The organism is uncultured Thalassospira sp. (assembly GCF_963976115.1).
In the GTDB taxonomy this organism is placed as follows: Bacteria; Pseudomonadota; Alphaproteobacteria; order Rhodospirillales; family Thalassospiraceae; genus Thalassospira.
Genome location: NZ_CAXBJJ010000001.1, coordinates 115,343 through 227,967, shown reverse-complemented (window position 1 = coordinate 227,967; position 112,625 = coordinate 115,343). Strand labels below are relative to the sequence as shown.

Here is a 112,625-nt window from a genome sequence, read left to right as displayed (position 1 = left end):
CGCCCCGGCGCGATCTGATGCCATCTGGCGCAGAAAAACGATTCGATGGGCCAGATATCAGGCAATAAAAAAGCCAGCAATTATGCTGGCTGTAAGGAAACTTCCGGGCGGTGGGCAACAAATTCTTTGATCTTTTGCAGAACCTGATCGCGAGATGTGCTTTCGCGGGTCTGGAAAAGAACTTCACGTTCCCGAATAACAATACCCAGATAAACCGGGTCCGGGCGATCTTCATGCTGAAGTTTCAGGGTACGTAAAACATGGCCATAGTCATCGGTGCTTTGATAGACGGTCCGCATTGAATTCTCCTGCGTGTCTTTCTCTCACATCGGGTAACAGGTCGATCTTGACGTCATCCCGTATAGCGACCTTATGACAGAAATTCTTTTCGAACCCGTGACAGCTCTGTGATTGTTTGAAGACAGTCTGGAAAAAAGGGGGGATTCGTTTCCTGCTGGTTTCGAAAGACTAAAAATTTCATTCGTGCGGATTCTCAATATCTGGTGGAACGGATCAAAATGGGGGGCTGACAGCGTCGAGGATTGAAAAAATTTCGAAATGTCTGTTGTCATAGAGATGAATTTTCAAACCGCGATGCTGTTGCGTGCGGTATGATCAAGGCTGATGGTTGATGACATGATGAGTCACGGTTGAAAAAGAAACCCGGCTGTGACGGGTCGGGGCGGTTTTGACGAAAATTGCCGCTAAATGCACAATAGTAAAAAGAAAATCACCCTGACATGATTTTGAAGCATTGACAGTACCGGATCGGATGTTTAAGAAAGGCGGCGTTCCACACGGAACACGACGAAGAACGGGCAAGTGGCCGAGTGGCTGAAGGCGCTCCCCTGCTAAGGGAGTATGGGGTCAAAAGCCCCATCGAGGGTTCGAATCCCTCCTTGCCCGCCAGTGATAAAGGCTCCCTTAACGGGGGCCTTTTTTCGTTTCTGGCAGTAAAATCAAAGTGTTATAAGCGGTCGATCTATTTAGATTGACGGGTGCTATCGGGTTCAAATACGGTTGGTTCTCAATTTTGGTACACAGTTTGGTACACATTTTGGGACACAGGCCATGCCCGAGGACCTTAGCCGCTACATCATTCGTCGCGGTCGCCGATATAGTTATCGCCGTCGTGTGCCTGCTGATCTGGTCGATATTCTGGGCAGCGAAGTCAAGATTTCCCTTAAGACAGATAGCTATGATTCCGCTTGTCTGGCCGTGGGCCGGGTGAATGAAAGCGTTATCGCGTATTGGGATGAATTGCGGGCGTCGGGCAAGGTTGCTGGCGCGCAAGAGCGGTATGAGCGGGCGCGTGATCTGGCTGTCAGGCTGGGGTGGCGGTATCAGCATTCGGGGGAGATTGCCGAGGCCCCGGCCAAGGATGTCGTTGCCCGGCTTGAAAGCCTTGAAACTGTTGATGACCGTCGTGTCATTGATGCCGTTCTCGGGGCCGTTCCCATGCCCCGGATTATGGTGTCGACGCTGTTTGATGAATACGAGAAATTGAGTTTTGATGCCCGGATTGGCAAGTCGCCCCGGCAGGTGGAGCTTGCCTTAAACCCGCATCGGCGATCCCAAAAAAACCTGCTGGCCGTTATTGGTGACAAACCGGTTGCCGAACTGTCGCGGCAGGATGCGTTGCAGTTTCGGGGGTGGTGGAGCGACCGTTTGCGCGATGAAAAGCTATCGGTTAAATCGGCCAATAAGGAAGTGAATTGCCTGCGCGCCATGTTTCGCGTTGTCAGCGATGCGCGGTTACTGGGTGTTGAAAACCCGTTTAAGGGGATTGCATTTCGCAACCATGTGACGCAGGGCAAAAGTCGGGGTGAAACGGTATCGCGTGACTGGATTGTGCAAACGCTGTTGGCACCTGGTTGCCTTCTCGGCGGCATCAATGACGAAGCCCGGCATATCGTTGCAATTCTTGCGGAGACAGGGGCGCGACCGGGGGAAATTTGTGGTCTGGAACGGGCTGATTTTGTTCTTGATGATCCGATCCCGCATATCAGGATCAGGCCAAACCAGATCCGCGAAATTAAGACCAGTATGTCTATTCGCAATTTGCCATTGGTGGGGGCTGCGTTACCAGCCGCCAAGGCATTGATGGCAGCGGGTGGAATTGTGCGCTATCGCGGCAAGAATGGCAGTTTTACAACCGGCGTGAACAAGTTTTTGCGTGAAAACGCGGCCTTTGAAACCAATCAGCAAAGCCTTTATTCGTTGCGTCATGCCTTGCAGGATCGGTTTATTGCGGTCGAGGCCCCTGACATGCTTGTGGCGTCGGTGATGGGGCATAAATTTACCCGCCCTAAATATGGGGCGGGTCCAACGCTCAAACAGAAACAGGAATGGCTGGCGCGCATTGCCCTTATGCGACCTTCATTAAATCAGCCATAAGGTTTTCTATGCTGTCGGGTTGGCTGATACGGTTGCGTTCGTCATAGAGATTTTGCGCCATTTTCATCAAGTCGCCGTTATCAAAACGGTCGCCATGATCGCGCATGATCCGCGCCAGTGTGCGCAGTGCGGCATCGATGCGGGCAACCGTCATCGGCTCCCCCGCATCGGTGCGGCGTGAGCCTTTCGGATTGAAAGACCCGTGGGTTGTCATGACGCTGCCTTTTTCCCGGTATCAAACAAACTGCTGGCCGCGATGTTGGCGCGGACAAGGGCGGCAGCCAAAGGTGGGCAAACGGCGTTGCCGCATTTGGCAACCTGCTGGCTTTTGCTGAATTTAAAGCCGTCGCTGTCGCAGTCTCCGATTTTGTAGCTATCGGGGAAGCCCTGGGCGCGAAACAGTTCACGCGGGGTGAGCATACGCAGGCCGATATCGGTGATCTGATATTGATGGCCTGCGATGGTAACAATGCCAAAGCGGTCGTGACTGGTGACAGTGCCGAGCGGATCGGTTGCCGGTTGGCCTTCGCCAGTGCCGTAGTATTTGGTGAGAAAGGCGCGGACTTCGCCGACGTGGTTTCCGCCGGCCGTGATGGTTGGCATTGGATCATTCACGGGTTGGCCATGCTGGCAGGTGCCACGCAGTTTAACCAGGTGCGAGGTGCAAAGGGCTGTTTTCCCCGTGCCGCCTGCGGTGATGGTGGGGGCAGGTTCCTGTGCATCGGAGCCGATGCTTTTGCCAAACTGCCTGTCCAGATGGGCAACCACAATTCCCTGCGGGTTTGCGCCGCCCGGACGTTTCATCGCGCCCCCGCTGGTAACGGTGTGGACCGGTTCGCGGGGGTCGTACCCGGTGGCCCCATTGCGGAACTTGGTGATGTGGGCCGTGACAAGGCCCTGTTGTGATCCGGTGGTGGTAACTGTGGAAACGGGTGCCGCCATGCTCCTGCTGTCGCTGCTGGTATTGTTATGCTGGGCCATGAAGGCGGAAACAACGGCCATGCCGCCCCCCTTGGGGGATGCTGTTACCGTCCGCAATGGGTCATTGGCGGGCATGACGCCGCCGCTTGATGAATGTTGAACGTGCTGAATGAAAGGTGCAACCAATCCGAAACGGGTTGCCCCGGCCATGACGGTGCCAATGGGTTCGTCGAGCGGTTGGCCTGTGCCGTTTTGATTAAACCGCGTGACATAAGGCGTGACCGGCCCATGCGCGGGGTGTGCGGCGGTAACGATGAAAGGTTTCCTGGCATCAAAGACAAATTTCTGCATTCCCCGTGCGATGCGCTTCATTGTATTGTCGGCAAGCGGGCGTTTCAGGCCAAGTTTTTTGGCCTGTGCCGGGTCCATAAAGATAGACGGGCAGGGTAAATCCCAATCGATAATGTCCGCCGCGACCGGCCAGGGTTTCAGCTTGCGTTGTTTGACGGCATCGCTGCCGGGTGCGCCGTGTGTCGGGTCGGGCCAGACAATCGGCTTGCCATCGCACCGCGCAATTACGAACAGGCGTTTGCGAATGGTCGGTGTACCATAGGCGTTGGCCCGCAAGACGCGGTATTCCACCCGGTATCCAAGGCGTTCAAGTTGTGCAACCCACATCTTGAAGGTTTGGCCCTTGCGGTCCTTGCAGGGTTTACCGTCTTTGGTGAGTGGTCCCCAGTCTCCAAACTCCTCTACATTTTCCAGCATGATCACGCGGGGGCGGACCTTTGCCGCCCACCGGATCACAACCCACGCCAGCCCGCGAATTTTCTTGCTGCGCGGCTTGCCGCCTTTTGCTTTGCTGTGGTGGGTGCAATCCGGGCTGAACCATGCCAGTGCCACGCGGCGACCTTTGCAGACCGCGACGGGATCGACCTTGAAAACATCTTCGCAAAGGTGGGTTGTGTGCGGGTGATTCGCCTGGTGCATCAAGACGGCGTTGGCATCGTGGTTGATGGCGATATTGACCGGTCGGCCCAGCGCCATTTCAATGCCGGTTGATGCGCCGCCACCACCGGCGAAGTTATCAACGATCAGTTCGGCATCAAGGTTCCATTGGGGTTTGAAGTGGCTCATGCTGCTGCCCTCCAATTGTGCCATGTCGGGCGCAACAGCGTTGCTTGCGAACAGATATATGCGAACAGGTTATTATCGCTCATGCGGCGGCCCTCCGTTGGTCGGTGGCTGGCCACTCGTTGTGTTCACGGCCATCAAGCAGGCGGCCTGCGGCTTTCTTGCCGACGCGGTACATCCACTGATATCCGAGCGTGTTGTCGATCTTTCGGTTTTCGTCTTTTAAAGACGCGGCGAGATCGCTAATTGCCTGTTCATCGACTTCTACAGCGCGGGAATTAAATGCCTCGCCTGCGCGAACTCTGCGGGCGTGCTCGGAGATCGTGAAATCTTGATAGCATATCCGGCCAACGGTCCGCCAAGATATCCCCTCGCTGTTGGGGTGCTCACGCTTGTTCCGATCTGGTCCGTTACAATAGCAGTCGACACTACTCTTCGGTGCCCAAGCGCCCCACTGCTTAAAGAAAAACGGGGTTCCAGCGGCCTTGCACTGGTCGCGCAAGCTGCGTGCCCAATCCGGGTGCATTGGCCTTGCGTTGCGTCCACTTTCTCCGCCAACAATTACCCAGTCAATGCGGGGGCCGGAGAGGTAGCGGAGTGAGTCGATTTCATCGGTGATGTCGTCTACCGGTGTCGGCCACGATTGCGGGCGCGGCACACCCATATCAACCGGGCCCAGTAGCGGTTCGGCACTGATAAACCGCACGGCTGCCGGAGTATCCAACAGGACCGGAATGCGTTCGTTCGCTGTCGCCTGATCTTCAACGCTGGTGCCAAGCCAGACGTTGGGTAGCATTGCTTTGTTGCTCAACCAGTCAAAGCCATGGTCGTCTGCGCCGCGTGGGTCGTATCCCATACTGATCGCGTAATCTTCAATTTCCAGCCAAGATCCAGCCTTGATATGGTTTATGAAATTCCGCAAACGTTCCGGTCTTTTGGTCAGAACGATAAAGATGTGCTGGGGGCAAAGCGCCATGATCGCAAAAATCTTGTCGATCCATTCATCATCATGCCCGTCATAAAACAGATCGGTCATGCTGCACACGAAGATGGTGCGCGGCTTTTTCCAGTGCAGGGGCTGCATCAAGACTGCTTCATCCAGATAGATTTCCACCTGGTCGGCGTCCTGTGCGGCATAGCGCACCGCGTTTTTAAACCGCTTTTGGAAATCAGCCGCATAGCAGTTCTGGCAACCGGCGCTAACCTTGGTGCAAAAATGCCCAACGCCACCGGTTGCTTTGTTGCGGGCGCGGATAGGGTTCCATGTTTCGCCTTTGGTGCCCGCACGTTTGGTCCATTCAATCTTGGTCATGACGCCGCCCCTTCCTTGATAAACTGGTCGACATTGACCGTGTGCGGCTTGAAGGTAACGGCCCAGACCCACGGGTTGCTGGTCCAGCTTTCTGCGCCGTTAACGGCTTGCCATAGCCCTTTGAAACTTTCGCGGGGATCAAGGGTAATGGCGCGGTCGGCGTCTTCGGGCAGGTCTGCGCTATAGTCCGCCAGCCAGTAAACGGCGTCGTCCGGTGTCCCGTTCGGAACTTCGCCCCACGCCATGCCATGTTCGCGCGTGGTTCCTGCGGTTGCGTATTCGGATATACCTTCGGCAATAGCGTCAAGCGAGACTATTTCTTGCACTCGCTGCACCCGGATATCAGTGATTTCGAGGGTGATCCGGCTATATCGCCGTGGCATGAACCGGCCCAAACGCTTGTGCCATACCACAGTAAAAGGGTCCTTTACGTCACGGGCCTTGCGATATTCAGCCGGTTCAACAAACTGGATTTCATGGCTTTCGGGGGAAAATTCCCATTTCTGTTTGCCGCCCTTGGTGTTCTTGCCGTTTACTGGCTCCCAATGGCCGCGTTGGAAATAGGTTTCGCGAACATAAATCGGGTCACCGGGGCGGCCATACGGGCTGCAATCACATGCCAGACCCACCAATTTTTGCATTTCATCTTCGATGTGGATCATTGATCGATGGGATTTGCTGGGCCACCAATGACCGGTCGGCCCTGTATAGTCTTCTGGTGTCGGCGTTGGCTGCGGCTTAATGATCCGCCGCGTTTGCGTTTTGCGTCCCGCGATGATGGCTTGCACCATCGGGGCGCTAAAGAGGATTGGTGTCGCCTTCATGCTGCACCCCCGAACCGGCGCGGTGTGATGATGTCGTTGGCGGTGATCCAGCGCGACAGGGTGATATCGGTGCAGCGGATCAGGATGCGGTCGGCATCGAGCGCCACGATGATTTTTGCGTTGCGCGGGTAGCCATCGATGCGGGCGGTGATGGTGCCGGTATGTGCGGGCAAGCAAGGTGGTAAGGCGTGTGCCGGTTGCACCGGCAGGAAAATAATGTTGGTCATTTTGGGTCGTCCTTGTGAAGCGTTGACGCGTTCAAAAGCTGGTGCGATCAGGCGGCGGTTTCGGTTTTAGGCTGATCCGGGGCGCTATCGTTGGCCGCGTCGGGCTGCGCTTTCGGCTTTGCGGTTTCCGGTTCGGGCAGCCATGCGGGATAAGCTGTGTTGTTGTCGCGTCCGCGTATTGGCATGATGACGGCAAAAAGCCTGTCATTGATTTCGGTGCGCACAATGACCGGGTGACTTGGGATAGCTGGTATGAACCAGTTCAGGATCGGGGGCTGTTTGGGGTCGTCCACCATCTTTACCGCCTTTGTGATGCGCGCAATGTTGTCGCCATTGATGGCAATTTCGCCCGTCGGTGTGGTGTGTGTTGCCGGTAATGCAGCGCGCCATTGCGGATATGTTGCGTCAATCGGCGGTGCCCAGCTTACAGCGATGTGGTGTTCTGTCAGAATGTCGGGGCTTTGTCCGGTTGCCCCCTGGCGTTTCGTCCAGTCCTGTGTTGTGACATAGGCGGAGTTGCCGACGAAATGCAGGTGCCCGGCATCGCGTTTGTTCAGCGCGGTGCGGATCGATTGCGGGGCAAAACAAATCCAGCTTTCGCCATCGCCAATTTTTGCAGTTTCGTCGTGGATCGCGCAAAGGATGTGTCCGTTGGTGGCGACAAGCAGGGCGCCGCCATCGGGGTGCGGTTCAATATGGACGCCGCCAAGGTAATAACGGGTGTCGTCGGTGCTGGTGAACTGCCACGCGGCGAGAAAGTATTTCGCTTGCACCGTGATGCGGCGTGTTTCCGGGTTCGGTGATTCAATTTTATCATTGGTTGGCATGGGAATATCCCCCTTTGCGGTTGATGATGGCGCAAGGGTGATGATTAAATGCGTTATTGTCAACGCGAAAATGCGTTATATATATCGTTTTATATATTGGGGTTTTGCGCGTCGTGCGGGTTTCAGGGGGTAATACGGGAAGGCCGATAGCGTTCAAGGCCGATAACACGATAGAGAATCGGGTTGCGGGTGTTGCCAATGAAAATGCGTTTTTCGGGCGATGACCGCGAAAGGGTGATGCCATTTGCCCCGGTGCGCAAAAGCGTGCCCAGCGTGGCGGTGCCATCGCTGGTTGTGCAGGCGATTTCGGTGCCTGCGCGGATGGTCTGTTTGTCTGGCGCGACGCGTTGCAAAATCAGGGTGTCGCCCGGACAAAAGCGCGGGATCATGTCGGTTGTGGTAATGGTCAGCCGCAAAAACGCATGGCTGTTATCTGTCACATTGCCCCCCTTTCCCCGTAAATGGGGATGGTTTCTTCTTTGCCGCTTTGTGATTGTGTCACTGCCCGCGTGGGTATGGGAGCGGCATTAGATTGTCGGGCGCTGTGCAGACAGCGTTGTTTGGTGGCGTTGACGCGCCATCGGCCTCCCTTACTCGGAGGCTGGTAAAGTATTGTAAAAATAACGCATTAAGTGCAATGGATGATTCAGGATAGGGATGCCGGGATTTTTTGCACCCAAAGGGTAGGGGGTCTTATACCCCCATCAACAACCCGACAATCCGGGATATTTTGGTTATGTCTTTGCCCGGAATTTGAATTTCAGTGTCCGGTTGCGCATAGGTCGTGCCGGTAAAATCGCCGCTTTGGCCATGCACAAGGCACCGCAGGATGTGAATATAGCCATTCTGTATATGCACGGCGCAATCATCGCCCGCGCCGACCTGGGGGTCGGGCTCGCACAGTAGAACTTCAAAGGGACGAAAGCGCGGGATCATTGAGGTGTTGGGGGTTCTGACGGCATAAACGTTGCCCGAAAGCACCATACCTGCCGGGGCTTCGATAAAGGAAACCGGGTGGTTTGTTTCGCGCAGTTCTTCATTATCAACCCGCGCCATGACAGGCACGGTCATCGGGATGGCGTGGCGATCCGTGCTTTGTAACGCCGGGGTGGTTTCGGTGATGCCGCTGGCGTCGCCAAAAATTTCGGCGATGGTTGTGTTAAAGGCCCTGGCGATGCGCATTTTGTTTTCGTGGCGCAGATCGCGGGTCTTGCCGTTTTTATAGAAGCGTAACGGCGATTCGGTCATCCCGGCGGCGGTCGCGACAGCGCGCAGGCTTAGCTTGTTTTTGATCAGCCACTGCGAAAAATTCTCGCGCTGCTGTTCGATTGCGTCGGTCGTTTCGGTTTGCATCGGTGCCTGTGGGTTTGGTGAGACTTGCGGGCTTGCATCCCCGGCGTATGGCATTGTCTGACATGCCCCCGTCATTAGATATGAATATTAATATCGAATTATCGTTGACATGCGATATTATTAACGCATAACTTAACGCATCAACAACGCAGAGAGGGCTTTGTTTATGCTGTCAACAATGCTGATCAATGGCATCCGGCGCTATCGCCGGGAACATGGTTTGTCCATTCGTGGTTATGCCCGGCTGGCCGGTGTGAGCGAGCCGCCGATACGTGGCATCGATGGCCCGGACTGGAACCCGACCTTTAAAACGCTGGCCAAGTTCGAAGCGGTTATTCCCCCTGAATTTATGGCGTCTGCCAACGAAAATGATAGCGGCGATGGTGGCGGGGGCTGCTGCGCCCGTGCGGGCGGATGCAAGAGCGCAGCGGCCTAGTCGTCGGTTCGCTTCACCCGGTTACAATCTCACATATCAAGGTTGTTTTTTATGGTTAAGTCACAACCAATTGCCCATGAAACGTTGCAGGCGGTTTTTACCGCTGCGTTTCGCCGTGTGGTGGGCACCTATCAAAACCAGAACAAGGCCATGACACTGGCGGAACTGGCGCGGCGCACCGGCATTAAGGGCCGCACGCTGGAAGCCTATCGCGATGGGGAAACCCTGCCATCATCGATTAATATGGTGCGCATTCAGGCGGCGTTGCCCGCCAGCTTTACCAACGAGATTCTTGCCCTTGCGGGCTTTGGCAATGCCAAACGCATGAGCGGGCGCGAAATTGATTTGCACGGTATTAATGCGCAAGTTGCCGAATTTGTCGCGACCCATGCCCAGCATATGGCCGATGGCCGGCTGGACCATGTGGAGGTCGCGCTTGAAATTGATTTGGCGGCGGCGATCCATAGCTTGCTGGGTGATTTTATTGCCAGCAATGGCAAGGTGGCCAATGTGGCGGCGTTTCCGGCCTTGTCGAAGGCAGGTGCGGCATGACGCGGAACCCAAACAAAAAACCGCCGCATCCGCCCCGGAATTTGAACCCGGCATTTGTGGCAGAGAAGGTTAAGCCCCGCCTGACACATGCAGAGCGCAATGACAGGCTGATTGATGCCTGCAAAAAGCAGATCGCCTGGATGATTTCAAAGACCAACGACCCGGCCCTGCCGCGTGAAACCACGGCGGACGAATATATTGGCATGTGCATGGCGATGACCCGTGCGCAGCGTGGCGCCCTGGCGGCGGACCCGTCGGCGGTTGTGGCCTTTGCCCGTGCCGTGCGAGCGGCTGAAACCGGGGAGGTTTCGGAATGAGCATCGCCCTTAAATATGGCGCGCCACTGGCGTCTGATATGCGGTTGGCCGGGGTTGGTCTTGCGGCCAATGATGTAGCGCGGTTGCCGGTGCCTGGCGCGCTGCGCCGGGGGTTGCGTGAGGTATCGCGTGATGTGGTGCCGCGTCGCAAGTTTGACCTGTGGTTTGCGGTCGAGCGCGCCTTTTTCCCGCGCTATTTCTGGGCTGTGGCCGTTGGGATGCTCGATGATCGCGAAGCGGACAGCCGAGACGTGATCGATACCTTGCTGGCCGATCAACAGGAATGGGCCGATTTGATGCTGCCCAGCCAGTTCCATGATTTTCGCAATGAATTTGCCAAGCTGGTGGATGTGGCAATGGCGGCGATGGTGGACCGCCAGATTGGGAGTGATGGTGGCTGGAAAACGTCGCGGCTGATGATGGTCGGCTATGGGTTGTGCCAGTTGGCCGATGACCATGCCGTTGACGCGGTTTTCACCACCCGGTTTGCCAAGGTTTTGAACCGGCTGGCCGAACAGCATTATTTCATCAATGCCGATGAAATGCGGGGGTGCGAAGGCTCTGCGCACAAGTCTCTGCGCAAGGTGATTGCGGCGCTTAAAAGCCGGGGGCGGTTTTTGTGGCTGCCCGATTATAACGAGGCCCGGCATGTTGATGCCGGTGGGTATGTCCATGCGTCGCGGGTTTCCGATTGCTTTGATTTGCAAGTCATTGACTGCGACACGGGCAAGCCGGTGGCGTTTGTGCGCGAGGTTAACACGCATGAGGGCTGGTTAATCCGCCTGGTCGTGGGGCGCGACGGGCGGTTTGTCCATGGGCCTGATGGCGCAATTGCCACCGAAAAGCTGGTTGGCAATTTCCGCATTGAGCGGGGGGTGTGATGGCGCTGGTTCAACGCGATGGCATCGTTCGGGATTTTTTGAACAGGTCGGTTGTGCCGTGTGGGCGCGGGTTTCGGCGGGTCGCTGTGCGCAAGACTGGTGCGGTTGATATGCCACCATCGCCGACGACGCGGCTGTTTTTCCCCTGTGCGGCGCGCCCTTACATGGTGGTTTCCGGCCCGCTGGGCGCAGTGCGGATTGGTCCGGCCCCGGTAATGATTTTGCTGGCGGTTGGCGGCAAGCCCGACGGGTTTGTGGTTGATTATCTGGCTTTGAGTGAATCGGTTTGGCCGAACCCGGATGACATGCCCGATGGCTGGCGCGATGTTTTGAAGGTTCATGTGTGCAAGTTGCGCCATTTGTTGCAACGCGTCGGGTCTGAAATGACGATTACGACGGTGTGGGGGCGCGGCGTTGCGATGCGCCGCACCGCGATAATGGCGGCCAATGACGACGCCGAATTAAAGCAGGTTTCAAATGCTTGAACGCGCATATCGGGCTTTCCTTGCGGGCGGCCCGACGGACAAGACGGCGAGTGTCCGGCGCCCTTTAACCCCGTCAGCCGGTGGAACAGCGAGCCTCCCTTTCGCGACCCGCGACCGGCAAATTTATCGATGACCAATTTGCAAAATCTGCAAATTGCTGCCCTAGCGGCAACCTGTAACGACCGCTTACAGGTTGCCGGTGCGGCGGCAAGCGCGAGAAACATTGACGTGATGGCCCGGCCTTGCCGGTTGACCTGATTTCGGGACACGCCCCGCCGGGTAGCGACCGGCCCGCACCGCACACCTTTTGCAAAGGGGATTAAGGCGATGGATGACGCATTTACCGACGACAATGTCGCACTTGGCGAGGCGGCGCAGGTGAACTTTAAGATTGCGGCGCGGACGCAGCACGGCTTAGCGAAAAACTCGTTCTTTATCATTGCGATGGCGCAGCTTGACGAAATTGTTGATCGCCTTCTGGAGCGAGAGGAAAGCGAGAAAAGCCAGATCGTTCCCAGTCCACCCGATCCTGTTCCCATATGACCGTCCTTTGACGTGAGCCTTACACATAACCCCGACCCCGGCTTGAAGGCCGGGGCGGGGATTCGGGGTGTCAGCGTGTAAAAATCGCGCCGGGCAGGCGCAAAATGCCCGGTGCGTCCACCCCTGAAAATGGAGGCGATGATGTAACCCCGACCCCCGGCATAAACCCGGCGAAAGTGCCCCAAACCACGCCGGTTTTTGCGGCCCCTTACCCCAGCTTAACGGCGGGGTGGGGCTTAAGGCCGTGGGGAATGCCCCGCTTCACAGCGTTACAATACAGGCGGACAAGATGGATAAATTACCGGATGTGGATATGGATTTAAGCCTGCGCCTGGCGGTGCAGAATGTTTTACGCGGGCCAAGCGTGGACGGGCCGGTTGGCCGTGCGGTGTCGGTTTTGCAGTGCGTTTACGGGTGCGAAACGACCTTTTATCAGGGGCGCAATTCGGCCCATTCCATCGTGGTCGGCGGCGTGGTGCATAGCGTGCCCAATGCCATTGATCGCGCCAACGGCCTGTTAAAGCGGCTTGGGTTGTTCGGGCATTATATCGCCTATCCCGGTGCCACGACGGACCCGCTTTCGGGCGCGACCGGCAAGCTTGATGGCAGCGCCAATGACAATTTCTGCGGGCCATATGGCAAGGCAGGTGCGCAATGAAAACCGGGTATGAGGTTTTGCAAATCGCGCTGCGCGAAGCGGCGAACGACAATTTAACCGCGCAGGCGACGGTCACACGGGTGATTAATGATCTGGATTTTGCCGGTCTGACGATTATGCCGCGCTGGCCAATGGTTGATTACAGCCTGCCGGTTGCGGTGATTGATGATGATGCCGATGGCACGTATCCCGGTGATGCGGTTTGCCACGCACCATCTGTCACCGACCTGATGGGGCGGGCTGGCGACCTTGTTACCTGGTCGCAGAACGGACAGACACAAGCCGAATGGTTTGATGCCTACGGTGCTAGCAGCCGGAGCCGGGGCTTGCAGGTGGTGAATGTTGCCGGGCCGGTGCCGGTTACGGCCTGCGCCGGGGATTGCGGCGCGTGTGCTGCTGATCGGCGGGCGTCATGACCGAAAACCAGTTTCATATTTTCATGTTCGCCATGGGCTGCGTTGTTGGTGCCCTGATTGTGGGGGCCGCGCTATGACCTGTGCAGTGGAGCGGGTTAAGGGCTTTCTCGTCCGGGTTGATGCAAAGCAGCCTGTGACCGATGTGGCCATGGTGAATTTTCAGGCCGGGGGCTGGGAAATGGTCCGGCTGGATGATTTGCGCGATCTGGTTTCCGCGTATGACGCGGCAAAGTACATCCCGGAAGGTCGGCACTTGATTGGGCAGGCGATAAGGGATGTGATCGCCGAACGCAACCGGCAGGTCGCGGACGAAGGCTTTGATACAGCGCATGACGACGCCAATACCCGGCACGAACTGGCGCGGGCGGCAGCGTGTTATGCCGCCAAGGCGGCGTTCCCAAATGTTGGCGAGGCGTCATTTATCGACATTTTCATGCGGGTTTGGCCTTGGGATGAACGGTGGTGGAAACCCGCCGGGCATCGCCAGAACCTTGTTAAGGCTGGTGCCCTGATTTTGGCCGAGATTGAGCGGTTGGACCGGGTGGAAACAAAGGAGGCCCGGCCATGAAAAACCAACCCGATAAATACAATGCCGTGCCGTCCGATGCGCCAGACATTGCGGCATGGGTGCTGGCGGCATTGATGTTTTGCTGTGTCGTTATCCTGCTGGCCGGGGCGGTTGGCGTGATGTGGCGCTGGGTATCGTGATCATGCCGTCGCTGTGTGTCGTGGTTTTGCTGGTTATCGTTGCTGGCGTGGCCGGGGTTGTTCCCGGTCACGCCGTGGCGGCGGTTTGGGGGTGATGATGTCAGCGTTTGCGCAGGACTTCGGCGTAGTGGTCGCGTTCGGCGACCAGTTTGGTTACGGCGTCTTGTGCGCGGAGAAGGCACTTCCGGTAATGGGCGACGTCTTCGGCCAGATCGGGCGTATAGGTATAGTCAGTCGAGGCTTTTGGTTTTCCGAGCTTCCAGAATGGGTTAAACGGCTTGTAGATAGAGGCTGCTGCATCTTTGAGCGAATGGGGCAGTGTGTGTCCACGAGCGATTTGCTCTCTTGCTCTTACCGCCAGGTCTCCTTTGCCGGACATGGACATTTGCGCTTTTTCCCGTTGGGGCGCGTCATCACTGGTGTTGGCTTTTTCTGCCATGTTCAGGGCGTCTTTTATTTCTTCTATTCGCGTTTCGGCGGCCAGTATTACCGTATCAACATCAAACAGCAGTTCCTTAATTGCGCCTTCTTTTGCGTTTGCGATCTGTTCCTTGCTCGATGCAATCACCGCCAAACCACCCGCAAGACCATAAAGACCCGCGCACAAGGTTTCCCACTGGAACCTTCGGGCAAAACGGCATATCGCGCCGTTATCGCAGTATCCCATTGTGTCAAAGACCACGCCGAAAATGGCGATTGCTGTTGCAAATACAACAAGAGCGGCAACGACTATGTAAAAAATGTTTGGCTGTTCGCGAAGGCGCTTGATGGTCATTTAATGATACATCGCCTTTGCCAGCGCCTTTTTGGCGGCGGCGAGTTTGGTTTTAATGACGTCGGCCTGTTTTTGCAGGTCGATCACGGTGTTGTAGGTTGTTTCAATGTCGGTGCCGGGCAGCCAGCTTGCCAGCATGTGCAAATCGTCTGCGTTGTCGCTGGTGAGGGTTTCGGTATCGCCATCAAGCAGGGCAAAGCGGTGTTTGCAATAGATGCCGCTGGCCCCGGCCTGGCAGGTGCAAATGGCGTTGATGTTGCCGGGCGATACGCGGTGAAACGTCACGGTGTAAAGGTCGCCCTGGCTGCCTTCAATTTCAAAGATCAGTTTGTTGGTATCGGTGTTCATGGTGGCGGTTCCCCTTTTGCGTTCTTCCAATTCGACCTGACAACCAAGCAGTTCGGCAAAGTCTGTATCGGTGGTGGTGTGGTGTTGCTTGCCTGTAATACGGTCCTTGCCCGATCCGGGGCCGGGGCGCAGGTGATAAAGGGAATATTCAACCGTGCCGGGAATGTCGGTGCCGGTGGCCGGATCGATGCTTTGCGGGGTGGTGTCGGTGATGCTGATCATTTTGGTGGCATCGTCCCAGCCGTTTTGATGGTCGTAAAAGACGGTGCCGGGCAAGAACTGGTAGCGGGGCGGGACGCCCTGCGTTTGCATGGATGGCTGTTTAACCCATGCTGGCGGGTTGCCGATGCGTTTCCACGGGCTTTCAACCACAATGTCAAGGCTGGCGTCATGGGTGGCCCCGACATGGAAATTGCCATTGCGGTTGATGGCAACGCAAACCTTGCGGCGTCTTCTGATCATTGTCTTTGTTCCGATGTTCCCCCAAGGGTTGCAGCTTGCCCGGTGGTCGGGCAGGGAGTCAATTTAGAAGTGCGTTTTATAAAGCGAATTTTTTTGGAATTGACCGGGCGGGGCGTCGGGCGTATGGTTTGGCCTATCAACGGGAAAAATCCGTTGTGGGGGCGTCAGAACCCTCGTTTCCAGACGGCCAGCCGTCACGTCAGTTACGGCTATTTTTGCGCCCGGATTCCGGGTGCAGCTTCTCGCTTAGGGCGGGAGGGCGGTGAATATAAGACCCGAAAGGGGAATAAACCCGCCTGCCTCTGGACAGGTTCTGAACCTCCCGCCACCAGTGCGGTCGTCAGAAGCCGTTTTGGTGGTGTTGTGAAACGCTATCCAGAGGGCTTGTTATGACCGCACAGCTTATTCCACACGCCATTAATGATTCCGTTATCAACCAGCGCGCAAGTGACGGGTATGTCCATGCGACTGCCATGTGCCGCGCAGTTGGTAAGCAGTTTAATGACTATCGCAGATCGTCGACTGCAACCGAATATCTTGACGAATTGGCGAGTGAAACGGGAATTCCCGCTTCACAACTGATTGTATCGAAAAAGGGAAATTCGGCGGCTTTCAGGCAGGGTACGTGGGTTCATCCCAAAGTGGCGATCCATCTTGCGCAATGGTTGTCGCCCCGGTTCGCCGTGCAGGTGACAAACTGGGTATATGACTGGGTAGCTGGGCAACAGCCCGCGCCAGCCCCGCACCCCGATGCTGTAAGCAGCTTTCATTTTTCCAATGATCAGGTCGCGGCCTTGAAGGCCGATATTGTGCGCGATGTGACGCGGGATTTGGCCGCAAGGATGCCATCGCCGGGGGTGGATATGCCGCGCCTGAATGCGGGCCATGCCCTGTTTGCCATCGCAGGCAAGCGGGTGATTGTTGATACCCGTGATGGCAATCCGGCGCGGGGCGACCGGGCGGTTGTGGTGCGCTGTGAGGGCGGGGGCCGTGGCCCGGAACTGGTAACGATCCTTGGCGATCCGCCGGTGCCGACATGGTTTGACCGCTGCAAGATTTATGATTCAGGTGTGCGTTATCACATCCCGGTCGGGGTGGTGATTGGCCGTGCTGTTTGGGAGGGTGTTTGATGGGCGTTCAAATACTTATTGGTGATGCTGTGGCGCGGCTTAAGGGCCTGCCTGATCAATCGGTCAACTGTTGCGTGACGAGCCCGCCCTATTACGGTTTGCGCGATTATGGGATGCCTGGGCAGATCGGTTTAGAGGAAACACCTGGTGCATTCATTGCTCGGCTGGTGGATGTTTTTCGAGAAGTCCGCCGGGTATTGCGTGATGACGGGACGTTATGGGTTAACCTGGGCGATAGTTATGCCAGCAAGCCGAACGGTTCTATCGGGCGGTCGACGCTAGATGGGACGCAATCCGGGCAGGCGGAATATCGCCGCACCAATGCCCGGCGCAAAAGCCGGTTGCCTGGCGGGTTAAAGCATAAAGACCTGATGGGGATGCCGTGGCGGCTGGCGTTTGCCTTGCAGGATGATGGTTGGTATTTGCGCCAAGACATTATTTGGGCCAAGCCGAACCCGATGCCAGAAAGTGTGCGGGACCGCTGCACCAAATCGCATGAATACATGTTTTTGCTGACGAAAAAGCCCCGCTATTACTTTGATCGAGGGGCGATTTCGGAGCCGGTTGCGCCAGCATCGGTTGCACGTCTGGCGCAGGATATTGAAAATCAGGCTGGGTCTGATCGTGTCGTTGGCAAATCCAATGGGCGGATGAAAGCTGTGACGCGCAGCAAGCGCGATAGTTTCAAGCGCGAAGACAGTAAGCGATGTGTTGCACATCCCGGTCAAACCATGGGCACGCACCGCCCGGATCGCGATGATGGACAATGGGATATTGCGAAACGCAACAAGCGCAGTGTTTGGAATGTGGCCACTATCGGTTTTAAGGAAGCGCATTTTGCGACATTTCCGCTGGCGCTTATCGAACCTTGCATCTTGGCGGGTTGTCCGGTCGGCGGTGTTGTTCTGGACCCATTTGGCGGCGCTGGCACCACCGGGCTTGTCGCGGGCCATCATGGCCGTGATGCGATTTTGTGCGAGTTGAACCCGGAATATGCGGCATTGTCCGCACGGCGGATAAAGCATGAATTGCGGTTGTTTGCGGATGTTGATGTTTCGGCGGAGGCGGCATGATGGATATTAAACGTTCATTGGCCGATATGGCGGATGCCATCAAGGGGCAATACCGGCCCAGCGAGGTTGTGGGGCAGTTTGTGAAGCTGCGCCGGGCCGGGGTGGAAATGGAAGGGCTTTGCCCGTTTCACGGCGAGAAATCGCCCAGTTTCAAGGTGAATGACCGCAAGGGGGTTATTCATTGTTTTGGCTGTGGCTGGCATGGTGATGTGATTGCGTTTTATGCCGAAATTCGCGGGATAGGTGCCAGTGAGGCGATACGGGCGCTGGCATCGGATGCGGGCATTGATGACCCGGCGGCCCGCGAGCGGCTGGCGCACAAGGCGCGGCGTGATGCCGCCCGGCGTGAGGCCGACCTTGCGGCACAAAAGCAGACCGAGGCGGGGCGGTTAATGGCGATATGGCAAAGCCGGTTGCCGGTTTTGGGGGCGCCTGTGGCGGATTACCTGGCGTCGCGCAAGGTGTTGCCCGATGTGGTGCCGCCGACCTTGGGCTTTTTGCCCGATCATCCGTATTGGAACCGTCCCGACAAGGGGCGCAAGGCGGTTTTATGCGGGCGGTTCCCCGTCATGGTGGCGATTATGTTAATGCCCGACCGGCGCTTTGCCGGGTTGCATATGACCTATCTCGCGCCCGATGGCAGCGGCAAGGCGCAACCGGTTTGCCCGGTGACGGGCGAGGTTTTGGGGGCGAAAAAGGTGCGGTCGGCCTTGCCGGACCTTTCGGGGGCCGGGATATGGTTAACGCCGATCCGGGCGCATATGGCGGTTTCCGAGGGGATTGAAAACGGTTTGACATGGATGCTGCGCCGCCCCGACTGGGGCATTGCAGCGGCCTATAGCCTTGATAATTTGGCCGGGGCCGGGCTGGGTGAGGGGCGCAAACGCAGCGATGACCCGAAAAAACGCTTGCCCAGCAAGGCCCCGCGCATGGCCCGGCCCGGTTTTCGTCCGCCTTATGGGGATGATGAATATTCGCGCTGGAAAACCGTGCAGCATGTGCAGCGGGTGACGGTACTGGCCGATAATGACAGCAAGGACCCGGTTGCGGCTGCGTGCCTGTTTGAACGGGCGCGGCGGAAATTTCAGAATATTGGCTATGAAAGCCGGGTGTTAATGCCCCCGGCGGGAATGGATTTTAACGATATGGTCCGGGGGATGTGATGGCAGTGGAATATCAGCAAGCGGCCAACGAGAATGTTGATTTTGACCGGATCGACGAGGATAACCCGTTTCAGGATGCGGCAGACGGTGCCACGGCCCTGCCGGATGCCGGGCCGTGCCCGGTGCAGTGCCTGGGGCATAATGATGGCCGGTTTTATTTTGTAACGCCCAGCGGGCAGTTGCGCGACCTTGCGGCCAAAAGCCTTGGCAACCGGCAGGAAATTACCGCGCTTTTTGAAACCAAACTTGGCTGGGCCGGGGCGGCTTTTCCCAAATATGACAAGGAAGAACGCTATGTTGGGCCAAATTACCCGATGGTGGGGCAATGGTTTATGGGGGAATGTGCGATAAAGGGCATATTCTCGCCCGACAAGGTGCGCGGGCTTGGCGTTTGGAAGGATATTCGCGGCGGGCTGATTGTGCATTGTGGCGACCGGCTGGTTTTATCGTCGGGCCATAAGGTGGAAAAGGCGGGGCGCAAGCTGGATGACGGGTGGGTTTACCCGGCACAGCCGCCTTTGCCCGCGATGATGCGCCCGGCCCTGAATGACCCGGCGCGGATTGGCGATATGCGGATGGTGTATGACCATTTGAAATCGTGGAATTTTCTATCGCCTGCCGGGTCGCATATCTGCCTTGGGATTATGGGTTTGATTTGCATTTGCGGGGCCTTGCAGCGGCGGCCTACGCTTTGGCTGATCGGCGATGCCGGAGTTGGTAAGACGGAGTTGTTAACGCTGTTAACCGAGCCTGTGGGCGGGCTGGACAACACGTTGCGGTCGTCTGATGCCAGTGCGGCGTTTGTGCGCGCCGCATTGCAGGGCGCGGCAAGGCCGGTATTTTTGGACGAAATGGAACCGGGGCCACGGGCGGCGGCGGCGATGGAACTGGCCCGGCTTGGATTTTCCAATGATCAGGCCGGGGTAGGGCGCGCCAGTGCTGATCAGAAAGCGATATTGCAGCGGATTACCGCGCAGTTTGTGTTTGGCAGTATTTTGCACCCGGAACCAAAACCACAGGACCAGTCGCGCATTCATTTTATGGAACTGGGTCCGCTTAGCGCCGATGCGGCCGCAGTTGAAACGTTTAACACCCGCGCCCGCATGATTAAGGAAATTGGCCCGAAAATTTGGGCGCGGATGATTTTGGGATATCCGCGCTTTTTGGAAAATTTGTTGGTTTATCAGGGTGTTTTGGGGGCTTCGGCCTATTCGCGCCGGTTAACCGACAAGTTTGCCCCGGTGTTGGCGGCAGCGGAAACGTTGTTGGATGATGTTGTGATCAACGCCGGTACGGCAGCGGACCAGATTAGTGTTTGGGGCCTTGAAGAACCCGAACAGAACGATACCGAGGCCGACGAATGCCTTAACCATCTTATGTCCTGTCAGGTCGATACCTGGCGCGGCGGGGACCGTTTGACGGTGGGGCAGTTGCTTACCAAGGTGTTGGACCTTGGTGCGCGGGGTGACGGGGATTCGGCACGGCTGAATGAGGAAACCTTGCCGGGGTATGGCCTTAAACTTGGCCCTGCCAACCGGGGCACACAGCGCGGGTTTGAATATTTGATGGTGGCCAACAAGCACCAGTCCTTAACCCGGTTGTTTCGCGAAACGCGCTGGCAGGGCGGGGTTCACCGGCAGGCGCTGGCGCGTTTGGAGGGGGCTGTTGCCGCCGGGCCGTTGCGGTTGGGCGGGGCGCTTACCCGGTGCATCAAAATCCCGCTTGCCATTATTGCCAAACCCGATAACAATGGTGATGTCCTATGACCTATACCACCCCCGCACCCCGTGATTTAAAGGGTGCTTCGCAGATTTTGAAGCGGGTTCCGGTGTGGGTTTTGCGGCAGATGTTACAGCCCGGAACGGCGTTTGTAACACCCGCGTTACGGATAACCCCTTATAAAATAACCATTGTTACAATGTTACGCCTGTTACAGGAAAACATCCCCCCATGTGTGCGCGTGCGCGCATATGTATATAAACTATGTAACAACTGTAACATTGTAACTTTATATATAAATCAATTAGTTAGCCGTTACACAGGTGTTACACTTGCAAAATGGGGTGTAACAGCGGGTTTTGGGCAGTCCGTACGTGGAGGGTTTTGACATGGGCAAACGTGGTGCGATGGATGTGTGGACTGCTTTGTGCTGGGCGATCCATGATCAACGGGTTGATCTGGCGATTGCCGCCAATGATGACTGGATCGACGATGCCGGGTTATCGCCGCGCCATAGCGTGACGGGTGTGATGATGGATCAGGCCATGTTGGGCGGGCGTGTGGATGGTGGCGGGCCACGCAATGGGCCGGATGTGGCGTTTGATGCGGAAATCATATGGCTGGTGGCGCTGGGGATGTTGCGCGATGAGCGGGCCGGGATTGCCATTGACGGGTTGTTCGAGGGGGTGCCGGTGAAGATGCAGCGTTATCTGCGCAAGGCTAGGCCGGTGTCCGATATGATCGTGGCGGCGCGCTTGGCTGATCTGCCCGACTGGATGCCTGGGGGCTGGCAGGGTGGAATGAGTCGACGCGAAGTTGAAGAGTCGCGCCTTAAATACATTGGGGTTTGGGATGCGCTGGCTGTTTTGTCCATGAGGTTAAATACCAGCACCCGGCTGGGCAAAGTGATCGAAATGCCCGGCTTTCCGCGCCTTCCATGGCATGGGCGAAAAAGGGCTGTTGACAGTTGACAGAGTTCGGGCTATTGACTTGGAATTAGAGAACAGAACCGCGCCCGTTGGAGAAATCCGGCGGGCGTTTTCTTTTGACCGGATGCCGAGACCCGCTTTCCTCCTCGTTGAATCTGCAAAGCCCGGCCATTGTGCCGGGTTTTGCCTTTTTTTGGTGAAAAATGGCGTAAATCCGCCGTTTTTGGCGATGGGTGGCCCCCGGCTTTGGGTCCTTCTGGAAAATCCACGTATACGGGTGTGCAAAGTGCGGGTGTTCGGTAGTTTGGTGTTTTTGAAACGAGGTTGACAGGTTTACACGGTTGACGGTGTTGCCATTAAAGCCTTGTGCAAGTTGACATTCTGGCCCTTTCGCGTTGCGGATGGGCCTTTGTTTTTTGGTGGTGCTGATGGCGGATGATGCCGGGCTTGTCGGGTCGCAAGCCGACTATGCACGGCATTGCGGTGTTACGCGGCAGGCCGTTTCAAAATGGTTGAAAGCCGGGCGGATTGAAAAGCTGCCCAATGGCCGGATTGATTTTGTGCAGGCCGACCGGGCCTTGCAAAAAACAGCGGACCCGGCGCGGGCAATGGCGCTGGGCCGGGCTGATCCGTTAGACGATGCCGGTGCCGGGGCCGGGCACTGGCCGGTTGCGACAGATGCCGCCGGAAAAAATCGCGATGATTTGTTTGATTATGCGGCATCCGAACCGGCCCAGCCGGTCGCGGCACCGGAAACAAACGGTGATGCCAGCTACCAGAAAAGCCGGGCGCTTCGCGAACGATACAACGCGAAGATGGCGCAGCTTGATTACGAGGAAAAGGTTGGCAAGGTCCTGAACAAGCAGGATGTTGAGGACGCAATGGTAACTGCCGGGCGGCGGATGCGGCAGGCAATGGATGCGATTATTGGCTGGGCCGATGAAATATATTCAACCGCGCAAGATGGTGATGTGCAGGCCGTGCGGTCGATTTTGAAAAGCCGGGTGCGCGGGCTGGAAGAAACCATTGTTGCGAGTTTGACAACCGATGACCCAGACAGCGAGGACGGAAACCAGTGAGGCGGCGCGGCTGATTTTTGCCGCCCTTGCGCGGGGCATGACCCCGGACATGGTTGTTTTACCATCGGTCTGGGCGCGGGATAACCTGGTGGTTGCAGATGGGCCTATCGCGGGGGAAAAATGGTCGACGGAATTAACACCCTATGCGCCGGGGATACTGGATTGCCTTGCCGCCGATAACGGCATTACGCGGGTTTCGGTGAGAAAGTCGGCACAGGTTGGCATGACCGGATCAATGATTGCATGGCTGGCCACGATTATGGCCTGCACCCCGGCCAAGGCGATGCTGGTGTTTCCGACCATATTGTCGGTGCAGGATTTTAACCGTGAAAAGCTGGCCCCTGCGATTGACCAAACCGTGGCGCTTCGCGACAAGGTGCGTGAAAGCGGCACGCGGTCATTACAGAAATCAACAGCCTTGTCGAAACGGTTTCCCGGTGGGTCGCTGGTTTTGACAGGGGCAAACAGCGCATCGGATTTGCGGTCCAAGACCATTAAATTTATGTGCTGTGACGAGGTGGACGAATGGCCGCTTGACCTGGACAAGCAGGGCGACCCGATGGATATGGTGGATGCGCGCCAGATCGCGTTTCATGCCACAGGGGATTACAAGAAATTTGAAGGCAGCACGCCGACAATCAAGGGGATCAGCCGGATTGATAACGCCTTTGAGGAAGGCGACCAGCGGTATTTTGAATGCCCGTGTCCGGGGTGTGGCCATTACCAGCGCCTTGTTTTCGGCGGCAAGGATGTGAAGCACGGTTTAAAGTTTAACCGGGAATATCCGTACAACGCCTATTACATTTGCATTGAAAACGGGTGCCCGATTGAACATCACCAGAAACGCGCCATGGTGCAGGCCGGGCGCTGGCGGGCAACAAAGCCGGAACCGGGGCGGCACCCCAGTTTTCACATTGATGCGATATCGTCGCTTTTGACCACATGGGACAAGGTGGCGGAAGCATTTGTGAAAGCGAAGGATGATCCCAACAAACTGAAAGCCTTTACCAACCTGTGGCTTGGCGAGGCATGGGAAGAAAAGGGCGATGCGCCGGATTGGCAACGGTTGTTTGTTCGTCGGGAAATGTACCCGGCGCGGGTGATACCGATCGGCGGGTTGGTGATTACCGTTGGCTGCGATGTGCAGACTGACGGGATTTATTACGAGGTTGTTGCCTGGGGGCGGGATCGCAAAAGCTGGTCGATTGATGCCGGGTTTTTGCGCGGCAACACAGCCGATCCTGATGACAAGGTGTGGTCTGATCTGGATGTGATTTATGATCGGCGCTACCCGGATGCTTATGGCAATTACTGGCAGGCCGACGCCTTTGCCGTTGATTCGGGCTATAATTCAAATCAGGTCTATTTGTGGACCAGATCGCGGCCCAAGGCCCGGGCGATCAAGGGGAACGGCGAGCGGGGCAAGGCGGCGATTTCGTCAGCCCCGACCAAGGTGGAAATCAATTTCAAGGGCAAGCGTAGCAAGCGCGGGGCCGAGTTATGGCATGTGGGAACGTGGGATTTAAAGGCCACGTTTTATGCCAATCTGAACAAGGACGGGCTGCGTGACGGGTCTGGCGCCGATGCCGACCCGCCCGGTTATTGCTATTTCACTGAACTGCATGACGAGCAGTATTTTCGCCAGATCACGGCGGAATATCTGAAAAAAGGCAGCAAGAACGGACGGGCGACCCTGACATGGGAAGCGAGCGGGCCGAACCATTTGCTTGATTGTCGCATTTATAACATGGCGATGGCGGCGCATTTGGGCATGGACCGGTTAACCGCCGAGGAATGGCTGGTACTGGAAAAAGACAGAACCACGCCGCCCAGAGTGCCGCAGGGTGATTTGCTGGATAGGGCCACGCCAACGGCGGCGGCGGAAAATGTGGTGTCAAAACCCGTGGCGAGGGAACCGGCGGCGGCCCCGCAAGCGGGGAATGACAACCCGGCCAGTGGATGGTTTGGCAAAAGACCGAAAGGATGGATGGGGTAATGGCATTTACGCAGGCCGATATTGACCGGCTGAAAATTGCGATGGCATCGGGCACCCTGAAAGTGGAGGTCGATGGCAAGAGCGTGACATATCGCAGCATTGCCGAAATGCGTGAGGTGTTACGCATGATGGAAGGTGATGTTAAAGGCCCGTCTGCGCGAGTGTCGCAGGCCGCATTTCGGAGGCCGTGACATGGGGATTAATCCATTAGACAAAGTGATCGGGTTTTTTGACCCGGTTGCCGGGGTCCGCCGGGCGCAAGCGCGGCAGGCCCTTGGCGTTGTTCGGTCCTATGAAGCGGCACGGCGGCGGCTAACAGATGATGGCTGGGTGTCGGGGTCGGGCGGGCCAAATTCAGAAGTTGGTGGCGGCCTTGTTGTTATGCGCAACCGGGCGCGGCAAATGGTGCGTGATAACCCCTATGCCAAACGCATGGTCGATATTATGGCGGCCAACGAAATCGGGGCGGGCATTGTGAGCCAAGCCAATACCGGCGATCAAAAGATTGATGAAGCCCAGCAAACCGCATGGGCAAAATGGGCCGAAACCACGCAATGCGATGCCGATGGCCGCACCAATATTTATGGTTTGCAGCGTTTGATTGACATTGCCAAGCATGAAACTGGCGAGGTTCTGGTTAGGCTGCGGTCGCGATCACGGGCCGATGCTGCGCGGCTTGGCCTAACGGTGCCGTTGCAGTTGCAGGTAATTGAGGCGGATTATCTCGACCATACGAAAAATGGTCCGCTGGGTGATGGCAATTACATTGTTCAGGGCATTGAATTTAACAAGCGCGGTGAACGAATTGCCTATTGGATTTTCAAGGAACATCCGGGCGAAACTTACCAGCATGTGGTTGGCAATAACCTGACATCGATGCGGATTGACGCCGGGCAAATCATTCATTTGTACAACATGCAGCGACCTGGGCAGGTGCGGGGGGTGACCACGCTGCATTCAGTGATGACGGCCCTGCGCGATTTGCAGGATTATCATGGTGCCCTGTTGATGAAAGCAAAGGTTGAAGCCTGTTTTTCCGCGTTTGTGCGGGGATCTGGCGGAAACCCGTTAACCGGCAAAGCAAACCAGAAAGGCACGCACCGGCAAGAAACACTTGAGCCGGGATCGATCTTTTATATTGAAGATTCCGAAAGTGTGGAGTTTGCCAACCCGAGCAAGTCGGAAGCGCATGTTCTGCTATCGCAAACCTATTTGCGGGCCATCGCCGTTGGCTGTGGTGTCACTTATGACCAGCTTACAGGGGATTTGACCGGGGCGAATTATTCGAGCCTGCGGGCGGGCAAGATTGATTTTCGCCGTCTGGTTGAGCAATGGCAATGGTTGTGCTTTATCCCGCAATTTTGTGAACCGGTGTGGCGGGAATTTACCAAGGCTGGCGAATTGGCCGGGCTGTGGAAAGCGGGGGCGATTGCCGCCGAACATACGCCACCAGGCCATGAAATGATTGACCCGACCAAGGACACAACCGCGCTTTTACAAATGGTGAGAAGCGGTTTCAAAAGCTGGCCGCAAGCCGTGCGTGAACAGGGTTACAACCCGAAAACGATGGCCCGTGACATTGCCAGCGCCAACAAGTTGTTTGATGACAACGGGCTGGTTTTGGATATTGACCCGCGCAAAGTGAGCCGGACCGGCCTGACACAGGCACGACCCGACGGCACGGTTTTGCCGCCGACCAATATAGAGGACTGATTTCATGCCAGATCAAAAGCGCAAGACGCAGCTGCCGATGCAGTTGCGTGAAGCAACGGTTGTGCCTGTTCTAAATGAAAAGGGTGAGCAGGACGAAAGTATTGTTGAGCTGATTTTCACAACAGGGGCCGCTGTTCGGCGGTACGATTTCTGGGAAGATCAGGTTTACGAGGAAGTCCTTTCGCTTGAACCCGGTCATGTGCGGCTGGATCGTTTGAATAACGGGGCGGTCCCGCTTTTGCGGGATCATCGCAATAGTGTTGATAGCCTGGCGGGCGCGATCCTGTCTGGCGAAATTCGCGATGGCAAAGGTGTTGCGAGGGCAAAGCTAGACCGGGGCGATGAAATTGCCGAGCGGGTTTACCGGCAGGTAGCGGCCCGTATCCTGACCAATACGTCAATTGGTTATCACGTTTACAAATACGAAATCACCCGCGAGGAAGGCAAATTACCGGTCTATCGTGCGGTTGACTGGGAATTAATGGAGATTTCATTGGTGGCGGTCCCGGCAGATGCCGGGGCCGGTTTTCGTAACGGGGGCAATGATGCCCCCGTTGAAGTGGTGGAACTGGCGGCGCGCTGCGCCGATCTTGACGATGGTATAGAGGAACCAAACATGCCCAATGTTATTGATGCACGGCAGCAGCCGGAAAATGGAACCCAGCCCGCCCCGCAGGGGCAGGCCAACAATGTTGATGTGGCTGCGGAACGCAGCGCAGCAATTACCGGCGAACGCCAGCGCATTGTTGATATTCAGGGCATTGCCACCCGGCACCGCCTTGATGCTGAATTTGTGACCCGTCATATTGATGCTGGCAGCACGATTGATGTGGTACGCAGTGCCGCACTGGATGCGCTGGCCGATGCCGGGGGTGATGGCGGTGTTGAGGTCCGCAATCATATTGCCCTTGGTGCATCGAATGAGGATCCTGCGCGGGTGCGGTCTGCGCTGGTGGTGGCAATGGCGCATTCCATGTCGCCAAATGCCGTCAAGCTGGAAGGCATGGCAGAAAAATACCGGGGCTATGGCCCAATGGCGATTGCGGAAGAAAGCCTTGCGTCGCGTGGCAATCCGGTTAAATCGCGGAACCGCGAAATGATTTCGCGTGCCGCGCTGCATTCAACCAGCGATTTTCCCTATTTGATGGCTGATTCCGTCAATATGGTTTTGCGCAATGAATACCAAATTGCCAACCCGTCCTATCGCCGGTTTGCAGCACGGAAAAACTTTGCCGATTTTCGCCCGCATAGCTTTTTGAGCGCGGGCGATTTTCCAGCGCTTGAAAAGGTGAACGAAAACGGTGAGGTGAAAGCCGGGACTTTTTCCGAAAGCAAAGAAACTATGCGTCTTGATACCTGGGCGCGGAAGATTGGATTTGGTCGCAATTTGCTGATCAACGACAATCTGGGGGCGATTGCCGGGATGCCGGGCAAAGTTGGTCGTCGGATCGCGGCGCAGGAAAACCAGATTGTTTTTGCAGTCCTGAATGCCAATTCCGGTGCCGGTATCGAGATGGCCGATGGTAAAGCGATTTTCCACGTTGATCATAAAAACAAGGCCGCCACTGGCACGGTGATTGATGTGGCTAATCTTGGTAAGGCACGCGCAGCGATGCGCAAGCAGAAAACGCCCGATGGCCTGACACTTAACCTTATGGCTAAAATTCTGCTGGTTGGGCCGGACAAGGAAACCGAAGCAGAAAAGGTGATGTCGTCGATCCTTGCGGCAACCACTGGCGAGGTGAACCCGTTTACCGGCAAGCTGGAAGTTGTTGCCGATGCCGAAATTGATGGCAATCACTGGTATACGCTTTGCGATCCGAATGCCGAGGAAGTCATTGCCTATGGTTATTTGAACGGGGCGGAAGCGCCACAGGTCATGGTTAAGGAAGGGTTTGATTATCTAGGCTTTGAAATGCGCGTTGTGCATGACTTTGCCGCTGGCGCAACCGGCACCTATGGCGGGTATTACAACCCCGGTGCCTGATCTGGTTTGACGGGATAAAGCGAAAACGGGGTGGCGATGGCTGCCCGGTTTCGCGTTTGGTGAATTGCAAAACAGGAATGATGCAATGAAAAACTATATTCAGGCAGGTGGTAGCCTGCTGTTTGTGAATGCGACGGGCAGCACGATTGCTTCGGGTTCGCCTGTTGTGGTGGGCAGCCAGATCGGCGTTGCTGCGGTTGATATTGTCGATGGTGAAAGCGGTACTGTGACGATGACAGGCGTTTTCAGTTTGCCTAAAACGGCAGGCGCTGCGATTGTCCAGGGTGACGCCGTGGCTTTTGATGCATCGGCATCGGCCTTTGTGCCGTCGTCTGCGGTTGCCGCAGAGGGGGATGTAACGGGTGCCTGCACCGCGTGGGAAGCCGCAGAAAGTGCCGCAACCAGTGTGGTGGTGAAGATCAATACCGGGGTGGGGACAGTAACCCCGGCCTGATAAAATAAACGGTTGGTGATGCGACGGCGGGCGGGGATTTCCCCGCCCGTTTTTATGGGGGCTGGTGATGTTTGATGGCGTGTTTGACGCGGTTTTTAATGACCCGTTTGTTTCAACATCGGCAGATTACCTGCCAAAGGAAGGCGAGGCCGTGCCGGGTGTGCGGGTGATTGTTTCGTCGCCTGATACAGATGCGGCGGTGATGGGGTTTAATACCGTGTCGGCCAGCATGATTGTGGAAGTGCGCGCCGGTGATGTGGTGCAGCCCCAGCGTGGCGACCGGTTTGTGATTGATGGGGTGACATATACCATTAACGAAAAGCCGCATGGCAGCAGTACGCGCAAGGTGTGGCGCTTTGGGTTGGTGGAAACATGAGGATCGGTGTCGACGTTTCGCGGGATTTGCGCAAGGTGATGAAAGCCACATCCGACGAACTGGAAAGGGCGGTAACGCAGGGGATACGCGAAACATCCCCGCAGGTTAAAGAGCATTTAAGGGCCCAGGTGCGCAATGCCGGGATGGGAAAGCGCCTTGCCAATAGCTGGCGCGGCAAAGCCTATCCCAAGGCGGGAGTGAACAGTTTTAATGCCTCTGCGCTGATTTGGACCAAAGCCCCCAAAATTGTAGATGCCTTTGACAAGGGTGTTTTGATTCGCGGTAAAAAAACGTTTGCTTTGGCTATTCCGACCGACAATGCCCCGAAAAAAGGCGTGGATGGAAAACGCATCAGCCCGTCAAATTTCCCGGTATCCCGGTACGGAAAGTTGCGGCTGGTGCGGCGGACCAGAGGGGCATCATTATTGGTTGTTGATGGGGTTGGCATCAAGGCGGGTGGAAAGGTGTCGCGCCAGCGTAAAAATGGCGGTCGGCTTAAAAACGGTGCCTATGGGCGCGGGGTTGCCACGGTGCCAATGTTCTTCATTGTTCGGCAGGTAAAGTTGGAAAAGCGGTTTGATGTGGAAGAAGCCGAAAGGTATGGGGCGCGGGTTGCTGTTCATAACATCATCCGAAATTTGAGGGTGCGTAATGGCCGAAAGTAAACGCGAAGCGGCCTTGAAGGCCCTGTTTGCCGCGATACAAGGGGTTGCCGGACCCGATGTGAAACGCAACGAACCGGAACCCGATGATATCCCCGATGGGGGTTTGGTTAACCTGGGCGACGGGACATTTACAGCGGACCCGGTTTTGTCGCCGTTGCGTTACGAGATTTCACACAGGGCTGAAATTATGGTGCTGGTGCAGGGCAATGATGCCGTGACACGGGATGCCCAATTTGATGCCATTCTGGTGGCGCTCGCCGCGGCGATTGATGCTGACCCGACCTTGGGCGGCGTGGTTGATTTTGCCGCCTGTGACGTGCCGGAAATTATTGATGAACCGATAGAGGGGGCCGCCACCATCAAGGCAGGAACTGTGCCGGTGGTTATGGACTATACCGCGCCAACGGCGCTTGGCTAATTTCATTTAACAGGAGTATTTGCAATGGCAAAGCAGCGTGCCCTTGGCGCGGACGCCACCCTTTTGTGTGCATTTGAAACGGTGTATGGCACCGCACCCGATGGTTCGGGTGGCGGTGTTTATTCGAAAATGTCGTTTAAATCGACCGCTGTGGGGGCGGAACAGCCCCTTGGAACCGATGCGCTTTTGGGGCAGGGGCGCAATGCACAGGATCCATATTATGAACCGGTAACAGTCAATGGTGACATTGTGGTTCCGGTTGACCTGCGTGGGTTCGGGTTTTGGCTTAAGGGCGTCTTTGGTGCGCCTGTGACCACCGATAACGCAGATGGCACCTATAGCCATGTTTTCACATCAGGCGGGGTCTTGCCCAGCCTGTCGGTTCAAACAGGTTTTCCCGCGCTGTCGGTGCCGGTGTTTAACATGGTGTCTGGTTTAAAACTTGGCGGGTTTCAAATTGATATGTCGCGATCCGGCCCGGTTAACGCGACCCTGAACAATAATATTGCACAGGGCGAAACGGCAGCGGCAACCAGTGAAGATGCCACCCCTGCTGAATATGAATTGCAACGGTTTTCGCAAGGGACGGGTTCTGTCAAACTGGGCGGGTCGCAACTGGCATCAGTGATGGCGGGAAGTATCAGTTTTTCCAATAATCTGGAAGCCGTGGAAACCATCCGGTCCGATAACAAGATTGACGGAGCGGATGAAGGCGAGGCCACGGCAACCGGATCAGTGACATTGCGTTATGCGTCGGATGCAACGGTACGCGATGCTGTGGCGGCGCAAACGCCGGTGGCGATGGAATTTGGCTGGTCCATTCCGGGCAGTGAAGGTTATGCCCTGACATTCAGTTTGCCGCGGGTGTTTTTACCCAAACCGAAACAGTCGATTGACGGACCCGGTGGTATTTCGGCGGAATATAACTGGCAGGCCGCCAATGACCCGGATGATGATTATATGCTGCGGGCAACGCTGGTGAATGATGTGGAAAGCTATTGATCAGACAAGTGACGACAAGAATGCATCTATGTCACCAACATCCTCGCCGGTTTCGGTGAAGGCAATTGACTGGCACATGTTCGCGTAAAACGATTTGGTGCCGGACCATTTGCGTTGCTTGTCGCTCTTGATGACCTGCCCGTGGCCTCTGATGGTTGCGCTGCTTTGGAATGCTCTGACGTGTTCGGCTTTGAACAGCCATACTCGTCCTTCGGCGTCTGTGATGGTCAGGCTTATCGGTGGCTCGACAGGGTGCCATCGGGTGGCCTGATCATTCAGAAATGTCAAAAGCTGGTATGTGACTGGTATTTGCTGGCCGCTTAATACTTCGGTGGCGGATTGAATGTTGTAGAGGTCGAAGTGCCTTTCTTCATTGCGAAGGTGGCACCATGCTTTGGCGAATTTCGGGTATTTCTGACCATGGAGAGATTTGACCGTAATGCGGCGGTTCGTGACAACACCATCGCGATCCGCATATTCGATATCCCATATCAGGTTAAGGCCAGACCGGAGAGCCGGGCCCGGGTTGAAAGTTTCTGGCGTGGTTGTCGGTTGATCGGATGTGGTCATTTGCAGCGGCCATAAAATATCTGGGATTTTGCTGTACCAAGCATTGTTTCGGCGCGGACCACTTCTTTTTTATCGGTGATTTCATAGCCGCTTGGACAATAGTTGTTTTCTTTCAGGGATGTTTCCAGCCAGCCAATCAGGTCCTGATCGGTATAGGGATAAAGTTTGTCGGCCTGGAAGCGAAATTTACCATCGGGTAGGGGTTCGAAATTGCTGGCCCGCGCCCTGTCGTACGTCGTACAGCCAGCCAGCGAAGCGATAATAGCCACGGCAATGAGAGTGCGCATAAAAATCCCCCGGTTTTGCAATCAGGGGATGAAGTTAATTCCATTTTTAAACGGGAGTCAAAATTTAATGGTTTCGGTCGGGCAAGATGCCTGCGGTTAGCGATCGGTTTTTTTCGTGTTCCAGTGCTTTGGTGGTCTGATATCGGGGCCGGGGTGTTTCATTAAGTCTTCGCGGGTGAACGACAATTTCATTTTTTTTATAGCCTCCTCGATCTCGATATCTTCATGCACCAGTGAGGCGTTATCGAGGCGGGTGGTAATGCGTTGAACCGATTCCGTGGCCTGATTGACGGTTTCCTCGTCAAGCGGGCCTTTTGCTGCGGCGCTGACCAGGTCAACGAGAGTCATTACGTCAGAAACATCAAAGGCGTTTCCGAACACCACAAGGCGGCGGATGGCTTCGGCGCGTGAGGGAATGTCAGTTTGCTGTCTGCGCCAACTATCGACCAAATTCATAAAATCAGTGGAGACACGCATTCCAAAGCGAGCGCCTTTGTCCATCTCATCCTCCTATTCTTATTTTTGTAGTTACAGACATTGACGTACTTGGTCAACTTGGTGTAATGTACACCACGTTAACCACAGGGGTGAACTTACATGATAAAATCAAAGCAATTTCAAATGAGGGTTGATAGCGAATTAATCCAAAAATTGGATGGTCTTCGCAGGGGGCGCGATGATTTTCCGTCGCGGGCCCAGATTATCCGGGAGGCCGTTGAGGCGGCCTGTGACGCCAAAGAGAAAACCCCCGGTGCTGACACACCGAGGGTTTGAGATCGTAACTTTGTGATAAAGGAAAAATCACATGGGTGATTATATACAAAGCGGAGCTGCTTTGTCCAGCGTTTCGGACTTGCACCGCACTTATATGCGGTTGTGTGATATTGGTGACGGGGATGATGGATCGCACCTGATTGAATGGCTGGAAGAACAGTTGCTTGTGACACCGGCGCGGGATTTGGCAGAATTGTCGATCAAGGTGGATGTGCTGTTTAGCTGGATCACACCTGATTTTATCGGCATGACCGAACAGGGGACCGATTTGTTAAACCGGCAAATGAACAGCCTGCGGGCGGATTTGTCGGCATTGACTGTAAATTCCATGCAGGGGGCCTGCCATGCAAACCGCGCGTAAATTTAACCCGACCAATGATAATCCCGGTGGCAGTGATCTGGTTGTTCTGGAGTTTCATGGCAACAAATTGCTGACCTTTGACCATGACGGTGTGCCTTATGTGGCGATGCGGTCGGTTTGTGATGGTATGGGGATTGACTGGTCAACACAGCGGAAAAAGCTGCTTTCGGAAAGTGGCAAATTCAACTGTGGGCATATCACCACGGTTGGTGGTGATGGTAAGGGGCGACAAATGATCTCAATGCCTGTTCGTAAACTGCCCTTGTGGCTGGCATCGATCAACCCGAACAAGATTGGCGACCCGGTGAAGCGGGAACGTATTGTGCTCTATCAGGAAGAATCGGCCATTGCGTTGCATGATTACTGGACGCACGGGGCGGCGGTGCGCGGCGACGGGATGCAGGCATCGGTTGGCATTGAACAGATGGTGAAAAAGTTTGTTATGGAGGCGATGGCGGAATTTACCCGCCAGATTGTGCCACAACTGGTGGAACAGCAGCTTGCCTGTAACCCGCAAATTGGCGCGGTAACGTCGGTTCCGGCCTTGCAGGTAGCGATTGAAAAGGGTGTTAAGGTCCGCCCGCGTGGATTTATTCAGGCGATCAGCAACGCCCTGACGCGGTATTGCGAAAGCCGCCCTAACACCACGGTGTTGCGCGATGTTTACGGGCGCAAACTGTTCCCGCGTGAAGCGATTAACGAATGGATGGCCAAGGGCGGCTGGGGACCGATGAAAGACCGGCTGGACCGCCAGAAAGTCGGGCAGTCGGTTTTTAAGCTGGTGCCGGGTGGCCATAAAAAATAGGTAACTGTACCCATATGGGGACGGTTGAAAATATTGGCGGCTCCGGTTTTGACCGGGCCGCCTTTTGTTATGGGGGAATGGTGATGATCAAACTTAGTTTGCCGCGTGAACAATACTGGATTGACCTGCACCCGATGGTGCGCGTCAAGGTGCGGCCTTGCACCACACCGCTGGTGGAGGCTGCGCGATCCATGGCTGCCCGTGTGATGGGCGACATTATTAATGGCAGCGATGATTTGCTGATGGTGGAGCATGACGTTGCCGATTTGCAAAAAAAGCTGCTTGACCCTGACTGGTGCACCGGGGTGCGCCAGTTTGTATATGTGCAGTGCCTGGCGAAAGCCGCAATCCTTGAATGGGATGGCGACGGTGTAAAAACCGATGCCGGTGAGATTGGGAAAATCACCACTGAAAACCTGCGCGATGTGTTGCTGCATAGCGACATTAAAGACGTGTTTATGCGCGAATTTACCAAGCCCCTGATGCAGGTTGTTGCCGAGGGAAACGTTTAAGGGGCCGTGCCAAATGGCATTTTGGTGGCGGCCCCGAATATTGCGCGGGGTGCCGGGAAAGCGGTGCGCCCTGTGCGAGTGGCGGGGTTGGCAAGACTGCCGATGGTGAAACCTGCCGGTGCCCTTATGTGGAAAATGAGCCGCAAAGCGAAGACGGGTTTGCTGCCTGGGATATTATTTGTGCCGGGTATACACAATTGCGCACCGGGGGCATGGGCGGGGTGATTGGCCTTGATATGCCCGCCCTGATCGAACTGGCACGACTGCGCGGCTATGACGTGGAAATTCTTTCGCGTTTATTGCCCGATGCCGAACAGGGGTTTCTGGCGGCGATTGCGGAAAGGGTGAATGACGATGTCGGCGAGTGATACAGTTTCGATCCGGCTGTCGCTGCGCGATGGCGACACGGTACGCCGCGCCCTTTTGGGTCTGGGCGAAGATGGGCAGGCTGCCCTTGAACGGATCGAGGGTGCTGCTGATTCTGGCAGTACCGCCTTATCGGGTCTGGGCGTTTCGGCAAGCAACGTGATTGAAATTCTTGGTGCGCTGGGTGTTGGTTTTAGTGTTGCCCAGATCGCCAGTGGCATTGCCGAGGTTAATACGCAGTTTCAGGATATGCAGACCGCCCTAAAGGTTGCGACGGGTTCGGTCGCCGCAGCGGATGCGGCCTTTGCCGATTTGCGGGTTTTTGCCAAAGAAACCCCGTTTCAGCTTTCGGAAGTCACGACAGCGTTTGTTCGTTTGAAAAATCTTGGTCTTGATCCGTCTGTCGATGCCTTGACTGCCTATGGTGACCTTTCGAGTTCGTTTGATGGCAAGTCGATCATGGATTTTATCGAAGCCGTTGCCGATGCCACCACCGGCGAATTTGAACGGCTTAAGGAATTTGGCATTAAGGCCAGTTCGCAGGGTGATCAGGTTGCCCTTACCTTTCGCGGGATCACGACAGAAATCGGCAAAAACGCCGACGAAATTGAAACATATTTACAGAATTTGGCGCGCGCCAATTTTGGTGGTGCGATGGCCGAGAAGATGAAAAATCTTTCGGGTCTTTTTTCGAACCTGAAAGATTCGATCGATAATTTGTATGTCACCATTGGGCAAGGTGGGGCGATTGACGTCATGGCCGGGGCGTTGGGCCTTGCCACCGATGCGGTAAACGGATTGACCGAAAACCTTTCAACGCTGGCCGATGTGATTGCCCTGGTGGGGGCTGTTGCCGCCGGTCGGTTGTTGGGGCCGATGGTCGCCAGCATGGGAGCGGCGGCCCTTGCCGCGCGGTTGGCTGCGCTGGAAAACATCCGTTATCAGGTGACGCTTGCACAGATGGCCGGTGCGAGCCGGGCTGCAGCGATTGGGGTGACGGCTTTTGGAGCTGCAACCCGTTTGGCGACTGGTGCATTAGCCCTGTTGGGTGGTCCTGTTGGCGCCGCGATTGCTGTTTTGACCGGGGCGATATATGTCCTTTCGACAACGCAAACAGAAGCTGAAAAGGCAGCTGACGACCATAAGGACGCGATTGAGCGCCTGAACGGGGTTTTGCAAAGCGGAAATAAAATATCGTCGAAGGCAGCAGAGAATGCGCGGACGGAAGCCAGGGAACGGTTGGCGGCCGCGATTGCGACGGGTGAACAGGCGAAGGCTGAATTAAAGCTGGTGCAAGCGCGCAATACGCGGTCTGGCAACGGTATTTTAGGCGGGCCTGTTGGGTCGCAGGCCCGTGAAATCATGCTGGAAAGCCAGATCGAAATAGCCGACAAGCAGGTGGAGGATTTAAAGCAAACGCTGGCAAAGCTGAATGATGAAAAAAGCTTTGTGACACCTGGTAGCAGCGACGGTGGTGGCGGGTCAGGTGGCGACACAGACCAGGCTGATAAAATTGCCAAGGTGATTGAAAAGCTGAAATTTCAGCAAGACCAGCTTACCCGTACATCCCGCGAACAGGCGATTTTTAATGCCTTGCAGGAAGCCGGAATTAAGGCAAATGATGCGCAAGCGGGAAAAATAAGTGACCTTGCCGGTGCCTATTACGATGCGCAACAGGCCCTTGCCGAATTGAATGACAAGGCAAAGGCTGAGGACGAGGCGCGTGGCAAAATTGATGCCAGCATTGCAGCGCTTGCGCAGGAAACACGGTTATTGCAGGTGCAAGGGATAGAGCGCAAAAAGCTGCGTGCCATTTTGGAAGCCGAGGCCATCGCGCGCGAAGGGGGTATTGCGCTGTCGGAAAAGCAGCGTGACCAGATCAGCAAACAGGTTGAGGACCTGGAACAGCTGCGCAAGGCGGAAGAAGCAACAGCCGAGGCGGCGCGCGATGCAAGGCAGTTTTCGCGGGATTTTGGCAGTGTGATCAGCCGGTCATTTGAGGATGCTGTGATTAGCGGGAAAAAATTCAGCGATATTTTGAAAGCCCTTGATCAGGATATTGCGCGGATTATTTTGCGTATGGCTGTGACCAAGCCGTTAGAAAATGCCGTGTCGGGGTTTAACTGGGGCGGGCTGTTTTCTTCTATCGGTTCGGGCCTGTTTGGTGGATCAAGCGGTGTTTCATCGTCTGCGTCAAACGGGCTGTCCGGATCGGCCGATTTTGGCACCAGCTATACCGCCGGGATTTACCATGACGGTGGCAATATTGGCCGGGGCGGTCGCAGTCGCACGGTTGGCGCTGCGGCGTTTGACGGCGTACCGCGCCTGCATGAGGGCGGCAATGTTGGGCTTGCCCATAACGAACGGGCGATTATTGCGCTGGATGATGAACGGGTTTTAACCAAGGTGCAGCAACAAAACACGGCAACCAGTTTGAAATCGTTGGCACAAATGGCGACGGGCGGAAGTGCAAGCAATCAGAGCGCGGGTGAGAAATTTACGTATGCGCCCATGTTTCAGGTTGATGCGCGAAACTCGACATTATCGGCAAGCGAGATCAAGGCGATTATTGATCAGTCGGTTAAACAGTCGGTTGGCACGGTTCGGGATTTGCAAAAGCGAAGGGGGGATTCGCGCATATGATCACTTATCCTTTGACGCTTCCTGCCCGCCCCGGTGTGCAGTCGATCCGCTGGAAAAACCAAACTGCTGTTGCGCGCACGCGAAGCCCGTTTACTTTTCAAAGTCAGGTGCAAGTGTTTCAAGGGCAGGCTTGGGCGGCGGATATCACGCTGCCCAAGCTGCGCAATCGCGCGCACGCGGCAGAATGGGCGGCGTTTTTTTTGTCGTTGAATGGGTCAGAAGGTAATTTTCTGATGGGGCCGAAAGATTATTTCGGGCCGCGTGGGGTTGCCACCGGATCACCCGTTGTGGACGGGGCCGGGCAGCTTGGTGCGGCTTTGGAAACATCGGGTTGGACGGCGGGCGTGACAGGCATTTTGAAGGCCGGCGATTATATCGGCCTTGGGTCGGAAGCCTCATCGCGGATGTATCGGGTGCTGGTAGATGCGGATAGTGACGAAGATGGTAAGGCAATGCTTTTGCTATGGCCGCGTTTGACGGCTTCGCCCGCCACCCTTGCACCCATTGAAATAGAAACACCGCAATCGGTTTTTTATGTTTCGGGCAATATTCCTGAAATGGAAAGTGTTCGGACCGGGGTGGAAAATATAACTTTTAGTGCGGTCGAGGTTTTGGCATGACGCGAGATATTAATGCGGACCTGGCGGGGCAGTTTACGGCATCCAGTCTTAGCCCGCTGGTATTGTGTCGAATTGGTACGGCGCAAGGTGATGTGCGGATGTGGTCGGGTATCGGTAGCCTTGCTTATGCCGGGGAAGAATGGCTGGGGGGCGGGGATTTTCTTGGCGTGTCAGAGATTACCGAAACCGCCGATGTGCAGGCCAACGGTGTGACGTTTTCCCTGTCGGGGGTTTCGCCGGAACTGGTTGACATGGCTTTGCGTCAAATCCGCCAAGGGCTGCCAGCGCAAATTCTGATCGCGGCGATGGGTGATGACGGGGCTTTGGTGGGTGATCCTTTACAGGTGTTTTCCGGCAAAACCGATGTGCCGGTTATTACCGATGATGCCGCAAGTTGCGTCATTGGTTTGACGGCGGAAAATGCGCTGGTGGATTTGGAACGCGCGCGGACGCGGCGCTATACCGATCAGGACCAGAAAGCAGAGTACCCCGGCGATTCAGGGTTTGAATTTGTCACGCGCTTGCAGGAAATGGAAATTTCGTGGGGGCAAGGGCTGGGGTAATTTTGATGGATAACAAGGCTGCGCAGCGATTGCCGCATTGGGAAATGTTGTTGGAGGGTTGGCACAAGGTCGCGGGAACGCGGCCTTTTTTGTGGGGGCAATCTGACTGTTGTTTAACCGCCTGTGACGCGGTTTTGGCGATCACCGGCATTGACCCCGCCGATGGGTTGCGCGGGCTGTGCCATGACCGGGCCGGTGCCATTCGTGTGATGCGTGATTATGCCGGGGGTGGGGTGGAAAAAACTGTCGCCACGGCTTTTGCTGCCTGCGGGTTTGGCGATGTGCCGCCCCTGTTTGCGCGCCGGGGTGATTGCGGGCTGGTGAACAGTGATGATGGCCCGGCGCTGGCCGTGTGCATGGGAAAAGCGTGGGCGGTGCAGGGCAAGGCGGGCCTTGTGTATGTGCCGTTGAAAGATGGGCTGCGTGCCTGGAGGGTTTGAAACATGCCACAGGTAGCAATTGCGGTTGCAGCGGCGGCGGCGGCATCGGCAGCGCAGGCGGCGGCTGCGGCGTTCGTCGCGGGCTGGGTCGCGGCGATTGCCGGTGCCGTCGTCGGTGCTGTAATTTCCTATGCCGGGGCGATGATCTTTGCCAAGAAACCCAAGGCGAGCGCGGGGGATTTATCCAGCCTTGGCAGTTCGACGCGGATGGTGCGACAGCCGATTACATCGCGCAGGATTATCTATGGGGAAACGATTGTTTCCGGGCCGATTACCTATTTGGCGGTAACCGATAACAAACGGTATTTGCATATTCTAATCACGCTGGCGGGCCATCCGGTTGAAGAAATCGGGGATATTTATTTCGGCGATACGGTGGTTTTGTCCGGTGGCGGGGCGGGCGAAGCACAAGGCAAATATCAGGGGTATGCAACGTTCTGGAAGGGAGACGGAACGGATGCCGGCGATGCCGCTTTGCTTGCGGCGATGCGGTCTTATCATTCCGAATGGACAGCGACACACCGGCAAGCAGGATGTGCCAAGCTGTATGCGCGGTTGCGTTGGGACAATAACAAATATGCAGGCGGGATTCCCCAGATCAAATGCATTGTCAAAGGCAAGAACGATATTTTGGACCCGCGCACGGGCGAGCGGGGCTATAGCAATAATTGGGGTTTGTGCGTTGCCGACTATATCGCGATCCCGCTTGGTATTGATGCCGACTGGGACGATGTTGATACCGACGATCTGATCGCGTCGGCCAATATCAGCGATGAAGATATTCCCCTTGCTGATGGCGGCACGGAAAAACGCTATGTCGTCAATGGCGTGATCGATACCGACAATCCGGTTGGTGATAACCTGAAAGAACTGATCAATCCCGGTGCGGGGCTTGTGGTGAATGCCGGGGGCAAGTGGAAGATACTGGCCGGGGCCTATCGGTCGCCAACCCTTACGATTGATGAAAGCTGGTTAACCGGGGCGATATCGGTGCAGGCCAGACAGTCCAAACGCGACACGTTTAACGTGGTGCGCGGGGTTTATGCCAGTGCCAAAACTTTGTGGCAGCCGACCGATTTGCCGGTGCTTAAATCGCAAGTGTTCATTGAAGAAGATGGTGGGCAGGAAATTGCCGTAGATCGGGAATTTCTGTTTACCGATAGTGTGTCCGCCGGGCAGCGATTGCAGAAAATAGCCCTGTTGAAAAACCGCCAGCAAGTGCAGGTAGACCTGAAATGCAACCTGTTTGCCTTTCAGGTGACTGTGGGCGACGTGGTCAAATTTAACCGCGCCTCGTGGGGGTGGGTTGAAAAACCGTTTGAAGTGATTCGCTGGAATTTGGCGGTGCGTGATGATGGGGATGTGCCTTATTTCGGGGTGGACCTGACCTTGCGCGAAACCAGCCCGCAAACCTATGACTGGGATGTTGATGAGGAAGTGATTGTTGCGGCCAATGCGGCCAGCACCTTGCCCGGTATGGGCGATGTGGAGCCGCCCAACGGGCTTGATGTCAGCGAGGTTTTATATTCCACCCGTGACGGATCAGGGGTGAAGGCCAAGGCGGTGTTAACTGCCGGGGCGTCACCCGATGCGATGGTAACATCTTACCAGTTTTCCTATCGGGAACTGGGGGTTCTGGACTGGACGGATTTACCGATCAGCATTTCGCCGGTGGTGGAGGTGTTTGACTTTGCGCCTGGTGTTTATGACTTTCGCGTTTATGCCGTCAACCGGGTTGGGGCGGATAGCGAAAGCGCCCAAATTCGCAAGGAGATTTACGGGCTGGCCGGGGTGCCATCGGCCCCGACGGGGTTAACGATTTCAACCACCGGGGGCTATGCCCTGCTGCGTTGGGATCGATCAACGGACCTTGACGTGTTGCAAGGGGGTAAATGCCGGTTCCGGTGGAGCCCCGCCGTTACCGACCCTGTAATTTCGCAAAGTAGCAGTATTGGAGATGTGCTTTCGGGTAGTGACACAATGGCGGTTTTGCCGCTTAAGCCCGGTTGCTATTTGCTGCAATTCATTGATAGCAGCGGCACGGTTTCGGATGCCACATGGGTGGCGACGGACGGGGCAACCGTGTTGCCCTTTGCCAATATTTCGGAACTTTCAGAAGGCCCGTTTTGGGCCGGGGAATTTGACGGGTCCGGGGTGGAGGATGGCGGGTTGCGGTTGTCTGGCGCGGGCGTGATTGATGATGTTCCTGATTTTGACGATATCGCCAATTTCGATGCGATGGGCGGTATTCTTTCCAACGGGTCTTATCGCCATGCCAGCGGGTTTGATTTTGGCGATATGGTACGCCGCCGGTTGACTGCGATTGTTGATCTGTCGGTGGTGTCGGTGATTGATGCCGTTGATCAGCGGTCTGGTATGGTCGATAGCTGGACAAGCTGGGACAGCGAAGTTTCGGCAGAAGGTGATGCCGTGGTCTGGTATCGCACCACGCCAGATAACCCGGCGGATGGTGGCGCGGAATGGTCCGCCTGGCAACGGCTGGACAGTGCCGAGGTTTATTGCCGGGGGTGCCAGTTTGAAACGCGCCTGACGGTATCAGATCAATCCTACAATGTTGATGTTGAACAGGTGCGGGTCCGCGCCGATGCGTTGATGTGAGGTTTTTCAAATGAGTGAGACTGAAAATACTGCCACCGTCACGGTGGCGGTACTGGATGACAACGATGTTTTTCTGGGGGTTGAAGCCATACCGGAAAGTGAGGCCGATGGCCGGGTGATTGTGTCCGCCGATATTGATTTGAAGGTGGGGGCCTATAAATGGCAAGCCGGGGAAGCGCGGTTTATGCCGATTGAAGGGCAAATCCCCAGCGCGGAAAAGGCGCTGTATGATCTGGCAAAAGCCCTGATTGACGGGGGCATTGTGCCAGTTGTGCCAGCGTCTTTGACGAACTGGATGACGACAACTGCAAAAAAACGGGGGTGGTAAATGGCACAGCATGACATGCAAATCGCCAACAATACCGGTATTGCGGTACGTGGCGATATTAATGCGGCGTTGGCGGCGCTGGTTACCAATAATTCCGGTGATACAGCCCCGTCGCCAACATACCCGTTTATGTGGTGGGCAGATTCAAATACCGGGCATTTGAAACAGCGCAATGCAGCGAATACGGCGTGGATTGATCATGGGGATTTGTCCAGCGCCTTGTTACGTCGAAATGATATTAGCGGCGATGTCGAATTGTCCACGCAAATCATGAACATCGCGGGTGTTCCGGTCGGTGGACTCCAGTTTGTAAGCCTGGAGTTAACGGGGTCAAGCCAGCCGCAATCGGCGAATTTTATCCGGCTTTGCGCCGATTTGACCGGAGCCGGAGAATATAATGAGGGTAAATTGACGGGGCAAAACGTGGTTGACGCAGGTGCCTATGACCCTGCTGTTGGTGATGCGTCGGGAGTTACTGCCACTGCAATTATTAGCGTTTCAGGGAGCCCCCTGAATGGTCGGACAGTCCATTTGATTGAGACGGAAAAGAGGTTTGTCCGTCCTGGCGATCCCGGTGAAGTGCTGGATGATGCCATTCGGAATGTGTATGGGGATGGCGCGTGGAAGAGCGATGCAGGGTATCCCCCAACCGGCGCATTCAAAATATCTGCGGGTTCAAAGGCTGTCCTTAACAATCAAGCGGCATCGACTGTCCCTTACTGGCAGTTAGACGCATCTCTTATCGTGCCCACTGCGGGTGAAAACCGGCCGAGATCGCGTGGCGTTGCGGTTTATATGCGGGTTTTTTAGTTAAAGTGCGGTGCTTTTTTGAGGGTGGATGGAATGAATCAATTGCCGCCTGATGTCGGGCAAGACTGGATTTCCGCCGTGCGCGGTTGGGGTGGGGCACTGGGTATTGCGATGGTGGCGCGGTTATTGTGGCACCAGCGGCTTGTACGGTTGGGGCAGCGCCGGTTTTGGTCGTGGGAACTTTTGTGGGAGGTGCCAACGGCCGCGTTTAGCGCCATCGTCGGGGCTGGCATCGCGGCATATTTGACACTGGACGGCGATCAGTCTCTTGCCGTGATCGGCATTTGCGGATGGCTGGGGCCGCGTGGGGCCGAGGCGTTGGTGGACCGGATATTGCAAACCTATGTAGCAAGGCAAGCGCCGAAAGAATAACGCCTGTTTGGCTATTGGCCGGGTGTTTTGGTTGTCGTCAGTCTTTTGGGCTGGCGTTTTTTTTATGTCTGTTTATGGAGCGATTATAATGTTGGCTGTTATCGGCTCGGGGTTTCTATCCCGTTTGTTGGTCGCTTCGGCGGCCTTTTTTTGTGCCTGGGCGGTGCTGCGATTGCTGGACTGGGCAACTGGTTTCAATTTCAAACGGTGGGTGAGTGATGAAAAAAACGATCATGCTGTTGGGATTTATCTTGGTTGCCGCATTCTGGCCGTCTGTTTCCTATTCGCAATCGCCATTACCTTCGCGGTATGACCTGAAATTTCGCCAAGCTGCCGGGTGGTACATGCCGGGGGTGGATTGGCGCATTTTAAAAGCGCAGTGCTGGCAGGAAAGCCGTCTTGTGCCAGATGCTGTTTCGCCGGTCGGGGCGATGGGGCTGTGTCAGTTTATGTCCGGCACCTGGGCGGGGGTTATTGGTCCTGCCAAATTGCCGCCAGATGCATCGGCTTTTGTGCCGCGTCTCTCTATTGAGGCGGCAGCTTTTTATATGGGCAAGCTGCGGGCGGAGTGGTCAAGCCCGCGCCCGGAATGGGATCGGCATAGTCTGGCGCTTGCCAGTTACAATGCCGGGTTGGGGCATTTGCTTACCGCCCAACGCAAATGCAATGGGGCGGTGCTTTATGATCGCATTGTTGCCTGTTTGCCAGATGTGACGGGGCGGCATAGCAGGGAAACAATCAACTATGTCACCAGCATCTGGGGCTGGTTCGACAAAATGAAAAAGGGCTGGTGACGATGGGGTTTATCACGGCAGCGCGGTTTGTGATGGCGAACGGGCGTTGGTTTCTGATCGGCGGCGGGGTTCTCCTTGTCGCTGGTTTTTTATGGTCCTATCAGGTCCGGCTTGCTAATGCCCGTGCCGATGCAGCACAGGCGCGTTATCAGGTTTTGGTCGACGCCAATGCCGCGAACCTGAAAACCATTGAACGTATGCAGGCGGATCGTGCGGCGGCAGATGCGGCGATATTACGCGAACAGCGGCGGCGCAAGCAGGCGGAAACCAAGTTTTCAGAACTGTTAAAGGGGGTAAATGATGCACCGGTTGATGGCTGCGTGGGGCCTGCTGTGCGCGGGGTTTTTGACCGCTTGCGCAGCGACACCGCAAGTGGTGACGCGGACTGAATTTGTAAAGCCGAATATCCCTGCGGCCTTGCTGACCTGTGATGTACGTCCTGCTGTTCCTGATACCCCTGTAACTGATCAAAAGGTGGGGCGTTATATCGTCGGGCTGTTATCGGCACACGACGATTGCAAGGGCAAACTGGCTGCGGTTCGGGAATTGGTCAATAAGGACTGATCATTTTTGAAACTCGCCCATTTCTGGCAGGGCTGGGCGGGTGCATCCCTTTTTGCAAGCACCTTTGAGGCAGTCATAAATTGATTTATGGCTGATCGGGCAGAAAAACGGGGCTTTCTCACGGTTGTAGTAATGAGAACTGGTACGCGGGGTTGCACCCCGGTCGTTACATTGCGAACAGCGCAGGTTTTTAAGATACGGCCCCATTTTGAAGGTGGGGCCGTGCTTGATCAACAGCGGCCCAAAATATAGCTTGGCTGAATATCCGCAATGAATGCAGCTGATGTTGCAGTGGTCGTCATTCATCGCAAACCCGTGCAGGTCTGTAATATCGTCCCATTTGTAATTGAGGTTATCGGCCATTGGTCTGCCTCAAATGTTCCTGTTTTGTTCTTTCCTAAAGCAGGGCGAGATTGCCGTCAATCTGTTTTCAGTCTGGTACACGGTTTGGTACACATTTTGGTACACGTTGAGTGGTTCGATTTAGATTAATATATTGAAATAAAACAAATAATTTTTCGGCAAGTTATGCCCCCTAATCCCTCCTTGCCCGCCAGTGATAAAGGCTCCCTTAACGGGGGTCTTTTTCGTTTTAATACCTGAAATCAACGTCTTATACGTGGCCTATCTATTTTGGTCGACCGGTGTCGCCGGGTTGAAATACGGTTTGTCCTCGATTTTGGTACACAATTCGGGACACGCTGCCGGTTTGATTTTGCATAAATAATTGAAATATCGTATATTTTTTTCAGTAAGCCGGGGGCTTAATCCCTCCTTGTCGGCCATTTGCCGCCGATTGCAGTATTTATTCTTGAATGCTGGAATGTTTGCCACAGCGAACTCTCACGGTGGAGTGTTGCATGTTGCAGAAGTTTGCCTGTTATTATTCACATCGCCGCTTAAGAAAAACTTCACAAGCCCATTTTGCGGGGAGAACCAACATGGAAATCACCCAACTGTATCGTGGTCGGCTCATTGACCACATCCAGCTCGTAGTGCGCGATCTAGAGGCTAGCCAGGACTTCTATACGGCGGCGTTGGCCGTGTTGGAGATTCCCATCGTCGGCACGACCGACGGATATTTCTGGGCTGATGAACTCGTCGTGTCTTCGGCAGAAAGCCCGGCGGCACGAGGTGCACTGACAGGACGCCATCACCTGGCCTTTCAAGCCAAGGACCGGGCGACAGTGGATACTTTCTATCGCGTAGCGCTGGCCCATGGCGGGCGAGATAATGGGGCACCAGGAGAGCGGACCTATCACCCCGGATATTATGCCGCTTTTGTGCTCGACCCCGATGGAAACAATATCGAAGCTGTGTACCATGGCGAGGCACGACGCAATGCGCCTTCCGTGGTGATTGAATTTTAAGGTTCTAAATGTTTGGTCCCGGCATTTTATTGAGTGGCGCACGGCTGGCGGCTGGAGAGATTCGTTGCGATCTGCATCATTCGGGAATGAATCAGCAAATAAAAAGGCAGCATCGAAATGCTGCCTTGGAACAAGACCTTGTCGTGTAACGCCGTTTGGCTGAGTTTAACTAAACGCGTTAAAGGTGATGATGGTCTGGGTGTCTTTGATATTGGGTAGGGCGTGAATCTTTTCGTTCACATAGCGGCCAATATCCTGTCCGTCTTCGATATAGACTTTGACCAGCAATTCAAACGGGCCGGAAATCGAATAAACTTCGGAAACACCTTCGACCTCTTCCACCAGTGCGGCGGCAACGTCATAGGCTTTGCCAAGTTCGCATTTCACGAAAATGAAGAAGGGATGCATGGGGGTGTCTCCGCAATGGATTAAACAAGGGGCCAAGCTAGCTTGGCTGGCGTGTTGTTTCAATAATTTGTGCGTCACCGCCCTTAAATAGCTGGTGAGGGCCGTGTGCCTTTGTGGTTCATTATCCGCCAGGCGGGCGACGGCGTAGTCTTTCCAGATGTTCGATCCGGTCACGGACATGGTCGGGGTCGGCGCGGCCAACTCCTTCAAGCAGGGTTTCAAGCAGGGCCATGCTTGCCGCTGCACTGTCCCAGGTGGTTGCGGTTTCGATTCTGACCGGGAAAACATGCCGGGCGAACCGGGCAATCGGGCTGAGCCACTGATCGGTAAATAAAATAACCTTGGCACCCTGGTTCGATGCTGTTTCGGCAAAGGTGATCACATCGTGCTGATAACGGCGCACATCAAAAACCAGCAGGACATCGCGTTTGCCAATATCTAGCAAATCCTCGGTCCATTTGGTGTTTTGCCCTGAAACCCGGCGCACATTGCCGCGCATGGACCGCAAATGTTCGTAGGCATAAACCGCCAGGGCCGATGAAAACCGCCCGCCCAGCACATAAACTGCCCGTTTTCTGTCCGCCAGCAGGTTTACAGCCCCCTCCAGTTCGGTTGGGGCGATGTTTGAAAGCGATGAGCGGATGTTAGATGTGATCGCATCGGTCATGTGATGGAGCAATTCACCCATCGGATGGCCGCTGGCCGCGACAGCCGCGCGGGGCAGGGCGCTGCGCGTGAGCGGAGATTGCAACCGGGCTTCCAGCTCGCCGCGCAACCGCGATTGCATTTCAGGATAGCTTTCGAACCCAAGTTTGCCTGCAAACCGCAAAACCGTCGGTGCCGACACCCCGCAACGTTCGGCAAAGGTGGCAACGGTTTCAAGGCCCGCCATGGGGTAATGGCTTAGCAATGCCTGTGCAAGTTTACGTTCAGACGCGGTTAGGGCATCTGCCTTTTGCGTAATCAGTTCGGCAACACTGGGGCGGGTGGTTTTTTCCGTGGCATCCAAATCGTTGGTTCCCGTGTGATGGGGCTGGAAATTGGAAATTTTGGCGAAGGTTTCTTCCGGTGGGACGCCTCCTATAGTCGATCTTGCAGAATTTGTCACATCACCTTGGATGGAATTGTAATGAATTTTACATCAACTAACAATCTTGTCATTTAAAACCACTTCATGTAACGTCCATTACATAGAGGCAAACATGCCCTATGCCATCAAAGGTGGCGCGAATTAAAAATGGCTGCCTGAATTGGCAGTTGATCGCCTGGGAGGCGGCATAAACGTAACGTCCATTGTTTCGGCAATGCAGGGGTTGACGTCATATGGGATTTTGCCAGCAAGCAGATGCTTTTTTTCTGCATCATTCTTATCGGTCCACATCAAGGTATGCTGCCTTGGTGACGGGTGCTTTATGGCTTTTTTCATCGTCAAATAACCTGGTCTGCAACGCAAGGTAGTTTTTGCGGTGTTGCGGGTACGACACCGCGTTTGGTCTGCCTGGATATAAAATCAGATGTGCCGGTTTTAACAGAACTGGCCCGCGCATAGAGACCAAGACATCGGGGGATGGGATAATAAAGATGCCTGAAGTGATTAAAGTCTATGTCCGGTGGGTGGACCGGATAAACCGCATTATCGGGCGGTTTGCCATGTATCTGATTTTTGCGATGCTGGCGGTTCTTTTATATTCGTCATTTACCAAGGTTTTTCTGTTTCCAGCCCTTTGGACGCTGGAAACGGCACAGTTTTTAATGGTCGCCTATTTTCTTTTGGGCGGTGGCTATTCCATGCAGCTAGATAGCCATGTGCGCATGGATCTGTTTTACGGATCGTGGAAGCCAAAGACCCAGGCCATTGTGGATTGCTTCACCATTTTGCTGCTGGTTTTTTATCTGGCCTTTCTGCTTTATGGCGGCATTTCCTCTACCTCTTATGCGCTGCAATATAACGAAACCAGTTATTCCAGTTGGTCGCCGCCGATGGCACCGATCAAGATGATCATGACGTTTGGCGTGTTTTTGATGCTGCTTCAGGCAATTGCGACATTCTTTCGGGATCTTGCCCGTATTCGCGGGGAGGTTTTGGAATGAGTTATGAAATGATTGCCTTGTTGATGTTTGCATCAATGATGCTGCTGTTATTGACTGGCAAGCGCGTTTTTGGCGCGATTGGTGTTGTTGCCGTGGTTTTTTCGCTTGCACTTTGGGGCGATGGCGGGTCTGAAATGGCCTTTAGTGCGGCAATGAAACTGATGAAGTGGTATCCGCTTCTGACCCTGCCGCTGTTTATTTATATGGGCTATATGCTGTCTGAATCGGGCATTGCCGATGATTTGTACCGCATGTTCCATGTCTGGATGGGGCCGGTGCGCGGCGGCCTGGCAATTGGCACAATCGTTTTGATGGTGGCAATTTCGGCAATGAACGGGTTAAGCGTTGCCGGTATGGCCATCGGGGCCAGTATCGCCATGCCCGAACTGTTGCGGCGCGGCTATGATAAAATCATGGTCACAGGGGTTATTCAGGCGGGCAGTTCGCTGGGTATTCTGGTGCCGCCCAGCGTGGTTCTGGTGCTTTATGGCATGATTGCGCGCCAGCCCGTTGGGCAGCTTTGGCTGGCGGGTGTTTTTCCCGGCCTGATGATGGCTGGGTTGTTTGTTCTTTATATTGTCGTGCGGTGCTGGCTGAAACCGGAAATGGGACCGGCGCTTAGCGTTGAAGAACGGGCGGCGGTTAGCTGGTCGGACAAGATCAGCCTGTTAAAAGCCGGTTTGATCCCGCTTTTCATTTTCTTTTGCATGACCGGTCTGTTTTTGATGGGCTATACCTCGCTGGTTGAAAGCTCGGCTGTGGGGGCGTTGGCGGCAACGCTTGCTGCCATATTCAAGCGGCGCCTGACATCGCATGTGATGGAAGAAACCCTGCGCAAAACCCTGTCCATTACCTGCATGTTTATGTGGATCATTCTTGCGGCCCTGTGTTTTGGGGCGGTGTTTGACGGGCTTGGGGCAGTGCGCGCGATCGAGAATTTATTTGTCGATAAAATGGGCTGGGGCCCCTGGCAAATTCTGATCCTGATGCAGGTGTCGTTTATCGTGATGGGCATGTTCCTCGATGATACCGCGATGCTGGTGATTGTGGCGCCGCTCTATGTGCCGCTGGTCGGGCATCTTGGTTTTGATCTGGTGTGGTACGGCGTGCTTTATACCATAACCTGCCAGATTGCTTATATGACGCCGCCCTTTGGCTACAACCTGTTTTTGATGCGGGCCATGGCCCCGCCCGAAGTCACCCTTAAAGACATTTATCAATCCATTACGCCGTTTGTGCTGATCATGGTTTTGGCCCTGGTCCTTGTGATGGCGTTTCCGCAGATCGCCTTGTGGTTGCCCGGTGTCCAATATGGTCACTGATTGCCATCTGGCGCGCTATTGACCTGCGTTTCGTTGCAACCGGAACGCAGGTCCAACAAACAGAAACCATCCGGGGGACCGATACTTGAGAAACGGAGAGGGAGGGTTTCGCCGGTCTGGCGAGACAAAATTGCGGGAAAATCCCGCCTGTTTAGTGATCAGGGAGATAAAAAATGACTTCAAGACGCGAATTTTTCAAAAAAGCAGGGCTGGCGACCGCCGCAGCCGGGACAACAGCATTTGCCGCCCCTTATGTCAAAGCGGCAAACGCCAAAATTACCTGGCGTTTGCAAACCTATGCCGGCCCGGCGCTGGCGGAACATGTGATTAAACCGTCGATTGACCGGTTTAACAAAATCGCCAATGGCGAAATGGAAATCGAACTTTACCATGCCGACCAACTGGTGCCGACGGGCGAGCTTTTCCGTGCCATGCAGCGTGGCACCATTGATGCCGTGCAGTCCGATGATGACTCGATTGCAGCACCGGTTGATGTGTCGGTTTTTGGCGGTTATTTCCCGTTTGCATCGCGCTATAGCCTGGATGTTCCGACCCTGTTTTACGAATATGGTCTCGATAAAATCTGGGAAGAGGCCTATAGCGAAGTTGAAGGTGTGAAATGGCTGTCGGCCGGGTCGTGGGACCCCTGCAACTTTGCCACGGTGGCACCGATCACAAGCCTTGCCGACCTTAAAGGCAAACGTATCTTTACTTTCCCGACAGCGGGTAAATTTTTGTCACGCTTTGGTGTGGTTCCGGTCACCTTGCCATGGGAAGATGTGGAAGTTGCGGTTCAAACCGGCGAGCTTGACGGGATTGCCTGGTCTGGCATCACCGAGGATTACACGGTGGGTTGGGCCGATGTGACCAACTATTTCCTGACCAACAATATCTCCGGGGCATGGTGCGGGTCGTATTTCGCCAATGAAGAACGCTGGAACGAATTGCCCGACCATCTGAAAGAGCTTTTCCGGGCCTGTATGGACAGTTCCCATTATCATCGTTTGTATTGGTACTGGGCCGGGGAAGCCAAATTGCGCACCCAGGGGACAAAAATGAAGCTGACTTCGATCCCCGATGCCGAATGGAAACAGGTCGAAGCCGAGGCGCATAAATTCTGGGATGAAATTGCCAAAACCAGCCCGCGGTGCGCCAAGGTTGTCGAAATTCTCAAGCAATATGCCGACACGATGGAAAAGGCCGGCGCACCTTATCGCTACAGCTAATTCTGGTTCTGGTTATTGACCAGGGTAAGGGCTGTGCAGGCAGGCATTCAACGGTAATGCCTGCCTGCCACCGCCTTGATCGTGCGATCTGCGACGGTGCAATTTTGATTAATTGTAATAAATTGTACAAAAAAAGCGAAATTTCAAAAAAATGCTGGAATATTGTAAGATTTATTACAATAATGCCGGTGTAATCACCGCTCAAAGAGACGGGAAACCATAAAACAAAAAAGATCGATCCCTAAAACGATCAAACAGGAGGCCGCCCATGGAGGCAAAACAGGTTAAAACCGCCGAAGATGCCCGGCAATTGATTGAAGAACGCCAGATCAAATATGTGAAGGTTGGCGTTTTTGACGTCGATGGCATTATGCGCGGAAAATATATGCACAAGGACAAGTTCCTGTCGTCGCTGAACGGTGGTTTTAGCTTTTGCGACGTGGTGCTGGGCTGGGATTCCAATGATCAACTTTATGACAGCGCCAAATTTACCGGCTGGCATACGGCGTATCCCGATGCGTCTGTGCACTTGTTGCCCGAAACCTGCCGCGAATTGCCGATGGAAGAAGACACTATTCTGTTTTTAGGCGAGTTCGAGGGCGAGGCGGAAAATGTATGCCCGCGTGCGGTGTTGCGCCGGGTGTTGGACAAGGCGGCGGATATGGGCTACCGCGCTACGGCGGCGTGCGAGTTCGAGTTTTTCCTGTTTGAAGAAACCCCGCACAGCGTGCGCGAGAAAAATTATCGCGATCTTAAAAATATCACGCCCGGTTTTTATGGCTATTCGATGCTGCGAAGCTCGGTCCATGCCGAGTTTTACCGTGATCTGCTTGACCTGGGCGAGGCAATGGACTTCCCGATTGAAGGGCTGCATACCGAAACCGGGCCGGGCGTTTTAGAAGCCGCCCTTATCCATGATGAGGCGTTGCGCGCTGCCGACAAAGCCGCGTTGTTTAAAACCTTTACCAAAGTGCTGGCACAGCGATCCGACTGGATGGCGACCTTTATGGCGAAATGGTCGCCAGACTGGCCGGGGCAGTCGGGGCATATGCATGCATCCCTGTTTGGCATAGAGGATGGTAAATCTGTTTTCTTTAATGATGCCAACCCCTATAATATGTCCGATGAAATGCGCTGGTTTGTTGGCGGGCAACAAAAACTGATGCCCGAATTGCTGTCGATGGTGGCCTGTACGGTTAATAGCTATTCCCGGCTTATTCCCGGCTTTTGGGCGCCGACCAATGCGACTTGGGGTGTTGAAAACCGGACCACCGCCTTGCGGGTGATACCGGGAAGCAGCAAATCGCAACGGGTGGAATACCGCATCGCGGCGGCTGATATTAATCCTTATATCGCGTTGGCGGCCTGTATCGGGTCGGGTTTATGGGGCATCGAAAACAAGGTTGAACCCTCCGTAGCCGTAGCGGGCAATGCTTATGAACAGCAATTTCCCGCCGAACTTACGATCCCGGCAACCCTGTATGAAGCGGCAGGGCGATTGCGCCAGTCCCAGGCGGCCAATGATCTGTTTGGGGCGAAATTTGTGGAACATTATGCGCAGTCGCGCGAATGGGAAGAACGCGAATTTCGCAAGGCCATTACCGACTGGGAAATGCAGCGGTATTTCGAAATCATCTGATTTTTGAAATATAGAGATTATTTTTAATAGGTTGAATTGATTTGGTAAGGTTTAACATCACGATCAATCACCCACGACCATCCCCCTTATCATCCTGTGAGGCAGAATGTCAGAGACTTTAAGAACCATCTCGCCCGTTGATGGATCTGTTTATGTCGAACGGCCATTGGCGGACGCAGCGGCAATTAACGCTGCACTGGATCACGCCTGCGAAGCCCAAAAAACATGGCGCAATGTGCCGGTGGCAGAACGCCAGGCCATTTTGCGCAAAGCGGTTGCTGCCTTTGTCGGCAAAAAAGATGACATCGCCGCTGAAATCAGTTGGCAGATGGGGCGCCCCATTTCGCAGGCTGGCGGTGAAGTCGCCGGGTTTGAAGAACGTGCCACCTATATGATCGACATCGCCCCCGAAGCCCTTGGCGATTATAACCCGGGCGAAAAGGCGGGGTTTAACCGGTTTATTCGCCGCGAAGCGTTGGGGGTTGTCGCCATAATTGCCCCTTGGAATTTCCCGTATCTGACTGCGGTAAACGGGGTTATTCCGGCATTGATGGCGGGCAATAGTGTGGTGCTGAAACATTCGCATCAAACCCCGCTATGTGCGGAACGTTTTGCCGAGGCCTTTGCGAAAGCAGGCTTGCCCGAAGGTGTTTTCCAATATTTGCATTTAAGCCATGCCGACGCGGAAAAATTGATGGGCGACCGGCGGGTTGATTTTGTTAATTTTACCGGATCGGTCCCCGGTGGTCATGCGGTGCAACGTGCCGTTGCTGGTAAATTCATTGCAACCGGGTTGGAGCTTGGTGGCAAGGACCCGGCTTATATCCGTGCGGATGTTAATCTGGCTCATGCTGTCGAAAACGTTATTGATGGGGCGTTTTTTAATACGGGGCAATCGTGCTGCGGGATCGAACGCATTTATGTGCATGAAAGCCATTTTGATGCCTTTGTCGACAAAGCAGCCGATTTGGTATCGCACTATCGGTTGGGCAGCCCGATAGACCGCAATACGAATTTGGGGCCGATGGTGCGGGCCGGTTCTGCCGATTTTGTGCGCGGGCAAATTGCCGATGCCATTGCCGCCGGGGCAAAGGCATTGATTGATCCTGCCAAATTTGCCGCTAATGCGGAAGGCACGCCGTATTTGGCCCCGCAGGTTTTAATCAATGTTGATCATTCGATGCGCGTGATGAGCGAGGAAAGCTTTGGCCCGGTTGTTGGCATTATGAAAGTTGCTTCGGACGAAGAGGCGATCAAACTGATGAATGACAGCGAATTTGGCCTGACGGCATCGATCTGGACAGCGGACGAAGAAGCGGCCTTGCGCATCGGCGATCAACTTGAAACCGGCACGGTCTTTATGAACCGCGCGGATTACCTGGACCCGGCACTGGCCTGGGTTGGGGTTAAAAACTCTGGCCGGGGCTGCACATTGTCCAGGATTGGCTATGAAAGCCTGACCCGACCGAAAAGTTTCCACCTGCGGACCAAAATTTAAGGATGGGCGGCAAGCGCGACAAAGGAAATGATCATGAGCAAATACCTTACCGGAAACTGGAATTACCCCACGTCCGTGCGTTTTGGGCCGGGCCGAATTGCCGAACTGGCCGATGCCTGCAAGGCATTGGGCATGACCAGGCCGCTGCTGATTACCGATGAAGGTCTGAAAGACTTGCCAATGGTGCGCAATGCCATTGCAGCAAACGTGGCCGCGGGTTTGCCGACCGGCCTTTTTGCCGGGGTAAAGGGCAACCCGGTTGGCAAAAATGTTGACGATGGGCTGGCGGTTTATCGGGCAGGCGGCCACGATGGTGTGATCGCATTTGGCGGTGGATCGGGGTTGGACGCGGCCAAGGCCGTGGCCCTGATGGCCGGGCAAACCCGACCGATGTGGGATTTTGAAGATGTCGGCGATAACTGGACCCGGGTAGATCCGGACGGCGTTGCGCCAATTGTTGCCGTTCCAACAACTTCGGGCACCGGTTCGGAAGTGGGGCGTGCCAGCGTGATTACCAACGAGGCCACCCACGAAAAGAAGATCATTTTTCATCCCAAAATGCTGCCCGGCATTGTCATTTCCGACCCGGAACTGACCGTTGGTTTGCCTGCACACATAACTGCGGCAACGGGTGTTGATGCCTTTGTGCATTGCTTTGAAGCCTTTTGTGCGCCGGGGTACCATCCGATGGCAGATGGCATTGCCCTGGAAGGCATGCGCCTGATCGCCGATGCCCTGCCATGTGCCTATGATGATGGCAGCGACATTGCTGCCAGGGCCGACATGCTGGCTGCGGCATCCATGGGGGCCACGGCCTTTCAAAAAGGATTGGGCGGTGTTCATGCCCTGGCCCATCCGATCGGGGCAATTTTTGATACCCACCATGGTCTGACCAACGCCATTTTAATACCCTATGTCATGCGGGCCAACCGCAAGGCGATTGGCGATAAAATGGTTGTCCTTGGCCGTGTTCTCAACATTGCAGGCCCCGGTTTTGAAAGCATGTTTGAGTGGGTTCTGGGCTTTCGCGCGCGGCTTGGCATTGCCAATACGCTAACCGACATCGGTGTTGATGTTGACCGTGCCGATGAAGTGGCAACAAAGGCCAAGGCAGACCCGTCAGACGGTGGCAATCCGATTGACTTGTCGGTGGCCGATTACGCCGCGATCTATCGGCGGGCCTGTGCCGGTGAACTTGGCTGATTGAGAAAACACCAGAAATTTCGGGATCGGGGGGCGCTATGGCCTTAAAAATACTGGTTGTCGATGGCAATCTGGCGGCGGTGAACCAACTGAATAAATCGCTGGGGGGATCGCCCTCGGGCGAGGGGTATGTTGCCGCCTTGCGATTCCTTGATCCCGAAATTCAGGCGACCATTGTTCATCCCGCCGACGATGGGCCCGATTGTTTGCCCACTGGCGTTACCCTGGCTGATTTTGACGGCATTGCCTGGACGGGTTCGGCCTTGAATGCCTATTCGGGCGAGGATGCGGTCACCCATCAGGTGTCGTTGGCACGCGCCAGTGTGGAATCGGGCGTGCCGGTGTTTGGCAGTTGCTGGGGGATGCAAATTGTTGCCCAGGCCTTGGGCGGCACAGTGCGGGCTTGTGAACAAGGCCGTGAAATTGGCATTGGCCGGGAAATATTGCTAAATGCGGCGGGCAGGGATCACCCGTTATTTGCGGGCCGAAACCCGTGTTATAGCGCCTTGACGGTGCATATGGACGAGGTTTCAGTGGTGCCAGATGGGGCGATTGTGCTGGCGGGCAATCGCCATTCTGCCATTCAGGCCTTTGTCCTGGAAACGTCGCAATATCGGTTTTGGGGGGTGCAATATCACCCGGAATATTCGCTGGCCGAACTGGCCGCGATTTTCCGCCGTTATGGGCAACGCCTGATGGATGCCGGATTGTTTGAAAACCAGCACGCGTTGGATACCATGGCGGCGGACTGGTTTACCCTGCATAAAAACCCGGACCGACACGATCTGGCATGGCGATACGGGGTCAGCGAGGATGTTTTAAAACCTTCCTCGCGTTTGATCGAACTGCGCAACTGGCTGGATCATCTTGTGCGGCCCTATGTCGCGCAGCGTTGAGGTTTTATAATAGATTATAAAACCTGTTTTACGGCCTGTTTTGCGCGCGCCTGGACAATCCTGGTGTCCAGGTCCCACACTGTGGTGCCGTGTGTTTCGGCGGTCAGGTTGGCCATTGCCAATCCTTGGGCGATGGCAGCATCAAAATCGTGGCGGTTGTTGGTAAAGGCCGCGGTAAAACCGGCAAAAAAGGCATCGCCTGCACCATTGGCATCGACAAGTCGGGTGGGTAATGGTGCCCAAAATGATGTTTCCCCTTTGTTCAATACCACAATACCTTGTGCGCCAAGGGTAATGATCACTTGGGGCGTGCCTTTTTCTGACAGAATTTTTGCGGCATCACGGGCATCCTCAATGGATACCACAGGTCGATCTGTCAAAATCTGGCTTTCAATACGGTTGGTGATCAATAAATCAACATCGCCAACAATATCTTTCCAGCGTTCGGCCTTTGACGGCGAAACCGTGGCCGCGCATAGCGGAATTGCACCTTTGTTGCGGCTAAGCCAAAACAGCGTTTCCTGGGGTAAATTGGCATCCGTCACCCAAAAATCCCATTTTTTAAGCTGGGACAGGCGGCTTAAAAAATGATCCGGTGTTAACTTGTCATAAGTTTCCGCATCCATCAGGCCCAGTGCCAAATCGCCTTCCATATCGAGTATGGCGGTGTAGCCCGGCGTATGCTGGCCGGGCAGGCGATCCAGAAGGCGGGTATCAATGCCAATTTCAGACAGCGACTGAACGATCTGTGCGCCATCGCCATCGCGGCCAACGGCCCCGGCCATGCCAACATTGCATCCCAAAAGTCGCAAATGAACGGCAATATTGCGCCCCACACCGCCCGGCTTGCGATGAAGCGTTTTAACCGGGTTGGACGCCGTAGCGACAAACGGGTTCAGGCATTGCATGGTTCTGTCAAAATGGGCTGCACCCAGACACAGGATATTGGCGGGCAAGGACATTGGGGCGACTTTGAAACAGGGTTATGAACAGCGGCATGGACCATGCCAAGGCGATGTTTGATTGTTTAAATGATTGATAGTCATCTGTTCGCAGGCTGGCAAGGAAAAGGCCAGGCGCGCATTAATATGCTGATTAATATGCCGATATAAAAACGGGGCGGCCACTGTGTGCCACCCCGTTATTCCCTTGCGATCAGGTCGGTATGAAACCGGCAGGTCAGGCTGACAGAAATTGTTATTTCAGGTTGATACGGCCATTTGTGGCAGGGGCCATTGGCGAATTTGCAGCGATATATTCCGCAACGGCCTGTTCCAGATTGGGGCCATAATCATAGGCGTCGACACCGTTATCGCGAAATAAGACATAGCCATCTCCCCCACGGCGCATAAAGTCGTTGGTGACGACACCATATAGTTTGTCGGGGTCAATCGGGGTGGCGCTGCCGTTTTCCACGACCATAACGTTAGATACGCGCGCGCCATCGGCGGCACCCAGGTCAAGGTCAAATTTCAAACCGGCAACCTGCGGAAACTGGCCTTTGCCATCGGCAACACCGGAAACCCCATGTTCCAGGGACGAAACAATGTCCTTACCGGAAAGTTTGAAGGTCGCCAGGGTGTTTTGAAACGGCAGAACCGTCATGACTTCGCCCATGTCAACCTGGCCTGCATCGATGCTGGCCCGAACGCCGCCGCCATTTTGAATGGCGATCTGGTAGCCATGACCGGCTTTGGTCAGCATGGCATCGGCAACAAGGTCACCCATGGCGCATTCTTTCGACCGGCAGCTTTCGCGCGAACCGTCTGCCGGGGCGCTGAAATCACCTACAATGGTGGTGCGGATGGCATCAACCGGGCCGCGTTTGGCTTCAATGGCAGCCAATATATCGGGGGCCTGTTTTATGCTGCTATCAAGCGCGATCGGCTCGCCTTGCCATTTAACCGGCTTGCCGTCATCGTCAAAGGTGACATTCAGATCACCAAGGTAACGGCTATAGGCATAGGCCTGAACAATCAGAACCGGGTCGCCATTTGGGGTGTGTTCAACAAGCGGGTAAGGGTAGCTGGCGTTTTTTGCCGTGTTAGAGAACAAAAGATGGTCATGTCCGCCAACAATGACATCAATGCCGTCAACACGTTTGGCAATTTCCAAATCCCGATAAGATCCGTCATGGCCAAGCACGATGATTTTATTGATGCCTTCCAGTTTTAATTTGGCAACTGCAATCCGCAGGGCTTCTTCGGATTTCATGAAGGTAAGATCGGGGCCGATCGAACTGATCTCGGGGGTTTCTTCGGTTGTCAGGCCGATGATACCAATTTTTTGGCCGCCGACCTCCAACACGGTATAGGCTTTGACCTTGTTATGCAGAGGCGAGCCGGGACCTGCCATCAGGTTTGACGACAAAACCGGTATTTTGCTGTTTTCAATAAACCGGACCAGGTTTTCCGGGCCATCGTCAAATTCGTGGTTGCCGATGGTCATTGCCTGATAGCCCGCAAGTGCCATCAGTTCGGCGGTTAACGTCCCTTTATAGGTGGTGTAAAACAGCGAGCCTTGAAACTGGTCACCCGCATCAAGCAGCACAACATTGCCACCTTGGGCGCGGGCATCGCGCGCGGCAGTTGCCAGGCGGGCATAGCCACCAAAACACTTGCCGTCTGCTTCGCCCTTTGCATCGCAGCTATTGTTGTATTTGGTGACCGATTCGACCCGGTCATGAACATCGTTTGTGTGTAAAATTCGCAGTTGATAATCAGCAAGAGCGGGTGCGCCCCCAAGGGTCAGCATCGAACAGGCTGCCAACAGACCCAACGTCATCCGTTTCATGGTATTGCTCCGGTCAAATCACGAAAAACAGTGTTTAAAGGTTCTGAAATATGAACCTTGACATGTTAATCAGGCGAATGGAGATGTCGATGGAAACTATGATGACGAGAGGGCCGTTTCGGTTTTTGGGGGGCAAAGGCGAACAGGAATTGTCCTTCTGAAGGGGGGCTTGGCAGGATGTTGTTGGCGATGATCAATGAAAAGGATTCCGGATTATTTGAAAAAGGAATCGACATGTTGGTTGAACTGCGCCGGTTGCATTGTTGCGCTGTCTTTTGTGGTGGTGCCAGCTTGGGGGCTGGCAAAAAAGGGGTAAAAATTTTGAATTTTGTTCTGGTGCCTGTTAAATGGGCAATTTAAGGGAAATCCCTGATGGGGCAGGGCAAAGCGGATATTTTTCTGACCTTATTCTGACCAAATGGACAGCTTTTATACCGGATAATGTTCCTCGCCTATTTACACAGGCCCATATTTTGTAGTTACCATATGGCGTCCGTGTTCGGTTTAAAGGGGGAATGGCGCAATCTGCCCCGGATAAATCACAAAAGGAGCGGGCACATTTTTTCGATGAGGGAGTTCCGCCGTCAAGGGCACTGGCGGGATATAAAATAAGAGAATCAGGTAACAGAAGGGCATCGGAATGAAAAAGCTTCTGACCACAATGGTCGCAGCTGTCGCGTGCTATGCAACGGTCGCTTCGGCTGCCGAAATCAAGCCGGCGGTTGTTTATGATCTGGGCGGCAAATTTGACCGGTCATTTAACCAGAGTGCCCATACGGGTGCAGAGAAATACAAAGAAGATACCGGCACTGCGTATCGCGATTTTGAAATCCAGAATGATTCCCAACGCGAACAGGCCATGCGTAATTTTGCGCGCCGCGGTATGAACCCGATCATCGTTATCGGTTTCTCGCAGGCAAGCGCCCTTGAAAAAGTTGCGGTCGAATTCCCGGATACTGATTTTGCCATTATTGACTCGGTCGTTGATCTGCCGAACGTTCAGTCGATCCTGTTTAAGGAACAGGAAGGATCGTTCCTGGTGGGGGTATTGGCGGCAATGGCATCCAAGACCCACAAGGTTGGCTTTATTGGCGGTATGGATATTCCGCTGATCCACAAATTTTCCTGCGGCTATGCCCAGGGCGTTAAATTTGCCAATGCCGATACCGAAGTTTTCCAGAACATGACCGGCACCACCGGCGCTGCATGGAATGACCCGGTTAAGGGGGGCGAGTTGGCCAAGTCGCAGTTCGACCGTGGTGCTGACGTTGTTTATCATGCTGCGGGGGGCACCGGTGTTGGTGTGCTTCAGGCGGCGGCCGATGCTGGAAAATTGGGCATTGGTGTGGATTCAAACCAGAACGCCCTGCATCCGGGCTCGGTTCTGACCTCGATGCTCAAGCGCGTTGATGTTGCTGTTTATCAGGCGTTCGATGATGCGGCGAAAGGCAAGTGGCATTCGGGCACCAGCATTCTGGGCCTGAAGGAAGGTGGCGTTGACTGGGCTCTTGATGAAAATAACGAGAAGCTGATCACCGACGACATGAAAGCCGCCGTTGCCAAGGCGAAAGAGGAAATCATCGACGGTTCGCTGAAGGTTCATGATTACATGACTGACAGCGCCTGCCCGATGTAAGTCGTTAGACAATCGGGGATTTGACGTGTCGGATACGATACATTCAGCGCACGGTACCGGGAAAACCGGTACCGTGCCGCCCGCCATTGAACTGCGCGGAATTGATAAGCGGTTTGGTGCGGTTCACGCCAATAATTCAATTGATTTGAAAGTAGAAAAAGGCACCATCCACGGCATTGTCGGGGAAAACGGTGCTGGCAAATCAACGTTGATGAGCATTCTGTACGGTTTTTATCAGGCCGATTCAGGCACCATTCACGTTGACGGGAAGCTTTGCAACATTAACGGGTCGGAAGACGCCATCGCCGTGGGCATCGGCATGGTGCATCAGCATTTTATGCTGGTTGAACCGTTTAGTGTGCTGGAAAATGTGATACTGGGCGTTGAAGGCGGTGCTGTCCTACGCGAAGGCGTGGATAAAGCCCGTGAAGAATTGCGCCGTTTGGAACACGAATACTCGCTTGATATCGACCCTGACGCCATCGTTGGCGATTTGTCGGTCGGGTTGCAGCAGCGCGTTGAAATTCTAAAGGCCCTGTATCGCGGGGCTGAAATCCTTATTCTTGATGAACCGACAGGCGTTTTGACGCCGCAGGAAGCGGATCATTTGTTTCGCATTCTGGGCACCCTGAAACAGCAGGGTAAAACCGTGGTTCTGATTACACATAAGTTGCGTGAAATTATGGCCGCGACCGACAATGTTTCGGTCATGCGCCAGGGCGAAATGGTGGCGCACCGGCACACAGCGCAAACCAGCCCCGAAGAACTTTCTGAATTAATGGTTGGCCGCAAGGTGTTGTTGCGCCTGGAAAAAGGTGTGTCCAATCCGCAAGGTACGGTCTTGCAGGTGGACAATTTATGCGTTGATACCAGCACTGGCGTGCGCAAGGTTAAAAATGCCAGCTTTACCGTGCGGGCAGGCGAGATCGTCGGCATTGCCGGTGTTTCGGGCAACGGTCAAAGCGAACTTCTTGAAGCCCTGGGGGGCATCCGGGCTGTTGCAGAAGGCCATGTTATATTGAATGGTCAGGATGTAACGCCGGGGCGCGGGGTTGGCCCGGCCGAGCTGCGCCAGCGCGGAGTTGCCCATGTGCCCGAAGACCGCCATCGCATGGCAATGGTGACGAATTTTTCGGCCGAGGAAGCCGCCATTCTGGGGTATCAGGATGACAAGGCTTATCAGAACGGGCTGTTGCTGGACTGGGGCAAGGTTGCCGATGCCACCCGTAATATGATGGAAGAATTCGACGTTCGCCCGGTGGACCCGCATTTAAAGGCCGCAAATTTCTCGGGCGGCAATCAGCAAAAACTTGTTCTGGCGCGCGAAATGATGCGCGCCCCGGATTTGTTGCTGGTGGGGCAGCCTACCCGTGGTGTCGATATTGGTGCGATTGAGTTTATCCATAAACGGATTGTCGCCATGCGCGATGCGGGTAAAGCTGTGTTGCTGGTATCGGTTGAACTTGATGAAATCATGTCACTGTCGGACCGTATTTTGGTGATGTGCGATGGCTTTATTGTGGGTGAAGTGAATGCCGCAGATGCAAATGAACGGGTTCTGGGCCTGATGATGGCGGGCGTAGACCCGAAACAGGCAGAATCGGAGGCCGACAAATGAGCGAGAGCATTCAACTTCCGCGCTGGATCGACGTTGGCGTTCTGCCATTAATGAATTTGCTCCTGGCCTTTCTGATTTCCGGGCTGGTTGTAATGGCCATTGGCGAAAATCCGACCGAAGTGGTTCGAATTATGCTCTATGGGGCATTCGGCTATGAAGAAGCGGTGGGCTATACCCTTTATTACACCACCAACTTCATCTTTACCGGGCTGGCCTTTGCGGTGGCGTTTCATGCCGGGCTTTTTAATATCGGTGTTGAAGGCCAAGCCTATATTGGCGGGCTCGGGGTGACACTTGCTGCCCTGTATCTGAACTGGTTGCCATTTCCGGTGATGCTGGTGGTGGCCATTCTTGCCGCCGCCGTGTTTGGTGCGGCCTGGGCCTATATCCCGGCATATTTGCAGGCACGGCGCGGGTCGCATGTGGTGATCACGACCATCATGTTTAACTTTATCGCGTCCTCGCTGATGGTTTATTTGCTGGTTAATGTGTTGCGCCCGCAAGGTTCGATGACGCCCGAAAGTGCCGCCATTGATGAAAACCTTACACTGCCCTATATCCACAATATGGCGGCGTGGTTTGGCATTGACATGGCCAGCAGCCCGCTAAACCTGTCATTTTTTTATGCGCTGGTTTGTTGTGTGCTGGTGTGGCTGTTTATCTGGCATACGCGCTGGGGCTATGCCATTCGCACCGTGGGGGCCAATGCGGCTGCGGCGACCTTCGCCGGGATTGAACCGGGGCGTTATATTATTATGGCGATGATGATCTCCGGGGCTTTGTCGGGCTTTATGGCGCTGAACGAAGTGATGGGGGTTCAGCATCGCCTTTTGATCGACTTTACCGCCGGTTATGGCTTTGTCGGTATTGCGGTGGCCCTGATGGGACGCAATCATCCGTTTGGTATTTTCCTGTCGGCATTGCTGTTTGGCATGCTTTATCAGGGGGGGGCCGAGCTTTCGTTTGAAATTCCAACGATCACCAATGACATGGTTGTGGTGATTCAGGGGCTGGTTATCCTGTGTACCGGGGCGCTGGAACATATGTTCCGCCCGCGTGTAACCCAAATGTACACAGCATGGCGTTTGCGCCAGAAAACGCAGGAGGCCGTGTGATGGATAATTTTCAAATGATCGTGCTGTTGCTTGATGCAACAATGCGAACCTCCACCCCGCTTATTCTGGCCGCCCTTGCCGGGATGTTTTCCGAACGGGCCGGAACGATCAACCTGGCCCTGGAGGGCATGATGCTGGGCGGGGCGTTTTCGGCGGCCTGTGTCGCCTATTACACCGACAGTCATTGGCTGGGCCTTGGGGCCGCCGTTTTAACCACGATGGCCCTGTCTTTGTTGCATGGTTTTGCCTGTATCACACATAAGGGCAACCAGGTTGTGTCGGGCATGGCGATTAATATTTTGATGTCGGGTTTAACCGCCCTTGTCGGGATCGCATTGTTCGCGCAAGGCGGCAAAACCCCGGCGCTGGACCATTCTGCACGGTTCCAGCCCATTACCTTGCCGGGTGCTGATGCGGTTGCCAATGTGCCGATATTGGGGTCGCTTTATTCCGAATTGTTAAGTGGCCATAATATTCTGGTTTATGTAGCATTTCTGGCGGTTCCGGCATCGTGGTGGGTTTTGTATCGTACTCGCTTTGGTTTGCGGTTGCGCGCCGTGGGGGAAAACCCCGGTGCGGTTGATACGGCGGGCATCAGCGTGGTTGGCATGCGCTATAAGTCGGTTTTGTGCAGCGGTTTCCTGGTTGGTATTTCCGGGGCTTATCTGTCAACCGCACAGGGCGCATCGTTTTTGTCAGATATGACGGCGGGTAAGGGCTATATCGCACTTGCCGCCATGGTGTTTGGCAAGTGGCGGCCGTTCCCGGCCATGTTTGCCTGTATTTTGTTTGGCTTTCTCGATGCGGCGGCAACCCGTCTTCAGGGTGTTATTCTGCCCGGCATTGGCGAGGTCCCGGTTCAACTGGTGCAGGCACTGCCTTACATTCTGACGGTAATTTTGCTGGCGGGCTTTATTGGCCGCGCGGTTGCGCCAAAGTCGCTGGGGCGTGCTTACGTCAAGGAACGTTAAAGTTTCCAGGTTTGCGGGGCTGTCGCCCTATTGGATGAAAAAATGACTGAAAATAACCCGATTGACAATGTAGGAAAATTAGCAGCACCCGCCGATCTGGTGGCTGCGGCGCAAGCTGCGCGTAAAAATGCTTATGCGCCATATTCCAGGTTTCTGGTTGGGGCGGCATTGCGAACCGAAAATGGTGTGATTATCGCGGGCTGCAATGTTGAAAATGCGGCCTATCCCGAGGGCGTTTGTGCCGAGGGCGGTGCCATTTCCGCGATGGTTTTGGCCGGTGAACGCAAGATTAGCGAAATTGTGGTGGTGGGCAGCGGTGATGTTGCCTGCACGCCTTGTGGCGGGTGCCGTCAGAAAATTCGCGAATTTACCGGGTCTGATGCCACCATTTTTGTGATTAATGAAGCGGGTAAAACCCTGCTGACATTAACCCGCGAAGAGCTGATCCCGCATTCCTTTGGGCCGGAGAATTTGTCATGAGCAATATCGATGCAGCCCTTGCCGCCCTTGCCGATAAAGCACCGGGTTTTCGTGCCGAGGTGGCATTGGTACTGGGCAGTGGGCTGGGCGGCGTTGTTGATGCGGTAAGCGACGCCATTGCCATTGATTATGCCGACTTGCCCGGTTTTCCCAAACCAACCGTGGTGGGGCATGGCGGCCAACTGGTGCTGGGGCGTATTGGTGACACATCGGTTGCCGTGATGCAGGGCCGGGCGCATTATTATGAACATGGCCGTTCAGACCTGATGGCTGAACCGTTGGAAGTATTGCGCAAGCTGGGCGCAGATTGCCTGATTTTAACCAATGCGGCCGGGTCGTTGGTGGCCGAAGCCGGGCCGGGCAACCTGATGTTGATTACCGATCATATCAGCCTGTTTGGGCCTAACCCGTTAATTGGTTATCATGGGACTGACCGGTTTGTGGATATGAATGTGCCCTATGACCCTGAAATAGGGGCAGGGCTTCATCATAGCGCAGCCGAGCTGGGCATTCCCCTGTTTGAGGGAACATACGCCTGGTGCACCGGCCCCAGCTTTGAAACGCCGGCCGAAATTCGCGCCTTGCGGGTGATGGGGGCTAATGCGGTTGGCATGTCGACGGTTCCGGAAAATATTCTGGCCCGGCGTCTTGGTTTTCGCGTGGCGGCTGTTTCCAACATTACCAATCTGGCCGCCGGTATGAGCGCAACAGCCCTTAGCCATGAACAGACATTGGAGATGGCCAAGGAAGGATCGGCAAATCTGATCCGCATTTTGTTGCGCTACTTTGCCCAAGGCCAATAATACCCGCCTGTCATAACAACGGGCAAGGGCGGGCAGCATTATGGTGTCCGCCCCGGTTTTTTAATCAACTGCCGAGCAGGGGAAAAAGATGCTGCCGCAGGAAATTATTCGTCATAAACGTCAGGGTGATGTTTTAAGCGAAGATGAAATTACCTTTTTTGTCAAAGGGATCGCTGATTTATCTATCAGTGAAGGTCAAATAGCCGCATTTGCCATGGCTGTGTTTTTTCAGGGCATGACAATGGATGAACGTGCCGCATTGACGCGCAATATGCGCGATTCAGGCACGGTGTTGGACTGGAAAAAGCTGGGGCTTGAAAACGGGTCGGTGGTGGACAAACATTCCACCGGGGGGGTTGGCGACAAGGTCAGTCTGATGCTGGGGCCAATTGTTGCGGCTTGTGGGGCCTATGTTCCGATGATTTCGGGCCGTGGGTTGGGCCATACCGGTGGCACGTTGGATAAATTTGATTCCATTCCCGGGTATCGTACGGCACCGGACCTGGCCGAATTTGCCAAGGTCACCCGCGAGGTTGGGTGCGCCATTATTGGCCAGACGGCGGATTTGGCCCCGGCTGACAAACGATTTTATGGCATTCGGGATGTTACGGCGACGGTTGAATCCATTCCGCTCATCACGGCATCGATCCTGTCAAAAAAACTGGCAGCCGGGCTTGATGCGCTGGTGATGGATGTCAAATTTGGCTCTGGCGCGTTTATGGATGAATATGAGCGTGCCCGTGAACTGGCCGAAAGCATAACCGAGGTGGCAACCCGCAATGGTGTACCGACCACGGCCCTTTTGACCGATATGGACCAGGTGCTGGGCGAAACGGTTGGCAATGCGCTGGAAATGAAAGAGGCGGTTGATTTTCTGACCGGCAAAAATCAGGAACAGCGCCTTTATGATGTGACCCTGGCGCTGGCAGCGGAAATGCTGGCCTTAACCGGCATCGCCGAAAACGTTGCGGACGGCCTGCAAAAAGCATCGGCGGCACTGTCATCAGGCCGTGCAAGTGATGTGTTTTCCCGCATGGTTAGCGCCCTTGGCGGACCGAACGATTTTGTTGAAAACATCGATGCCCATCAGAAAGCAGCACCAATGATCGCTGAAATTTCAGCGGCAAAAACCGGTCGGATTTTGTCGATGGATGCGCGCAAGGTGGGTTTGGCACTTGTGGCCCTTAACGGCGGGCGAACCCGTGCGGATCAGGAAATTGATCATGCTGTCGGCTTTACCGATTTTGTTCGGGTGGGGCAAACCGTATCGGCGGCGTCACCGTTGTGTGTGGCGCATGTTCGGGATGAAAACCAGCTTCGTGCGGCGCAAAAAATGCTGCGAGACGCCATTGTGATCGGCGAGGGCGATGTGGCCGAAACGGGCACAACAGGTGCGGTGCGCGAACGTATTGTGGCCATGCGCAAAGGTGATTGAGCCGGAAAGACGGATCATATTAAAGGAAAAGTGTTTTAAGGGTCGGGCAAATTTTGTCCGACCCTTGGTTTCTGAATAGTGCCGTTTATTCAGGCAGCATCTGCCTTGATCAATTGTGCGGCCTTTTCGGCAATCATGATGGTTGGCGAATTGGTGTTGCCCGACACAATGGTTGGCATGATTGAAGCATCGGCTACCCGCAGCCCGGCAATGCCGTTGAACTTCAAAAAAGGGTCAACCACGGCATCGGGGTCAACACCCATACGGCAGGTGCCAACCGGATGGAAAATGGTGGTGCCAATGTCACCCGCCGCGCGGATGAGGTCCTCCTCGGTTTCGTAGGCAGGGCCTGGTTTGAATTCCTGCGGGTTATAGGGCTGCAATGCTTTTTGCGATGCGATCCGCCGGGTTTGACGAATGGCATCAATCGCGACCTGGCGGTCGGCCTCGGTACTTAGGTAATGAGGCGCGATGGCAGGCTGTTTTCTGAAATCCGGGCTGGTGAGATGAATAGAGCCACGGCTTTCCGGGCGCAGATTGCACACACTGGCGGTAAAGGCCGGGAAGGGGTGAACGCTGTCGCCAAATTTATCAAGCGAAAGCGGTTGCACATGATATTGCAAATTTGGCATGTCATAGGCACTTGATGACCGGGTAAACATGCCGAGCTGGCTGGGCGCCATCGACATCGGGCCAGATTGCCTGAACAGATATTCCAGCGCAATGGCGGCTTTGCCAAACAGCGAATTTGCCTGTTCGTTCAGGGTTTTGATGTTTTCGACCTTATAGGCACAACGCAATTGCAAATGGTCTTGCAGGTTTTCGCCAACCGATTTGTTTTCATGGATAACGGCGATACCGGCTTTTTGTAAAACATCCCCCCGACCAATGCCCGAAAGTTCCAGAATATGCGGAGATCCAACCGACCCGGCAGACAGAATAATTTCGCGCCGCGCCCGAACGGTGTGGATGGTGCCGCGATGGTCAAATTCGACACCAACCGCGCGTCCGTCTTCAATGATCAGCCGACGAACCTGCGCGTGGGTTTGCAGGTGCAGATTGGGGCGGTCAAGGGCAGGGCGCAGAAAGGCCTTGGCCGTGTTCCAGCGAATACCACGACGCTGGTTGACCTTGAAATAACTCGATCCTTCATTATTGCCACGGTTGAAATCATCAATTTTGGCAAAACCGGCCTGTTTTGCGGCATTCTGAAAGGCGTCAAGAATATCCCAATGCAGGCGGGCTTCTTCGACGCGCCATTCACCGCCTGCGCCGTGCATGTCGTCCTTGCCCTGATAATAATCCTCGGACTTTTTAAACAGGGGCAAAATATCGTCCCAGCCCCAGCCCTGGCACCCGGCCTGACGCCACTGGTCATAGTCGGTGGCCTGACCGCGCATGTAAATCATGCCATTGATTGATGAACAGCCGCCCAGAACCTTGCCGCGCGGATATGACAGCGACCGCCCGTTTAAACCAGCCTCGTTTTCGGTTTTAAAGCACCAGTCAACCTTGGGGTTGCCAATGCAATACAGGTAGCCGACGGGGATGTGTATCCACGGGTGCTGGTCCTTGCCCCCTGCTTCAAGCAACAGGGTGGTGGCATTGCCAATTTCCGACAGGCGGTTGGCGAGCGTACAGCCCGCCGAACCTGCGCCGACGACGATATAGTCGAATGTATCTTCACTCATAAACCGGCGACCTTACTGCTTTGTCCGCAAACCAAGGCGGGCACCCAGACGCGATGCGTTAAACTCGCCAATGATGCCGCGACGAAATACCAGAACGCAGACCATAAAGATCAACCCGGTGAGAACCGTTACCGGAAAAGCCGATTCTGCCAGATAGTTTTGCAGCGTCACGACAAATCCGGCACCAAAGATGGGACCAAAAATGGTGCCGATGCCGCCTAAAAGCGTCATCAGGATGACTTCGCCCGACATCTGCCAGGCAACGTCGGTCAGGGTGGCAAACTGAAACACCAGTGTTTTTGTTCCCCCCGCCAAACCGGCAAGGGCGGCAGACATCACAAATGCTCCCAGTTTGTAACGGTTCACCGAATAGCCAAGGGAAATGGCACGGTCTTCGTTTTCACGGATGGATTTCAGGATCATGCCAAAGGGCGAATTGACAATGCGCCAGATGGCAAAAATGCCAATGATGAACACGCCAAGCACAAAGAAATACATGTTCAGGGGCTGGTTCAGGTCGATAAAGCCCAGAAAATGCCCACGCGGTACACCCTGAAGGCCGTCTTCACCATGGGTAAATTCGGCTTGCAGGCAGAAGAAATAAAACATCTGCGCCAAAGCCAGGGTAATCATGGCAAAATAGATGCCCTGTCGGCGAATGGCGAAAACGCCCATGATCAGGCCAAGGAAAGCCGCGCCAATGACACCAATCAGAATGCCGATTTCGGGCGGAACGCCCCATTCCTTGACCGCGTAGGCCGTAAAATAGGATGCGCCACCAAAAAACGCGGCATGACCGAACGACAACAGGCCAGTATAACCCAGCAAAAGGTTAAAGGCGCAGGCAAACAGGGCAAAGCAAAGAATCTTCATCAAAAAGATAGGATAGAAGGTGAAAGGGGCGATGATTAACCCCAGCAAAGCCAGCCCCAGCAAAATCAGCTGAAGGCGGGTGCCTGTACTGGTGGTTGCAGGGGGCGTCATGGAAGGTGTTTTCATTTCATGCATCCCGACCAAAAAGACCGGCAGGCCGGACCAGAAGAACCAGTGCCATGATGACAAAGATCACGATGTTGGAGGCCTCGGGGTAAAAAACCTTGGTGAGGCCTTCAATAATGCCAAGGGCATAGCCTGTGACAATCGCCCCCATGATTGATCCCATACCGCCAACAACGACAATGGCAAAAACCACAATGATCAGATTGGAACCCATAAGCGGGCTAACCTGATAAATCGGCGCCGCCATAATCCCGGCCAGAGCCGCCAGACCCGATCCCAGACCATATGTTAGCGTCAGCAAAAGTGGCACATTGATGCCAAAAGACTGCACCAGGATGGGGTTTTCGGTGGCAGCACGCAAATAGGCACCAAGACGGGTTTTCTCGATCAGAAGCCACGTTCCGATACACACGATCATGGATGCAATAACGACCCATCCGCGATAGATTGGCAAATACATGAAGCCAAGGTTGACCCCGCCGCTCAGCAGTTTTGGCGTGGCATAGGGCTGGCCCGACGAGCCATAGAAATACCGAAACGTTCCTTCAATCACCAGCGCCAGGCCAAAGGTAAACAGCAGGCCGTAAAGGTGGTCGAGATTGTATAGGCGGCGCAGGGCGAAACGTTCGACAATAATGCCGGTAATGCCCACAATGACCGGGGCCAGAATAAGGGCCAGCCAGTAATTGACGCCAAACCAGGTCAGCAACAGCATACCTGCAAAGGCACCCATCATATATTGGGCACCGTGGGCAAAGTTGATGACGCGCAGCATGCCGAAAATAATTGCCAGGCCAAGGCTGAGCATTGCATAGAACGAGCCGTTGATCAGCCCGATCAGCAATTGTCCCAGAAACGCCTGAATGGGAATTCCAAATATCATGATCACGGCGTTTATACTCCTAGAACCTCGTGCAGCATATCCATGCGGTCGGGCAGTTCGCCCGCATCAAAACCAGCCGACACCAGCCCATGTTCCATCAGGTAAAACCGGTCGGCAATTTTGCTGGCGAACCGGAAATTTTGTTCGATCAGCAAAATGGTCATGCCACGCTGTTTAAGGGTTTGTAAAACCTCGCCAATGCGCTGAACAATAACCGGGGCCAGGCCTTCGGTCGGTTCATCAAGCAACAGCATGTCGACGCCAATGCGCAACATGCGTGCCATTGCCAGCATTTGCTGTTCACCACCCGAAAGCTTGGTGCCCGAACTGGTTTTACGTTCATAAAGGTTGGGAAACAGGTCGTATATTTCCTCGACGCTCATGCCGCTATCCGAGATTTTGGGCGGCAGCATCAGGTTTTCTTCAACGCTGAGGGTTGAAAATATACCCCGTTCCTCGGGCACAAATCCCAAACCTGTTCTTGCCGTTTTGTGCAAGGGCAGGCGCATCAGATTATGACCGTTAAATTCAATTTCGCCGGTTCGTTTGCGCAAAATGCCGACGATCGACCGCAGGGTCGTGGTTTTGCCAACTCCGTTGCGCCCTAAAATGGTAACGGTTTCCCCGCGCCGGACATTAAGGTTAACACCGTGCAAAACATGGCTTTCATCGTACCAGGCATTAAGATCCTTGACGGACAGAAGGATATCTTTGTCAGTCATCATCTGTTCCCATATAGGCAATTCTTACGCGTTCATCGTTGCTAACGGTGTCGTAATCCCCTTCAGCCAGTATTTCACCGCGCTGAAGAACGGTAATGTGATCGCACAGATCGGCCACCACCGTCAGGTTATGTTCCACCATCAGAACAGCACGGGTCCGGGCAACCTCGCGGATGATCTCGGCGACACGGCCGACATCTTCCTGCCCCATGCCCGCCATGGGTTCATCTAGCAGCAAGACCTTGGGGTCCAGCGACAGGGTTGTGGCAATTTCCAGCACCCGTTTGCGCCCATAAGATAAATCTGCCGCGTAACTGTGAATGTCTTTTTCGAGCCCGACCGATGTCAAAAGTTCAACGGCCCGGTCGTTTAGCCTGTCAAGCGTATCCATTGATCGCCAGAATTGAACCGCTAGCCCGCTGGGTCGTTGCAGGGCAACACGCACATTTTCCAGCACCGTCAGATGCGGGAAAACGGCTGAGATTTGAAACGAACGGACAAGCCCCATCCGTGCGACACGGGCAGGGGCCGTTTTGGTAATATCCTGTCCCAGCAGCGTTATGGAACCACTGGTTGGTTGAAGAAATTTTGTTAACAGGTTGAAAACAGTGGTTTTGCCTGCGCCATTCGGGCCGATCAGCGCATGCACCTTGGCGTCATATACATCAAGGTTGACATTGTTGACCGCGGTAAAGCCACCAAAATCGCGGCGGAGGGCACGAGCGGAAAGAACCACTCGTGCCTCGTTCGCGTTTTGCGACATACCGGGATTTTGACGTTCTCCGGTTGCCATCATGTTTTTACTGCGCCAGTGCGCAACCGCTTTCTGAAGGTTTGATAAAGGCCTTGTCCCCCGGAACGGTGGCAAGAACATTGTAATAGTCCCAGTCGCCCTTCATTTCGGACGGCTTTTTAACTTCCATCAGATACATGTCATAAATCATGCGGCCATTGGCCCCGACCTTGCCGTCATGGGCAAAAACGTCATTGACCGGCATTTCATGCAGGGCCTTGGAAACGGCTTCGGTTTCGTCGGTTCCAACTTCCTTGATGGCTTTGAGGTACTGCAAGACGGCGGAATAGGTGCCGGCCTGGACCATGTTGGGCATACGACCGGTCCGGTCATGGAAACGTTCGCCAAATGCGCGCGTTTCATCGTTGCGGTCCCAATAGAAACCTTCGGTCAGCGACAGGCCCTGTGCGGCTTCGGCACCCAGACCATGAACTTCGGACAGGGTAAATAGTAGTGCGGCAAGGCGCTGGCCGCCCTGAACAATGCCAAATTCCGATGCCTGTTTGATGGCATTGGCGGTATCAAGCCCGGCATCGGCAAGGCCGATTACCTTGGCACCGGATGCCTGTGCCTGAAGCAGGAAGGATGAAAAATCGTTGGTGCCAAGCGGGTGGCGGACCGACCCCAGAACCTTGCCGCCATTATCGGTGACAAATTTCGAAGTTTGTTCTTCCAGCGAATAGCCAAAGGCATAGTCGGCGGTCAGGAAGTACCAGGTATCGCCGCCGTTTTCGACCAGGGCGCCGCCCGTGCCAACAGCCAGAGCATGGGTGTCATAGGCCCAATGGAAACCATAAGGCGAGCATTGATCACCGGTCAGCGCTGTTGTGGCAGCACCGGTAACGATGTCGATTTTTTTCTTTTCCTTGGAAATACCCTGAACAGCCAGCGCCACGGAGGACGTGGTCAGTTCCATGATCGAGTCAACTTTATCCTCATCATACCATTGACGGGCAATGTTGGCAGCAACGTCAGGTTTGTTTTGATGGTCGGCGGTGATAATTTCGATTTTTTTGCCCAGAACGGTGCCACCAAAATCTTCGGCGGCCATTTTTGCGGCTTCATATGACCATTTGCCACCAAAGTCGGCATAGACGCCGGACTGGTCATTGAGAATGCCGATTTTAACGATATCGTCGGAAATACCAGCTGCATATGCCGGAAATGCAGCCGCAACCGCCATGACGGCAACAGATGCCATCGCGAGTTTCTTCATCTGAGGTTCCTCCCTAACTGAACCAAATTGTTACCGCCAGTCATGATGATTGGCGGGAGACGTTCCTGTTTTCCGAAATCTGGTTTAACCGTTTACCAAAGGGAAACGGCGGAACACAGGCAACGGATTGGCGTACATTGTGGTGTGTACTTGTTTGTTTTTGTAATGCACCGGAATGTTTCGATGCCCTGACAGCGATCCCTTGCGCGGATCCACCGGCAAGCGACCTTATTGTTTTGTTGTTCAGCATGAACGCTAACATTGACGAAAACGTCAACAAATATATAATTTTGGACAATATCTGTACAAAAATGAACAGAAGGTGCGAATGCACAATTTTTCCTGGGATGATTTGCAGTATTTTCTGGCAGTTGCACGCGATGGTCAGCTCTCGGCGGCGGCCCGGCGCCTGCGCACCAGCCACGTTACCGTGGCCCGCAGAATTGACCGCCTGGAGCAACGTTTGGGTGCCAAACTGTTTGAACGGAACCCGAGGGGGTATGTTCTGACGCCGCTTGGGGCGCGTTTGATGGGGCCTGCCGAAATGATGGCGCAGGAGGCCGATAAACTTTTGGGCGAGGTCGGAACCGGTTCATTTGCGTTAAGTGGCGTTGTGCGGTTTAGCGTGCCTGAGGGGTTCGGTAATTTTTTCATTGGCGAAAAATTGCCGATATTTGCCAAACGGCACCCCAGCCTGGCGATTGAAATGGTTAATATCCAGCAAATTGTGTCACTTTCACGCCGTGAAGCCGATATTTCGGTGGCCCTGAACACGCCCAAAACCGGGTCCTATCATCGCGAAAAAATATCCAGCTACGCGTTATATGTTTACGGATCGCGGCAATATCTGGCCGAACACACGCCCATCACGGATCGCGCCCAACTGGCAGCACATCCTTTTGCCGGTTATATCGAAGATATGATCTTTACCCAGGAGTTGAACTATCTGGGCGAATTATTGCCCGGGTTGCGGGCGGGCTATCAAAGTTCTAGCGTATTTGCCCAACTAAAAGCCACACGCGCCGGATTCGGGTTATGTATTTTGCCCTATTTTATGGGCGTTGAATTTGATGATCTGGTGCCCGTATTACCTGAAACCGTCAAAATCATGCGCGATTACTGGATGGTTTGCCATAGTGACATGATCAATGTGGCGCGGATTCGTTTGTTGGCCGACTATATCCGTGAGGAAACCCATGCGGCTCGCGATTTGCTCACCGCAGCACATATGCCGGTCGTTAACCAAATCTAGGGCGAGACCCTGTTTAATGTCGGGCTGGTTTGAATGGGTCGCAAATTTGGCCGCGGTTGTTTGAAAAGCGGCGATATGATGCCGGCCGGGCCGTTATTGGACATTTGTGCATTGTTATTGTTGAAGATACTTGCCATTTTACGGGGACGGCTGTGTTTTGATCCGGGGGTGGCAGGGCTTGCATATCGTGCCTAATCCCCGCATTTTAAGACCCGCGAAATGCGAACAGCCACCGCCAAAACCAAATTCGCCGGATCGGAGAAAAAATGGGTAAATTAGACAGGCGTCGCCGCGAAATTCTTGAAAAAGTCGCTGTCAGCGGCTTTATGACAATTGATGCCCTGGCGACGCATTTCGATGTTACCCCGCAAACGATACGCCGCGATATTAATGAAATGGCGGAAGAAGGGTTGATTGCCAGGTATCACGGTGGGGCGGCAAGCCAATCGACAACAGAAAACGCGGCCTATACCGACCGTCAGGTTCTTAATCTGGATGCCAAACGCAAAATTGCCCGGTTGGTCGCCCAACATATTCCCGAAGGGGCATCGTTATTCATTAATATCGGGACGACAACCGAAGAAGTTGCCCGGGCATTGTCCGAGCACAAAAATCTGAAAATTATTACCAATAACCTGCATGTTGCCGAAATTTGCGCCGCCAATCCCGGTTTTGAGGTGATTATTGCCGGTGGCGTGGTGCGCCAGCGCGATTTCGGCATCATCGGCGAAGCCACAATCGACTTTATCAGCCAGTTTAAGGTCGACTATGCCATTATCGGTATTTCCGGTGTTGATGAAGATGGCAGTCTGATGGATTTTGATTATCGTGAAGTCCGTGTTGCCCGGGCAATTATTTCCAATTCCCGGCAAACGTTTTTATGCACCGATATTTCCAAATTTGGTCGTCGCGCAATGGTGCGCCTTGGGCATTTATCTGAAGTCGATGCTTTGTTTACCGATATTGCCCCCGGAAAATCGTGGGACAGCATTCTTGAACAGGCTGATTTGTCGGTCTATTGCGCCGACTGACGAGGCCAGAAGGTTTTTACAGCAAGTATGAATGACATTGCCTGCCCATCATCAAAACGGGCAGGATTTGTTGAATAAGGATGGGTGCTTGGGTGCCGTTGGCTGTTTTCAGGCAACCAGATGCTGGCCCCGGTTTTGGCTTCGCATCGAAATTGGGCCCTGTGACGATCCGTTAAGCATTTGGGTCAAATGGGCATTGTTTGCATTGTCAATCTGGTCACGCGGGCCGGACCAGTAAACGCGGCCTTCATGCATCATGGTCAGATAGTCGTACCGGTGGCGCGCAAGTTCCATGTCGTTGGTTACGGTAATAACGGTTGTCATGCGCTTTTTTGCAATGGTTTCAATCATATTTTCAATATGGCTGGATAAAACCGGGTCCAGTCCGGCTGTGGGATTGTCCAACAGCAGAATTTCCGGGTCGCTGGCAATGGCACGAGCGATGCCAACGCGTTTTTGCATGCCGCCGGATAAATCAGATGGTCGCAATATGCTGCTATCGGGATCAAGCCCGACCAGGCCCAACAGCTCAACCGCTTTTTCACGGGCTTCCTTGCGTTTCAAAGATCCGTTTTCAATCAGTTGAAAGCACACATTCTGCCAGATTGGCAGACTGTCAAACAGGGCGTTTTGTTGAAACAGCATGCCGATATTATCGGTCCAGTGTCCCTGATTTCCATCTTCATTGTCCGCAACATCTTTCCCATCGATCAGGATTTGTCCACGATCAATGTCATATACGCCAGCCAGGCATTTCAATAACACGCTTTTGCCAGCGGCAGACGGCCCGATGATGGCCATGGTTTGCCCCCGGTCAAGGGTCAAGCTGACGTCATCCAATACGGTGTTTGGGCCAAAATCCTTGCCAATTTTTTCCAGGCGCAAAAATGCCGATATATTGGTGTGTGCGTTTTGGGCGGTGTCGTGGGGCAATGTCATGGGTCATTCAGTGTTATGCGAACAATAAGGGGGCGATAGTCGCTGCTTGACGGGCAGGGCGCAAGGATGAAATGTGTGAAAGGCAAAGCGGCCCCGAAAATATCGGGGCCGCTTTGCCTGTTTAAATCGGGAATGTCGTTTAGTGCGACAAAATCTGGCTGAGGAACAGTTTGGTTCGGTCGCTTTTGGGATTGTCAAAAAAGTCGTGGGGTTCGCCCATTTCGACAATCTCTCCGGCATCCATAAACACAACGCGGTCGGCAACTTCCTTGGCAAAGCCCATTTCATGCGTCACGCACAGCATGGTCATGCCTTCTTTTGCCAGTTCAACCATGACGTCGAGCACTTCCTTGACCATTTCCGGGTCGAGGGCCGAGGTTGGTTCGTCAAACAGCATGATTTTTGGCTGCATGCACAGCGAACGGGCGATAGCAACCCGCTGCTGCTGGCCCCCCGAAAGCTGACCCGGGAATTTATGAGCCTGTTCGCCAATGCGAACACGCTCCAAATAATGCATTGCCAGTTCAATGGCTTGCTTCTTGGGAGTCTTGCGAACCCAGATCGGCGCCAGTGTCAGATTTTCGAGAACCGTCATATGCGGGAACAGGTTGAAGTGCTGAAACACCATGCAAACCTCGCGGCGCACGGCTTCGATGTTTTTCACATCATCGCCCAGCAAAATACCATCAACCGTGATTTCACCAGTCTGATAGGCTTCAAGACGGTTCAGGCAGCGGATCAGGGTTGATTTACCCGAACCCGAAGGGCCGCAGATAACAATACGTTCACCTTTGCGAACCGTAAGGTCCACGTCTTTGAGAACATGAAAGTTACCATACCACTTGTTTGCCTTGCGGATGGTGATCACATCTTCATCGGACGGTGGTGGAGCAACTTTCTTAGTGCTGATAGGAGCAGTCATTTTGTTTTCCTCTCTCGTCACCGGCGCTCGCCCTTGCGCAATTCTTTTTCAAGATATGCGGAATAGCGGGCCATCGAGAAACAGATCAGGAAGAAGATTGCGGCCGCGAAAGCGTAGCCTTCGACGTAATATTTGGTCCAGGCAGGGTCACTGCGCAGGGCCAGCTTTACCGAACCCAAAAGATCAAACAGGCCGATAATCACAACCAGCGTGGTGTCTTTGAGCATCGAGATGAAGCTGTTGACCGTTGGCGGGATGACCAACCGCAAGGCTTGCGGCAAGATAATCAGGCGCATGGACTGCCAATAGGACAGGCCAAGCGAGTCACCGGCTTCAAACTGTCCTCGCGGTACGGCTTGAAGGCCACCCCGGAATACTTCGGCCAGATAGGCCGCCGTAAACAGAATGATGCCGATCTGGGCGCGCAGCAATTTATCGATTGAAACGCCGTCGGGCAAAAACAGCGGAAACATGACGGATGCCATGAACAGCACTGTAATAAGCGGGACGCCACGAATGACTTCGATATAGACCACCGACAGGGTCTTGATTGCCGGCATGTTCGATTGACGGCCAAGGGCCAGCAAAAGACCAAGCGGAAAGGCAAAGACAATACCGATTGTCGACAGGATAAGGGTAAGCGGCAAACCACCCCAAGCGCTGTTTTGAACATAGGTAAGGCCAAGCATGCCCCCCCACATTAAAATAGCAATCACAGGAATGCCGACAACCCACATCGGGATGATCATTTTTTGCAAGCGGGGATATTTAACCCCGGCAAGACTGGCAATAATAATGCCAAACAGAACGATCATTGCCAGAAGCGGGCGCCATTGCTGATCGAACGGATAAACCCCGAACAGGATCAAACGCAGGTTGGCGTTAACGAAACCCCAGCATGCGCCTGTCGTTGCCCGGCAGGCCTCGATGGTGGGGGTAAAGGTTGAATTGACAACCGCCCACTCAATGATCGGTGGAAGAACCCACAGAACAAAGGCAAATGAAAGCAGTGTCAAAATCGAATTCAACCAGCTGTTAAACAGGTTTTTGCGAACCCAGATAACCGAACGCTGGCCAACGGAGCCAATCGGGCCCGGTGGTAGCTTGAGACTGTTTGCCATCTTACCTCTCCACCAGTGCCATTTTTTTGTTGAACCAGTTCATGAACAAAGACGTTATCAGGCTAAGGCCCAGATAAACCGCCATGTAAATCGAGATCGCCTCGATCGCCTGGCCCGTCTGGTTCATGGTAGTGTTTGAAACCGACACCAGATCGGGATAGCCAACCGCCACAGCAAGCGAGCTGTTTTTGGTCAGATTGAGATACTGGTTGGTCAGCGGCGGGATCGCGACGCGCATCGATTGCGGCAAAATAATTTTTCGCAACGCGATAGAACGTTTTAGCCCCAGGCTTTCCGCCGCTTCCCACTGGCCGTTCGGAACAGCCTGGATGCCGGACCGGACAACTTCGGCAACATAGGTTGACGTATAAATTGTCAGCCCGATCAGCACAGACATGAATTCAGGCGAAATATTATAGCCACCTCGAATGTTAAAGCCCTGAAGAGAGGGAATATCCATGGCCGTTGGGGCGCCGCCAACCAGATAGGCAAGCAGAACAAGGCCAAAGAAAATGCCCAGGCTGGCCCACACAATAGGGAAAGGCTGTCCGGTGGCATCAAGGCGTTTTGTTGCCCATTTCTTGATGAAATAGATGACGATAAACGCGATGATCGCGGCAATGCCCATATAGCTATAGGCGTTGTCTGCGACAGGGACGGGGAGATACATCCCACGGTTTGTCAGCAGGACATCTGGTATTGGCTGCCAGGCGTTTCTTCCGGCGGGAAAAGCCCCTGGAATAATTGCGTACCAGAAAAAAAGCTGCAACAGGACTGGAATGTTCCGGAATGTCTCGACATAGACAGCCGCGAGCGTGCGAACAATCCAGTTAGAGGAAAGGCGTGCAACACCAAAGATCGTGCCAATGATGGTGCATAAAATAATGCCGAGAACTGCCACCTTGACGGTGTTGAGAAAGCCGACCATCAGCGCCGTTGCATAATTGCTTTCCGGCGTATAGTTGATCATGCTTTCGCTGATCCCGAACGATGCCTCCAGATCAAGGAAGCCATAACCGGTTGAGATGTTTTGCCGTTCCAGGTTTGCCAGTGTGTTGGAAACCAGGTACCAGCCTGCCAATATGACGAGGGAAATCGCGACGATCTGATAAATTACGGCGCGAACATTTTCGTCATTCAGGTAATCGGTCAGGCCTTTGGAACGGACACCTCCCGGGGCCTTTTGAGTTTTACTCATCTGTCCCTCAGGTGTAGATTGTATCCAATATTCAGATGCGCTAACGAAAAGCTCCGCCCCGGCAGAAAAGACCAGCGGGCGGAGCTCATTTCGTCTACGAAGGCCGTAACGATTAACGGACCGGCATTGCGTATTGCAGACCACCGTCAGTCCACAAAGCGTTCAGGCCACGTTCAAGGCCCAGCTTAGCGGTGACGTTGGCTTTGTAGCTTTCGCCATAATTGCCAACCTGTTTGACGATGCGATATGCCCATTCTTCATCAACACCCAGAGCTTCGCCCATGCCCGGAGACACGCCAAGCAGACGCTGGATTGCGGGATTTTCGCTCTTTTTCATGTCGTCAACGTTCTGGCTGTTCACGCCGAGTTCTTCGGCTTCAACCATCGCCATCAGCGACCAACGAACCAGATCAGCCCACTGATCGTCACCCTGTGCGACAGACGGCCCCAACGGTTCTTTGGAAATGATTTCCGGCAGGATTACATAGTCATCCGGGTTCGGTGCCATGGTCTGACGAACCGATGCAAGACCCGAAGCGTCGGTGGTGTAAACATCGCAACGACCTGCAAAAAATGCAGCCGTGGTTTCGTTGATGTTTTCGATAACAACCGGTTCAAAGCTCATGCCTTTGGCGCGGAAGTAGTCGGCCAGGTTAAGCTCGGTCGTGGTGCCCGGTTCAACGCAAACGGTTGCGCCGTCAAGCTCGGTGGCGTGCGAAACACCAAGGGCTTTCGGCACCAGGAAACCCTGGCCGTCATAATAGTTAACACCACCAAAGGTCAGGCCCAGCTTTGCATCGCGGGTCAGGGTCCAGGTGGTATTACGTGACAGGATGTCAATTTCGCCCGATTGCAGAGCGGTGAAACGCTGAGCTGCGGTCATCGGCGTGTACTGAACTTTTTCGGCATCACCCAGAAGTGCTGCTGCCACTGCACGGCAAACATCAACGTCAAGGCCTTCCCATTTGCCTTCCGCATTTGCGGCAGAGAAACCCGGCAGACCGGTATTCACGCCACACTGAACGAAACCTTTTGCCTTGATGCCGTCAAGCATTGCTCCTGCATGGGCGTTGTTTGCGGCGATGGCTGCAACAGACATTGCGCCAGCGGCCAGGATCGTTTTCATTTTCATTTATTAGCTCCCTCATTAGCAAAGCATTCTTAATGGCTTTGGTAACTTCTATGCCACCCCAGACATGCCGAAACGACATATCTGATCTGTCCTTTTTACGGGACAGCCAAATTAAGGAGTTTTAGGGCCGTGTGTGTCAAGTATGAAAAATATTTCTGCCTTAAAGCAGGTCGAAATTTTTGGCATGGAAGCACGTCATTTGGGTAATCTTATTAGCCAAATAAAAAGATCATGTGATGCTTAAGTATATAAAACCATGCAATATCAAGGCATTGAGTTGTCGTCTGTTTGGATCGGAATATGCACCATTTTAAAGCCACTTTTTTTTTGGGCCAGATGATATTGTGTAAAAAACTGGCAAACAAACCGGATGGCTAAAAAATAACCGACGTTGCGATGCGGAATCGGAATCAATTTGCACGACCAAATATCTGTCCGCCGGATCGCGCGGATTGTAACGATCTATTGCAAAAAAAATGCCCCGGACCCTTAACCGATACCGGGGCAAAGATGTAATTTTGCTGCGGTGCGAGAATTAGTTTTTCAGAATATCCAGGTCGGCATAGAGATCAAGTGCCTCGGGGTTTGCCAGGGCTTCCTGATTCTTTACCTTGCGACCATGTACAACATCGCGCACGGCAAGTTCGGTGATTTTGCCCGATTTGGTGCGGGGAATATCGTCAACAGCCACGATTTTAGCTGGAACGTGCCGTGGCGTACAATTGCTTCTGATCTGTTTGCGAATGCGATCAGACAACGCATCGTCCAGGGTGACCCCGGGTTTTAGCACAACAAACAGAACCACGCGCACGTCATTGTCCCATTGCTGGCCAATAACAATCGATTCCTGAATTTCAGGGAGCAGTTCAACCTGGCGATAAATTTCGGCCGTTCCAATGCGTACCCCGCCGGGATTCAGGGTGGCGTCTGACCGACCGTAAATGATCATGCCGCCCGTGTCGTCAAGTTCAACATAGTCGCCATGGCACCAGATATTAGGGAAGCGGTCGAAATAGGCATCATGATAGCGTTTGCCATCGGGGTCGTTCCAAAATCCGACTGGCATGGACGGGAAGGGGGCCGTACAGACCAGTTCGCCTTTCTGGTTTAAAACGGGTTTGGCGTTGTCGTCATAGACATTTACCGCAACCCCCAAAGCACGGGTTTGAATAATGCCACGGCGCACCGGCAAAACAGGGCATGCCAGCACAAAACAGCCTAGAATATCGGTGCCACCCGAAATTGATGCCAAATGAATGTCCTGTTTGATGTCATTATAAACGTAATCAAAGCTTTCGGGTGCCAAAGGCGAGCCGGTGGACGTCATGGCGCGGACGGTTGAGAGATCATGGGTTTGACGCGGTTTTAGTTCAGCCTTCGCCAGCGCATCTATATATTTGGCCGATGTGCCAAAAAGCGTCATGCGTTCGGCATCGGCGTAGTCGAACAGGATGTTGCCGCTGGGGTAAAACGGCGATCCGTCATAAAGCAGCAGGGTTGCTTCGGCGGCCAGCCCGCCCATCAGCCAGTTCCACATCATCCAGCCACAGGTGGTGAAATAAAATACCCGGTCGCCAGGCACAACATCGCAATGCATCAGATGTTCGGAGACCTGTTTAAGAAGCGTGCCCCCGGTACCGTGGACAATGCATTTGGGTTTCCCCGTCGTCCCCGATGAAAACATCACATAAAGCGGGTGGTTAAATTCAACCTGTTCAAATTCGATTTTTTCGGCGTCATACCGCCCGGTAAATTCTGCATAAGAAACGGCATTACGAATGCCGGTGGTGTTTTTGCCATCAAAGGCATAGGTCACGATAACCACGGCTTCAAGGCTGGGGATGCGATCAACGACATCCTTTACTTTTTCGCGAATGTCGTGGCTTTTGCCATTATAATAATAGCCATCAACCGTAATCATGACTTTTGGCTCAATTTGGCCAAACCGGTCTTCAACACCCTGCACGCCAAAATCAGGCGAGGCGGAGGACCATGTTGCGCCAATGGCCGCCGTCGCCAGCATGGCAATGACAGTTTCGGACATATTGGGCATGTAGCCACAAACGCGGTCGCCCTTTTTTACGCCCTGGGCGCGCAATGCCTGCGAAAATTTTGAAACGGCAATGTTAAGGTCGCACCATGACAGGCGGGTTTTCACCTTGTCTTCGCCCCAGAAGACAAGGGCATCGGTTTGATCGTCGCGGCGCAGCAGATTTTCGGCAAAATTCAGCTTTGCATCGGGGAAAAATTCGGCGCCAGGCATCTGGTGTGGATTTTTTAAAACGACATCGCCCCAGCTTTGCGCTTTTAACCCGGCATATTCAATCAGCTCAGGCCAGAATTTTTCCATCTCGCGGACGGACCAGTCATACAGGTCGACGAAACTTTTCAGCTGCAAATTATTGCGGCCGTTAATCCATTCGCGAAAGCGCGTGACGTTAGCGTTTTTTATGCGCTCCGGGCCGGGTTGCCAAAGAATGTCCGTCATCGTCGATACCTCTGTTTCCTGCGTCAGCATTATTATGAATTAAGGGGATGCCGCATTTTGCGTGTGTTGTTTGTAATTCGGTATCACCCTACCGCTTTTTACGTTGAAATATGGTGCACGGCAAGAAAACTGGTGTTGCAATGCGCTGTTTATCCATTCTGCCATCTGCCAATTTAATGCTGTTTTGCTGAAATCACAAATAAGCACATAAAAAACGAATGCTAGGGAAGATGTCCGTTTGCCAGGCGAGGGGATGCTGCAAGGCGGGTTCGGGGGTGCTAGCACTCTGGCGCTTTTTGGGGCTGGCGCGACGCGGCAGGCATTTAACGCGCACCACGGATGTTATTTTTACAACAAAAAGTTTTCTGACGAATAGCTTGCGCCCCCGTGCCGGGGCAGTAATGTGTTGCGCGTAAAAACACGTTTCGGAGAACAGAAAATGCCGGGAAAGATTGATTCTTCTTTGCCATTCAAGCCGGTTAATATTGCCATATTAACCGTGAGCGACACCCGCAGCTTTGACAATGATACATCGGGTGACATTTTGGTTGGTCGGGTGCAAGCCGCCGGTCATAGCCTTGTTGATCGTAAAATTTTACGTGACGAATTTGATCTGTTGGTGATGCAGTTTCGCCATTGGTGCCAGGACCCGGAAATTGACGTGATCATTTCAACAGGGGGAACGGGCGTTACCGGGCGCGATGTGACCACGGAAGCCCATCTTGCTGTTTATGACAAGGAAATAACCGGATTTGGCGAGCTGTTTCGTTGGCTTTCCTATGCGAAAATCGGAACATCAACCATTCAGTCGCGCGCTGTGGCCGGTGTTGCCTCGGGCACATATATGTTTGCGCTGCCGGGGTCAAACGGGGCCTGCAAAGATGCGTGGGATGACATTCTTGTCTATCAGCTTGATTTTCGCCATCGCCCCTGCAACTTCGTCGAGTTGATGCCCCGGTTGCTTGAGAAATAACGCCCGGGTTTGTTCTTGCAGCATGGTCATGGCACCAGGGTTTGCATCTGTGCAAACAGGCCCGCGCGTGGCGGCATAAAAGGCCTGATGAACGATGACACGGATATTGTATGGAAATTATTAGCGACCCGTTTTTTTATCTTGTTTCAATTCCTGCGGTTCTGATTGCGGGCGTTTCCAAAAGCGGGTTTGGAGGCGGACTGGGCATTATTTCAGTTCCGTTGATCGCCTTGGCGGTGTCACCGCAGGCGGCAGCGGCGATCATGTTGCCAATATTATGCCTGATGGATCTGGCCAATGTGTGGGCGTATCGCAAGAACTGGGATCGTCGCAACATGATGATCCTTGTGCCGGCTGCGCTGGTGGGCATTTTGGTCGGATCGTTGTCTTTTAACTATCTCAGTGAGGCGGCTGTAAAAATGCTGATCGCGGTGATTGCGATCGGCTTTACAATGGATCGCTGGTTTCGGCGTAAATCGGCGGTCAATCAGCCTAGGTCGGCAAAATGGCTGCCAGGCACGTTCTGGGGAACGATTTCGGGTTTTACCAGTTTTGTTGCCCATTCCGGCGGGCCGCCCATATCGGTTTTCCTGTTGCCTCAGCGACTTGATAAAACAGTTTTTGTCGGCACAACTGTGATGTTTTTCATCGTTGTCAATTACGTAAAGCTCATTCCGTACTGGTTGCTTGGCCAATTTAACGGATCAAATCTTGAGACAGCTGCGGTGCTTGCACCGGTTGCGATTGCCGGAACGTGGATCGGTCTTTGGGCCCATGACAAGATCAACGAGCAACTGTTCTATCGCGTCTGTTATGTGCTGTTGCTTTTGACGGGCATCAAGCTGTTATGGGATGGACTGGTTCATTACGGCATTTTTTAATGCCAATCCGGGTTTTCTTTTCGGGTCAGGAAGGATTTTCTTTCTGGCCTTTTTTGTGCGAGCGATGCACAGCGGTATATGTGTGAATTATTTGCATAAATGCTTTGTTTTTAACTGGCGCCAGAAGAATACCTTTTTAGTTGGCGGTCGGGACAACAGACCATTCTGGATATTGAAGATTTTTGCGTATTTGTGGTGGTTGTATAGGGGTTTTTGGTGGTTAATGCTAAAAATAAGGAATTTTTGATAGAATGAACTAATTTCTGCGGAGAAAATGCCAGTTCGACTCTGTTAACTACATTTTTTAACTGTTTAATTCATGGGAAATAATCACTGAAGACGCAGATGTATACTAATACATTTGTATATATATTAGATAAGCTTAAAGGGTTAATTTGATATATTGGTATTACGTATTTTCGGCAAGTGACTTGTGACGTTTTGGAAAAGGTTTTTGACGTATTTGATCTAAATAGATAAGTCATTGAATTTCAATGATATAATCCCATATTGCCAAATGATATGACAAAAATATTGCGTGTGCGAACGGAGTGGTCGGCTCAGCATTCTCTTACTTGGTAACTTCAAAAAAAATGGGGGATAACATGCCTGAGAGAATTTTGAATGCGGCCACAAAAATGTCAGAACTGACAACAGCCAAGGTCAATGAAATACAGAATGTCACCAAAGCAGCCAAAATACTTGCATTGAATGCATTGATCGAAGCATCGCGTGCCGGCGAGGCAGGGCGGGGTTTTGCCGTCGTGGCGAATGAAGTCAACATTATTTCGCAACAGGTCACATCAATTGCCAAGGAATTGCAAAATCTGTTTGCAACAGAAGCGCGCGACTTGCGTGGCACAGCGCAAATGGTGCGCGGGGCCCGTCTTTCGGATTTAGCACTTTATGTCATTGAACTGATTGACCGTAATCTTTACGAGCGTTCGTGCGATGTGCGCTGGTGGGCAACAGATAGTGCTGTTGTTGACGGATGTGCTGATCCTGATGATGTGAAAGCAAGCACCTGGGCGTCCAAGCGACTGGGGGTCATTCTGGATTCCTATACGGTGTATCTTGATTTGTGGGTCGCCGACAAAAATGGCCGCGTTATCGCCAATGGGCGGCCCGATAAATACCGGGTGAAGGGCCTGGATGTTAGCAATGAACCCTGGTTCCGTCAGGCAATGGCGACCAATAATGGTGGCGAATATTCGGTTGCCGATATTGAACGAAACCAGCACCTGGGGGGTAAGGCTGTTGCGACATATGCAACCGCCGTTCGTGCCGACGGGGAAGCTGACGGAGAAATTATTGGCGCGATGGGAATTTTCTTTGACTGGGAAGTCCAGGCAGACTCAGTGGTAAATTCAATCAGCTTTGCCGAAGAAGAAGCCCCGAGGACCCGGGTGATGATTGTTGACTGCAATTATAATGTTATTGCGGCGTCTGATGGCATGTCGAACCGCAATGAACGTTTTATGTTGCAGGTCGGTGAAAATGGCAAAGATTCCTATCTGCTTGAGGATGGCAGCATTGTTGCCTTTGCTTTGACGCCTGGTTATGAAACCTATGAGGGCCTTGGCTGGCGGGGTGTTATTGTGCAAAAACCGCGTAATGACTTGCGAACGGCCCGCAGGCATATAGCGTTAACCAGCACGACAACGCGCCAGCTTGAAACCGTCCGCTGAGAACTGATTTTAGCGACAGCATTATTTGTATCTCAGGCAGGGGGTGGTACCTGCCTGTTTTCATTTTGAGGATCCGCTTTGCCGCAAGATCTGCTGTCAGGGTGTGTCAGGAGGGCGGCGGGAACTTGATGGTGATTTGCCCCAAAGCGTATTAAAGGAAATGTGCTTTAAGACCTTTACAGAATGAATTGCACGGGTAAGGAGCCTGCATGGGGACGTTGCTAAAAGATCTGTTTTCGCCGGCGCTTGTCGTGCGTATGGCCGATAATATTGTTTTGCATGACCACCGGTTTGACCGCGACGGTTTTGTCAATGCGGCCAGCCATGACATGGACAGGCTGGAACTTAAACAGCGCAGCAATCAGGTTCTTGATGCGTTATTGACTTATCTGCCAAACGATTTTAGCGAAGCCGCTGCCATTATTACCCAGAGCCTGGCACCTGCGCAGGATGGTTCAATTAACGATATCACCGATCCGCAGGAGCAGGCATCCGGTCCTGGTATTCGGGGTTGGGCCATTATGCCAATGGCTGATTTTATCGCCAGGAAAGGACAGGATAATGTCGAGTTATCAATGGATAGTCTTTATCATTTAACGCAGCGCTTTACAGCAGAGTTTGCCATTCGGCCGTTTTTGATCAACCATACTGAACAGACGTTGGCGATTTTGGCGGGCTGGGTTAATGACCCCAGCGTGCATGTGCGACGTTTGATTTCAGAGGGGACAAGGCCGCGATTGCCGTGGGGGATAAGGCTGCCTGTGTTTGTTCAGGACCCGTCGCCAGTCATTGATCTTTTAACAACATTGCGCGATGACCGTGCTGAATATGTGCGTCGATCTGTTGCCAATAGTCTGAATGATATTTCAAAAGATCATCCTGATCGTGTTGCCGGTATCGCACAGGAATGGCTTCAGAATGGGCCCGAAACGCGCCAGCGTATCATTCGCCATGCCTGCCGCAGCCTGATCAAGCAGGGGCATGTCCCAACCCTGAGCGCACTGGGCTTTGGCTCGGTGGAGGTTGTCGCGTCAGACCTGGTGGTGGAAAATGCGGTTGTACAATTGGGCGGTTCTGTTGGTTTTTCGCTGTATATCAAAAATAGCGACCCTTCGGCCCGCGACTTGATGGTTGATTATGCGATCCATCATCGCAAGGCCAATGGCAGCCAATCGGCCAAAGTGTTTAAATGGAAAAAGCTGCGGTTAAAAAAGGACGAGCAAATTTTGTTGAGCCGACAGCACCCCCTAAAGGCCATTACGACACGGAAATACTATGCTGGAATCCAGCGGATAGAAATTATCATTAATGGTCGTTCTGTTGCGCAAGGTGAGTTTGAATTGCAGATTTGACCTGTCTATGACTGTGCCGTCTTGCAATGGAAGCGGGGGTAAAGCGTGCGGCTTGTGCTGCATTTTGTGTTGTTTGGAAGGCAGGATAAAAACTGCTGGCGCAACATCGGTAAAATTGCGACAATTCGACAACGTTTTGTTTTTCTGGCCCGGTTTTATCTGACAGGTAGTCATGTCGCTGTTTTTTGCCAAACTTGCCGTTTCGATCCTTGTTGTTTTAGGCCTGTCGATGTTGGCAGAACGGGCAGGGCCGCGTGTCGCCGGGGTTTTATCGGGTTATCCGTTGGGAACCGCCATTTTGCTGTTTTTCATCGCCGTTGAACAAGGTGTGCATTTTGCCGGAGAAAGTGCCGTTTATGCCTTGTCGGGCCTGATTGCGACCCTGGCATTTTTATATGCTTATTATTTGGTGTCGCGGCTGTTGCTGCGTTGGTCGGTACTGGTGCAGGTGCTCGCGTCTTCCATGGCTTCGTTTGCGGCCTTTGTGTTTGTGTCGTGGCTGGGGCAAATGGTGAGTTTCACCTTGCTAACAGCAACGGTGTCGCTGTTTATTGCCATGATCGCGGCGATTTTTCTGTTTCGGGCGATCGAAAATGTCAGCATTTTACAGCGGGTTAAAATCACACATAAAATTGTTGCCGTTCGGGCCGCAACGGCGGCCTTTATTGTCGTCGCAATAAGTGGCGCTGCGGCGATTATTGGTCCGCGCTGGTCAGGTCTGTTCGCGGGTTTTCCGGTCACACTTTATCCCATGATCCTGATTTTGCATTGGTCCTATGGTGTCGCACCGGTGCATACGGTGATCCGTAATTTTCCCCGCGGTATGGGGGCTTTGCTGATTTATATTGTCTCTGTCAGTCTCACTTATCCGCGTTTTGGGATCGGGGCCGGAACGCTTCTCGCTTTTGGGGCGGCGACAATCTATCTTGTCTTTTATTCCAGCGTCGTTTGGTGGCGCAGCCGGAGAATTGTGCAAAGCGGGTAATGATGTTGCCGCTCTTGCCGCCGTGCTATCGCTACCAGATCAAAGAACGCATGTCGGTTTGGGAGGAACATCTGAAATGCAGCAGGTTCAATCGCTGGTGCGCGCCCTTAGCATTCTAAATACACTTGCCGACAGTGATGATGGCATGACTCTGACCGAGATTTCACACAGCGTGAAATTGCCACCCTCGACAGTGCATCGTTTGCTTACCACCATGCAGCACGAAAGATACGTGACCTTTGATGGGGAACGGACGTTATGGTCGATTGGTGTCCAGGCGTTTAGTGTTGGCAATGCTTTTACCAAAAATCGTAACTTAAACCAGATCGCGCGCCCGTATATGCGCGCGCTTATGGAAGAAAGTGGCGAGACGGTTAATCTGGCTGTGGCGGACGGGGGGGAAGTGATATTTCTGTCGCAGGTGGAATGCCGAAAAATGATGCGGGCCCTGGTGACGCCAGGACGGCGGGCCTTGATGCATTGTTCCGGTGTTGGCAAGGCGCTGCTGGCCTTTTTACCGGCCACAGATGTTGATGTGGTTATTGAACAGCATGGTCTGCCGCAAATGACCGAGCGCACCAGAACGACCGCGCAAAGCCTTAAATCAGATTTGGAAATAGCACGGCGGCAGGGCTGGGTTTTAGACGATGAAGAACATGCCGTCGGCCTGCGATGTGTTGCCGGTGTTGTGCGCGATGAAACCGGCGTGCCGATTGCGGCATTGTCATTATCCGGCCCGGCAGCCCGCATTCCCCAGGACCGTATCGCGGTGTTCGGGGGCATGATACGTCGGGTATGTGCCGATTTAAGCCGCGAATACGGTGGTAAACCGGTTTAACCAGTCAGTTCCTGATCTGTCAGGTCAAACAAACGGCTCGCCCATAAAGGACGGGCCGTTTGCTGTTTTCGTACTGTAGCGGGTTAATATTTTTGTGGTCTGTGGAAGGCCGGATCAGGTGCCGGGGCAGGTGACACCGGTTCCCGCCAGGCCGCAATAGCCATCGGGATTTTTGTATAAATACTGCTGATGGAAATCTTCGGCGTAATAGAAAGTCGGGGTGATTTCGATTTCGGTTGTAATCGCCCCCATACCCGCACCGTTCAGGGCCGCCAGATAGTCGTCGCGTGATTGCAGGGCAAGTGTTTGCTGAGTATCTGTCATGGTATAAATGACGGACCGATACTGGGTGCCAATGTCGTTGCCCTGACGCATGCCCTGGGTCGGATTATGGTTTTCCCAGAACAGTTTAAGCAAGTCCTGATATGTTATGACATCAGGATCATAAACCACCAGAACAACTTCAGCATGGCCGGTCATGCCAGAGCAGACTTCGCGGTAAGTCGGGTTTTCGGTATAGCCCCCGGCATAGCCAACCGCAGTGCTATATACACCTTCCTGTTGCCAGAAAAGCCGTTCAGCGCCCCAAAAACACCCCATCCCCAATAGGGCGGTTCGCAGATGCTGGGGAAATGGCGGTTTTAAGGGATTGCCATTTACCGCATGTGCGTCGGGAACGGCGATGGCTTCGGCGCGGCCGGGAAGGGCGTCGGTCTGGGTTGGGATCCGCGATTTTTCGGGCGGAACAGTATTAAACATGATCAACCTGCCTGAATGTTGAATGAAGTTACCCGCAATGTAGCCGGGTTTTGAATTGGTGCAATCATCGATCCATCAAATTGTCTTGATAATTTCGTTTTAATCGGTCCTCGCGAAAGGACATAATGCCGCAACATTCTGTTTATGCTGCGGTCGCGGGTTTGGTAACGCCTGCGTCGCAGTCAATCCTGAAAGTCGTTGCAATGCGGTTCTTACGATCGTTCTGGCTGGTGGGTGGCGGGATGCTGCTGTTATTGACAGGTGTGGCATTTTTGCCATTGCCGCCGCCGTTTTTTGGCATGGTGCTTATTGCCATCGCAATCCCAATGTTGGGGAGTGGCTCAAAACGGGCGCGTCGGCTGATTCAGGGGGGCCGGTGGAAACTGGCACAACGGAGCCGCTTTTTAGAAAAAGCACTTTATCAGGCACCGGGCTGGATTGCGGTTTATTTGCGCAAAACCGATCCCGGTCCCATTCAACGTCGCTTGCGGCAAAAAGCATCGCTTTCGGGCTGACCGCATCATTGATCTGTTCGCAATGATCCGGTCAAGGCGCGAGGTCCTGGAACTGGTGAAAAAAACACGCCCGAACAGGTCATGTTCGGGCGTGTTGAGCAATATTCACATTGTTCAATCACGGTTCAATATGGCGAACAATGCAATCCATTTTTTCTTTTTTGAAGCCCTCACAGACTTTAATCGCAACTGATTTTTCAGCGAAATGTCCGGTCAGCAATCGGAAATAAAGCCCTTTGTCCTTGACCGCTAACGTCCGGATTTCGTGGTCAATTCCATCTAAAAGGCCATTTGAGTTTTTCTGAATTTTAAGCCAGCTTGCCTCGGCTATTTCGCGACTGCGATAAGCAGCAAGTTGCAGGGCATAATAGGCGCGACCCGTTGTCCCCAAGGCAGGGGCCGGGGAAGCCTTGGGTAAGGGCGGACCTTGCCGTTCCGATTTCCCTATTATACTTTTCCGCGCCTGTTGATGCGACGGTTCGGTGGGCGGGACTTCCTTTTGCGTATCTATTGGCGCATCGGCAAGATTTGACGATGCCGTTTCCGCCAATTTTGTTTCATCGGCCCCCGGCACCATATCATCGGCGACCGGGGCGGGCGCTATCTCGGTTGCATGCGGTGCCGCAGGCATGGATTGCAGATTGCCATCTTCGGTCGGGTTGCTGTTGGGTTGCAAGCCTGAATTACCCACGCTGGCGGTCCCAACACCGCCGGTCAGTTCTAAAATATCCGAATCAGCATGCATACCGTCGGGTTTTCGGGTTGTGACATCGCTAATGCGCACGACATTATCGCTATCTAAGGTGACCGGTTCCTTGGGCGGGGTCACGCGGGCCAGGGCTTCGGTATTGGGGCTGACTTGAATGGCAAAGGCCGGTGCCTGTGGCCGATTATCTTCTGGCATAACGTCAACAGGCCCAGCCGTTAGATAAAAGTCAGTATTGCGTTCGACTTTGGGCGGGTTAGGCAATGACGGGCCGGGGGCGACCTTTGCCAGCTCAACTTTGTCATTGATTTCGGCCGACTGTGCCAAATTCGGGTTGGAATTGTCCATTGCCGCCAGCCGGTGTTGCGCAAGGCGCGAAATCGTGCTCGACAGACTGACACCATTGCCGCATGGCATGGTAAACGTGCTGCCGGGGTTGGCGGCTGTCAGCCACAGATACAATTTGCGGGCTTCAGTTTGGTAACCGCCCAGTTCCAGTGCGATGGCCTGGCCCAAATCGTTTTCCGGGCTTTGGCTGATGGTGATGTTTTTTGGAGTTGGCTGTAATGCGCTTTTCTGGCTGGGTGACAAATAAATGCCGCGGGCAGGTTTGGCATCAATAAACAGCGAACAGGCGGCCATTTGTTGGGGCTGGCTGAAATCGGCAAAAGGTATTGGCTGATCCACCATGTCGGCCATAACATTTGGCCGTTCCTTTTGCGTTCCCTGATTGCCTGACACGCACCCTGCCAAAACAGCGGCGGCAGGCAATGTTGCCAAAAACACGCGCAGTGCCGGGCGAAAAGTGCCGTTCCCGAGTGAAAAGCTGGATTTCGCCATTGTTCCCCACATTTACCGATTGTTTGTTCAAAGCCTTTTCTGCCGCATATCATGTCTTAGACCGGGGGCGTGTCAAGGCGCAGTTACGCTGTTTGGTGCAGAAAATTGCTTGTCAGCGAATAAGTTGAAAAATGATACCGCCCAATAAAATCAAAACAGTAAAGGCTAATGCAATGTTGATGACGGACTTGGTCGCGCGCGAAACAACCTCAGGCGGGATAACCTTGGGGCCAGATCTGGAATTTGGAACGGTATTTTGGGCACTGGCAAGATTGTTGCGGTTTAAAATTTTGACAACCTGCTTCTTCTCGCGGTGCGTGGCATCGTCATATTTGTTTTCAATCACACGGACTTCAATATTGTTGTTGTTGTTAAGCGCTTCTTTGGCCAATGCCATCGCTGCTGTATATTCTGTTGCTGTTCCCAGCTCCATTTGGGCCCCGGTAGTGCGGGTGACCATGATCGTATAGGTTTTGCGCAGCATGTTGTCTGACATTAACACTCACAAAATTGAATGGGTTAAATTGCTAACATACCCTAATCTATAGGGGACATGTACTTATACATAAGGATTTTTTACGCAGCGCAATATATTATTCTGTCGGCAGCGTGATTTTATCAAGCTGATACGGGGTATGTTTTCACAACCACACGCGAAGTGTTCCCCTGCCTGGACACGCGCAAAGCTTTTTTTATATTGTTCATCTTTTCCTGGAAACAAGATAGATCAAGCCGAAAATGAACGTTGTATGACTGTGTTGCGATCTGGCAGCCGAAAGTGAGGTTTTGATTGCGCTTCACCCTGCGCGATCCTGCTTCAAGGTTGGCTCATAACGCGCAAAACCCTTCCCGGCATATTACCGGGAAGGGTTTTTGATCGAACAATACGCAATGAACAGGTGCGATAAGTTCTGTTTATTTGCCAGCAAGGGCTTTATTGAGGTCTTCATATTGTTCGCAGTCGGTACCACAAACATTTTTCAGTCGCGCCAGGTTTTCCTTTGCCATATCGATACGGCCAGTTTGAATGTAAAGCTCACCCTGATACTCCAGCGCACCGGGATGGTCCGGGTTAATTTTCAGGGCTTTGTCATAATTCACCTCGGCCGATTTCAGATCACCGGATTTACGCTGGCTATAAGCCAGATAATTTAGCACATCGGCATTTTCCGGATCGGCTTTTTGCATTTTTTCCAAGCTGACGATGGCATCGGAATAATTCCCGGCATCAATCAGTTTGACGACGGCGGGCAGGTCGCTTGGCGTGTCGTCGCTTGAACTGCTGAAAAATCCAGCCGCAAAGCCAGCAGAACTGTATAGGCAGATCGCGCCTGCGATCGCTGTTATTCTCGCAAATTTAACAATCAGCTTGTTATTCATATGAAGCTCGTGTTTTTAAAGGGGGAAACCTGAAGGATGGGTACACAATGAGGGAACTATTGCATAGCGATCCTCATTATACCCATACGATTGCAAGCCGTTTGTCACAGCTTGTACACCCGATATAACTTATGCGTGAGGATACAGTGCGGCAGGCCCAAAAGAAAGGCCCGCCTTAAACTGGCGGGCCTGGTAACCGATTGAGTGGTCAAAGTGCGAGCGGATTAAAAGTCGGCTTCAATGACACGATCCTGAATTTCGCGGACCATATTTTCGGCCAGTTCGTCAATCGCAATCGTTTTCTGGTGCTTGAAACCAATACGACGAACGGATGCCGTTTTTTCTTCGGCTTCGCGTTTGCCAAGGGCCAAAATCAGCGGGATCTTGGCGTGGCTATGTTCGCGAACCTTATAGCTGATTTTTTCATTACGAAGATCAAGTTCAACAGTCAAACCTTTGGCTGATAATGCTTTTTTGACTTCCTGTGCATAGCCATCAGCCTCGTTGGTGATGGTGCAAATGACCGCATGAACCGGCGACAGCCACAGGGGTAGGCGACCGGCATAGTTTTCAATCAGGATGCCGATAAAGCGTTCGAGCGAACCCAGAATTGCCCGGTGCAACATGACAGGACGGTATTTTTCTCCGTCTTCGCCCATATAGGACGCATCAAGACGTTCGGGCAAAACAAAGTCGGCCTGCAGCGTGCCACACTGCCAGTCACGGCCAATGGCATCGCGCAGAACAAATTCCAGTTTCGGGCCATAAAATGCCCCTTCACCGGGATTGATCTCCAGCTTCAGGCCCGCCTCTTCCGAGGCTTCACGCAGTGCTGATTCCGCCTTGTCCCAGATCTCGTCAGACCCGGCCCGCACTTCCGGGCGATCCGAGAATTTGACGACGATATCGGTAAAGCCAAAATCTTTGTAAACCGATTTCAGAAGATCGCAGAAAATCTTGGTTTCGGAAACGATCTGGTCTTCGGTGCAGAAAATATGCGCGTCATCCTGAATGAACTGGCGTACCCGCATGATGCCATGCAGCCCGCCCGAAGGTTCGTTGCGGTGACAGCAGCCAAACTCGGCCATGCGCAACGGCAGATCGCGATAGGATTTGCTGCCCATGCGGAAAATCTGCACGTGGCAGGGGCAGTTCATGGGCTTAAGGGCCAGAACCTTTTCGTCGCTGTCGGGCGCGGTCGTGAACATGTTCTCCCGGAACTTTTCCCAGTGACCGGACTTTTCCCATAGAACACGGTCTACCAGCTGCGGCGTGCGTACTTCCTGATACCCGGCATTGTCGAGGCGTTCGCGAATGTAATTTTCAACCTTGCGATACAGTTTCCAGCCTTTGTCATGCCAGAAAACCGACCCTTGGGCTTCCTCTTGCATATGGAACAGGTCCATTTCGCGGCCAAGGCGGCGATGGTCGCGCTTTTCGGCTTCTTCAAGCATGTGCAGATAGGCATCAAGCTGTTCCTGCGTTTCCCAGCAGGTGCCGTAAATGCGCTGCAGCATTTCATTGTCGGAATTCCCGCGCCAATAGGCACCGGCAAGTTTCATCAATTTAAATGCCTTGCCGATTTTGCCCGTTGATGGCGCGTGCGGCCCGCGGCACAGGTCAATGAAATTGCCCTGGCGATAACACGTGATCGTTTCCGTTTCCGGCAGATCGCGAATGATTTCGGCTTTGTAATCTTCGCCTTTATTAAGAAAAAACTTGATCGCGTCGTTCCTGTCCCACACTTCGCGTTCGATCTTTTCGTTACGATCGACAATTTCCTTCATCCGTTTTTCGATCTTAACCAGATCGTCGGGCGTGAAGGGCGTCTTGCGGGCAAAATCGTAATAAAAGCCGTTTTCAATCGACGGCCCGATTGTGACCTGCGTGTCAGGATAAAGTTCCTGCACGGCTTCGGCCATCACATGGGCGCAGTCATGACGGATCAGCGGCAAAACCTCGTTATGCCCCTTGGTTACGATCTCGATGGTTGCATCAGTATCGATCTCGCGGCCAAGGTCGCGGACTTCACCGTTAACGATAATGGCAAAGGACTTCTTTGCCAGGGAACTGCTGATGCTTTTTGCAACATCGAAACCCGAAACAGGACCGTCAAATTCACGTACGGCGCCGTCCGGAAGCGTAAGGGCAATCATGTTCTGCTCAACTCTGCTTATTTGCGGGCGAAATATCAAGGCTCACACCTTATACCCGCTGTTGTAACGGGAAGTCTGCACAAGAAAACGAATTTTGGGATGGGGTCAAGTTCGCACTTTGGAAAAGGCGACTTTCTGGGCAGCAAAAAACGCTGCACCGCCGTCCTGGCGTGCAGACATTTCTGTTCTCATCAATTTTTTGTCGGCGATGCCGTGCATTGATGCTTTCCCGTTTGTTGCTGGTCAAATATAACAGGCAATTGCCAACGGGCAACCCGGAACTGGCCAATATCGCAATAATTTATGCAATAATAATCACCCGGCGCCACCACGCCAATCAGGGAACTGCCACCATGAACACCCCCGAAGTCAGACGCAATGTCATTGTCTTAAGCCTGTGCGTGGCACTTTCTGCCAGCGCAATGTCGCTTCTTTTTACCGTTGCCGCCGTGATTGGTTATTCACTGACGCCCGATAAATCCCTTTCGACACTGCCTGTTTCGGCGACCATGATCGCGATGCTGATCACAACCGCACCATCGGCTTTCATGATGAAAAAATACGGGCGTCGGATCGGGTTTTCAATTGGCTGTCTGATTGGCATGTGTGGTGCTTTTTGCGGGATCGGCGCGGTTTATTGGGGTAATTTCTGGCTGATATGTGCTGCAGGTGCCTTTATTGGCTCGGCCAATGCCATTGCCATGCAATACCGTTTTGCCGCAGCCGAGGCCGCCCCGCCGGAATTTCGCGCCCGTGCGATTTCACTTACCATGCTGGGCGGGGTGTTGGCTGCTTTCATTGGCCCTAATCTTGCCAGCCATGCGCGGAACTGGATTGATACAGTGCCGTTTATGGGGACTTTCGTTGCCTTGTTTGGTTTGCAAGTGTTGCTGATGTTCGCAATTTCTCAATTGCGGCTGCCTGAAACCCACAAAAAAATTCACGCCGAACCAGCGCGGCCTTTGGGCGAAATTTTGCGGGTCCCAGGTGTTGTGGTTGCTATTGTTGCTGCCGCCCTTGGCTATGCTGTTATGAGCTTTGTAATGACGGCAACACCGCTTGCGATTCTTGATTGTAATTATGCCTTTGGCGATGCGGCTTTTATCATTCAATGGCATGTGGTTGGTATGTATGCCCCGGGGTTTGTGACGGGCAATCTTATTCGCCGGTTCGGCACGCTGGCCATTATTCAGGTCGGGGCGATTATCACCCTGGTCTGCCTGGTGATCGGGCTTTCCGGGATTGATTTGCTGACGAATTTCTGGCCCGCTCTTATTTTACTGGGTGTTGGCTGGAATTTTATGTTTGTCGGCGCAACAGCGTTGCTCACGGAAAATTATCGTCCGTCTGAACAGGCGCGCATTCAGGCCATCAACGAATTTGTTGTGTTTGGCACAGTCGCCGTTGCATCCCTTTCGGCGGGTTCGATCTATGCCGGTGCAGGCTGGTCTGTTTTGCTGATGTCCGCTGCACTGCCGGTTGGCCTGGTGATTTTGATTGTCGCGATATACGCCTTGTATAAATTCAGCCTGAAAAGAAAAGCATATTAAAGGAAAAGTGCTTTAGGCGCGCCAAACCCGAAAGCCGCCAATGACAGCGCGGCTTTCAGGCGGAAAATGTAAATTTATCAGGCGCGGATGGAGTGCAAGAATTCGGCGACCTGATCGCGCAACTTGTTGCCGTTTTTCGCCAGATCCGATGTTTCTTGTTGAACCCGGTTGGCAGCACGACCGGTTTCGTCGGCTGCTTTGGTTACCGACTGCACATTTGCTTGTGCGTCGCTTGTGCTTTGTGCGGCCTGCTGGATATTCGCGGAAATTTCCTGGGTGGCCGCCCCTTGCTGTTCAATGGCCGCAGCAATGGCAGATGAATTTTCATCAACTTCATTGATGGTTTTGGAAATGTTCTGGATGGCGAGAACCGAGCTTTGGGTTTCGTCCTGAATCGCCTTGATCTGATTGGCAATTTCTTCCGTGGCCTTGGCTGTTTGTGTGGCCAGTGTTTTCACTTCCGAGGCAACCACGGCAAACCCTTTGCCGGCATCACCTGCGCGCGCGGCCTCAATTGTGGCATTAAGGGCTAGCAGGTTGGTTTGCCCGGCAATGTCGTTGATCAGTTTGACCACATCGCCAATTTTCTGGGCAGCGATGGCAAGGCCCTGAATTTTGTTGTTGGTTTCCTGGGCTTCCGAAACCGCAGTGCTAATGATCTGCGATGATTGATTGACGCGTTTGCTGATGTCGTAAATCGACGAGGACAGCTCTTCGGTGGCGGAGGCGACCGACTGAACGTTTTGGGTTGTTTCGTGCGATGCCGAGGCAACAACGTCACACAGGCTAGACGTCTGGGTGGCGGTTGATGTTAACGAACGGGCAGCCTGGTCCAGCGTGCCAGCAGAGCTGGTAACGGCTTCAACAAGTTTACCAACTGACGTTTCAAAGCTGGTTGCCAGCTTTTGACGCATTTCTTCGCGTTCGGCTTCGGCGCGTTTGCTGTCATCAATATCGACAAGAGACCCGCATGCCCGGCGCGGTACACCATTGGCGTCTTTGACAGTACCACCGGTTGCCTGGAACCAGCGATATGACCCATTTTTGACTTTCAGTCGGTATAAAACCTCGTAGGGTTTTCCGGTTTCCAGGGCGTTTGTAAATGCGGCAAAGGTTGGCGAAACGTCATCCGGGTGCAGGCGATCTGACCAGGATTGAACAACATTGGGGAATTCTCTTTCATTGTCAAAACCGCACAGTCGGCGAAATTCAGGTGTCCAAGTCCATTTGGACTTTTCATGCATCGCATCACCCTTATGAAGGATCGCATCCCACAGTCCAACACCAGAGTGACGTGACAGAATTTCAAGCCATTCCATTTTTTCTGCTATTTCGGGTGAAGGTTTAAAAAATGCCATGCAACGTACTTCCTGAATTTTTGACAGTTTTAGGCGTGCCGTTTGAACTATTCAAAAGGATTAGATTACTATACTTTTGCGATATATATCCTGTATGAAGGTAGTTCAAGGTGTTTGGGGAAGTTTTTTCTTCGGCAGAACTGGAGATCTACCGTTCTTTTGAACTGATTTTGTTCATGCTCACCAACGAAATTTCTGCGCTTTGTATGGACGTTACAGCGTGTTTTTTGCGAGGGTGAAGGCGTTGTTTCGGGGTAATTTGGGGGAAACGTTATTAACGCCCTTGCATTATCTGCAGTGCATGGGATCGAAATTCGCGATTGTAAAGAACAATGGTAACCCAGGTGGAACCAATTACGAACGCGACAGGATGGTAAAACCATGCCAGGGCGGAGAGGGCGAAAAAGTAGGATCTTATACCCCGATTGAAATTGTGTGCTGACATCATGCTCATGCGTGCTGCCTGGGCTGCAACGTTGGCCCCCTTGCTATGCGAGGGGTCCGGGGCCGCACCAATCAGGATCGAGCAATAGTTCGACAAACGGAAAGCCCACGTAAATTTGAAAAATGCGTAGATGAAAATCAGCATCAAAAAGACGACTTTGCAATTCCATACCACCGCGGATGAAGGGGCGGCATAGGGCAGGGCGGAAACCAGTTCGATGCCTTCTTTGCTATAGCCCAGCAAAGCTCCCAGGCCGACAAGCACCAGAATAGTTGTCGATGAAAAAAAGCTGATTGCTGTAATAAGGTTACCTGCAATGGCGGTATCGATCATGCGCAGGTTTCGCTGTAGCATTTGTTCCATCCAGCGATGCCGGTTTCGTGCCATTAAGGCGGAAATGCTTTTTCTGCGCCGTGCACTGCTGTCGGCGTAAAAGGTATAACCTGCCCACCAGCACAGCGCCCAGATCAGGGCCAGTCCGTCATAGAGTGTTGTTGTCGCCATTTTTATGTATCGTTCCCTGATTTTTGCCGACCAGCATATCATGATTTTTCGACGGCAGGTGCCGGGTTTATTCTCGAACTATTGTGCCGTTGCATTTATCTTGCTGGCAGGCCTTCGCTGCGATGATTTGGTGAAATAATGGGCCGATGGCTTGTTTTATGGCCCGATTAAGAGTATCAGCGGCGCAAATTTAACGGAGTTAAAGCCCATGAGCGACCATGATAACGACCTGGATGACGAAGATCTCGAATTGGCCGAGTTTGAAACCCATACCGAAACTCTGATCGATGAAGGTCGCAGCACGGAAGATGTGTTTGAATTCGTTGGCTATATGAACATCAATGAAGTTGGCACGCATATGGTTGCTGCGGAAATGGTGCTCGACGAAGACGAAATCGACCAGATGAGCAAGACTCTGCGTCAGCTGGACGTTGATTTAAAGCCGTTGGGTGAATTGACCGGTGGCCTTAAAGGCGGCGAAGATGTCAAACGCGCGCTGGCAGCCCTGTTTCTCGAACTCGTTGAGCTGTGCGAACTTGATGATGATGACGAAGATGCCGGTGAGCTCAGCGAAGAAGCATTGTTGTTGCTGAACTTTATCAAGCGGTTTAACCCGCAAATGCGCCGGTTGACCGTTGCGCTGACCGACACAGACGATGATGACGTTTCATGCGAATATGAAGTCGCCAACTGGTAATTAACGTGTCACAGGTGTTGAGCTGTTGCTTGCGCCAGGCCGATAAATTGACTACGCACAAAGGCAGCATGTTACAGCATGTTGCCTTTTGTTTTTGCGGAGCTTTGGTGTGACCCTTGGTATTTCGGTTTCCATCACAAACGATGATGATGATGATTTGGCGCAAGGCGAACAGCGCCTTGCCACCTGTTTGGCGCGTCAGGCCAGCGGTGAAAACCCGATGCCGCAGGCAGCTTCGCTAACGGGCTGGATTGTTGATCATCAGCCGGATTTTGCATCTGTTTTGACGCATGATCTGAGAACCTGCCGTAAAATTGTTTACGATTTTAGCCGTAATGGTGATGTTGTGATTGGCGGCACCAGTGATCCGGCCCGCCAGACAGACCTGATGTTTGCGCAGATGGCGGCTGCCAATGCCCCGGTCGGTGTCGGGCGCTATCGCGAAGACCGTATCTGTTATCAGTCGCCACAGTTTAAAAACGGCGGTGAAGCCAGAAGCCAGCATTTGGGCATTGATCTGTTTTTGGCTGCGGGAACACCGGTTTTCATGCCGCTTGATGGCGTGGTTCACAGTTTTGCCGACAATAATTTGCCGCTGGATTATGGCCCGACAATTATCATGGAACACAACCCGGCACCCGCCATCCGGTTTTGGACCCTCTATGGTCATTTAAGTCGAGACTCGCTTGACGGGCTTTGCGTAGGCAAGGCCTTTGCCAAAGGCGAGGAATTTTGCCGGTTTGGCGATTATCCAGTTAATGGCGACTGGATCCCCCATCTGCATTTTCAAATTATTTTTGATCTGCTGGGCAAGCGCGGCGATTATTTTGGCGCAGCCAAACCGTCGCAATGGGATGTATGGGAAGCTATTTGCCCCAATGCCAATCTGATTTTGCAAATGCCCGAAGATGTCACCGCCAGCCGAGATGGTATTTGAAATGATGCAACCACGGTTAAAAGCGGGAATATGGGTGCGGGGGCAAATTGCGATTTGCCAGGCCCATAGCATTACAGCGATGGTTGTTCATAAGGGAAACGAGGATGCCGGTGCTGTTCTGGTCAAGCTGAACCATTTCGCCAATGGCTGTTTTGTTTATTCCCGTGTGACGACGATGGATGGTGAACTGGGCTGGATGCAGGTGGCCGGGGGCGGCGACGGCGGGCGCGAAACTGAAATGCAATGCGATGAATATTGTCGCAAGCAGGTTTCGTTTGACCGCGATGTCTGGGTGCTGGAAATCGAGGACCACAAATCGGTCTATGAACTTGATGCACCAATTGTTGAATTTTAAAGGAAACATACTTTAACGCATTAACGTGTTGTAAAATAACATAAAACAGCCCCCGCTTATGATTTTGGCCAGGGGCTACTTTAGTAAATAGTTGCTAACGACAAGCCGTTATGTGGCGGCGGTTAAAACCGGGATCATGTCTTCGGGGTCGGGGCGGAGGGTATAATCGGGGTTAACATCGGCATATAAAATGATGCCGTCACGGTCAATCACGTAGCGTGCCGGCATCGGCAGGGTCCATGCCGGGTCATCGTTAAAGTTCGGCAGGTCGTTTTTCATGCTTTTGTACAGATCGACAAGATAATCGGGCAGGCTAAAGCGCAAACCAAATGCCGCGCCGATATCTCCTTTGGGATCTGACAAAATTGGAAAGGTCAGATTGTTCTGACGCACCGATTTGCGACTGTTGGGGGCTGTTTGCGGTGAGATGGCAATAATTGACGCCCCCAATTTGTCAAATTCGGGTTTGGCGGCCTCAAGCGCCTGAAGTTCCATATTGCAATACGGGCACCAGACCCCGCGATAAAAGCTGATAACAAGGGGGCCTTTTTTTAACAGGTCCACAGAACTTATCGCGTTGCCTTCCGGGTCTTTCAAGACAAATTCCGGTGCCTGATCACCGGTTTTTAAAGCACGATCAGCGGCCCCCGATGCAATCAGTTCGGCGGTTGCCCGGTGCATGGTTTTAATAACGGCAGGCGGCACGTTATAGGGCGGTTTACCCGCTTCAAAATCGGCTTTAAAGGCGTCTAGCTGTGCTTGTAAGGACATGATTTTTTCCACAAATGTTAATCGCGCATCTAGTCTCACTGTGCGGGGTGTGATCATCTGGCAAGCGCGACGGGATGATGTTGTTGCGGCAAATCTATGGAAAACAAGCCATGGTTGGAAGTCTGGCAAAAAGCATTTTGGTTATTCCGTGATGGAATAATTGCGCAGACTAAGGTTCTTTTCGATAAAGCTGACAAAGGCACGGGCTTTGGTGCTGGCCTGGCGACCGGCGGGGTATACGGCCCATAAATCGAGTGTCGGCAGGTGCCAATCGTTTAAAACCGCAATGACTTTTCCACTTTCGAGTTCGGGTGCAAACATCCATTGCGAAGAAACGGCACATCCCAAACCGGCAAAGACCGCTTCGCGAACCCCTTCGGCGGCGGTTACGCGAACGCGCCCCTTCAGGGCAACAACATTTTCAATTTCATCCTGCCGGAACGCCCAGATCGATCCGCCGCCACGTTGATCATAAATAACCGCCTGATGTTTGCCCAGGTCTTGTGGGGTGTGCGGAATACCGGCTTTGTCCCAATAGGCGGGGGAGGCCAGAACCAGCCGCTTGTTTTCACCAATTTTGCGGGCCGTCAGATTGGAGTCGGGCAGAATTCCTATTCTAAGGGCAACATCAATGCCGTTTTCAATCAGGTCGATATTTCGGTCATCCAGCACAATGTCGATATCGAGTTCGGGGTGGGCATCGAGAAATCCCTCCAGCCTGGGGATCAGATGCAGGCGGGCAAAGGTGACAGCGGCACATATGCGCAACCGGCCAGCAAGGGCTGTGCCTGCACCGCGCGCAGCATCATCGGCTTCGTCGGCGGCTTCGATGGATCGTTTGGCACGGTCATAGAATGTTTTGCCAGCTTCGGTCGGTGTTAACCCGTGGGTGGATCGCAACAGCAAACGCACGCCCAACCGTTCTTCAAGCTGGGAAATTGCCTTGGAAATTGCAGGTTGGCCGATATGAAGTTGCTGTGCTGCCCCGGAAAACGATCCGACGTCAATGACCTTCACAAAAGCCTGCATCGTGGCAAACCGGTTCATCGTTATTCCTTTTCGACATAATCCTTATGGCACAGCACCCTCTAGCGCATCGGGCAATGTGAAGGCAATTCTGACATGGATTTACCGAAAGGTAAGCTGATTTTCACCCGACGAGGGACGCCTGATATGTATATATTTTACGCGTTTTCGACCCCGAACAGCCTGCGTGTTGCCATCGCACTGGAGGAACTGGGACTTGAATATAAAATTGTCCCTATAAATGTGCGCACCGGTGAACAAAAAACCGAAGCCCATTTGGTGCGTAATCCAAACGGAAAAGTCCCGGTTCTTGTTGACCCTGATAGTGTGACCGGTGAACCGTTTACCCTGACGGAATCCGGGGCAATCCTGCTTTATCTGGCCGAGAAAACCGGAAAATTGCTGCCTGAAAATACGCAAGAAAGGGCCCGCGTTTACGAACAAGTGTTTTTTCATCTTACCGGTATTGGCCCTGCCTTTGGGCAATTGGGTTATTTCAAACGTCAGGCCAGTGCCGAAATGCCAGTGGCGATAAACCGGTTTCAGATTGAAGCCGACCGCGTTTTGGCCGTCTTTGATCGCACCCTTGCCAGCCGTGTTTTTGCCGCAGGCCGCGCATTTACCTTGGCCGATATCACTCATTTCAGCTGGTTGTGGCGGCGCGAATTTGCCGGTATTGGTTTTGATCACATCCCCAATGTTGAACGTTGGTATCGCCAGATCGAAAGTCGGCCCGCCGTATTGCGCGCAATTGATAAATTAGGGGCTCTGGTACCCGATCAGTAAGGTGGGGATGAGTCAGCAAAAGGTATTTGGTGAATTTTTGACATAAAAAAGGCCCGCAAGCAATTGCAGGCCTTTGATTTTTTGACGCGTAAAATCAGGCGGTACGCTGCAAGATATGATAACCGAAATCGGTTTCAACAACGTCTGATACAGTGCCAACTTCCATGTTGAAAGCGGCCTGATCAAATTCGGGAACCATCATGCCACGGCCAAACAATCCGAGGTCGCCGCCCTGCTGGCCGGACGGGCAATCGGAATTGGCTTTGGCCAGTTCGGCAAAATCGGCACCGTCATTAACCTGGGTCTTCAGATCCTGGATCAGGGCCAGGGCTTCATCTTTGCTGCGTGATGCGGTCGAGCGTGCCGAACCGGTATACATCAGCAAAATGTGCGAAGCGCGAACTTGTTCACTCATGATTCTTCCTTTCGATCCGGCCGCTATAGGAGGCAAATGGCCGGAAATCTGCTAAATTTCGAAATTATGGGAATTGCTATCAATTTCGCTTTCCCATAAGCCTTGTGGCTTGTTACGACAAAATCACCAGTGATGAAAGAGAAGAGGCTTAAAAATGCTTGCTGTTGTTTCCCCGGCCAAGAAACTGGATTTTGAAACACCGGCACCGGAGATGCCTGTAACCCAGCCGGTGTTCCTTGATGATGCCGTTGAGCTGGTTGCGGTTGCGCAAAAGAAAACGCGCCGCGATTTGATGAATTTGATGCACATTAGCGAGGAGCTGGCGGAATTGAACGTGCAGCGTTTCGCGCATTTTTCAACGCCTTTCAACCGCGATAACGCCAAGCCAGCCGTGTATGCCTTTCGCGGTGACACCTATATCGGACTCGATGCCGATAATCTGACACCCGATGATCTCGATTGGGCAGAAGACCATTTTCGGATGCTTTCCGGTTTGTATGGTGTTTTAAAACCGCGCGATCTGATGCAGGCCTATCGTCTGGAAATGGGCACCCGGCTTGAAAACAGTCGTGGCAAAAACTTGTATGAATTCTGGGGCGATAAAATTGCCCGTCATCTTAATGACATTACCCTTGAGCATAAAAACAGAACATTGGTCAATCTGGCGTCTAACGAGTATTTTAAAGCCGTTAAGACCAAACTGATCGAAGGGCCGGTGATTACACCGGTGTTTAAGGAGATCAAGGGGAACACCGCGAAGGTTATCGGATTTTCAGCCAAGCGTGCCCGTGGTATGATGTCACGCTTTATGATAAAGAACCGTATTGAAGCACCGGAAGACCTGAAATCCTTTGATATGGACGGTTATGTTTACCGCGACGATTTGACACAGGGAAATGACTGGGTCTTTACGCGCACCCACGAATAGGGTAGTGCCCGTTTTCACAATCCATCCACAAATGAAGTGAGCGACCAGATGAGCGACGATCATCTAGAGCAGCCCGACGACGAAAACCAGTTGCCTGAAGCCCATCCGTTTTCCGGGTATTTGCGGCAGTTTTTTCGCGGGCCGGGCCGTTCGCGCAGCCTGACACGCGACGAGGCATTTGACGCCTTTTCCATGGTTCTGCGCGACGAGGTCGATCCGGTTCAGTTGGGTGCCTATCTTTTGATGTTGCGCTATCGCGGGGAAACCCCGGAAGAACTGGCTGGCATGATCGAGGCCGTGCGCGCGATCGCGCGCCTGGAGCCCGATGACAGCGATGTGCCTGACGCCTGCCATCCGATGTTGGACTGGCCTTCCTACGCAGCGGGGCGCACACGGGGCTTACCGTGGTTTGTGCTGTCGGCTTTGCTGCTGGCGCAAAACAAGGTTCCCGTTCTGATGCATGGTTATAATTCGCATCTGATCAAAGGGGTTGGCACCGAAGCTGCCTTTAAGGCACTGAAATTGCCAATTGCGATGTCGGCAGAAGAAGCACGCTCAGACATTGAAACGCATGGGATTGCCTATTTGCCCCTGCGCCATATTCATCCGAAATTACAGGAATTGATCGGCTTGCGCCCGCTTTTGGGGCTGCGCAGCCCGGTGAACACCCTGTTACGGCTGTTAAACCCGCTACAGGCCAAGGCGGCATTTCTTGGGGTGTTTCACCCGGCCTTTCTGGATGTTCACCGCGAAACCGGCAAATTGCTGGCATTGCCGCGTATCGGCGTGATCAAGGGCGGCGGCGGCGAGGCGGAACGGACACCATACAAACATGTTGATTTGCGCTTGCTTGATAATGGCGTTCTAAGCGATTTGCGCTGGCCTGCCGCATTGGCGCGCAATGAAAAACCCGAGGATGATGCCATCCCTGCCAAGATGGAACATTTTATGGGTGTCTGGCAGGGCGAGATCGAAGACAGGGACGCCATTGCCAAAATTAAGGGCAGTGCCGCCATGGCGGCCTATCTGGCGGGGCGGGCCGATTATATTGACGAAGCCGAAAGTCTGGTCGAAGGGTGGTGGGAAAACCGCCAGATCAAGCGCGCGAAATAACCCGGGCGATTGCCGGTTATCGCGGTAAAATCAAAAGGGCAGGTGGTGCGATTTGGGTCGCCCGCCTGCTTTAATTAAAAGGACGATCCGGGCTGTTGCAAAAACGCCAGTTCTTCGGGGGTTGATTGCCGCCCCAAAACGTCATTGCGGTGCGGATAACGGCCAAAACGGTCGATGATTTGCTTGTGGCGTTTTTCAAAATCCAGATTGTTTTCCAACCCTGGTTGATCAAACAGGGTCAGGGCGATGTCGTGAATGATTTCTGATTCCGAATGCATATAGGGCATATACAGGAACAATTTTTCAGGGGCAGAGGTCAGGTCTTCATCCGCTTTTTGCAAGATTGCTTCCTGTGCCAGAATCAATGCGATTATGTCGCACGAAAAAGCCTCGGCACGGTCGCGAAACATATTGCGCGAAAACTGGTCCAGAATGATGATTTCAGCCAACCGCCCGCGCGCCGTAGCGCGCCAGAGGTATAGCTCGCCCACACGAGCACTCGCATGGAAATCGGCAAAGCGTTCGCTGATATGGCGGTCAAGTGCAGTGTCTTTTTCAAACCACTGTTTGGGGGTTAGTTCCTTGAACCAGAAATTTAAAATCTCGTCCGGGTTCATTGTATGTTCTCCACCATGGGTTTTTACCATGTTTCGGATTCTGAAATCAGTTTGCCATTGTGCAGTGTTACCTTGCGGGTTGCAACCTGATCGAGAAAAGACTGGTTATGGGAAACAATAACCATTGCCTGTGGCAGATTTTGTAAAATTTCGATCAGTCGGCTTTCAACACGATGATCCAGCCCGTTGGTGGGTTCATCGAGCAACAGAATTTCGGGTGCCATTGCCAGCACTGTTGCCAGCGCGACCAAACGTTTTTCCCCGCCCGATAACTGGTGGGTGATACGGTTTTCAAAACCGGTCAACCCAAGATCGGCCAGGGTTTTATGCGAAATTTCAAGGGCATCGGCATCATTATACCCCAGATTTAGCGGGCCAAAAGCAACATCCTCGATCACGGTAGGACAAAAAAGCTGGTCGTCAGAATCCTGAAACAGCAAGCCGACCTTGCCGCGAATGGCACGGAAGTCTTTTTCAGTTTTACAGGGTTTTTGCAGGACCGTGATTGTGCCTTTTGGGGCGGTTTGCAACCCCATCATAATATGGAGCAATGTGGTTTTTCCGGCTCCGTTCGGGCCGGTCAGCGCAATTTTTTCACCTGGTGCCAGGGTGAAGCTGGCATGGTCCAATACGGGTTTTGTCGCGGAAAATGAAAAACAGATATTGCGTAGCACAATCAGATCAGGGGCGGACACAGGACCTCCAGCGTGATCAGGGCTGCCAGCAACAGCGCCATAAACAGCAGAAATATATAATCAGATGGTGTCGGACGCGACAGACGGGTGAAATGAAAGTGCCCATGAAATCCGCGACATTTCATCGCCCATACAATGCGTTCGGATCGGTCATGCGCGCGCACCAGCAACATTCCCACCAGATATCCCATCATTTTCCAGCTGTGCCGGTTGCTGCGCAGGTGAAAGGCTCGGGCGCGCATTGCTTGGCGCAGTCGCAAATATTCCTGGTGAAGAACGTCGATATAACGAACGGTGAACATCAGTAATGTTGTCAGCTTGGTGGGCATATAAAGGCCCATCATGCCGCGACCAAGGTCTGTGCTGCCCAGTGACCCTAACAGCGCCATCACCATGAAAATAACCGCGTTGGCCTTCAGGCCGATCATGATGGCCTGGTCGATGCCCTGGTGCGATGCTGTATGCCCCCATAATGTGAAAACGATATCGCCAGGATAGGTAAAGGGCAGCAACAGCAGGGTTGCAAAAATAAACCCGTCCATCGCCAGAACCCGTTTTAGGGTTTTAGCCCATTCCAATGATGAAAGTGCCACCATAACAGCCGCCGCAAGGATGGTGGCACATGCGGCCTGCCAGCTTGTGGCGGAAACAACAAAAACAGCGAAAACGATGGTGCAAACAATGCGAAAACGCGGATCAACATGGCCGATCCCCTCGGTGGCCGTTTTACGGCTGGCGGGCGATAGCACGATATGGCGGGTCATGCGCGCGGGGGCGTTATTTTCTGGCGCGCTTGCCACCATGCGATGACGCCGAAAATGCCAATGATAATGCCCAGCCCGCCGATAATATCTGAGAACCGAACCTTGTCTTCGTATGCCACAATCTGTTCGCGCAACGGGTTTACCTGCTTGGCAACCGCATGGCTAACCAGTTGCGAAAGCTGTTCTGGTGATATTGAAATGCGTTGCGGATTTGCTGTTTTGCCCGATATGCTTTCGGGGGTAGCAAAGGACGTTGCGGCGTCGGTGGTATTATTTGTGGTGTCAGCAGGGGCAAGCGCAATAACAGTGCCAACCGCATCGGGGGTTGCCGCTGGCAACGCATCGGAAAGCTCTGCCGCGCCAAGGGTGTAGGCCGCCGCATGGCCATCGCCGGTATTGGCACGGATCACGTAATCATCAAGGTGATCAACCTGCAATCGGAACGCGCCCGTGGCATCGGTCTGCCCTTGCAACAACACCTTGCCCGCACTGTTTTCGACCGAAAGTTTGGCATGTTGCGGGCGGGCTCCACCGCCAAAATAGGCATAACCTTCGATGATATTGCCATCGCCGAGGGCGAAAACATGAAAGCTGTGTGCCCTGGCCAAACCGGGCAGGGTTAGAATCACAGTTGCGATGACAATTATCGCAAGAGCAAAAAGGGGGAATGTCGAAGGGCGGTTTTCAGAACGGCGGGTGCGCAAAGCGGGTATTATGGTCATTGATCAGACTGCCATACGGGTGGTTGGCCCTGATAACAACAGGGCCGGGCGGACCTTTTTGATCAGGCCAAAGGCTGCGGCAGTCAGGAAGCCTTCAACAACCATGATGGGAATGTTGGTGATAAAAACCAGCCGAGCCGTTGCAATAAATTCCTGCCCGCTCAGCGCAAGGGACAATCCGACCATAACTGCACTTAGCATAATGGCCGAAGCGCCGGCAACAAACGCGGTTATCATCATGGTGCGCCCGTCGGTTCGGGCCAGTATCGGGCCAAAGACCAGCCATACGGCAATGGCGGGCAAGGCCATGTTCACGGTATTAACACCCAGAACCGTTATGCCGCCAAACCCGAAAAAAACGGCCTGTAGCAACAGGGCAATAAATACCGCCGGAACAGCGGCCCACCCTAAAATCAGGCCCAGCAGGCCATTCATGATCAGATGAATACTGGTAGGCCCGATGGGCACATGAATGAGAGAGGCGACGAAAAAAACGGCACTTAGCAGGGCGATGCGCGGCATGTTTTCGATGGTGACCTGTCGCAAACCAAAGGCAATGCCGCCCACCGCAATGACTGCACCTGCAACCACCACGTCGGTTGACAAAACACCATCCACAATATGCATTGGGCCGCCCTTTGCTGCGCTGGCCGGAAAGGGGCCAGACTGGTTTATCGTCATGCATGTATCAGGGGGAAGATGCCATAACGGCGGAAAGCATCGATATAACAGGCCGTATTCGACCGTCATTATCGCGCCGTTCCACCGGTACACCCCGCCCGATACAGCTGTGTTGATCAGGGCAGGTTTCCTGGCTTGCGATAACAATTTTCGCCTTCCCGGAAAAACCCGGTGGTCATTGAAAATTATGGTCGCTTACAGTTGCGGGGGCAGCTACGGCATGGGTAAAAATTACGGCACCGTATTCCCTTTTATCCAGGTGAGCCCGGATCACCATGATCAGCCAACAGCGTAGCGGCGAAAGACAATAAAAGTCAAGCGCCACCACGCTATTTTTCATATTTTTTGTAAAAATTTATGACGCAAGAAAATCATTCAAGCCTTTGTTTTAAAATGAATGATGTGCGATTTTTGCGTCATCAGTTTTGCTTTTTAAGCAATGCTGGCTTATTGGCCCTGACGGATGGGATCGTTGGTTTTAACCCATAAAACACCACCGCGTTCAACTGGCACGTCTGTTGTGCCATCCGGGGTTGGCAGGGTGCCGTCTTCGATCAAGGCTGCAAAGACCCACCAGCCCGCCCAAGGTGTGGTGTAGGAAAAGGTACCATTTGCATCTGCTTTGATGATCTGGGTGGAAAAGCTGTCATTGGGCAGGGTGATGCTGCCGTCATTGCGAAATTCCACTTCGATTTCGGCGAAGGGAACCGGTTTGCCATTATGTTTGACGATGCCGCTAAAGCTGTTGCCTGCCCATAGTCCATAGGGGCGCGACAACGGTTCTATTTCCACCGGAAACCCCACCATCTGGTCCCAGTTGCTGCCATCACCAAAGGCATCAATCACGGTTTTTGTGTATTGGACAATGTATTTACCTTCCGCCGGTTCGTAATAGGGTTTCGGCTCAAGGTAAAAGACGTATCCGGCCGGGCGCGGCACCGTGACATCGGCCTGATAAGCCTGTTTTCCGTTCACATCATGGCGGGTTAAATGGTCCAGAAGATCGGTTTTCTCGCCATTGACCTGCATGCCGAATTGTACCGGGTGCGCCATTTCCATTGTTGGTCCCCCGTCGGTGGGATGGGTGAAAATCATGTCAAAATGCACATCCTTGCCCGTTTTCTGATCGACCACATTGGTGTTGGGGATCAGTTCCTGAAAATGGGCTTGCGCCGGGCCAGATACACAGGAAAAAACAGTAACGCCGGTGGCAAATGCCAGGCGCGCTGACTGTTTAAGGAATTGCATCATCTTATCCTTTTTAATGCGATGGAATCTGGTGGTGCCAGACGCTAGTTTTGTGCAAATGTTTCGTCAAGTGACTGAAATCACATTTATCATAAAAAATAAAAAATCGTATGAATTAATTCCGGGCGGTGTAAATGACGGCACAATACCCCTCAATGAGGGGAGGCAGAATGATGATGGAAATTGTAAGCTGACGTCGTTGTCTTGTTTCCACGTGTGTTGTGCTGATGTTATGTTTTGGCGGCGCGTTTGGGCAATAGTGCTCGTCAGGCCTGTCAAGCGGGCTGCGAAACCATTTGCCGCAACATTGTGAACAAGATGAGGGGGCGAAGATGTTACGT

General features: G+C 53.5%; 119 protein-coding genes, 1 tRNA gene and 1 riboswitch (1 of these 121 cut by a window edge). Of the genes, 73 read left to right on the top strand and 47 right to left on the bottom strand.

What is annotated here, in order from left to right; translation table 11 throughout:
* Window positions 1-80: 80 nt before the first annotated feature.
* The gene (locus AAC086_RS01120; RefSeq protein ID WP_339774284.1) at window positions 81-299 is read right to left on the bottom strand and encodes a hypothetical protein; all 219 of its coding nucleotides are present in this window, start codon (window positions 297-299) and stop codon (window positions 81-83) included.
* A gap of 517 nt (window positions 300-816) precedes the next feature.
* Here AAC086_RS01120 and AAC086_RS01115 point away from each other — a divergent pair.
* Together AAC086_RS01115 and AAC086_RS01110 are read left to right on the top strand one after the other, a co-directional pair.
* Window positions 817-909: transfer RNA gene (locus AAC086_RS01115), tRNA-Ser, on the top strand.
* A 162-nt stretch (window positions 910-1,071) separates the two neighbouring features.
* Window positions 1,072-2,397 (top strand): DUF6538 domain-containing protein, encoded by a 1,326-nt coding sequence (locus AAC086_RS01110; RefSeq protein ID WP_339774282.1) that lies wholly within the window; start codon window positions 1,072-1,074, stop codon window positions 2,395-2,397.
* Here the strand turns inward: AAC086_RS01110 and AAC086_RS01105 are convergent.
* From AAC086_RS01105 to AAC086_RS01070, 8 genes are all read right to left on the bottom strand, one after another.
* Complete coding sequence (locus tag AAC086_RS01105) at window positions 2,369-2,611, bottom strand: hypothetical protein (protein ID WP_085581927.1); 243 nt, start codon at window positions 2,609-2,611, stop codon at window positions 2,369-2,371. The genes AAC086_RS01110 and AAC086_RS01105 overlap by 29 nt on opposite strands.
* Window positions 2,608-4,455, bottom strand: a complete 1,848-nt coding sequence (locus tag AAC086_RS01100) for a DNA cytosine methyltransferase (RefSeq protein ID WP_339774281.1) — start codon at window positions 4,453-4,455, stop codon at window positions 2,608-2,610. Before AAC086_RS01100 ends, AAC086_RS01105 begins: the two co-directional genes overlap by 4 nt.
* A 79-nt stretch (window positions 4,456-4,534) precedes the next feature.
* On the bottom strand, window positions 4,535-5,764 hold the full coding sequence (locus tag AAC086_RS01095; protein ID WP_339774280.1) for a phage Gp37/Gp68 family protein: 1,230 nt from the start codon (window positions 5,762-5,764) through the stop codon (window positions 4,535-4,537).
* Window positions 5,761-6,588 carry a hypothetical protein gene (locus AAC086_RS01090; protein WP_339774279.1) on the bottom strand — a complete coding sequence of 276 codons (828 nt, stop codon included), beginning with the start codon at window positions 6,586-6,588 and terminating at the stop codon, window positions 5,761-5,763. The genes AAC086_RS01095 and AAC086_RS01090 overlap by 4 nt, the downstream gene beginning before the upstream one ends.
* The gene (locus tag AAC086_RS01085; RefSeq protein WP_339774278.1) at window positions 6,585-6,815 is read right to left on the bottom strand and encodes a hypothetical protein; all 231 of its coding nucleotides are present in this window, start codon (window positions 6,813-6,815) and stop codon (window positions 6,585-6,587) included. The genes AAC086_RS01090 and AAC086_RS01085 overlap by 4 nt, the downstream gene beginning before the upstream one ends.
* A gap of 47 nt (window positions 6,816-6,862) precedes the next feature.
* A complete protein-coding gene (locus AAC086_RS01080; protein ID WP_339774276.1) occupies window positions 6,863-7,642 on the bottom strand; it encodes a hypothetical protein in 780 nt (259 codons plus the stop codon).
* A gap of 122 nt (window positions 7,643-7,764) precedes the next feature.
* On the bottom strand, window positions 7,765-8,082 hold the full coding sequence (locus AAC086_RS01075) for a hypothetical protein (protein ID WP_339774274.1): 318 nt from the start codon (window positions 8,080-8,082) through the stop codon (window positions 7,765-7,767).
* A gap of 253 nt (window positions 8,083-8,335) precedes the next feature.
* Window positions 8,336-8,995 (bottom strand): hypothetical protein, encoded by a 660-nt coding sequence (locus AAC086_RS01070; RefSeq protein ID WP_339774272.1) that lies wholly within the window; start codon window positions 8,993-8,995, stop codon window positions 8,336-8,338.
* 166 nt (window positions 8,996-9,161) lie between these two features.
* Here AAC086_RS01070 and AAC086_RS01065 point away from each other — a divergent pair, with 166 nt between their 5' ends.
* From AAC086_RS01065 to AAC086_RS01020, 10 genes are all read left to right on the top strand, one after another.
* On the top strand, window positions 9,162-9,431 hold the full coding sequence (locus tag AAC086_RS01065; RefSeq protein WP_339774270.1) for a hypothetical protein: 270 nt from the start codon (window positions 9,162-9,164) through the stop codon (window positions 9,429-9,431).
* A 51-nt stretch (window positions 9,432-9,482) separates the two neighbouring features.
* Complete coding sequence (locus AAC086_RS01060; RefSeq protein WP_339774268.1) at window positions 9,483-9,983, top strand: helix-turn-helix transcriptional regulator; 501 nt, start codon at window positions 9,483-9,485, stop codon at window positions 9,981-9,983.
* The gene (locus tag AAC086_RS01055; RefSeq protein WP_339774266.1) at window positions 9,980-10,300 is read left to right on the top strand and encodes a hypothetical protein; all 321 of its coding nucleotides are present in this window, start codon (window positions 9,980-9,982) and stop codon (window positions 10,298-10,300) included. Before AAC086_RS01060 ends, AAC086_RS01055 begins: the two co-directional genes overlap by 4 nt.
* On the top strand, window positions 10,297-11,181 hold the full coding sequence (locus tag AAC086_RS01050) for a hypothetical protein (protein ID WP_339774264.1): 885 nt from the start codon (window positions 10,297-10,299) through the stop codon (window positions 11,179-11,181). The genes AAC086_RS01055 and AAC086_RS01050 overlap by 4 nt, the downstream gene beginning before the upstream one ends.
* The gene (locus AAC086_RS01045; protein WP_339774263.1) at window positions 11,181-11,666 is read left to right on the top strand and encodes a helix-turn-helix domain-containing protein; all 486 of its coding nucleotides are present in this window, start codon (window positions 11,181-11,183) and stop codon (window positions 11,664-11,666) included. Before AAC086_RS01050 ends, AAC086_RS01045 begins: the two co-directional genes overlap by 1 nt.
* 327 nt (window positions 11,667-11,993) lie before the next feature.
* Window positions 11,994-12,209, top strand: coding sequence for a hypothetical protein (locus AAC086_RS01040; RefSeq protein ID WP_339774261.1), 216 nt, complete (start codon window positions 11,994-11,996; stop codon window positions 12,207-12,209).
* A 289-nt stretch (window positions 12,210-12,498) separates the two neighbouring features.
* Window positions 12,499-12,867 (top strand): hypothetical protein, encoded by a 369-nt coding sequence (locus tag AAC086_RS01035; RefSeq protein ID WP_339774260.1) that lies wholly within the window; start codon window positions 12,499-12,501, stop codon window positions 12,865-12,867.
* On the top strand, window positions 12,864-13,283 hold the full coding sequence (locus tag AAC086_RS01030; RefSeq protein WP_339774258.1) for a hypothetical protein: 420 nt from the start codon (window positions 12,864-12,866) through the stop codon (window positions 13,281-13,283). Before AAC086_RS01035 ends, AAC086_RS01030 begins: the two co-directional genes overlap by 4 nt.
* A gap of 73 nt (window positions 13,284-13,356) precedes the next feature.
* Window positions 13,357-13,851, top strand: a complete 495-nt coding sequence (locus AAC086_RS01025; protein ID WP_339774256.1) for a hypothetical protein — start codon at window positions 13,357-13,359, stop codon at window positions 13,849-13,851.
* Window positions 13,848-13,991, top strand: a complete 144-nt coding sequence (locus AAC086_RS01020; protein ID WP_339774255.1) for a hypothetical protein — start codon at window positions 13,848-13,850, stop codon at window positions 13,989-13,991. Before AAC086_RS01025 ends, AAC086_RS01020 begins: the two co-directional genes overlap by 4 nt.
* Window positions 13,992-14,091: 100 nt before the next feature.
* On the opposite strand, the gene AAC086_RS01015 is transcribed toward AAC086_RS01020, so the two are convergent.
* Both AAC086_RS01015 and AAC086_RS01010 read right to left on the bottom strand, forming a co-directional pair.
* Window positions 14,092-14,766, bottom strand: a complete 675-nt coding sequence (locus AAC086_RS01015) for a hypothetical protein (protein WP_339774254.1) — start codon at window positions 14,764-14,766, stop codon at window positions 14,092-14,094.
* A complete protein-coding gene (locus AAC086_RS01010) occupies window positions 14,767-15,576 on the bottom strand; it encodes a hypothetical protein (RefSeq protein WP_339774253.1) in 810 nt (269 codons plus the stop codon). It abuts the gene before it with no gap.
* Between the two features lie 389 nt (window positions 15,577-15,965).
* On the opposite strand from AAC086_RS01010, the gene AAC086_RS01005 reads away from it, so the two are divergent.
* The 15 genes from AAC086_RS01005 (at window position 15,966) to AAC086_RS00935 (ending at window position 31,280) form a co-directional block, all read left to right on the top strand.
* Window positions 15,966-16,706 carry a KilA-N domain-containing protein gene (locus tag AAC086_RS01005; RefSeq protein ID WP_339774251.1) on the top strand — a complete coding sequence of 247 codons (741 nt, stop codon included), beginning with the start codon at window positions 15,966-15,968 and terminating at the stop codon, window positions 16,704-16,706.
* Entirely contained in the window at window positions 16,706-17,779 is a 1,074-nt protein-coding gene (locus AAC086_RS01000) for a site-specific DNA-methyltransferase (protein ID WP_339774250.1), read from the top strand. Before AAC086_RS01005 ends, AAC086_RS01000 begins: the two co-directional genes overlap by 1 nt.
* The gene (locus AAC086_RS00995) at window positions 17,776-18,942 is read left to right on the top strand and encodes a CHC2 zinc finger domain-containing protein (RefSeq protein ID WP_339774248.1); all 1,167 of its coding nucleotides are present in this window, start codon (window positions 17,776-17,778) and stop codon (window positions 18,940-18,942) included. The genes AAC086_RS01000 and AAC086_RS00995 overlap by 4 nt, the downstream gene beginning before the upstream one ends.
* Window positions 18,942-20,708, top strand: coding sequence for a hypothetical protein (locus AAC086_RS00990; RefSeq protein ID WP_339774247.1), 1,767 nt, complete (start codon window positions 18,942-18,944; stop codon window positions 20,706-20,708). Before AAC086_RS00995 ends, AAC086_RS00990 begins: the two co-directional genes overlap by 1 nt.
* Before the next feature lie 342 nt (window positions 20,709-21,050).
* A complete protein-coding gene (locus AAC086_RS00985; RefSeq protein ID WP_339774245.1) occupies window positions 21,051-21,632 on the top strand; it encodes a hypothetical protein in 582 nt (193 codons plus the stop codon).
* 386 nt (window positions 21,633-22,018) lie between these two features.
* The gene (locus AAC086_RS00980; protein ID WP_339774243.1) at window positions 22,019-22,669 is read left to right on the top strand and encodes a hypothetical protein; all 651 of its coding nucleotides are present in this window, start codon (window positions 22,019-22,021) and stop codon (window positions 22,667-22,669) included.
* On the top strand, window positions 22,638-24,665 hold the full coding sequence (locus AAC086_RS00975; protein WP_339774241.1) for a terminase gpA endonuclease subunit: 2,028 nt from the start codon (window positions 22,638-22,640) through the stop codon (window positions 24,663-24,665). Before AAC086_RS00980 ends, AAC086_RS00975 begins: the two co-directional genes overlap by 32 nt.
* Window positions 24,665-24,856 carry a hypothetical protein gene (locus AAC086_RS00970; RefSeq protein ID WP_085581981.1) on the top strand — a complete coding sequence of 64 codons (192 nt, stop codon included), beginning with the start codon at window positions 24,665-24,667 and terminating at the stop codon, window positions 24,854-24,856. Before AAC086_RS00975 ends, AAC086_RS00970 begins: the two co-directional genes overlap by 1 nt.
* A 1-nt stretch (window position 24,857) precedes the next feature.
* On the top strand, window positions 24,858-26,378 hold the full coding sequence (locus AAC086_RS00965) for a phage portal protein (RefSeq protein WP_339774238.1): 1,521 nt from the start codon (window positions 24,858-24,860) through the stop codon (window positions 26,376-26,378).
* Between the two features lie 4 nt (window positions 26,379-26,382).
* The gene (locus AAC086_RS00960) at window positions 26,383-28,365 is read left to right on the top strand and encodes a prohead protease/major capsid protein fusion protein (RefSeq protein WP_339774236.1); all 1,983 of its coding nucleotides are present in this window, start codon (window positions 26,383-26,385) and stop codon (window positions 28,363-28,365) included.
* Window positions 28,366-28,450: 85 nt separating this feature from the next.
* Window positions 28,451-28,819, top strand: a complete 369-nt coding sequence (locus AAC086_RS00955; protein WP_339774234.1) for a DUF2190 family protein — start codon at window positions 28,451-28,453, stop codon at window positions 28,817-28,819.
* Window positions 28,820-28,886: 67 nt separating this feature from the next.
* Window positions 28,887-29,195 (top strand): hypothetical protein, encoded by a 309-nt coding sequence (locus tag AAC086_RS00950; protein WP_339774232.1) that lies wholly within the window; start codon window positions 28,887-28,889, stop codon window positions 29,193-29,195.
* Entirely contained in the window at window positions 29,192-29,860 is a 669-nt protein-coding gene (locus AAC086_RS00945) for a DUF6441 family protein (protein WP_339774230.1), read from the top strand. Before AAC086_RS00950 ends, AAC086_RS00945 begins: the two co-directional genes overlap by 4 nt.
* Window positions 29,847-30,278 carry a hypothetical protein gene (locus tag AAC086_RS00940; protein ID WP_339774228.1) on the top strand — a complete coding sequence of 144 codons (432 nt, stop codon included), beginning with the start codon at window positions 29,847-29,849 and terminating at the stop codon, window positions 30,276-30,278. Before AAC086_RS00945 ends, AAC086_RS00940 begins: the two co-directional genes overlap by 14 nt.
* Window positions 30,279-30,302: 24 nt before the next feature.
* Entirely contained in the window at window positions 30,303-31,280 is a 978-nt protein-coding gene (locus tag AAC086_RS00935; protein WP_339774227.1) for a phage tail tube protein, read from the top strand.
* Here AAC086_RS00935 and AAC086_RS00930 read toward each other — a convergent pair whose 3' ends face one another.
* The 3 genes from AAC086_RS00930 to AAC086_RS00920 form a co-directional block, all read right to left on the bottom strand.
* Window positions 31,281-31,850 (bottom strand): hypothetical protein, encoded by a 570-nt coding sequence (locus tag AAC086_RS00930; protein WP_339774225.1) that lies wholly within the window; start codon window positions 31,848-31,850, stop codon window positions 31,281-31,283. It abuts the gene before it with no gap.
* The gene (locus tag AAC086_RS00925) at window positions 31,847-32,137 is read right to left on the bottom strand and encodes a hypothetical protein (RefSeq protein WP_339774223.1); all 291 of its coding nucleotides are present in this window, start codon (window positions 32,135-32,137) and stop codon (window positions 31,847-31,849) included. Before AAC086_RS00925 ends, AAC086_RS00930 begins: the two co-directional genes overlap by 4 nt.
* Window positions 32,138-32,233: 96 nt before the next feature.
* Window positions 32,234-32,638: a hypothetical protein gene (locus AAC086_RS00920; protein WP_339774221.1), complete on the bottom strand. Its 405-nt coding sequence runs from the start codon at window positions 32,636-32,638 to the stop codon at window positions 32,234-32,236.
* A 304-nt stretch (window positions 32,639-32,942) separates the two neighbouring features.
* Between AAC086_RS00920 and AAC086_RS00915 the strand changes: the two genes are divergently transcribed.
* The 14 genes from AAC086_RS00915 (at window position 32,943) to AAC086_RS00850 (ending at window position 44,533) form a co-directional block, all read left to right on the top strand.
* Complete coding sequence (locus AAC086_RS00915; protein WP_339774219.1) at window positions 32,943-33,272, top strand: hypothetical protein; 330 nt, start codon at window positions 32,943-32,945, stop codon at window positions 33,270-33,272.
* The gene (locus AAC086_RS00910) at window positions 33,256-34,077 is read left to right on the top strand and encodes a phage antirepressor N-terminal domain-containing protein (protein WP_339774217.1); all 822 of its coding nucleotides are present in this window, start codon (window positions 33,256-33,258) and stop codon (window positions 34,075-34,077) included. The genes AAC086_RS00915 and AAC086_RS00910 overlap by 17 nt, the downstream gene beginning before the upstream one ends.
* Window positions 34,078-34,091: 14 nt before the next feature.
* Window positions 34,092-34,589 carry a hypothetical protein gene (locus AAC086_RS00905; RefSeq protein WP_339774215.1) on the top strand — a complete coding sequence of 166 codons (498 nt, stop codon included), beginning with the start codon at window positions 34,092-34,094 and terminating at the stop codon, window positions 34,587-34,589.
* A gap of 128 nt (window positions 34,590-34,717) precedes the next feature.
* Window positions 34,718-34,957 (top strand): hypothetical protein, encoded by a 240-nt coding sequence (locus AAC086_RS00900; protein WP_339774213.1) that lies wholly within the window; start codon window positions 34,718-34,720, stop codon window positions 34,955-34,957.
* Window positions 34,938-37,598, top strand: coding sequence for a tape measure protein (locus AAC086_RS00895; RefSeq protein ID WP_339774211.1), 2,661 nt, complete (start codon window positions 34,938-34,940; stop codon window positions 37,596-37,598). The genes AAC086_RS00900 and AAC086_RS00895 overlap by 20 nt, the downstream gene beginning before the upstream one ends.
* Complete coding sequence (locus tag AAC086_RS00890; RefSeq protein ID WP_339774209.1) at window positions 37,595-38,218, top strand: hypothetical protein; 624 nt, start codon at window positions 37,595-37,597, stop codon at window positions 38,216-38,218. The genes AAC086_RS00895 and AAC086_RS00890 overlap by 4 nt, the downstream gene beginning before the upstream one ends.
* Window positions 38,215-38,781, top strand: coding sequence for a hypothetical protein (locus AAC086_RS00885; RefSeq protein WP_339774207.1), 567 nt, complete (start codon window positions 38,215-38,217; stop codon window positions 38,779-38,781). Before AAC086_RS00890 ends, AAC086_RS00885 begins: the two co-directional genes overlap by 4 nt.
* Window positions 38,782-38,786: 5 nt before the next feature.
* A complete protein-coding gene (locus AAC086_RS00880) occupies window positions 38,787-39,221 on the top strand; it encodes a hypothetical protein (RefSeq protein WP_339774205.1) in 435 nt (144 codons plus the stop codon).
* 3 nt (window positions 39,222-39,224) lie between these two features.
* Entirely contained in the window at window positions 39,225-41,840 is a 2,616-nt protein-coding gene (locus AAC086_RS00875; protein ID WP_339774203.1) for a hypothetical protein, read from the top strand.
* A 10-nt stretch (window positions 41,841-41,850) separates the two neighbouring features.
* The gene (locus AAC086_RS00870) at window positions 41,851-42,168 is read left to right on the top strand and encodes a hypothetical protein (RefSeq protein ID WP_339774201.1); all 318 of its coding nucleotides are present in this window, start codon (window positions 41,851-41,853) and stop codon (window positions 42,166-42,168) included.
* Window positions 42,169-42,978, top strand: a complete 810-nt coding sequence (locus AAC086_RS00865) for a hypothetical protein (RefSeq protein WP_339774199.1) — start codon at window positions 42,169-42,171, stop codon at window positions 42,976-42,978.
* 33 nt (window positions 42,979-43,011) lie between these two features.
* Window positions 43,012-43,350, top strand: a complete 339-nt coding sequence (locus AAC086_RS00860; protein WP_339774197.1) for a phage holin family protein — start codon at window positions 43,012-43,014, stop codon at window positions 43,348-43,350.
* 218 nt (window positions 43,351-43,568) lie between these two features.
* The gene (locus AAC086_RS00855) at window positions 43,569-44,144 is read left to right on the top strand and encodes a transglycosylase SLT domain-containing protein (RefSeq protein WP_339774195.1); all 576 of its coding nucleotides are present in this window, start codon (window positions 43,569-43,571) and stop codon (window positions 44,142-44,144) included.
* Between the two features lie 2 nt (window positions 44,145-44,146).
* Window positions 44,147-44,533: a hypothetical protein gene (locus tag AAC086_RS00850; RefSeq protein WP_339774193.1), complete on the top strand. Its 387-nt coding sequence runs from the start codon at window positions 44,147-44,149 to the stop codon at window positions 44,531-44,533.
* Window positions 44,534-44,708: 175 nt separating this feature from the next.
* Here the strand turns inward: AAC086_RS00850 and AAC086_RS00845 are convergent, their stop codons facing one another.
* Complete coding sequence (locus AAC086_RS00845; protein ID WP_339774191.1) at window positions 44,709-45,071, bottom strand: hypothetical protein; 363 nt, start codon at window positions 45,069-45,071, stop codon at window positions 44,709-44,711.
* 497 nt (window positions 45,072-45,568) lie between these two features.
* Here AAC086_RS00845 and AAC086_RS00840 point away from each other — a divergent pair, with 497 nt between their 5' ends.
* Window positions 45,569-46,078, top strand: a complete 510-nt coding sequence (locus AAC086_RS00840; protein WP_339774190.1) for a VOC family protein — start codon at window positions 45,569-45,571, stop codon at window positions 46,076-46,078.
* A gap of 165 nt (window positions 46,079-46,243) precedes the next feature.
* On the opposite strand, the gene AAC086_RS00835 is transcribed toward AAC086_RS00840, so the two are convergent.
* Window positions 46,244-46,486, bottom strand: a complete 243-nt coding sequence (locus AAC086_RS00835; RefSeq protein ID WP_085586171.1) for an Lrp/AsnC ligand binding domain-containing protein — start codon at window positions 46,484-46,486, stop codon at window positions 46,244-46,246.
* A gap of 121 nt (window positions 46,487-46,607) precedes the next feature.
* Window positions 46,608-47,495, bottom strand: a complete 888-nt coding sequence (locus tag AAC086_RS00830; RefSeq protein WP_339774188.1) for a MurR/RpiR family transcriptional regulator — start codon at window positions 47,493-47,495, stop codon at window positions 46,608-46,610.
* Between the two features lie 572 nt (window positions 47,496-48,067).
* Between AAC086_RS00830 and AAC086_RS00825 the strand changes: the two genes are divergently transcribed.
* The 7 genes from AAC086_RS00825 to AAC086_RS00795 all read left to right on the top strand — a co-directional run bounded on the left by AAC086_RS00825 (window position 48,068) and on the right by AAC086_RS00795 (window position 56,361).
* Complete coding sequence (locus tag AAC086_RS00825; protein ID WP_339774186.1) at window positions 48,068-48,577, top strand: TRAP transporter small permease subunit; 510 nt, start codon at window positions 48,068-48,070, stop codon at window positions 48,575-48,577.
* Entirely contained in the window at window positions 48,574-49,899 is a 1,326-nt protein-coding gene (locus tag AAC086_RS00820) for a TRAP transporter large permease subunit (RefSeq protein ID WP_339774185.1), read from the top strand. The genes AAC086_RS00825 and AAC086_RS00820 overlap by 4 nt, the downstream gene beginning before the upstream one ends.
* Window positions 49,900-50,072: 173 nt before the next feature.
* Window positions 50,073-51,125 carry a TRAP transporter substrate-binding protein gene (locus tag AAC086_RS00815; RefSeq protein WP_339774184.1) on the top strand — a complete coding sequence of 351 codons (1,053 nt, stop codon included), beginning with the start codon at window positions 50,073-50,075 and terminating at the stop codon, window positions 51,123-51,125.
* 268 nt (window positions 51,126-51,393) lie between these two features.
* Window positions 51,394-52,764, top strand: a complete 1,371-nt coding sequence (locus AAC086_RS00810) for a glutamine synthetase (protein WP_339774183.1) — start codon at window positions 51,394-51,396, stop codon at window positions 52,762-52,764.
* A gap of 106 nt (window positions 52,765-52,870) precedes the next feature.
* Entirely contained in the window at window positions 52,871-54,262 is a 1,392-nt protein-coding gene (locus AAC086_RS00805) for an aldehyde dehydrogenase family protein (protein ID WP_339774182.1), read from the top strand.
* A 33-nt stretch (window positions 54,263-54,295) separates the two neighbouring features.
* Window positions 54,296-55,465, top strand: a complete 1,170-nt coding sequence (locus AAC086_RS00800; RefSeq protein WP_339774180.1) for an iron-containing alcohol dehydrogenase — start codon at window positions 54,296-54,298, stop codon at window positions 55,463-55,465.
* A gap of 38 nt (window positions 55,466-55,503) precedes the next feature.
* Window positions 55,504-56,361 (top strand): type 1 glutamine amidotransferase, encoded by an 858-nt coding sequence (locus AAC086_RS00795; RefSeq protein WP_339774178.1) that lies wholly within the window; start codon window positions 55,504-55,506, stop codon window positions 56,359-56,361.
* 14 nt (window positions 56,362-56,375) lie between these two features.
* Here the strand turns inward: AAC086_RS00795 and AAC086_RS00790 are convergent, their stop codons facing one another.
* Both AAC086_RS00790 and AAC086_RS00785 read right to left on the bottom strand, forming a co-directional pair.
* Window positions 56,376-57,323, bottom strand: a complete 948-nt coding sequence (locus AAC086_RS00790) for a PfkB family carbohydrate kinase (RefSeq protein ID WP_339774177.1) — start codon at window positions 57,321-57,323, stop codon at window positions 56,376-56,378.
* A 235-nt stretch (window positions 57,324-57,558) separates the two neighbouring features.
* On the bottom strand, window positions 57,559-59,154 hold the full coding sequence (locus AAC086_RS00785) for a bifunctional metallophosphatase/5'-nucleotidase (protein ID WP_339774174.1): 1,596 nt from the start codon (window positions 59,152-59,154) through the stop codon (window positions 57,559-57,561).
* A gap of 640 nt (window positions 59,155-59,794) precedes the next feature.
* Here AAC086_RS00785 and AAC086_RS00780 point away from each other — a divergent pair.
* The 7 genes from AAC086_RS00780 (at window position 59,795) to deoA (ending at window position 67,212) form a co-directional block, all read left to right on the top strand.
* A complete protein-coding gene (locus AAC086_RS00780) occupies window positions 59,795-60,790 on the top strand; it encodes a BMP family ABC transporter substrate-binding protein (protein WP_339774172.1) in 996 nt (331 codons plus the stop codon).
* Between the two features lie 25 nt (window positions 60,791-60,815).
* On the top strand, window positions 60,816-62,408 hold the full coding sequence (locus AAC086_RS00775) for an ABC transporter ATP-binding protein (protein WP_339774170.1): 1,593 nt from the start codon (window positions 60,816-60,818) through the stop codon (window positions 62,406-62,408).
* Window positions 62,405-63,523, top strand: coding sequence for an ABC transporter permease (locus AAC086_RS00770; RefSeq protein ID WP_339774169.1), 1,119 nt, complete (start codon window positions 62,405-62,407; stop codon window positions 63,521-63,523). The genes AAC086_RS00775 and AAC086_RS00770 overlap by 4 nt, the downstream gene beginning before the upstream one ends.
* Window positions 63,523-64,494, top strand: coding sequence for an ABC transporter permease (locus AAC086_RS00765; RefSeq protein WP_339774167.1), 972 nt, complete (start codon window positions 63,523-63,525; stop codon window positions 64,492-64,494). The genes AAC086_RS00770 and AAC086_RS00765 overlap by 1 nt, the downstream gene beginning before the upstream one ends.
* A gap of 42 nt (window positions 64,495-64,536) precedes the next feature.
* The gene (gene cdd / locus AAC086_RS00760) at window positions 64,537-64,974 is read left to right on the top strand and encodes a cytidine deaminase (protein WP_339774166.1); all 438 of its coding nucleotides are present in this window, start codon (window positions 64,537-64,539) and stop codon (window positions 64,972-64,974) included.
* Entirely contained in the window at window positions 64,971-65,777 is an 807-nt protein-coding gene (locus tag AAC086_RS00755; RefSeq protein WP_339774165.1) for a purine-nucleoside phosphorylase, read from the top strand. Before cdd ends, AAC086_RS00755 begins: the two co-directional genes overlap by 4 nt.
* Window positions 65,778-65,865: 88 nt before the next feature.
* Window positions 65,866-67,212 carry a thymidine phosphorylase gene (gene deoA, locus AAC086_RS00750; RefSeq protein ID WP_339774163.1) on the top strand — a complete coding sequence of 449 codons (1,347 nt, stop codon included), beginning with the start codon at window positions 65,866-65,868 and terminating at the stop codon, window positions 67,210-67,212.
* Window positions 67,213-67,301: 89 nt separating this feature from the next.
* Here deoA and AAC086_RS00745 read toward each other — a convergent pair whose 3' ends face one another.
* From AAC086_RS00745 to AAC086_RS00720, 6 genes are read right to left on the bottom strand one after another with little or no spacing between them, the layout of a single operon-like run.
* Window positions 67,302-68,903: a GMC family oxidoreductase N-terminal domain-containing protein gene (locus AAC086_RS00745; RefSeq protein WP_339774161.1), complete on the bottom strand. Its 1,602-nt coding sequence runs from the start codon at window positions 68,901-68,903 to the stop codon at window positions 67,302-67,304.
* A 12-nt stretch (window positions 68,904-68,915) separates the two neighbouring features.
* Entirely contained in the window at window positions 68,916-69,887 is a 972-nt protein-coding gene (locus tag AAC086_RS00740) for a branched-chain amino acid ABC transporter permease (RefSeq protein ID WP_339774662.1), read from the bottom strand.
* Window positions 69,888-69,903: 16 nt separating this feature from the next.
* Window positions 69,904-70,791, bottom strand: coding sequence for a branched-chain amino acid ABC transporter permease (locus AAC086_RS00735; protein ID WP_339774159.1), 888 nt, complete (start codon window positions 70,789-70,791; stop codon window positions 69,904-69,906).
* A 5-nt stretch (window positions 70,792-70,796) separates the two neighbouring features.
* Window positions 70,797-71,507: an ABC transporter ATP-binding protein gene (locus AAC086_RS00730; protein WP_339774658.1), complete on the bottom strand. Its 711-nt coding sequence runs from the start codon at window positions 71,505-71,507 to the stop codon at window positions 70,797-70,799.
* Window positions 71,500-72,300, bottom strand: coding sequence for an ABC transporter ATP-binding protein (locus tag AAC086_RS00725; RefSeq protein WP_339774655.1), 801 nt, complete (start codon window positions 72,298-72,300; stop codon window positions 71,500-71,502). Before AAC086_RS00725 ends, AAC086_RS00730 begins: the two co-directional genes overlap by 8 nt.
* Window positions 72,301-72,307: 7 nt before the next feature.
* Window positions 72,308-73,516 (bottom strand): ABC transporter substrate-binding protein, encoded by a 1,209-nt coding sequence (locus tag AAC086_RS00720; RefSeq protein WP_339774157.1) that lies wholly within the window; start codon window positions 73,514-73,516, stop codon window positions 72,308-72,310.
* 328 nt (window positions 73,517-73,844) lie between these two features.
* Between AAC086_RS00720 and AAC086_RS00715 the strand changes: the two genes are divergently transcribed.
* Together AAC086_RS00715 and AAC086_RS00710 are read left to right on the top strand one after the other, a co-directional pair.
* Window positions 73,845-74,768, top strand: a complete 924-nt coding sequence (locus AAC086_RS00715; protein WP_339774156.1) for a LysR family transcriptional regulator — start codon at window positions 73,845-73,847, stop codon at window positions 74,766-74,768.
* Window positions 74,769-75,034: 266 nt separating this feature from the next.
* On the top strand, window positions 75,035-75,799 hold the full coding sequence (locus AAC086_RS00710; RefSeq protein ID WP_339774154.1) for a DeoR family transcriptional regulator: 765 nt from the start codon (window positions 75,035-75,037) through the stop codon (window positions 75,797-75,799).
* Window positions 75,800-75,907: 108 nt separating this feature from the next.
* Here the strand turns inward: AAC086_RS00710 and AAC086_RS00705 are convergent, their stop codons facing one another.
* The 6 genes from AAC086_RS00705 to AAC086_RS00680 form a co-directional block, all read right to left on the bottom strand.
* On the bottom strand, window positions 75,908-76,738 hold the full coding sequence (locus AAC086_RS00705; RefSeq protein ID WP_339774152.1) for an ATP-binding cassette domain-containing protein: 831 nt from the start codon (window positions 76,736-76,738) through the stop codon (window positions 75,908-75,910).
* A 139-nt stretch (window positions 76,739-76,877) separates the two neighbouring features.
* A complete protein-coding gene (locus tag AAC086_RS00700) occupies window positions 76,878-77,660 on the bottom strand; it encodes an amino acid ABC transporter ATP-binding protein (RefSeq protein ID WP_339774151.1) in 783 nt (260 codons plus the stop codon).
* Window positions 77,661-77,677: 17 nt separating this feature from the next.
* A complete protein-coding gene (locus tag AAC086_RS00695) occupies window positions 77,678-78,781 on the bottom strand; it encodes an amino acid ABC transporter permease (RefSeq protein ID WP_339774150.1) in 1,104 nt (367 codons plus the stop codon).
* 1 nt (window position 78,782) lies between these two features.
* Window positions 78,783-79,979, bottom strand: coding sequence for an amino acid ABC transporter permease (locus AAC086_RS00690; protein ID WP_339774149.1), 1,197 nt, complete (start codon window positions 79,977-79,979; stop codon window positions 78,783-78,785).
* A gap of 112 nt (window positions 79,980-80,091) precedes the next feature.
* Window positions 80,092-81,111, bottom strand: coding sequence for an amino acid ABC transporter substrate-binding protein (locus AAC086_RS00685; protein WP_339774147.1), 1,020 nt, complete (start codon window positions 81,109-81,111; stop codon window positions 80,092-80,094).
* A gap of 535 nt (window positions 81,112-81,646) precedes the next feature.
* A complete protein-coding gene (locus tag AAC086_RS00680; RefSeq protein ID WP_339774146.1) occupies window positions 81,647-83,599 on the bottom strand; it encodes an acetoacetate--CoA ligase in 1,953 nt (650 codons plus the stop codon).
* Window positions 83,600-84,038: 439 nt separating this feature from the next.
* Here AAC086_RS00680 and moaB point away from each other — a divergent pair, with 439 nt between their 5' ends.
* From moaB to AAC086_RS00650, 6 genes are all read left to right on the top strand, one after another.
* Window positions 84,039-84,572, top strand: a complete 534-nt coding sequence (moaB, locus tag AAC086_RS00675; protein WP_339774144.1) for a molybdenum cofactor biosynthesis protein B — start codon at window positions 84,039-84,041, stop codon at window positions 84,570-84,572.
* Window positions 84,573-84,682: 110 nt separating this feature from the next.
* Window positions 84,683-85,453, top strand: coding sequence for a sulfite exporter TauE/SafE family protein (locus AAC086_RS00670; RefSeq protein WP_339774142.1), 771 nt, complete (start codon window positions 84,683-84,685; stop codon window positions 85,451-85,453).
* 605 nt (window positions 85,454-86,058) lie between these two features.
* A complete protein-coding gene (locus tag AAC086_RS00665) occupies window positions 86,059-87,141 on the top strand; it encodes a methyl-accepting chemotaxis protein (RefSeq protein ID WP_339774140.1) in 1,083 nt (360 codons plus the stop codon).
* 209 nt (window positions 87,142-87,350) lie between these two features.
* Window positions 87,351-88,493 carry a hypothetical protein gene (locus AAC086_RS00660; RefSeq protein ID WP_339774138.1) on the top strand — a complete coding sequence of 381 codons (1,143 nt, stop codon included), beginning with the start codon at window positions 87,351-87,353 and terminating at the stop codon, window positions 88,491-88,493.
* Between the two features lie 172 nt (window positions 88,494-88,665).
* On the top strand, window positions 88,666-89,478 hold the full coding sequence (locus AAC086_RS00655) for a hypothetical protein (RefSeq protein ID WP_339774137.1): 813 nt from the start codon (window positions 88,666-88,668) through the stop codon (window positions 89,476-89,478).
* 76 nt (window positions 89,479-89,554) lie between these two features.
* Window positions 89,555-90,316 (top strand): IclR family transcriptional regulator C-terminal domain-containing protein, encoded by a 762-nt coding sequence (locus tag AAC086_RS00650; protein WP_339774135.1) that lies wholly within the window; start codon window positions 89,555-89,557, stop codon window positions 90,314-90,316.
* 114 nt (window positions 90,317-90,430) lie between these two features.
* Here AAC086_RS00650 and msrA read toward each other — a convergent pair whose 3' ends face one another.
* Window positions 90,431-91,075 carry a peptide-methionine (S)-S-oxide reductase MsrA gene (gene msrA / locus AAC086_RS00645; RefSeq protein WP_339774133.1) on the bottom strand — a complete coding sequence of 215 codons (645 nt, stop codon included), beginning with the start codon at window positions 91,073-91,075 and terminating at the stop codon, window positions 90,431-90,433.
* Window positions 91,076-91,200: 125 nt separating this feature from the next.
* Here msrA and AAC086_RS00640 point away from each other — a divergent pair, with 125 nt between their 5' ends.
* On the top strand, window positions 91,201-91,590 hold the full coding sequence (locus AAC086_RS00640) for a hypothetical protein (RefSeq protein WP_339774131.1): 390 nt from the start codon (window positions 91,201-91,203) through the stop codon (window positions 91,588-91,590).
* A gap of 118 nt (window positions 91,591-91,708) precedes the next feature.
* Here the strand turns inward: AAC086_RS00640 and AAC086_RS00635 are convergent, their stop codons facing one another.
* The 4 genes from AAC086_RS00635 to thrS form a co-directional block, all read right to left on the bottom strand.
* Complete coding sequence (locus AAC086_RS00635; RefSeq protein ID WP_339774129.1) at window positions 91,709-93,136, bottom strand: SPOR domain-containing protein; 1,428 nt, start codon at window positions 93,134-93,136, stop codon at window positions 91,709-91,711.
* Window positions 93,137-93,248: 112 nt separating this feature from the next.
* Complete coding sequence (locus AAC086_RS00630) at window positions 93,249-93,632, bottom strand: hypothetical protein (protein WP_339774128.1); 384 nt, start codon at window positions 93,630-93,632, stop codon at window positions 93,249-93,251.
* A gap of 419 nt (window positions 93,633-94,051) precedes the next feature.
* Entirely contained in the window at window positions 94,052-94,516 is a 465-nt protein-coding gene (locus tag AAC086_RS00625; RefSeq protein WP_339774126.1) for a tetratricopeptide repeat protein, read from the bottom strand.
* A gap of 224 nt (window positions 94,517-94,740) precedes the next feature.
* Window positions 94,741-96,672 carry a threonine--tRNA ligase gene (gene thrS / locus AAC086_RS00620; protein WP_339774124.1) on the bottom strand — a complete coding sequence of 644 codons (1,932 nt, stop codon included), beginning with the start codon at window positions 96,670-96,672 and terminating at the stop codon, window positions 94,741-94,743.
* Window positions 96,673-96,893: 221 nt separating this feature from the next.
* Here thrS and AAC086_RS00615 point away from each other — a divergent pair, with 221 nt between their 5' ends.
* On the top strand, window positions 96,894-98,222 hold the full coding sequence (locus AAC086_RS00615; protein WP_339774651.1) for an MFS transporter: 1,329 nt from the start codon (window positions 96,894-96,896) through the stop codon (window positions 98,220-98,222).
* 77 nt (window positions 98,223-98,299) lie between these two features.
* Here the strand turns inward: AAC086_RS00615 and AAC086_RS00610 are convergent, their stop codons facing one another.
* Together AAC086_RS00610 and AAC086_RS00605 are read right to left on the bottom strand one after the other, a co-directional pair.
* The gene (locus tag AAC086_RS00610; protein WP_339774122.1) at window positions 98,300-99,580 is read right to left on the bottom strand and encodes a methyl-accepting chemotaxis protein; all 1,281 of its coding nucleotides are present in this window, start codon (window positions 99,578-99,580) and stop codon (window positions 98,300-98,302) included.
* A 274-nt stretch (window positions 99,581-99,854) separates the two neighbouring features.
* Window positions 99,855-100,529: a DUF599 domain-containing protein gene (locus tag AAC086_RS00605; RefSeq protein ID WP_339774120.1), complete on the bottom strand. Its 675-nt coding sequence runs from the start codon at window positions 100,527-100,529 to the stop codon at window positions 99,855-99,857.
* A 208-nt stretch (window positions 100,530-100,737) separates the two neighbouring features.
* Here AAC086_RS00605 and AAC086_RS00600 point away from each other — a divergent pair, with 208 nt between their 5' ends.
* The 3 genes from AAC086_RS00600 (at window position 100,738) to AAC086_RS00590 (ending at window position 102,518) form a co-directional block, all read left to right on the top strand.
* Window positions 100,738-101,226 carry a hypothetical protein gene (locus tag AAC086_RS00600; protein ID WP_339774118.1) on the top strand — a complete coding sequence of 163 codons (489 nt, stop codon included), beginning with the start codon at window positions 100,738-100,740 and terminating at the stop codon, window positions 101,224-101,226.
* 109 nt (window positions 101,227-101,335) lie between these two features.
* Window positions 101,336-102,163 carry a peptidoglycan DD-metalloendopeptidase family protein gene (locus AAC086_RS00595; RefSeq protein ID WP_339774117.1) on the top strand — a complete coding sequence of 276 codons (828 nt, stop codon included), beginning with the start codon at window positions 101,336-101,338 and terminating at the stop codon, window positions 102,161-102,163.
* 1 nt (window position 102,164) lies between these two features.
* Window positions 102,165-102,518, top strand: coding sequence for a DUF1491 family protein (locus AAC086_RS00590; RefSeq protein ID WP_339774116.1), 354 nt, complete (start codon window positions 102,165-102,167; stop codon window positions 102,516-102,518).
* Between the two features lie 108 nt (window positions 102,519-102,626).
* Here the strand turns inward: AAC086_RS00590 and AAC086_RS00585 are convergent, their stop codons facing one another.
* On the bottom strand, window positions 102,627-103,289 hold the full coding sequence (locus tag AAC086_RS00585) for a peroxiredoxin-like family protein (protein WP_339774115.1): 663 nt from the start codon (window positions 103,287-103,289) through the stop codon (window positions 102,627-102,629).
* Between the two features lie 141 nt (window positions 103,290-103,430).
* Window positions 103,431-104,336, bottom strand: a complete 906-nt coding sequence (locus tag AAC086_RS00580; RefSeq protein ID WP_339774113.1) for a LysR family transcriptional regulator — start codon at window positions 104,334-104,336, stop codon at window positions 103,431-103,433.
* A 126-nt stretch (window positions 104,337-104,462) separates the two neighbouring features.
* Between AAC086_RS00580 and AAC086_RS00575 the strand changes: the two genes are divergently transcribed.
* A complete protein-coding gene (locus AAC086_RS00575; RefSeq protein WP_339774112.1) occupies window positions 104,463-105,101 on the top strand; it encodes a glutathione S-transferase family protein in 639 nt (212 codons plus the stop codon).
* Between the two features lie 94 nt (window positions 105,102-105,195).
* On the opposite strand, the gene AAC086_RS00570 is transcribed toward AAC086_RS00575, so the two are convergent.
* Window positions 105,196-105,516: a peptidylprolyl isomerase gene (locus tag AAC086_RS00570; protein WP_339774111.1), complete on the bottom strand. Its 321-nt coding sequence runs from the start codon at window positions 105,514-105,516 to the stop codon at window positions 105,196-105,198.
* A gap of 154 nt (window positions 105,517-105,670) precedes the next feature.
* Between AAC086_RS00570 and yaaA the strand changes: the two genes are divergently transcribed.
* Together yaaA and AAC086_RS00560 are read left to right on the top strand one after the other, a co-directional pair.
* Entirely contained in the window at window positions 105,671-106,444 is a 774-nt protein-coding gene (yaaA, locus tag AAC086_RS00565; protein WP_339774110.1) for a peroxide stress protein YaaA, read from the top strand.
* Between the two features lie 48 nt (window positions 106,445-106,492).
* Window positions 106,493-107,557 (top strand): glycosyl transferase family protein, encoded by a 1,065-nt coding sequence (locus AAC086_RS00560; RefSeq protein WP_339774109.1) that lies wholly within the window; start codon window positions 106,493-106,495, stop codon window positions 107,555-107,557.
* Between the two features lie 74 nt (window positions 107,558-107,631).
* Here the strand turns inward: AAC086_RS00560 and AAC086_RS00555 are convergent, their stop codons facing one another.
* From AAC086_RS00555 to AAC086_RS00530, 6 genes are all read right to left on the bottom strand, one after another.
* Window positions 107,632-108,174, bottom strand: coding sequence for a DUF924 family protein (locus tag AAC086_RS00555; RefSeq protein ID WP_339774108.1), 543 nt, complete (start codon window positions 108,172-108,174; stop codon window positions 107,632-107,634).
* Window positions 108,175-108,197: 23 nt separating this feature from the next.
* The gene (locus AAC086_RS00550) at window positions 108,198-108,869 is read right to left on the bottom strand and encodes an ABC transporter ATP-binding protein (RefSeq protein WP_339774107.1); all 672 of its coding nucleotides are present in this window, start codon (window positions 108,867-108,869) and stop codon (window positions 108,198-108,200) included.
* Window positions 108,851-109,672, bottom strand: a complete 822-nt coding sequence (gene cbiQ, locus AAC086_RS00545) for a cobalt ECF transporter T component CbiQ (RefSeq protein WP_339774105.1) — start codon at window positions 109,670-109,672, stop codon at window positions 108,851-108,853. Before cbiQ ends, AAC086_RS00550 begins: the two co-directional genes overlap by 19 nt.
* Complete coding sequence (locus AAC086_RS00540; protein WP_339774103.1) at window positions 109,630-110,355, bottom strand: hypothetical protein; 726 nt, start codon at window positions 110,353-110,355, stop codon at window positions 109,630-109,632. Before AAC086_RS00540 ends, cbiQ begins: the two co-directional genes overlap by 43 nt.
* Window positions 110,356-110,358: 3 nt before the next feature.
* Entirely contained in the window at window positions 110,359-110,982 is a 624-nt protein-coding gene (gene cbiM, locus AAC086_RS00535) for a cobalt transporter CbiM (protein ID WP_339774102.1), read from the bottom strand.
* A 156-nt stretch (window positions 110,983-111,138) separates the two neighbouring features.
* Window positions 111,139-111,329, bottom strand: a riboswitch (cobalamin riboswitch).
* A gap of 154 nt (window positions 111,330-111,483) precedes the next feature.
* Window positions 111,484-112,287: a DUF4198 domain-containing protein gene (locus AAC086_RS00530; RefSeq protein ID WP_339774100.1), complete on the bottom strand. Its 804-nt coding sequence runs from the start codon at window positions 112,285-112,287 to the stop codon at window positions 111,484-111,486.
* Between the two features lie 329 nt (window positions 112,288-112,616).
* Here AAC086_RS00530 and AAC086_RS00525 point away from each other — a divergent pair, with 329 nt between their 5' ends.
* Window positions 112,617-112,625, top strand: partial view of a hypothetical protein gene (locus AAC086_RS00525; RefSeq protein WP_339774098.1) — the 5' portion only. 1,476 nt of this gene lie beyond the right edge of the window; the window shows 9 of its 1,485 coding nt (coding positions 1-9); it begins with the start codon at window positions 112,617-112,619; its stop codon lies beyond the right edge, outside the window.

Coding starts and splice junctions, on each gene's coding strand:
- AAC086_RS01065 (WP_339774270.1), top strand. CDS start 9,162: ATGCTGTCAACAATGCTGATCAATGGCATCCGGCGCTATCGCCGGGAA.
- AAC086_RS00870 (WP_339774201.1), top strand. CDS start 41,851: ATGAGTGAGACTGAAAATACTGCCACCGTCACGGTGGCGGTACTGGAT.
- AAC086_RS01070 (WP_339774272.1), bottom strand. CDS start 8,995: ATGCAAACCGAAACGACCGACGCAATCGAACAGCAGCGCGAGAATTTT.
- AAC086_RS01090 (WP_339774279.1), bottom strand. CDS start 6,588: ATGAAGGCGACACCAATCCTCTTTAGCGCCCCGATGGTGCAAGCCATC.
- AAC086_RS00755 (WP_339774165.1), top strand. CDS start 64,971: ATGAGCAATATCGATGCAGCCCTTGCCGCCCTTGCCGATAAAGCACCG.
- AAC086_RS01030 (WP_339774258.1), top strand. CDS start 12,864: ATGAAAACCGGGTATGAGGTTTTGCAAATCGCGCTGCGCGAAGCGGCG.
- AAC086_RS00945 (WP_339774230.1), top strand. CDS start 29,192: ATGAGGATCGGTGTCGACGTTTCGCGGGATTTGCGCAAGGTGATGAAA.
- AAC086_RS00610 (WP_339774122.1), bottom strand. CDS start 99,580: ATGGCATTTTTTAAACCTTCACCCGAAATAGCAGAAAAAATGGAATGG.
- AAC086_RS00935 (WP_339774227.1), top strand. CDS start 30,303: ATGGCAAAGCAGCGTGCCCTTGGCGCGGACGCCACCCTTTTGTGTGCA.
- AAC086_RS00950 (WP_339774232.1), top strand. CDS start 28,887: ATGTTTGATGGCGTGTTTGACGCGGTTTTTAATGACCCGTTTGTTTCA.
- AAC086_RS00600 (WP_339774118.1), top strand. CDS start 100,738: ATGAGCGACCATGATAACGACCTGGATGACGAAGATCTCGAATTGGCC.
- cbiM (WP_339774102.1), bottom strand. CDS start 110,982: ATGCATATTGTGGATGGTGTTTTGTCAACCGACGTGGTGGTTGCAGGT.
- AAC086_RS01080 (WP_339774276.1), bottom strand. CDS start 7,642: ATGCCAACCAATGATAAAATTGAATCACCGAACCCGGAAACACGCCGC.
- AAC086_RS00590 (WP_339774116.1), top strand. CDS start 102,165: ATGATGCAACCACGGTTAAAAGCGGGAATATGGGTGCGGGGGCAAATT.
- AAC086_RS01100 (WP_339774281.1), bottom strand. CDS start 4,455: ATGAGCCACTTCAAACCCCAATGGAACCTTGATGCCGAACTGATCGTT.
- AAC086_RS00585 (WP_339774115.1), bottom strand. CDS start 103,289: ATGTCCTTACAAGCACAGCTAGACGCCTTTAAAGCCGATTTTGAAGCG.
- AAC086_RS00810 (WP_339774183.1), top strand. CDS start 51,394: ATGGAGGCAAAACAGGTTAAAACCGCCGAAGATGCCCGGCAATTGATT.
- AAC086_RS00875 (WP_339774203.1), top strand. CDS start 39,225: ATGCCACAGGTAGCAATTGCGGTTGCAGCGGCGGCGGCGGCATCGGCA.
- AAC086_RS00805 (WP_339774182.1), top strand. CDS start 52,871: ATGTCAGAGACTTTAAGAACCATCTCGCCCGTTGATGGATCTGTTTAT.
- AAC086_RS00825 (WP_339774186.1), top strand. CDS start 48,068: ATGCCTGAAGTGATTAAAGTCTATGTCCGGTGGGTGGACCGGATAAAC.
- AAC086_RS00670 (WP_339774142.1), top strand. CDS start 84,683: ATGGAAATTATTAGCGACCCGTTTTTTTATCTTGTTTCAATTCCTGCG.
- cbiQ (WP_339774105.1), bottom strand. CDS start 109,672: ATGGTGGCAAGCGCGCCAGAAAATAACGCCCCCGCGCGCATGACCCGC.
- AAC086_RS01040 (WP_339774261.1), top strand. CDS start 11,994: ATGGATGACGCATTTACCGACGACAATGTCGCACTTGGCGAGGCGGCG.
- AAC086_RS00980 (WP_339774243.1), top strand. CDS start 22,019: ATGGCGGATGATGCCGGGCTTGTCGGGTCGCAAGCCGACTATGCACGG.
- AAC086_RS00640 (WP_339774131.1), top strand. CDS start 91,201: ATGCCGCAACATTCTGTTTATGCTGCGGTCGCGGGTTTGGTAACGCCT.
- AAC086_RS00815 (WP_339774184.1), top strand. CDS start 50,073: ATGACTTCAAGACGCGAATTTTTCAAAAAAGCAGGGCTGGCGACCGCC.
- AAC086_RS00885 (WP_339774207.1), top strand. CDS start 38,215: ATGACGCGAGATATTAATGCGGACCTGGCGGGGCAGTTTACGGCATCC.
- AAC086_RS00605 (WP_339774120.1), bottom strand. CDS start 100,529: ATGGCGACAACAACACTCTATGACGGACTGGCCCTGATCTGGGCGCTG.
- AAC086_RS00845 (WP_339774191.1), bottom strand. CDS start 45,071: ATGGCCGATAACCTCAATTACAAATGGGACGATATTACAGACCTGCAC.
- AAC086_RS00955 (WP_339774234.1), top strand. CDS start 28,451: ATGAAAAACTATATTCAGGCAGGTGGTAGCCTGCTGTTTGTGAATGCG.
- deoA (WP_339774163.1), top strand. CDS start 65,866: ATGCTGCCGCAGGAAATTATTCGTCATAAACGTCAGGGTGATGTTTTA.
- AAC086_RS00780 (WP_339774172.1), top strand. CDS start 59,795: ATGAAAAAGCTTCTGACCACAATGGTCGCAGCTGTCGCGTGCTATGCA.
- AAC086_RS00580 (WP_339774113.1), bottom strand. CDS start 104,336: ATGAACCGGTTTGCCACGATGCAGGCTTTTGTGAAGGTCATTGACGTC.
- AAC086_RS00705 (WP_339774152.1), bottom strand. CDS start 76,738: ATGACATTGCCCCACGACACCGCCCAAAACGCACACACCAATATATCG.
- AAC086_RS00720 (WP_339774157.1), bottom strand. CDS start 73,516: ATGAAGAAACTCGCGATGGCATCTGTTGCCGTCATGGCGGTTGCGGCT.
- AAC086_RS00555 (WP_339774108.1), bottom strand. CDS start 108,174: ATGAACCCGGACGAGATTTTAAATTTCTGGTTCAAGGAACTAACCCCC.
- AAC086_RS00695 (WP_339774150.1), bottom strand. CDS start 78,781: ATGGCAAACAGTCTCAAGCTACCACCGGGCCCGATTGGCTCCGTTGGC.
- AAC086_RS00920 (WP_339774221.1), bottom strand. CDS start 32,638: ATGGACAAAGGCGCTCGCTTTGGAATGCGTGTCTCCACTGATTTTATG.
- AAC086_RS00625 (WP_339774126.1), bottom strand. CDS start 94,516: ATGAATAACAAGCTGATTGTTAAATTTGCGAGAATAACAGCGATCGCA.
- AAC086_RS00685 (WP_339774147.1), bottom strand. CDS start 81,111: ATGAAAATGAAAACGATCCTGGCCGCTGGCGCAATGTCTGTTGCAGCC.
- AAC086_RS00765 (WP_339774167.1), top strand. CDS start 63,523: ATGGATAATTTTCAAATGATCGTGCTGTTGCTTGATGCAACAATGCGA.
- AAC086_RS01005 (WP_339774251.1), top strand. CDS start 15,966: ATGACCGCACAGCTTATTCCACACGCCATTAATGATTCCGTTATCAAC.
- AAC086_RS00745 (WP_339774161.1), bottom strand. CDS start 68,903: ATGAGTGAAGATACATTCGACTATATCGTCGTCGGCGCAGGTTCGGCG.
- AAC086_RS01060 (WP_339774268.1), top strand. CDS start 9,483: ATGGTTAAGTCACAACCAATTGCCCATGAAACGTTGCAGGCGGTTTTT.
- AAC086_RS01020 (WP_339774255.1), top strand. CDS start 13,848: ATGAAAAACCAACCCGATAAATACAATGCCGTGCCGTCCGATGCGCCA.
- AAC086_RS00800 (WP_339774180.1), top strand. CDS start 54,296: ATGAGCAAATACCTTACCGGAAACTGGAATTACCCCACGTCCGTGCGT.
- AAC086_RS00880 (WP_339774205.1), top strand. CDS start 38,787: ATGGATAACAAGGCTGCGCAGCGATTGCCGCATTGGGAAATGTTGTTG.
- AAC086_RS00660 (WP_339774138.1), top strand. CDS start 87,351: ATGGGGACGTTGCTAAAAGATCTGTTTTCGCCGGCGCTTGTCGTGCGT.
- AAC086_RS00710 (WP_339774154.1), top strand. CDS start 75,035: ATGGGTAAATTAGACAGGCGTCGCCGCGAAATTCTTGAAAAAGTCGCT.
- AAC086_RS00690 (WP_339774149.1), bottom strand. CDS start 79,979: ATGAGTAAAACTCAAAAGGCCCCGGGAGGTGTCCGTTCCAAAGGCCTG.
- AAC086_RS01010 (WP_339774253.1), bottom strand. CDS start 15,576: ATGATCAGAAGACGCCGCAAGGTTTGCGTTGCCATCAACCGCAATGGC.
- AAC086_RS01055 (WP_339774266.1), top strand. CDS start 9,980: ATGACGCGGAACCCAAACAAAAAACCGCCGCATCCGCCCCGGAATTTG.
- AAC086_RS00680 (WP_339774146.1), bottom strand. CDS start 83,599: ATGACGGACATTCTTTGGCAACCCGGCCCGGAGCGCATAAAAAACGCT.
- moaB (WP_339774144.1), top strand. CDS start 84,039: ATGCCGGGAAAGATTGATTCTTCTTTGCCATTCAAGCCGGTTAATATT.
- AAC086_RS00730 (WP_339774658.1), bottom strand. CDS start 71,507: ATGACTGACAAAGATATCCTTCTGTCCGTCAAGGATCTTAATGCCTGG.
- AAC086_RS00910 (WP_339774217.1), top strand. CDS start 33,256: ATGCAAACCGCGCGTAAATTTAACCCGACCAATGATAATCCCGGTGGC.
- AAC086_RS00795 (WP_339774178.1), top strand. CDS start 55,504: ATGGCCTTAAAAATACTGGTTGTCGATGGCAATCTGGCGGCGGTGAAC.
- AAC086_RS00915 (WP_339774219.1), top strand. CDS start 32,943: ATGGGTGATTATATACAAAGCGGAGCTGCTTTGTCCAGCGTTTCGGAC.
- msrA (WP_339774133.1), bottom strand. CDS start 91,075: ATGTTTAATACTGTTCCGCCCGAAAAATCGCGGATCCCAACCCAGACC.
- AAC086_RS00975 (WP_339774241.1), top strand. CDS start 22,638: ATGACCCAGACAGCGAGGACGGAAACCAGTGAGGCGGCGCGGCTGATT.
- AAC086_RS00860 (WP_339774197.1), top strand. CDS start 43,012: ATGAATCAATTGCCGCCTGATGTCGGGCAAGACTGGATTTCCGCCGTG.
- AAC086_RS00790 (WP_339774177.1), bottom strand. CDS start 57,323: ATGTCCTTGCCCGCCAATATCCTGTGTCTGGGTGCAGCCCATTTTGAC.
- AAC086_RS01050 (WP_339774264.1), top strand. CDS start 10,297: ATGAGCATCGCCCTTAAATATGGCGCGCCACTGGCGTCTGATATGCGG.
- AAC086_RS00560 (WP_339774109.1), top strand. CDS start 106,493: ATGAGCGACGATCATCTAGAGCAGCCCGACGACGAAAACCAGTTGCCT.
- AAC086_RS01000 (WP_339774250.1), top strand. CDS start 16,706: ATGGGCGTTCAAATACTTATTGGTGATGCTGTGGCGCGGCTTAAGGGC.
- AAC086_RS00985 (WP_339774245.1), top strand. CDS start 21,051: ATGGGCAAACGTGGTGCGATGGATGTGTGGACTGCTTTGTGCTGGGCG.
- AAC086_RS00635 (WP_339774129.1), bottom strand. CDS start 93,136: ATGGCGAAATCCAGCTTTTCACTCGGGAACGGCACTTTTCGCCCGGCA.
- AAC086_RS01025 (WP_339774256.1), top strand. CDS start 13,357: ATGACCTGTGCAGTGGAGCGGGTTAAGGGCTTTCTCGTCCGGGTTGAT.
- AAC086_RS00995 (WP_339774248.1), top strand. CDS start 17,776: ATGATGGATATTAAACGTTCATTGGCCGATATGGCGGATGCCATCAAG.
- AAC086_RS00960 (WP_339774236.1), top strand. CDS start 26,383: ATGCCAGATCAAAAGCGCAAGACGCAGCTGCCGATGCAGTTGCGTGAA.
- AAC086_RS00865 (WP_339774199.1), top strand. CDS start 42,169: ATGGCACAGCATGACATGCAAATCGCCAACAATACCGGTATTGCGGTA.
- AAC086_RS00855 (WP_339774195.1), top strand. CDS start 43,569: ATGAAAAAAACGATCATGCTGTTGGGATTTATCTTGGTTGCCGCATTC.
- AAC086_RS00725 (WP_339774655.1), bottom strand. CDS start 72,300: ATGGCAACCGGAGAACGTCAAAATCCCGGTATGTCGCAAAACGCGAAC.
- AAC086_RS00575 (WP_339774112.1), top strand. CDS start 104,463: ATGTATATATTTTACGCGTTTTCGACCCCGAACAGCCTGCGTGTTGCC.
- AAC086_RS00570 (WP_339774111.1), bottom strand. CDS start 105,516: ATGAGTGAACAAGTTCGCGCTTCGCACATTTTGCTGATGTATACCGGT.
- AAC086_RS00650 (WP_339774135.1), top strand. CDS start 89,555: ATGCAGCAGGTTCAATCGCTGGTGCGCGCCCTTAGCATTCTAAATACA.
- AAC086_RS00890 (WP_339774209.1), top strand. CDS start 37,595: ATGATCACTTATCCTTTGACGCTTCCTGCCCGCCCCGGTGTGCAGTCG.
- AAC086_RS00530 (WP_339774100.1), bottom strand. CDS start 112,287: ATGATGCAATTCCTTAAACAGTCAGCGCGCCTGGCATTTGCCACCGGC.
- AAC086_RS00895 (WP_339774211.1), top strand. CDS start 34,938: ATGACGATGTCGGCGAGTGATACAGTTTCGATCCGGCTGTCGCTGCGC.
- AAC086_RS00665 (WP_339774140.1), top strand. CDS start 86,059: ATGCCTGAGAGAATTTTGAATGCGGCCACAAAAATGTCAGAACTGACA.
- AAC086_RS00990 (WP_339774247.1), top strand. CDS start 18,942: ATGGCAGTGGAATATCAGCAAGCGGCCAACGAGAATGTTGATTTTGAC.
- AAC086_RS00820 (WP_339774185.1), top strand. CDS start 48,574: ATGAGTTATGAAATGATTGCCTTGTTGATGTTTGCATCAATGATGCTG.
- AAC086_RS00840 (WP_339774190.1), top strand. CDS start 45,569: ATGTTGCAGAAGTTTGCCTGTTATTATTCACATCGCCGCTTAAGAAAA.
- AAC086_RS00940 (WP_339774228.1), top strand. CDS start 29,847: ATGGCCGAAAGTAAACGCGAAGCGGCCTTGAAGGCCCTGTTTGCCGCG.
- AAC086_RS01085 (WP_339774278.1), bottom strand. CDS start 6,815: ATGACCAACATTATTTTCCTGCCGGTGCAACCGGCACACGCCTTACCA.
- AAC086_RS01035 (WP_339774260.1), top strand. CDS start 12,499: ATGGATAAATTACCGGATGTGGATATGGATTTAAGCCTGCGCCTGGCG.
- AAC086_RS00930 (WP_339774225.1), bottom strand. CDS start 31,850: ATGACCACATCCGATCAACCGACAACCACGCCAGAAACTTTCAACCCG.
- AAC086_RS01110 (WP_339774282.1), top strand. CDS start 1,072: ATGCCCGAGGACCTTAGCCGCTACATCATTCGTCGCGGTCGCCGATAT.
- AAC086_RS00835 (WP_085586171.1), bottom strand. CDS start 46,486: ATGCATCCCTTCTTCATTTTCGTGAAATGCGAACTTGGCAAAGCCTAT.
- AAC086_RS01045 (WP_339774263.1), top strand. CDS start 11,181: ATGGCGCTGGTTCAACGCGATGGCATCGTTCGGGATTTTTTGAACAGG.
- AAC086_RS01095 (WP_339774280.1), bottom strand. CDS start 5,764: ATGACCAAGATTGAATGGACCAAACGTGCGGGCACCAAAGGCGAAACA.
- AAC086_RS01105 (WP_085581927.1), bottom strand. CDS start 2,611: ATGACAACCCACGGGTCTTTCAATCCGAAAGGCTCACGCCGCACCGAT.
- AAC086_RS01015 (WP_339774254.1), bottom strand. CDS start 14,766: ATGACCATCAAGCGCCTTCGCGAACAGCCAAACATTTTTTACATAGTC.
- AAC086_RS00850 (WP_339774193.1), top strand. CDS start 44,147: ATGGGGTTTATCACGGCAGCGCGGTTTGTGATGGCGAACGGGCGTTGG.
- AAC086_RS00715 (WP_339774156.1), top strand. CDS start 73,845: ATGCACAATTTTTCCTGGGATGATTTGCAGTATTTTCTGGCAGTTGCA.
- AAC086_RS00655 (WP_339774137.1), top strand. CDS start 88,666: ATGTCGCTGTTTTTTGCCAAACTTGCCGTTTCGATCCTTGTTGTTTTA.
- AAC086_RS00740 (WP_339774662.1), bottom strand. CDS start 69,887: ATGACGCCCCCTGCAACCACCAGTACAGGCACCCGCCTTCAGCTGATT.
- AAC086_RS00905 (WP_339774215.1), top strand. CDS start 34,092: ATGGGGACGGTTGAAAATATTGGCGGCTCCGGTTTTGACCGGGCCGCC.
- AAC086_RS00785 (WP_339774174.1), bottom strand. CDS start 59,154: ATGAAACGGATGACGTTGGGTCTGTTGGCAGCCTGTTCGATGCTGACC.
- thrS (WP_339774124.1), bottom strand. CDS start 96,672: ATGATTGCCCTTACGCTTCCGGACGGCGCCGTACGTGAATTTGACGGT.
- AAC086_RS00770 (WP_339774169.1), top strand. CDS start 62,405: ATGAGCGAGAGCATTCAACTTCCGCGCTGGATCGACGTTGGCGTTCTG.
- AAC086_RS00630 (WP_339774128.1), bottom strand. CDS start 93,632: ATGTCAGACAACATGCTGCGCAAAACCTATACGATCATGGTCACCCGC.
- yaaA (WP_339774110.1), top strand. CDS start 105,671: ATGCTTGCTGTTGTTTCCCCGGCCAAGAAACTGGATTTTGAAACACCG.
- AAC086_RS00700 (WP_339774151.1), bottom strand. CDS start 77,660: ATGACTGCTCCTATCAGCACTAAGAAAGTTGCTCCACCACCGTCCGAT.
- AAC086_RS00540 (WP_339774103.1), bottom strand. CDS start 110,355: ATGACCATAATACCCGCTTTGCGCACCCGCCGTTCTGAAAACCGCCCT.
- AAC086_RS00970 (WP_085581981.1), top strand. CDS start 24,665: ATGGCATTTACGCAGGCCGATATTGACCGGCTGAAAATTGCGATGGCA.
- cdd (WP_339774166.1), top strand. CDS start 64,537: ATGACTGAAAATAACCCGATTGACAATGTAGGAAAATTAGCAGCACCC.
- AAC086_RS00615 (WP_339774651.1), top strand. CDS start 96,894: ATGCTTTCCCGTTTGTTGCTGGTCAAATATAACAGGCAATTGCCAACG.
- AAC086_RS00965 (WP_339774238.1), top strand. CDS start 24,858: ATGGGGATTAATCCATTAGACAAAGTGATCGGGTTTTTTGACCCGGTT.
- AAC086_RS01120 (WP_339774284.1), bottom strand. CDS start 299: ATGCGGACCGTCTATCAAAGCACCGATGACTATGGCCATGTTTTACGT.
- AAC086_RS00925 (WP_339774223.1), bottom strand. CDS start 32,137: ATGCGCACTCTCATTGCCGTGGCTATTATCGCTTCGCTGGCTGGCTGT.